This window comes from Streptomyces sp. NBC_01717 (assembly GCF_036248255.1).
Lineage (GTDB): Bacteria > Actinomycetota > Actinomycetes > Streptomycetales > Streptomycetaceae > Streptomyces.
In genome coordinates, this window is the sequence record NZ_CP109178.1 from 5266451 (window position 1) to 5380721 (window position 114271).

Annotated in this window: 104 protein-coding genes and 3 rRNA genes (2 of these 107 cut by a window edge); 64 read left to right on the forward strand and 43 right to left on the reverse strand. The window is 69.5% G+C overall.

The genetic code is table 11. The features are described 5' to 3' along the window. From OHB49_RS23885 to OHB49_RS23895, 3 genes are all read left to right on the forward strand, one after another. Positions 1-1626, forward strand: partial view of an ATP-dependent Clp protease ATP-binding subunit gene (locus OHB49_RS23885; protein WP_030925328.1) — the 3' portion only. Its footprint begins 903 nt before the window's first position; the window shows 1626 of its 2529 coding nt (coding positions 904-2529); its start codon lies off the left edge, out of view; the stop codon is at positions 1624-1626. Between the two features lie 115 nt (positions 1627-1741). After that, positions 1742-1879, forward strand: coding sequence for a hypothetical protein (locus tag OHB49_RS23890; protein WP_329162862.1), 138 nt, complete (start codon positions 1742-1744; stop codon positions 1877-1879). A gap of 839 nt (positions 1880-2718) precedes the next feature. Next, positions 2719-3429, forward strand: a complete 711-nt coding sequence (locus OHB49_RS23895) for a M23 family metallopeptidase (protein WP_329162864.1) — start codon at positions 2719-2721, stop codon at positions 3427-3429. A gap of 35 nt (positions 3430-3464) precedes the next feature. Here OHB49_RS23895 and OHB49_RS23900 read toward each other — a convergent pair whose 3' ends face one another. Continuing rightward, on the reverse strand, positions 3465-4049 hold the full coding sequence (locus OHB49_RS23900; protein WP_030972371.1) for a TetR/AcrR family transcriptional regulator: 585 nt from the start codon (positions 4047-4049) through the stop codon (positions 3465-3467). 124 nt (positions 4050-4173) lie between these two features. Here OHB49_RS23900 and OHB49_RS23905 point away from each other — a divergent pair, with 124 nt between their 5' ends. Continuing rightward, positions 4174-5787, forward strand: coding sequence for an MDR family MFS transporter (locus OHB49_RS23905; RefSeq protein WP_329162866.1), 1614 nt, complete (start codon positions 4174-4176; stop codon positions 5785-5787). 111 nt (positions 5788-5898) lie between these two features. Here the strand turns inward: OHB49_RS23905 and cseC are convergent, their stop codons facing one another. The 6 genes from cseC to OHB49_RS23935 all read right to left on the reverse strand — a co-directional run bounded on the left by cseC (position 5899) and on the right by OHB49_RS23935 (position 10826). Next, complete coding sequence (cseC, locus tag OHB49_RS23910) at positions 5899-7299, reverse strand: two-component system sensor histidine kinase CseC (protein WP_052189605.1); 1401 nt, start codon at positions 7297-7299, stop codon at positions 5899-5901. Next, complete coding sequence (cseB, locus tag OHB49_RS23915; protein ID WP_030972377.1) at positions 7296-8000, reverse strand: two-component system response regulator CseB; 705 nt, start codon at positions 7998-8000, stop codon at positions 7296-7298. The genes cseC and cseB overlap by 4 nt, the downstream gene beginning before the upstream one ends. A 79-nt stretch (positions 8001-8079) precedes the next feature. Continuing rightward, positions 8080-8772, reverse strand: a complete 693-nt coding sequence (locus OHB49_RS23920) for a hypothetical protein (RefSeq protein ID WP_443079555.1) — start codon at positions 8770-8772, stop codon at positions 8080-8082. After that, the gene (locus OHB49_RS23925; protein ID WP_329162871.1) at positions 8760-9410 is read right to left on the reverse strand and encodes a SigE family RNA polymerase sigma factor; all 651 of its coding nucleotides are present in this window, start codon (positions 9408-9410) and stop codon (positions 8760-8762) included. The genes OHB49_RS23920 and OHB49_RS23925 overlap by 13 nt, the downstream gene beginning before the upstream one ends. 175 nt (positions 9411-9585) lie before the next feature. Next, positions 9586-10488 (reverse strand): A/G-specific adenine glycosylase, encoded by a 903-nt coding sequence (locus tag OHB49_RS23930; protein WP_030972383.1) that lies wholly within the window; start codon positions 10486-10488, stop codon positions 9586-9588. Positions 10489-10613: 125 nt separating this feature from the next. Beyond that, positions 10614-10826, reverse strand: coding sequence for a hypothetical protein (locus OHB49_RS23935; protein WP_329162875.1), 213 nt, complete (start codon positions 10824-10826; stop codon positions 10614-10616). Positions 10827-11331: 505 nt separating this feature from the next. Here OHB49_RS23935 and OHB49_RS23940 point away from each other — a divergent pair. Continuing rightward, complete coding sequence (locus tag OHB49_RS23940) at positions 11332-12141, forward strand: hypothetical protein (RefSeq protein WP_329162877.1); 810 nt, start codon at positions 11332-11334, stop codon at positions 12139-12141. Positions 12142-12301: 160 nt separating this feature from the next. On the opposite strand, the gene disA is transcribed toward OHB49_RS23940, so the two are convergent. Beyond that, a complete protein-coding gene (gene disA, locus OHB49_RS23945; protein ID WP_329162879.1) occupies positions 12302-13426 on the reverse strand; it encodes a DNA integrity scanning diadenylate cyclase DisA in 1125 nt (374 codons plus the stop codon). Between the two features lie 80 nt (positions 13427-13506). Continuing rightward, positions 13507-14919, reverse strand: a complete 1413-nt coding sequence (radA, locus tag OHB49_RS23950) for a DNA repair protein RadA (protein ID WP_329162881.1) — start codon at positions 14917-14919, stop codon at positions 13507-13509. Between the two features lie 239 nt (positions 14920-15158). On the opposite strand from radA, the gene OHB49_RS23955 reads away from it, so the two are divergent. Then, positions 15159-16943 (forward strand): BACON domain-containing protein, encoded by a 1785-nt coding sequence (locus OHB49_RS23955; RefSeq protein ID WP_443079556.1) that lies wholly within the window; start codon positions 15159-15161, stop codon positions 16941-16943. 32 nt (positions 16944-16975) lie between these two features. Here the strand turns inward: OHB49_RS23955 and OHB49_RS23960 are convergent, their stop codons facing one another. After that, positions 16976-17845, reverse strand: coding sequence for a hypothetical protein (locus OHB49_RS23960; RefSeq protein WP_030972393.1), 870 nt, complete (start codon positions 17843-17845; stop codon positions 16976-16978). Between the two features lie 40 nt (positions 17846-17885). On the opposite strand from OHB49_RS23960, the gene OHB49_RS23965 reads away from it, so the two are divergent. The 9 genes from OHB49_RS23965 to proC all read left to right on the forward strand — a co-directional run bounded on the left by OHB49_RS23965 (position 17886) and on the right by proC (position 26665). Beyond that, on the forward strand, positions 17886-18833 hold the full coding sequence (locus OHB49_RS23965; RefSeq protein ID WP_329162887.1) for a Ppx/GppA phosphatase family protein: 948 nt from the start codon (positions 17886-17888) through the stop codon (positions 18831-18833). Positions 18834-19130: 297 nt separating this feature from the next. Next, positions 19131-19958 carry a sugar phosphate isomerase/epimerase family protein gene (locus OHB49_RS23970; RefSeq protein WP_037852381.1) on the forward strand — a complete coding sequence of 276 codons (828 nt, stop codon included), beginning with the start codon at positions 19131-19133 and terminating at the stop codon, positions 19956-19958. After that, complete coding sequence (locus tag OHB49_RS23975) at positions 19955-20596, forward strand: TetR/AcrR family transcriptional regulator (RefSeq protein ID WP_030972399.1); 642 nt, start codon at positions 19955-19957, stop codon at positions 20594-20596. The genes OHB49_RS23970 and OHB49_RS23975 overlap by 4 nt, the downstream gene beginning before the upstream one ends. A gap of 169 nt (positions 20597-20765) precedes the next feature. After that, positions 20766-22616 (forward strand): dihydroxy-acid dehydratase, encoded by a 1851-nt coding sequence (gene ilvD / locus OHB49_RS23980; protein WP_329162889.1) that lies wholly within the window; start codon positions 20766-20768, stop codon positions 22614-22616. A 147-nt stretch (positions 22617-22763) separates the two neighbouring features. Beyond that, a complete protein-coding gene (locus OHB49_RS23985) occupies positions 22764-23300 on the forward strand; it encodes a hypothetical protein (RefSeq protein ID WP_329162890.1) in 537 nt (178 codons plus the stop codon). 24 nt (positions 23301-23324) lie between these two features. Beyond that, complete coding sequence (locus OHB49_RS23990) at positions 23325-24089, forward strand: class I SAM-dependent methyltransferase (protein ID WP_329162892.1); 765 nt, start codon at positions 23325-23327, stop codon at positions 24087-24089. 98 nt (positions 24090-24187) lie between these two features. After that, positions 24188-24955, forward strand: coding sequence for an ABC transporter ATP-binding protein (locus OHB49_RS23995; RefSeq protein ID WP_329162895.1), 768 nt, complete (start codon positions 24188-24190; stop codon positions 24953-24955). Continuing rightward, positions 24952-25779, forward strand: coding sequence for an ABC transporter permease (locus tag OHB49_RS24000; RefSeq protein ID WP_329162898.1), 828 nt, complete (start codon positions 24952-24954; stop codon positions 25777-25779). Before OHB49_RS23995 ends, OHB49_RS24000 begins: the two co-directional genes overlap by 4 nt. 76 nt (positions 25780-25855) lie before the next feature. After that, the gene (gene proC, locus OHB49_RS24005; RefSeq protein WP_030972408.1) at positions 25856-26665 is read left to right on the forward strand and encodes a pyrroline-5-carboxylate reductase; all 810 of its coding nucleotides are present in this window, start codon (positions 25856-25858) and stop codon (positions 26663-26665) included. Between the two features lie 3 nt (positions 26666-26668). Here the strand turns inward: proC and OHB49_RS24010 are convergent, their stop codons facing one another. Continuing rightward, positions 26669-27256, reverse strand: a complete 588-nt coding sequence (locus OHB49_RS24010) for a cysteine hydrolase family protein (RefSeq protein WP_030972409.1) — start codon at positions 27254-27256, stop codon at positions 26669-26671. Between the two features lie 74 nt (positions 27257-27330). On the opposite strand from OHB49_RS24010, the gene OHB49_RS24015 reads away from it, so the two are divergent. The 12 genes from OHB49_RS24015 to OHB49_RS24070 all read left to right on the forward strand — a co-directional run bounded on the left by OHB49_RS24015 (position 27331) and on the right by OHB49_RS24070 (position 41089). Beyond that, complete coding sequence (locus OHB49_RS24015) at positions 27331-28347, forward strand: GlxA family transcriptional regulator (protein ID WP_329162901.1); 1017 nt, start codon at positions 27331-27333, stop codon at positions 28345-28347. 633 nt (positions 28348-28980) lie between these two features. Then, positions 28981-30506 (forward strand): 16S ribosomal RNA (locus OHB49_RS24020). A gap of 298 nt (positions 30507-30804) precedes the next feature. Then, positions 30805-33926: ribosomal RNA gene (locus tag OHB49_RS24025) — 23S ribosomal RNA — on the forward strand. Between the two features lie 79 nt (positions 33927-34005). After that, positions 34006-34122, forward strand: a 5S ribosomal RNA gene (gene rrf, locus OHB49_RS24030). Together the 16S, 23S and 5S rRNA genes form the textbook arrangement of a ribosomal RNA operon. A gap of 72 nt (positions 34123-34194) precedes the next feature. Further along, positions 34195-34839, forward strand: coding sequence for an HAD family hydrolase (locus tag OHB49_RS24035; RefSeq protein WP_329162903.1), 645 nt, complete (start codon positions 34195-34197; stop codon positions 34837-34839). A gap of 41 nt (positions 34840-34880) precedes the next feature. Next, positions 34881-36092 carry an MFS transporter gene (locus OHB49_RS24040; RefSeq protein WP_329162905.1) on the forward strand — a complete coding sequence of 404 codons (1212 nt, stop codon included), beginning with the start codon at positions 34881-34883 and terminating at the stop codon, positions 36090-36092. Further along, the gene (locus OHB49_RS24045) at positions 36061-37233 is read left to right on the forward strand and encodes an acetoin utilization protein AcuC (protein WP_030974207.1); all 1173 of its coding nucleotides are present in this window, start codon (positions 36061-36063) and stop codon (positions 37231-37233) included. The genes OHB49_RS24040 and OHB49_RS24045 overlap by 32 nt, the downstream gene beginning before the upstream one ends. A 142-nt stretch (positions 37234-37375) precedes the next feature. Next, a complete protein-coding gene (locus OHB49_RS24050) occupies positions 37376-38191 on the forward strand; it encodes a phosphatase (protein ID WP_329162908.1) in 816 nt (271 codons plus the stop codon). Positions 38192-38319: 128 nt separating this feature from the next. Beyond that, positions 38320-38532, forward strand: a complete 213-nt coding sequence (locus tag OHB49_RS24055) for a helix-turn-helix domain-containing protein (RefSeq protein WP_014046653.1) — start codon at positions 38320-38322, stop codon at positions 38530-38532. Between the two features lie 109 nt (positions 38533-38641). Beyond that, positions 38642-38740, forward strand: coding sequence for a 30S ribosomal protein bS22 (locus tag OHB49_RS24060; RefSeq protein ID WP_003948845.1), 99 nt, complete (start codon positions 38642-38644; stop codon positions 38738-38740). Positions 38741-38929: 189 nt separating this feature from the next. Continuing rightward, positions 38930-40024: an NAD-dependent epimerase/dehydratase family protein gene (locus tag OHB49_RS24065; protein ID WP_329162910.1), complete on the forward strand. Its 1095-nt coding sequence runs from the start codon at positions 38930-38932 to the stop codon at positions 40022-40024. A gap of 15 nt (positions 40025-40039) precedes the next feature. Continuing rightward, positions 40040-41089 (forward strand): lysophospholipid acyltransferase family protein, encoded by a 1050-nt coding sequence (locus tag OHB49_RS24070; protein ID WP_030974214.1) that lies wholly within the window; start codon positions 40040-40042, stop codon positions 41087-41089. Between the two features lie 75 nt (positions 41090-41164). Here OHB49_RS24070 and OHB49_RS24075 read toward each other — a convergent pair whose 3' ends face one another. From OHB49_RS24075 to OHB49_RS24085, 3 genes are all read right to left on the reverse strand, one after another. Then, positions 41165-42355, reverse strand: coding sequence for a DUF5667 domain-containing protein (locus tag OHB49_RS24075; RefSeq protein WP_329162912.1), 1191 nt, complete (start codon positions 42353-42355; stop codon positions 41165-41167). Between the two features lie 208 nt (positions 42356-42563). After that, on the reverse strand, positions 42564-43340 hold the full coding sequence (locus OHB49_RS24080) for an ECF subfamily RNA polymerase sigma factor, BldN family (RefSeq protein WP_030974218.1): 777 nt from the start codon (positions 43338-43340) through the stop codon (positions 42564-42566). 355 nt (positions 43341-43695) lie between these two features. Next, complete coding sequence (locus OHB49_RS24085) at positions 43696-44652, reverse strand: HAD family hydrolase (RefSeq protein WP_329162914.1); 957 nt, start codon at positions 44650-44652, stop codon at positions 43696-43698. Positions 44653-44810: 158 nt separating this feature from the next. Between OHB49_RS24085 and OHB49_RS24090 the strand changes: the two genes are divergently transcribed. From OHB49_RS24090 to hemB, 6 genes are all read left to right on the forward strand, one after another. Then, positions 44811-45086 carry a glutaredoxin family protein gene (locus tag OHB49_RS24090; RefSeq protein WP_326604418.1) on the forward strand — a complete coding sequence of 92 codons (276 nt, stop codon included), beginning with the start codon at positions 44811-44813 and terminating at the stop codon, positions 45084-45086. Between the two features lie 272 nt (positions 45087-45358). After that, on the forward strand, positions 45359-46132 hold the full coding sequence (locus OHB49_RS24095; protein WP_329162915.1) for a redox-sensing transcriptional repressor Rex: 774 nt from the start codon (positions 45359-45361) through the stop codon (positions 46130-46132). Then, on the forward strand, positions 46129-47625 hold the full coding sequence (locus tag OHB49_RS24100) for a glutamyl-tRNA reductase (RefSeq protein WP_329162917.1): 1497 nt from the start codon (positions 46129-46131) through the stop codon (positions 47623-47625). The genes OHB49_RS24095 and OHB49_RS24100 overlap by 4 nt, the downstream gene beginning before the upstream one ends. Further along, positions 47622-48605, forward strand: coding sequence for a hydroxymethylbilane synthase (hemC, locus tag OHB49_RS24105; protein WP_329162919.1), 984 nt, complete (start codon positions 47622-47624; stop codon positions 48603-48605). Before OHB49_RS24100 ends, hemC begins: the two co-directional genes overlap by 4 nt. Beyond that, positions 48602-50269 (forward strand): bifunctional uroporphyrinogen-III C-methyltransferase/uroporphyrinogen-III synthase, encoded by a 1668-nt coding sequence (locus tag OHB49_RS24110; RefSeq protein WP_329162920.1) that lies wholly within the window; start codon positions 48602-48604, stop codon positions 50267-50269. Before hemC ends, OHB49_RS24110 begins: the two co-directional genes overlap by 4 nt. A 135-nt stretch (positions 50270-50404) precedes the next feature. After that, positions 50405-51403 (forward strand): porphobilinogen synthase, encoded by a 999-nt coding sequence (gene hemB, locus OHB49_RS24115; RefSeq protein WP_329162922.1) that lies wholly within the window; start codon positions 50405-50407, stop codon positions 51401-51403. Between the two features lie 27 nt (positions 51404-51430). Here the strand turns inward: hemB and OHB49_RS24120 are convergent, their stop codons facing one another. The 6 genes from OHB49_RS24120 to OHB49_RS24145 all read right to left on the reverse strand — a co-directional run bounded on the left by OHB49_RS24120 (position 51431) and on the right by OHB49_RS24145 (position 58154). Further along, complete coding sequence (locus OHB49_RS24120; RefSeq protein ID WP_329162923.1) at positions 51431-51961, reverse strand: HEAT repeat domain-containing protein; 531 nt, start codon at positions 51959-51961, stop codon at positions 51431-51433. Between the two features lie 202 nt (positions 51962-52163). Beyond that, positions 52164-52970, reverse strand: a complete 807-nt coding sequence (locus OHB49_RS24125) for a DUF4253 domain-containing protein (protein ID WP_329162925.1) — start codon at positions 52968-52970, stop codon at positions 52164-52166. A gap of 85 nt (positions 52971-53055) precedes the next feature. Next, complete coding sequence (locus tag OHB49_RS24130; RefSeq protein WP_329162927.1) at positions 53056-53865, reverse strand: HEAT repeat domain-containing protein; 810 nt, start codon at positions 53863-53865, stop codon at positions 53056-53058. 131 nt (positions 53866-53996) lie between these two features. Continuing rightward, positions 53997-55340, reverse strand: coding sequence for an MFS transporter (locus OHB49_RS24135; protein ID WP_329162929.1), 1344 nt, complete (start codon positions 55338-55340; stop codon positions 53997-53999). A 59-nt stretch (positions 55341-55399) separates the two neighbouring features. Continuing rightward, positions 55400-57055: an amidohydrolase gene (locus OHB49_RS24140; RefSeq protein ID WP_329162930.1), complete on the reverse strand. Its 1656-nt coding sequence runs from the start codon at positions 57053-57055 to the stop codon at positions 55400-55402. Positions 57056-57254: 199 nt separating this feature from the next. Continuing rightward, the gene (locus OHB49_RS24145) at positions 57255-58154 is read right to left on the reverse strand and encodes an Lrp/AsnC family transcriptional regulator (protein ID WP_329162932.1); all 900 of its coding nucleotides are present in this window, start codon (positions 58152-58154) and stop codon (positions 57255-57257) included. A gap of 218 nt (positions 58155-58372) precedes the next feature. Between OHB49_RS24145 and OHB49_RS24150 the strand changes: the two genes are divergently transcribed. Together OHB49_RS24150 and OHB49_RS24155 are read left to right on the forward strand one after the other, a co-directional pair. After that, entirely contained in the window at positions 58373-59353 is a 981-nt protein-coding gene (locus OHB49_RS24150; RefSeq protein WP_329162934.1) for a C-terminal binding protein, read from the forward strand. After that, entirely contained in the window at positions 59350-60120 is a 771-nt protein-coding gene (locus OHB49_RS24155; protein WP_329162935.1) for a class II aldolase/adducin family protein, read from the forward strand. Before OHB49_RS24150 ends, OHB49_RS24155 begins: the two co-directional genes overlap by 4 nt. A 53-nt stretch (positions 60121-60173) precedes the next feature. On the opposite strand, the gene OHB49_RS24160 is transcribed toward OHB49_RS24155, so the two are convergent. Continuing rightward, positions 60174-60902 (reverse strand): DUF4232 domain-containing protein, encoded by a 729-nt coding sequence (locus tag OHB49_RS24160; RefSeq protein WP_329162936.1) that lies wholly within the window; start codon positions 60900-60902, stop codon positions 60174-60176. A gap of 307 nt (positions 60903-61209) precedes the next feature. Between OHB49_RS24160 and OHB49_RS24165 the strand changes: the two genes are divergently transcribed. Next, positions 61210-62553: a helix-turn-helix domain-containing protein gene (locus OHB49_RS24165; RefSeq protein WP_329162938.1), complete on the forward strand. Its 1344-nt coding sequence runs from the start codon at positions 61210-61212 to the stop codon at positions 62551-62553. Between the two features lie 46 nt (positions 62554-62599). Here OHB49_RS24165 and OHB49_RS24170 read toward each other — a convergent pair whose 3' ends face one another. Both OHB49_RS24170 and argS read right to left on the reverse strand, forming a co-directional pair. Then, entirely contained in the window at positions 62600-64066 is a 1467-nt protein-coding gene (locus tag OHB49_RS24170) for a hypothetical protein (RefSeq protein WP_329162940.1), read from the reverse strand. A gap of 119 nt (positions 64067-64185) precedes the next feature. Beyond that, complete coding sequence (gene argS / locus OHB49_RS24175) at positions 64186-65961, reverse strand: arginine--tRNA ligase (RefSeq protein ID WP_313937870.1); 1776 nt, start codon at positions 65959-65961, stop codon at positions 64186-64188. A 134-nt stretch (positions 65962-66095) separates the two neighbouring features. Here argS and lysS point away from each other — a divergent pair, with 134 nt between their 5' ends. Next, positions 66096-67856, forward strand: a complete 1761-nt coding sequence (gene lysS / locus OHB49_RS24180; protein WP_329162942.1) for a lysine--tRNA ligase — start codon at positions 66096-66098, stop codon at positions 67854-67856. 98 nt (positions 67857-67954) lie between these two features. Here the strand turns inward: lysS and OHB49_RS24185 are convergent, their stop codons facing one another. The 3 genes from OHB49_RS24185 to OHB49_RS24195 form a co-directional block, all read right to left on the reverse strand. Next, complete coding sequence (locus tag OHB49_RS24185) at positions 67955-69298, reverse strand: DUF2637 domain-containing protein (protein WP_329162944.1); 1344 nt, start codon at positions 69296-69298, stop codon at positions 67955-67957. 201 nt (positions 69299-69499) lie between these two features. Further along, positions 69500-70276 carry a DUF3558 family protein gene (locus OHB49_RS24190; protein WP_030974274.1) on the reverse strand — a complete coding sequence of 259 codons (777 nt, stop codon included), beginning with the start codon at positions 70274-70276 and terminating at the stop codon, positions 69500-69502. 152 nt (positions 70277-70428) lie between these two features. Next, positions 70429-71232: a DUF3558 domain-containing protein gene (locus OHB49_RS24195; RefSeq protein ID WP_329162946.1), complete on the reverse strand. Its 804-nt coding sequence runs from the start codon at positions 71230-71232 to the stop codon at positions 70429-70431. A 170-nt stretch (positions 71233-71402) separates the two neighbouring features. On the opposite strand from OHB49_RS24195, the gene OHB49_RS24200 reads away from it, so the two are divergent. Beyond that, entirely contained in the window at positions 71403-72596 is a 1194-nt protein-coding gene (locus OHB49_RS24200) for an RtcB family protein (RefSeq protein WP_030974278.1), read from the forward strand. A gap of 98 nt (positions 72597-72694) precedes the next feature. On the opposite strand, the gene OHB49_RS24205 is transcribed toward OHB49_RS24200, so the two are convergent. Further along, a complete protein-coding gene (locus OHB49_RS24205) occupies positions 72695-73453 on the reverse strand; it encodes an SDR family NAD(P)-dependent oxidoreductase (RefSeq protein WP_329162947.1) in 759 nt (252 codons plus the stop codon). Positions 73454-73603: 150 nt separating this feature from the next. Beyond that, positions 73604-73939, reverse strand: a complete 336-nt coding sequence (locus tag OHB49_RS24210; protein ID WP_030974282.1) for a YnfA family protein — start codon at positions 73937-73939, stop codon at positions 73604-73606. 149 nt (positions 73940-74088) lie between these two features. On the opposite strand from OHB49_RS24210, the gene OHB49_RS24215 reads away from it, so the two are divergent. Then, the gene (locus tag OHB49_RS24215; protein ID WP_329162949.1) at positions 74089-74643 is read left to right on the forward strand and encodes a hypothetical protein; all 555 of its coding nucleotides are present in this window, start codon (positions 74089-74091) and stop codon (positions 74641-74643) included. A gap of 169 nt (positions 74644-74812) precedes the next feature. On the opposite strand, the gene OHB49_RS24220 is transcribed toward OHB49_RS24215, so the two are convergent. Continuing rightward, the gene (locus tag OHB49_RS24220; protein ID WP_030974287.1) at positions 74813-75565 is read right to left on the reverse strand and encodes a Mut7-C RNAse domain-containing protein; all 753 of its coding nucleotides are present in this window, start codon (positions 75563-75565) and stop codon (positions 74813-74815) included. 214 nt (positions 75566-75779) lie between these two features. On the opposite strand from OHB49_RS24220, the gene OHB49_RS24225 reads away from it, so the two are divergent. Next, positions 75780-76223, forward strand: coding sequence for a GNAT family N-acetyltransferase (locus tag OHB49_RS24225; RefSeq protein ID WP_030974289.1), 444 nt, complete (start codon positions 75780-75782; stop codon positions 76221-76223). 13 nt (positions 76224-76236) lie between these two features. Here the strand turns inward: OHB49_RS24225 and OHB49_RS24230 are convergent, their stop codons facing one another. Continuing rightward, entirely contained in the window at positions 76237-76788 is a 552-nt protein-coding gene (locus tag OHB49_RS24230) for a GNAT family N-acetyltransferase (RefSeq protein WP_329162953.1), read from the reverse strand. A gap of 46 nt (positions 76789-76834) precedes the next feature. Continuing rightward, on the reverse strand, positions 76835-77641 hold the full coding sequence (locus OHB49_RS24235) for a helix-turn-helix domain-containing protein (RefSeq protein WP_329162955.1): 807 nt from the start codon (positions 77639-77641) through the stop codon (positions 76835-76837). A gap of 88 nt (positions 77642-77729) precedes the next feature. Between OHB49_RS24235 and OHB49_RS24240 the strand changes: the two genes are divergently transcribed. Further along, positions 77730-78302: a TIGR03086 family metal-binding protein gene (locus tag OHB49_RS24240; protein ID WP_329162957.1), complete on the forward strand. Its 573-nt coding sequence runs from the start codon at positions 77730-77732 to the stop codon at positions 78300-78302. Between the two features lie 435 nt (positions 78303-78737). Here the strand turns inward: OHB49_RS24240 and OHB49_RS24245 are convergent, their stop codons facing one another. Further along, the gene (locus tag OHB49_RS24245; RefSeq protein ID WP_329162958.1) at positions 78738-79847 is read right to left on the reverse strand and encodes a hypothetical protein; all 1110 of its coding nucleotides are present in this window, start codon (positions 79845-79847) and stop codon (positions 78738-78740) included. Positions 79848-80048: 201 nt separating this feature from the next. Then, entirely contained in the window at positions 80049-80633 is a 585-nt protein-coding gene (locus tag OHB49_RS24250; RefSeq protein ID WP_078852811.1) for a hypothetical protein, read from the reverse strand. 284 nt (positions 80634-80917) lie between these two features. Between OHB49_RS24250 and hemL the strand changes: the two genes are divergently transcribed. The 8 genes from hemL (at position 80918) to OHB49_RS24290 (ending at position 89225) form a co-directional block, all read left to right on the forward strand. Beyond that, the gene (hemL, locus tag OHB49_RS24255; protein ID WP_329162960.1) at positions 80918-82225 is read left to right on the forward strand and encodes a glutamate-1-semialdehyde 2,1-aminomutase; all 1308 of its coding nucleotides are present in this window, start codon (positions 80918-80920) and stop codon (positions 82223-82225) included. Further along, positions 82222-82908, forward strand: coding sequence for a histidine phosphatase family protein (locus OHB49_RS24260; RefSeq protein ID WP_329162961.1), 687 nt, complete (start codon positions 82222-82224; stop codon positions 82906-82908). Before hemL ends, OHB49_RS24260 begins: the two co-directional genes overlap by 4 nt. Positions 82909-83104: 196 nt before the next feature. Next, positions 83105-84355, forward strand: coding sequence for a hypothetical protein (locus tag OHB49_RS24265; RefSeq protein WP_329162963.1), 1251 nt, complete (start codon positions 83105-83107; stop codon positions 84353-84355). Between the two features lie 67 nt (positions 84356-84422). Further along, the gene (locus OHB49_RS24270; protein ID WP_329162965.1) at positions 84423-85034 is read left to right on the forward strand and encodes a TlpA family protein disulfide reductase; all 612 of its coding nucleotides are present in this window, start codon (positions 84423-84425) and stop codon (positions 85032-85034) included. A 28-nt stretch (positions 85035-85062) separates the two neighbouring features. Beyond that, a complete protein-coding gene (locus OHB49_RS24275; protein WP_078852814.1) occupies positions 85063-85800 on the forward strand; it encodes a cytochrome c biogenesis CcdA family protein in 738 nt (245 codons plus the stop codon). A 5-nt stretch (positions 85801-85805) separates the two neighbouring features. After that, complete coding sequence (gene resB / locus OHB49_RS24280) at positions 85806-87539, forward strand: cytochrome c biogenesis protein ResB (protein ID WP_329162967.1); 1734 nt, start codon at positions 85806-85808, stop codon at positions 87537-87539. Beyond that, positions 87536-88627, forward strand: a complete 1092-nt coding sequence (gene ccsB, locus OHB49_RS24285; RefSeq protein ID WP_030974313.1) for a c-type cytochrome biogenesis protein CcsB — start codon at positions 87536-87538, stop codon at positions 88625-88627. The genes resB and ccsB overlap by 4 nt, the downstream gene beginning before the upstream one ends. 58 nt (positions 88628-88685) lie before the next feature. Beyond that, positions 88686-89225 (forward strand): SRPBCC domain-containing protein, encoded by a 540-nt coding sequence (locus OHB49_RS24290; RefSeq protein WP_329162970.1) that lies wholly within the window; start codon positions 88686-88688, stop codon positions 89223-89225. A 21-nt stretch (positions 89226-89246) separates the two neighbouring features. On the opposite strand, the gene OHB49_RS24295 is transcribed toward OHB49_RS24290, so the two are convergent. The 5 genes from OHB49_RS24295 to OHB49_RS24315 all read right to left on the reverse strand — a co-directional run bounded on the left by OHB49_RS24295 (position 89247) and on the right by OHB49_RS24315 (position 95076). Next, entirely contained in the window at positions 89247-90812 is a 1566-nt protein-coding gene (locus OHB49_RS24295; RefSeq protein ID WP_329162972.1) for an ABC transporter substrate-binding protein, read from the reverse strand. Continuing rightward, the gene (locus OHB49_RS24300; RefSeq protein ID WP_329162974.1) at positions 90805-92943 is read right to left on the reverse strand and encodes a hypothetical protein; all 2139 of its coding nucleotides are present in this window, start codon (positions 92941-92943) and stop codon (positions 90805-90807) included. The genes OHB49_RS24295 and OHB49_RS24300 overlap by 8 nt, the downstream gene beginning before the upstream one ends. A 129-nt stretch (positions 92944-93072) precedes the next feature. Further along, positions 93073-94038: an isopenicillin N synthase family dioxygenase gene (locus OHB49_RS24305; protein WP_329162975.1), complete on the reverse strand. Its 966-nt coding sequence runs from the start codon at positions 94036-94038 to the stop codon at positions 93073-93075. After that, positions 94031-94513, reverse strand: coding sequence for a nucleoside deaminase (locus OHB49_RS24310; protein ID WP_329166599.1), 483 nt, complete (start codon positions 94511-94513; stop codon positions 94031-94033). Before OHB49_RS24310 ends, OHB49_RS24305 begins: the two co-directional genes overlap by 8 nt. Positions 94514-94671: 158 nt before the next feature. Continuing rightward, positions 94672-95076 (reverse strand): PLD nuclease N-terminal domain-containing protein, encoded by a 405-nt coding sequence (locus OHB49_RS24315; RefSeq protein WP_030974325.1) that lies wholly within the window; start codon positions 95074-95076, stop codon positions 94672-94674. Between the two features lie 89 nt (positions 95077-95165). Between OHB49_RS24315 and OHB49_RS24320 the strand changes: the two genes are divergently transcribed. Together OHB49_RS24320 and mqnP are read left to right on the forward strand one after the other, a co-directional pair. After that, the gene (locus tag OHB49_RS24320; RefSeq protein WP_030974326.1) at positions 95166-96623 is read left to right on the forward strand and encodes a menaquinone biosynthesis decarboxylase; all 1458 of its coding nucleotides are present in this window, start codon (positions 95166-95168) and stop codon (positions 96621-96623) included. Continuing rightward, a complete protein-coding gene (gene mqnP, locus OHB49_RS24325; protein WP_030974328.1) occupies positions 96620-97537 on the forward strand; it encodes a menaquinone biosynthesis prenyltransferase MqnP in 918 nt (305 codons plus the stop codon). The genes OHB49_RS24320 and mqnP overlap by 4 nt, the downstream gene beginning before the upstream one ends. On the opposite strand, the gene OHB49_RS24330 is transcribed toward mqnP, so the two are convergent. Next, positions 97527-98135 carry a rhomboid family intramembrane serine protease gene (locus OHB49_RS24330; RefSeq protein WP_329162979.1) on the reverse strand — a complete coding sequence of 203 codons (609 nt, stop codon included), beginning with the start codon at positions 98133-98135 and terminating at the stop codon, positions 97527-97529. The genes mqnP and OHB49_RS24330 overlap by 11 nt on opposite strands. A gap of 147 nt (positions 98136-98282) precedes the next feature. On the opposite strand from OHB49_RS24330, the gene OHB49_RS24335 reads away from it, so the two are divergent. After that, complete coding sequence (locus OHB49_RS24335; protein ID WP_030974333.1) at positions 98283-98945, forward strand: UbiX family flavin prenyltransferase; 663 nt, start codon at positions 98283-98285, stop codon at positions 98943-98945. A gap of 23 nt (positions 98946-98968) precedes the next feature. Here OHB49_RS24335 and OHB49_RS24340 read toward each other — a convergent pair whose 3' ends face one another. Continuing rightward, positions 98969-99103, reverse strand: coding sequence for a hypothetical protein (locus tag OHB49_RS24340; protein ID WP_256224108.1), 135 nt, complete (start codon positions 99101-99103; stop codon positions 98969-98971). Between the two features lie 132 nt (positions 99104-99235). Here OHB49_RS24340 and OHB49_RS24345 point away from each other — a divergent pair, with 132 nt between their 5' ends. From OHB49_RS24345 to OHB49_RS24370, 6 genes are all read left to right on the forward strand, one after another. Further along, complete coding sequence (locus tag OHB49_RS24345; RefSeq protein ID WP_030974335.1) at positions 99236-99691, forward strand: Lrp/AsnC family transcriptional regulator; 456 nt, start codon at positions 99236-99238, stop codon at positions 99689-99691. A 115-nt stretch (positions 99692-99806) separates the two neighbouring features. Continuing rightward, complete coding sequence (gene mqnE, locus OHB49_RS24350) at positions 99807-100970, forward strand: aminofutalosine synthase MqnE (protein WP_030974337.1); 1164 nt, start codon at positions 99807-99809, stop codon at positions 100968-100970. A gap of 141 nt (positions 100971-101111) precedes the next feature. Next, positions 101112-101636, forward strand: coding sequence for a GNAT family N-acetyltransferase (locus tag OHB49_RS24355; RefSeq protein ID WP_329162984.1), 525 nt, complete (start codon positions 101112-101114; stop codon positions 101634-101636). 87 nt (positions 101637-101723) lie between these two features. Further along, entirely contained in the window at positions 101724-102020 is a 297-nt protein-coding gene (locus tag OHB49_RS24360; RefSeq protein WP_030974341.1) for a DUF4229 domain-containing protein, read from the forward strand. Between the two features lie 423 nt (positions 102021-102443). Continuing rightward, positions 102444-103793 (forward strand): dicarboxylate/amino acid:cation symporter, encoded by a 1350-nt coding sequence (locus tag OHB49_RS24365; protein WP_329162987.1) that lies wholly within the window; start codon positions 102444-102446, stop codon positions 103791-103793. A 220-nt stretch (positions 103794-104013) separates the two neighbouring features. Beyond that, positions 104014-104673, forward strand: a complete 660-nt coding sequence (locus OHB49_RS24370; RefSeq protein WP_329162988.1) for a TetR/AcrR family transcriptional regulator — start codon at positions 104014-104016, stop codon at positions 104671-104673. Positions 104674-104690: 17 nt separating this feature from the next. On the opposite strand, the gene OHB49_RS24375 is transcribed toward OHB49_RS24370, so the two are convergent. Further along, positions 104691-105554, reverse strand: a complete 864-nt coding sequence (locus tag OHB49_RS24375; RefSeq protein WP_329162990.1) for a MaoC family dehydratase — start codon at positions 105552-105554, stop codon at positions 104691-104693. A 5-nt stretch (positions 105555-105559) separates the two neighbouring features. Next, positions 105560-106888, reverse strand: a complete 1329-nt coding sequence (locus OHB49_RS24380; RefSeq protein WP_329162992.1) for a 3-oxoacyl-ACP reductase — start codon at positions 106886-106888, stop codon at positions 105560-105562. Positions 106889-106974: 86 nt separating this feature from the next. Between OHB49_RS24380 and OHB49_RS24385 the strand changes: the two genes are divergently transcribed. From OHB49_RS24385 to OHB49_RS24395, 3 genes are all read left to right on the forward strand, one after another. After that, positions 106975-108243: an acetyl-CoA C-acetyltransferase gene (locus OHB49_RS24385; RefSeq protein WP_329162994.1), complete on the forward strand. Its 1269-nt coding sequence runs from the start codon at positions 106975-106977 to the stop codon at positions 108241-108243. 114 nt (positions 108244-108357) lie between these two features. Next, positions 108358-110280 (forward strand): AMP-dependent synthetase/ligase, encoded by a 1923-nt coding sequence (locus OHB49_RS24390; protein ID WP_329162996.1) that lies wholly within the window; start codon positions 108358-108360, stop codon positions 110278-110280. A gap of 340 nt (positions 110281-110620) precedes the next feature. Further along, positions 110621-111382: a class I SAM-dependent methyltransferase gene (locus tag OHB49_RS24395; RefSeq protein ID WP_329162998.1), complete on the forward strand. Its 762-nt coding sequence runs from the start codon at positions 110621-110623 to the stop codon at positions 111380-111382. 12 nt (positions 111383-111394) lie between these two features. Here the strand turns inward: OHB49_RS24395 and OHB49_RS24400 are convergent, their stop codons facing one another. Further along, on the reverse strand, positions 111395-111832 hold the full coding sequence (locus tag OHB49_RS24400; protein ID WP_329163000.1) for a VOC family protein: 438 nt from the start codon (positions 111830-111832) through the stop codon (positions 111395-111397). Between the two features lie 278 nt (positions 111833-112110). Between OHB49_RS24400 and OHB49_RS24405 the strand changes: the two genes are divergently transcribed. The 3 genes from OHB49_RS24405 to OHB49_RS24415 form a co-directional block, all read left to right on the forward strand. Next, entirely contained in the window at positions 112111-113058 is a 948-nt protein-coding gene (locus OHB49_RS24405; RefSeq protein ID WP_030974356.1) for an LLM class F420-dependent oxidoreductase, read from the forward strand. Between the two features lie 11 nt (positions 113059-113069). Next, positions 113070-113855 carry an SDR family NAD(P)-dependent oxidoreductase gene (locus OHB49_RS24410; RefSeq protein ID WP_329163002.1) on the forward strand — a complete coding sequence of 262 codons (786 nt, stop codon included), beginning with the start codon at positions 113070-113072 and terminating at the stop codon, positions 113853-113855. Positions 113856-113966: 111 nt separating this feature from the next. Beyond that, positions 113967-114271, forward strand: the start of a protein-coding gene (locus OHB49_RS24415; protein ID WP_030974360.1) for an LLM class flavin-dependent oxidoreductase. It continues 817 nt past the right edge of the window; the window shows 305 of its 1122 coding nt (coding positions 1-305); its start codon is at positions 113967-113969; its stop codon lies off the right edge, out of view.

The following is a 114271-nucleotide window of genomic DNA, read 5'->3' on the forward strand; positions in this document are numbered from 1 at the left end:
GCAAGCATCCTCAAGCCCATGCTGGCGCGAGGCGAGCTCCAGACGATCGGTGCGACGACGCTCGACGAGTACCGCAAGCACCTGGAGAAGGACGCGGCCCTCGAGCGCCGCTTCCAGCCCATCCAGGTCGCGGAGCCGTCGCTGCCGCACACCATCGAGATCCTCAAGGGTCTGCGCGACCGCTACGAGGCCCACCACCGCGTGTCCATCACGGACGAGGCGCTGGTCCAGGCCGCGACGCTGGCCGACCGCTACATCTCGGACCGCTTCCTGCCGGACAAGGCGATCGACCTGATCGACGAGGCCGGCTCCCGGATGCGCATCCGCCGGATGACCGCGCCGCCGGACCTCCGCGAGTTCGACGAGAAGATCGCGGGCGTCCGCCGCGACAAGGAGTCGGCCATCGACTCCCAGGACTTCGAGAAGGCAGCGTCTCTCCGCGACAAGGAGAAGCAGCTGCTGGCGGCGAAGACCAAGCGGGAGAAGGAGTGGAAGGCCGGCGACATGGACGTCGTCGCCGAGGTCGACGGCGAGCTGATCGCCGAAGTCCTGGCCACGGCCACGGGCATCCCGGTCTTCAAGCTGACGGAGGAGGAGTCCTCCCGTCTGCTGCGCATGGAGGACGAGCTCCACAAGCGCGTCATCGGCCAGAAGGACGCCATCAAGGCCCTCTCGCAGGCGATCCGCCGTACGCGAGCCGGTCTGAAGGACCCGAAGCGGCCCGGTGGCTCGTTCATCTTCGCCGGCCCGTCCGGTGTCGGTAAGACCGAGCTCTCCAAGACGCTCGCCGAATTCCTCTTCGGTGACGAGGATGCGCTGATCTCCCTCGACATGTCGGAGTTCAGTGAGAAGCACACGGTTTCCCGCCTCTTCGGTTCTCCCCCCGGTTACGTGGGTTACGAAGAGGGCGGCCAGCTCACCGAGAAGGTGCGCCGCAAGCCGTTCTCCGTCGTCCTCTTCGACGAGGTCGAGAAGGCCCACCCCGATATCTTCAATTCCCTGCTCCAGATTCTGGAAGACGGTCGCCTGACCGACTCCCAGGGCCGGGTCGTGGACTTCAAGAACACGGTCATCATCATGACGACCAACCTCGGGACCCGGGACATCTCCAAGGGCTTCAACCTGGGCTTCGCCGCCCAGGGCGACGTCAAGACCGGCTACGAGCGGATGAAGAACAAGGTCAACGAAGAGCTCAAGCAGCACTTCCGGCCCGAGTTCCTCAACCGTGTCGACGACACGGTCGTGTTCCACCAGCTGACCGAGGAAGACATCATCCAGATCGTCGACCTCATGATCGCCAAGGTGGACGAGCGTCTGAAGGACCGCGACATGGGCATCGAGCTCAGCGCGGAGGCCAAGTCGCTCCTGGCGAAGAAGGGCTACGACCCCGTGATGGGTGCCCGGCCGCTGCGCCGGACGATCCAGCGCGAGATCGAGGACATCCTCTCCGAGAAGATCCTCTTCGGTGAGCTGCGTCCCGGTCACATCGTGGTCGTGGGCACCGAGGGCGAGGGTGAGGAGAAGAAGTTCACCTTCCGTGGCGAGGAGAAGTCGGCACTGCCCGACGTCCCGCCGATCGAGCAGGCGGCAGGCGGCGCCGGCCCGAACCTGACGAAGGACGCGTAAGGGCGCGTAGAGCGTCTGAGCATGTGAAGGGGCTGCCCCGGACCGTTCCGCACGGTTCCGGGGCAGCCCCTTTTTCTGTGCGGCCCGGGATCAGCTGGTGATGCGGAGGCCGTCGGTGCCGGGGGACGTGGACATCGGTGTCCTCAGCCTCGACATCGAGGCCGGGCAGGACCTGGGCGGCGTGAGATCCGGCGGCGCCGGCCACTTCCGCACCCGGCGCCGATCATCTCCCTCCCCGGCCTGCGCCGGGTGAAGCTTCCGCACGTGCCCGCGTACGGGCTGGACGGCGTCCCCGTGTACGGGTCCGAGGTGCGGCGACTGGTCCGGGCCTCGCAGGACGCCCCATGGGACGGTCTCGGCCCCTGGGCGGGCCTGGCATCGCTCTGCGGACGCACCCTCGCTCCGCCGGCGGCCCTCTTCGCCGTTCTGCGCCGGACGCCCGTCGTCACCGACCTCAGGACGCCCGTCGTCACCGACCTCCGGCCGACGCGCCCGCGCAGTACGGCCTCGCCGCCGAAGCGGCCCTGCCGCCCGCGGCCCTCGGCATCGGGCGGCAGGGCGCCCCGTCGACCTGCACAGCGCGGTCTCCGGGCGGTGCTGAAGGTCCGGGCCGGTTCCGACAGACCGTGCGGCGCGGTCGCCGGGCCGACTCCTGCCGGTCGGCGCAGAACGGCGAGGAGGGCCGCAGGCCGAAGGTCCCGAATCGGACAGCCCTTGGTCCCACCGCGGGTGACAAGGCGCACAGCCCTTTCGGGGCCTACTAGGAGGCTTAGGGGAGATGACCGCGAGCACGGGAGGGACCTCAGTCCCGGGGGCGACCGGGACCTTCGGAGTGACGGTGCGGGACGCCTGGAACGCTAGGTAATGTCCGTTTAGAGCGGTTTGGAACTGGGGTTAAACCTGCTCGGCCGACGAGATCCGACAGGGTGCGGAGCGGGTGGTGCGGAGCCCGCCCGAGTGGATTCCCGCCGTGTCGGCTACGGCTTTTGTTCGTAGATGGGGTGTTTGAGCATTGCTGGGGGTCCGGGTTACCAAGGGATAGCCAGCCCGGCGGACAAGCCGGGACGACTCACCTCCGGAGGATCTCCGCATATGTCGAAGCGCGCTACGTTCCAGCACTCCCGCCGCCCGTCCGTGTCCCGTGTCCGTGGCGCCGTGGTGGCAGCCGGCCTGGGGACGACGATGGTTCTCGGTGCGGGCGCTGCGTTCGCGGCCGGTGCGGCGGCGAGCGCCCCCGAGGCGGCGAGCCTGGTCAATGCCGCGGCCGAGTCGGTCGCCAAGCAGGCGACCGTGCAGGGCAAGGCGGCCCAGGCCGCCAAGCAGACGGTGGCCAAGAAGGCCGCCGAGGCGAAGAAGGCCGCGAAGAAGGCCGCTAGCCTGGTGACCTCCTGGGAGGCGCCGGTCAGCCACTACAAGCTGAGTGCCAGCTTCGGCAACGACGGCTCGCGCTGGGCCCACAAGCACTCCGGCCAGGACTTCGCCGTACCGGTCGGCACCAAGGTCGAGGCCGCGCACAGCGGCGTCGTCGTGAAGGCCGGTCCGAACGGTGGCGGTGACGGCCCCGCGTACGGCAACGCCATCGTGATCAAGCACGGCAACGGCATGTACTCGCAGTACGCCCACCTGTCGCGGATCGACGTGCACATCGGCCAGTCGGTGGAGAAGGGGCAGAAGATCGCCCTTTCCGGTAACACCGGCAACTCCAGCGGTCCGCACCTGCACTTCGAGATCCGGAACACCGCCAACTACGGTTCCGCGGTCAACCCGGTCGCCTTCCTGTACAAGCAGGGCGTCACGGTCTGACCCGACCGGACGCACAGCCCGCAGCCCGGGCCCCGCTACTTCGCGGGGTCCGGGCTGTGGGCTTGGGTGACCAGACCGACGGCGACTTCGAGGACGGCCTCGCGCTTGTCCTCGACCTTGCCGTCGACGTCCTTGAGGAAGAACATCCCGGCGTGCATCGATACGAGCGCGCTGACGCAACGGACCTGGTCGGCGAGGGCGGCGTCGGGGTCCTTGAGCAGATCGAGCAGCTCCATGAGCCGCTTCTTCGAGGTCTCCCCGACACTGAGATCGCGCACGGCCGCCTGGTTCTCCTGCATGAAGCGGAACAAGGGGGCGGCGTCGATCAGTGCGTCGCTGTAACGGACCAGGAGCTCCTTCTTCGTCTCCAGGGTGCGCGGCTGCTCCTTGCCCCAGGCGATCAGCTTCTCGACGGGCCGGTTGAGGTCGTCGAAGATGCTGACGAGGATGTCTTCCTTGGTCTTGAAGTGGTAGTACAGCGCCGCCTTGGTGACGTCCAGCTTCTCGGAGATCTCGCGCAGTGAGGTCTTCTCGTAACCCTGCTCGGCGAAGAGCTCCAGGGCGACGTCCTGGATGCGCTGGCGCGTGTTGCCCCGGCGTGGCTGCGGCGTGCTGCCCATGGTGCTCTCCCCAAAAAACTTACTTGACGCCCGGCTAGTTACGGGTTCTACTGTCCCCAGTGTAGTCAACTAGCCGGGCGGCAAGTAAGTGACCGGTGAACAGGGGATCAGGGAGTTGGGGATCATGTCGGACCTGAAGAAGGCGGCAGGCGGGAAGGCGGGCGGCAGACCGGCCGACAAGGTTGCCGACGCGCCGGCCACCACGCCCGCGCCGCGGCAGCGCAGCGTCCGGGTGGTGATGCTCGCCCTGATGATCACGATGCTGCTGGCCATGCTCGACAACCTGATCGTCGGCACCGCCATGCCGACCATCGTCGGCGACCTCGGCGGACTGGAGCATCTGTCCTGGGTCGTCACCGCGTACACCCTGGCCACCGCGGCCTCCACCCCCATCTGGGGCAAGCTCGGCGACATGTACGGACGCAAGGGCATCTTCCTCACGTCCATCGTGGTCTTCCTGATCGGTTCCGTACTGAGTGGAATGGCCCAGGACATGGGCCAGCTGATCGGCTTCCGGGCGATCCAGGGACTCGGCGCGGGCGGTCTGATGGTCGGCGTCATGGCGATCATCGGCGACTTGGTGCCGCCCCGTGAGCGCGGCAAGTACCAGGGCCTGATGGCCGGCGTGATGGCGATCGCCATGATCGGCGGACCGCTGGTCGGCGGCACGATCACCGACCACCTCGGCTGGCGCTGGAGCTTCTACATCAACCTGCCGCTGGGCGCGGTCGCCCTTGCCATGGTCACCGCCGTGCTGCACCTGCCGAACAAGGAGCGCACCAAGGCGAAGGTCGACTACCTAGGTGCCGGGCTGCTGACTCTCGGCATCACCGCGATCGTGCTGGTCACCACCTGGGGCGGTTCGGAGTACGCCTGGGACTCCGCCGTGATCATGGAGCTCGCCGCGATCGGTGTCGTCTCCCTCGTCGGCTTCCTCTTCGTCGAGACGAAGGCTGCAGAACCGATCATTCCGCTGCACATCTTCCACAACCGCAACTTCACGCTGATGTCCCTCATCGGCTTCATGTCCGGCTTCGTGATGTTCGGCGCGGTGCTTTTCCTGCCGCTGTTCCAGCAGTCCGTCCAGGGCGCGTCCGCGACCAACTCCGGACTCCTGCTCCTGCCGATGCTGTTGTCGATGATGGTCGTCTCGCTGATCGCCGGACGGGTCACCACCAGCACCGGGAAGTACAAGATCTTCCCCATCATCGGCTCCGTCCTGATGGTGGCCGGTCTGTTTCTGCTCTCGCAGATGGACACCGGCACCACCCGCTTCACCTCCGGCATCTACATGGCGGTGCTCGGCGCGGGCATGGGCTTCCTGATGCAGATCACCATGCTCGTCGCGCAGAACAGCGTCGAGCTGAAGGACATGGGTGTCGCCTCCTCCGCGACCACCCTCTTCCGTACGCTCGGCAGCTCCTTCGGTGTCGCGATCATGGGGGCGCTGTTCACCGGACGAGTGCAGGACGAGATGGCTGCCCACGGCGGCGGAGCGGCCACCGCGAAGTCCGCGCAGCTGGACGCGGCGAGCCTGGCGAAGCTGCCGGACCCGGTGCGTGAGGCGTACCAGTTCGCGGTCTCGTCCGGGACCCACATCGCCTTCCTGGTCGGCGCTTCGGTCGGCGTGATCGCGCTGCTGGCGGCGGTGTTCGTCAAGGAGGTGCCGCTGCGCGGAGCCGGCCCGGAGGCGAAGGCAGAGGTCATCGAGGACGCCAGGCAGAGCGAGACCGTCTGACCACCGTCCGATCCGGCCGACCTGGCAACAACGGCAAGGCCCCTGGGGTGCGCGGTCCGCGCACCCCAGGGGCCTTGCCGTTGTTCTCGCTCAGCTCGGGCTCAGCCCACCTCAGCCGGACTGTGTGCCGTCCGACGCGGCGTTCGCCCCCGGACCGTCCGTGCCGCCCGGTTCGGCCTCGGCCGCCCTGCGCTGTTCGGCGAGCTGAAGGATGGGGAAGCTGCCCGTGTTCGTCGGGGCGTGCTCCGGCAGCCACAGCACGGCGATCGCCCCGCCGGCCCCCTCCGCCGCGCCCTGCGGCGCCGCGTTCCGGAAGGTCAGCCGGGCGCCGAGGACCCGGGCCTGACCGGCGGCGATGGTCAGCCCCAGGCCGTGCCCGTGCCCGGCGCGGTCGCTGCTTCCGGTACGGAACCTGCTCGGGCCCTCACGCAGCAGCGCCTCCGGGAAACCGGGCCCGTGATCGCGGACGCGCACCACCCGCCCCTCGACCGTCACCTCCACCGGAGTGGAACCGTGCCTGGCCGCGTTCCCGAGCAGATTGCCGAGAATGCGCTCCAGCCTGCGCGGATCGGTGTTGACCCACGACTCGTGCACCACCTGGACCCGCACATCCGGGTCCAGCAGAGCGACCCGTCGGCTGACGAACTCGCCGAGCGCGATCTCCTGCAGCTCGGCCCGCTCCGACGCACTGTCCAGCCTGGCCACCTCGAGCACGTCCTCGACGAGCGTGCGCATCGCCTGTGCCCGGTCCCGTACGAGCTCGGTGGGGCGGCCCGGCGGCAGCAGCTCGGCCGCCGTCAGCAGCCCGGTCACGGGGGTGCGCAGCTCGTGCGCGATGTCCGCGGTGACCCGGCGCTCCGCCTCGATCCGTCCGTTCAGCGCGTCCGTGAGGGCGTCCACCGCACGGGCCAGGTCGTCGGTCTCGTCCCGGATGACACCGCCGATGGCGTCCCTGACCCGTACCTCCGTATTGCCCTCCGCGACCTTCCCGGCCGCGGCCGCCGCCTTGCGCAGGCGGCGCGACAGCTGGCCGCCGATCAGTACGCCGAGCGCGCAGCCGCCGAAGACCACCGAGACGGAGCCGATGACCAGCGCGCGGTCGAGATCGCCCATGATCGTGGCGCTGCGGTTGGCGAAGCGGGTGTGCAGCGACAGCACGTCACCGTTGGCCAACGGCACGGCCGCCCACACATCGGGCACCCCGTTCGCGTACTCGTCGACATGCGTGGCGCGCCGGTTCCTGCGGGTCTCCGCGCGCAGGCTCTGCGGCATCGTCGGGTCGTTGAGCTTGGCGCCGAACTTGGGGTCGGCCTTCTTCGTCTTCGTCGCCTCGTAGAGCAGCTGCGCGTACGTCAGCCGCTCCAGCTGGACCTCACGGGCGTTCTCCAGCATCGAGACGCGGGCGGCGTTGTGGACGACGAGGCTCAGCGCGACCGCGATCAACGCGCCGACCGCCGCGATCGCGATGCTGATCTTCCAGCGGACACCTGTCCGCAGAGCCGGCCGCGTCATGCCTTGAGCTTGTAGCCGAAGCCGCGGACCGTCTCGATCCTGTCCTGTCCGATCTTGGTGCGCAGCCGCTGCACATGGACGTCCACGACCCGGGTGTCGCCGCCCCAGCCGTAGTCCCAGACCCGTTCGAGCAGCTTGTCGCGGGAGAGCACTGTGCCGGGCGCGGACGAGAACTCCAGCAGCAGCCGCATCTCGGTCGGGGTGAGCGCCACCTGCTCGCCGCCCTTGCGTACCTCCATGCCCTCGGTGTCGACCTCCAGATCACCGAAGACCAGCACCCCGCCGACGGGCTGCGACTCCGTCTCCGTACCGCCCGACCGTCCGCCCGACGCATGACCGAAGCGGCGCAGCACGGCGCGGATCCTGGCGACCAGCACGGCGCCGTCGAAAGGCTTCGTGACGTAGTCGTCGGCGCCGGCCTCCAGGCCGAGCACCACGTCGATCGAGTCGGCGCGGGCCGACAGCATGATCACCGGGACCGTCGACTCGTCCCGGATGCGACGGCAGAGACTGACGCCGTCCAGGCCCGGCACCATCACGTCGAGCAGGGCGATGTCCGGCCGGTCGGCCCGGAACGCCTCCAGGCCGGAAAGGCCGTCGGGCATCGCGGTGACCACGAATCCGTCCCGTTCCAGCGCCAGCTGGGTGGCCTCGCGGATGACATCGTCGTCCTCGACGAACAGGACGTGGGTCTCGGCCATCGACTGCTCTCAGCTCTCGCTTCTCGGGTTGGCGGCTCTTCGCCGGCTCTTTCGCGCCGGTCTCGGTCCTTCGGCGGTCTCAGTTCGTCGTCGGCTCGGCGGGCTCCGGGAACCCCGCTTCTCCGTTACCGACAGCTCTGTTGAAGTCGTTGTGCACCCGGTCGTGCTCGCTGAACCGGTTGCCGACCCAGCGGTACGTGACCACTTCGTCGCCGGACGGGTAGGCGACCGCGTCCTTCTTCTCGTACACCTGCGTCGTCACCACCAGGTCACCCCGGTCGATGGTGCCGTAGACCGCGGGCTGCTCGGTGGTGAAGACGTTCTGGTACGTGCCGTCGCTCCGCGCGCGGTACACGTAGGTGCCGACCCCTACCGAGTCGCCGCAGGTCATCACATTCACCACGACGTCCGTCGACGAGCCACCGGTCAGCGTGCCGTACGAGGCGTCGACCGGGTACTCGTCCCCCGTGCAGGGCTTCAGGTCCGTCCTGACCCGCTCGCTCACCTTGGGGTCCCGTTTGACCAGCTGGACGGCATCGACCCGCCGCACGGACTTCCCCGTGGGCGGGGTGCTGGCCGACGGTGTGACCTGGGCGACCGGCTGCGTGCCGGCCGGTCCCTCGTCGCGGGTGCCAGTGCCACCGGTGGAGCAGCTGACGGTGAACAGCCCGAAGGCGGCGAGCCCGGCCATTGCCGTACTGCCCGCCGCCCAGCCGGTGAGACCGCCGCCGCCTCTGCCGGTCGCTCTGCTTCTGCCTGTCAGGCCGCGCACCGCTCCCGCCCCCGTTCCTCATGCCGCCGGTCCGCCTGTCCACGGACCTGCGCCGGTACCCGTGCACGCCCCGGAGCGCCGGCGGCCGGAACCCGGTCGCCCGCCGTGCTGCGCCGGGCCTCACGGATCGTGGCTTCCCGGCTCATCGCCTCGCGGCTCTCCAGCTCCTGGCGCAGTCGCGCCAGCGCCCGGTGCAGCGTGCTCTTCACCGTACCGGCCGACATTCCGAGCGCCGCGGCCGTCTCCTCCGTGCTCATCTGCTCCCAGTGTCGCAGCACCACGACGCTGCGCTGCTTGGGAGCCAGCACGCCCAGGACGTCCATCAGCAGAGCACGGTCGGCGCGCTGCTCGGTGCCGTCCTCGACGCTCGCGTCGGGCAGCTGCTCGGTGGGAACCTCCTCCAGCTTGCGGGCCCGCCACCACTCCGTACGCGTGTTGATCATGACGCGGCGCAGGTAGGCGTCGGCGAGGGACTTGTCGGCGATGCCGTCCCAGCGGCCGTACGTACGGGCCAGGGCGGTCTGCAGCAGGTCCTGCGCGTCCACCGGGTCGGGGACCAGGCGGCGCGCACTGCGCAGCAGGGCCTCCTGCCGGGTGCGTACGTACTCTTCGAATTCGAGCACCTCGCCATGCGCCATTCCAACCGCCTCCGTCCCCGTAGATCCCCGTCTGACCTCTGCCAGCCACTGGTCGCGTGGGCTGACGGTCGGAGACGTTACGGAGCGGTTGTCACGGCGCTGTGCGGAGCAGCCATACGCCGACGCACGGCTGTCCATCGGTTGTGTAACAGCGGGCGGAAGCCCCCTCTTGCTTCTAGCCCAGCGGCAGTTGGTAGTGGCCGCCCGGAAGTGGTTCGACCAGGCCGTCGGCGACCAGGCCGTCCAGGGCCCGGGCCCGTTGCGCCGGCTCCTCCCATACGGCGTCGAGCGCCGACTGCGGAACCGGGGCCACCGCCTCGCGCAGCACGCCGAGCAGCCGGCCGCGCACCTGCCGGTCGGTACCGGCATAGGTCTGGCCGCGGCGCGGGGGCCCCTGATGCTCCGGCTTCCCGGCCAGCCGCCACGCGCACTGCGTGGCGATCGGGCATCGCGTGCAGTCCTCGTTCTTGGCGGTGCAGACCAGCGCTCCGAGCTCCATCGTCGCGGCCGCCCAGCGGGCCGCCCGTTCGTCCTCGTCTGGCAGGAGCGCGCGGGCGAGCTTCCGCTCGGCGGCGGTGGTCGCATTCGGCGGGTACTGGATGCCGGTCGCGGCCCGGGCGAACACCCGGCGGACGTTCGTATCGAGTACGGCATGCCGCTGTCCGTACGCGAACGAGGCCACGGCCGCCGCCGTGTACTCACCGATCCCGGGCAGCGCGAGCAGCTGACTGTGCTCACTCGGTACGTCGCCGCCGTGTCGTTCAGTTATTGCCTGCGCGGCTCCGTGCAGGCGCAGCGCTCGCCGCGGGTAGCCGAGCCGGCCCCAGGCACGGACCGCTTCACCCGGCGGCTCGGCGGCCAGATCGGCGGGGCGCGGCCAGCGGGCCAGCCACTGTTCGTACACCGGGAGTACCCGGCTGACGGGGGTCTGCTGCAGCATGAACTCGCTCACCATCACACCCCAGGCACCCGCTTCGGGGCGGCGCCAGGGCAGATCGCGGGCGTGCTGGTCGAACCACCCGATGACGGGCGCGTGGAGGGATGTGGGGGGCGTCTGTGTCGCAGTCATGGCAGTCATCGCAAGCCGATCCTGGCATGGAAGGGCAGGCAACGGTCTTGGCGGCGGGGGTGTCGCCCGTCATGGGGGCCCATGGAGTGATAATGCCACCCGTCTGTCCCCACAGTGAGCCCCGGCCGGGGTCTTCAGCAGGAGTCGGCACGGACTCGGCCGCCCGCTCCGGGGCCCGATATCCGGACCGCGAGGGGCACCCGGTTGTTCCTTGCCGTCAGGGCGAGCGGCCGCGCCGGGCGGGACAGCAGGACGATCACCAGCGCCGCCGCCGATCCCCCCACGAGCAGGCCCACTGCCACATCGCGCGGAAGGCGCACCCGGGCAAAGACCCGCGAGAACGCCATCAGCAGCGCCGGCGGCACCGTGAACCAGGCCCGTGCACGACCGGGCGACCGCGAGAGCGACGGCAGCCGCGGCGGCTGTCGCCGTGTGGTTGCCGGGAAAGGACCGGTCACCGTCGGCGGACGCGGCACCGGTGAGGCCGCCGCAGCAACGACCGACCGGTATGGACGCTCCCCGTCCGCGATCGACTCGAGAAGCTCACCGGCGACGCGGCTGACGGCTGTCGCGAGCAGCGACAGGGGAAGGGCTCCCGCATCCGCGCCGCGCGCACGTGCCGTGTGCGAAATCGGTGACGTCGCTGTGCAGGAAGGAGAAGGGAGTTGAACTCGTCATGTGACAGACCGTAGGCAACAGGGCGGGGTTGTCACGGTGGGCGATCATCAGGGGGCGCGCCTGGCGAAAGTCGGGGTCGGAACAGGCCACTGCATGATGATGATCCGCAAAACTTGGGGATCAGAGCGGCGGGTGGGGCGGGAGTTGGCGCGGATCTCTCGTACAGTTTGCGCCGTGGGATCTCTGCGCAATCCGATCGGTCCGCTTCCCTCCAGCATCTATTGGCGACGGAGGGCCGTAGCGGCGATGCTGATTGTGCTGCTCGCGCTGCTGATCGCATGGGTCGTCACTTCCGGTGGCGGCAAGGGGAACATGGACGACTCCCGGCCCAACGGGTCCGGCCCCGCACACTCGATCACTCCGGGACCCGCCAGTTCCGGTCCGGCCATCACTCAACAACCGGGCGGGCGCGACGATTCGGGCGACTCCGGTGGGGGCGGCGACAGCGGCAGTGGCACGGACGCGGGTTCCGACGGCACCGCCGACGGTGGCTCCGGCACCGACGCCGGATCCGGATCGGGTTCCGGCAGCGCGGCCGGTGGCGGAAGCGAGGGGCAGCAGGTTCCGGCCGGCTCCTCGATCCCCGACTGCACCTCCTCCGCACTGCAGTTGACCCTGCGCACCAAGCTCAACTACAGCCCCGGCGAGAACCCGAAGTTCGAACTGATCGCCAAGAACACCTCGTCCACCGCCTGCAAGGCCGACTTCGGGCCGAAGAGTGCGGTGGTGACCATCACCGAAGCCGGTGGCGACGACGACGAGGTGTGGTCCTCCAAGGACTGCCCGCGCAATGCGGGCACTGTGCTGCTGGAGGTTCCGGCGGGCGCGACCATCGTCCACACCGTGGAGTGGGACCGGAAGAAGAGCGCCCCGAAGTGCGCGACGCCGCCCGCGGGGGCTGCGGGGGCCGGTACGTATCTCGTCGAGGCGAAGGCTCCCGGCGAGCCGGTGCAGCGCGCCTCCTTCGTCCTCGCGAAGGACTGAGCGGCGCCCGCCCGAGCGGTTCCTGACCGGTGCGCGATCACTGTCGCGATCAGGGGCACTGTCGATCACGGTCGTGGTCGCGGTCCGAAACGTACTTCGGGGCCCGGTCCACCGACCGGGCCCCGAGGCATGTACTGCTCCGCGCAACCACTGCGTATCGCTAGACGTACCGCTCAAGAATCGACGACTCGGCCAGTCGCGACAGCCCCTCGCGCACGCTCCGCGCCCGTGCCTCGCCGACTCCGTCCACCGTCTGAAGGTCGTCGACGCTCGCTGCGAGCAGCTTCTGCAGTCCGCCGAAGTACTCCACCAGCCGGTCGATGATCGCCCCGGGCAGCCGCGGCACCTTCGCCAGCAGCCGGAAGCCGCGGGGCGAGACCGCCGAGTCGAGGGTCTCGGGTGATCCGCTGTACCCCAGGGCCCGTGCCACGACCGGCAGTTCGAGCAGCTCGGTGTGCGAGAGCCCGTCCAGCTCGGTCAGCGCCTCCGCGACCGTACGTGACCGCTTGGCGGTCGGCTCCGGTACGTAGTCACGCACGACCAGTTCTCGCTCCGGCTCGACTCCCGCGATCAACTCGTCGAGCTGGAGGGAGAGAAGCCGGCCGTCGGTGCCCAGCTCCACCACGTATTCGGCGATTTCGGTCGCGATCCGGCGGACCATCTCCAGACGTTGCGCGACAGCCGTCACGTCCCGCACCGTCACCAGGTCCTCGATCTCCAGCGCGGAGAGCGTGCCCGCGACCTCGTCGAGGCGGAGCTTGTACCGCTCCAGGGTGGCGAGGGCCTGGTTGGCGCGGGAGAGGATCGCGGCGGACTCCTCTAGGACCCGGCGCTCCCCGTCCACGTACAGCGCGATCAGACGCATCGACTGCGAGACCGAGACGACCGGGAAGTTGCACTGCCTGGAGACCCGGTCCGCCGTGCGGTGGCGGGTTCCGGTCTCCTCGGTGGGGATGGAGGCGTCCGGGACCAGCTGCACGCCGGCCCGCAGGATCTTCGTCATGTCCTTGTCGAGGATCAGTGCCCCGTCGAGCTTGGCCAGCTCGCGCAGCCGCGTCGCGGTGAACTCCACGTCCAGCACGAAGCCGCCGGTGCACATCGACTCGACGGTCTTGTCCATGCCGAGCACGATCAGCCCACCGGTGTTGCCGCGGAGGATGCGCTCCAGGCCGTCCCGCAGGGCCATTCCGGGCGCGACGGCGCTCAACGAGGCGCGCATCAGCGCCTCATTACCGGTGCCTTGGCCGGACTTTCCGGGCGATGATGCCCGGTCGCTGGCTGCCACTGCACTCCTCCGGTCACAGGTTTGCGGTGCCCTTATGTCCCTCATACCGTTCGTACGGACGGGCGAGACCAGGGCAAAGTCTACCGGCGTGCGTCGGCCTCCCGTGGGGGCTCTGTACGAGACCGGCGCGGGAGCACTCCGAGCGCGTCGCCCATGTTGGCGACTTCCGTGACCTTCATACCGGGTGGAACCCTCCCCGGGTCGGTCGGGACCAGTGCGTGGGTGAAGCCCAGGCGGTGTGCCTCGGCCAGTCTGCGTTGCACTCCCGTAACCCTTCTGACCTCGCCCGCGAGGCCCACCTCGCCGATCGCCACCAGGTTCTTCGGTAGCGGTGTGTCGCTCGCCGCACTGGCCAGCGCAAGCGCGATCGCAAGGTCCGCGGCGGGTTCGGAAAGCTTCACGCCGCCGACCGTGGCGCTGTAGATGTCCCGCTTGCCGAGCGCGCTGATCCGGCCGCGCTGCTCCAGAACCGCCAGCATCATCGAGACCCGGGACGTCTCCAGGCCGGAGGTGGTGCGCCGCGGTGAGGGGATCTGCGAATCGACCGTCAGCGCCTGCACTTCGGCGACGAGCGGGCGCCGCCCCTCCAGCGTGACCGTCAGACAGGTGCCCGGCACGGGTTCGTCGCGCCGGGTGAGGAAGAGGCCGGACGGGTCGGCGAGGCCCGTGATGCCCTCGTCGTGCAGTTCGAAACAGCCGACCTCGTCGGTCGCTCCGTACCGGTTCTTCACGCCCCGGACCAGCCGGAGGCGCGCATGCCGGTCGCCCTCGAAGGACAGCACCACATCGACGAGGTGCTCCAGCAGCCGCGGCCCGGCGATCGCGCCGTCCTTGGTGACATGGCCGACCAGCAGCGTGGACATGCCGCGCTCCTTGGAGGCGCGGATGAGCGCACCGGCCACCTCCCGGACCTGTGCCATCCCGCCGGGTGCGCCCTCGATCTCGGGCGAGGCGACGGTCTGCACGGAGTCGAGGATGAGCAGGGACGGCTTGACCGCGTCCAGATGGCCGAGGACCGCGGAGAGGTCGGTCTCGGCGGCGAGGAAGAGGTGGTCGTTGATCGCCCGGATCCGGTCGGCGCGCAGCCGTACCTGGCTCGCGGACTCCTCCGCGGTGACATAGAGGGTGCGGTGCTCGTCACTGGCAGCCTTGGCGGCCACATCCAGCAGGAGCGTCGACTTTCCGACACCCGGCTCGCCCGCGAGCAGCACCACGGCGCCGGGGACCAGACCGCCGCCGAGCACCCGGTCCAGCTCGTCCACCCCGGTCGGCCGGGCGGTGGCCTGCCGGCTGTCGACCTGGCCGATGGGGAGTGCAGCCGAGCTGACGCGGCCGGCCGCCGTCGTCCGAACGGCAGGGGCGCCGCCGAACTCCTCGACCGTCCCCCACGCCTGGCATTCGGGGCATCGGCCGAGCCACTTGGCGGTCGTCCAGCCGCACTCGGTGCAGCGGTAGGACGGCCGGTCCTTCGCGGATTTTGTACGGGCAGCCATGGCGCCACCGTATAGGTGAGGACTGACAACGCCGCCCGGCGCGGGTACGCGGGAGCTCGCGGTGGTGTCCGTGGCGTGTGGGGAGGGGAAGCGCCGGGGTGCGGGGAGAGGGGTGACCGGGCAGGAAGCCCGACGGAATTGACGATTCCTGTCCCCTTTCAAGGGATACGTTCACCCGTAAGGGTTAAATGTGCGAAAGGGGTGCCAAGGCCACGCTCTGCCTTGCTTACGGTCGCAAGGTGACGAGCAGCAGGCTGCAGACCCCCAGGCACCCCACCGGCGCGCACCGGGCGCAGCGCCGTGCGCCCCAGGCGTCGCCGGAGCGAGCGCCCGCCCGTTCCGAGGCGTATCTCGACGGCCTGTTCACCTACTGCCTCTCCGTGCTCTGCGATCACGACGGAGCCGTCGAGGCCCTGGGTGCCGTCCTCGCCATCGCGGAACGGCAGGACGGGCGGTGCCCCAGGGGCGAGGAGGAACGTAAAACCTGGCTGTACGCGCTGGCCAGGTGGACGTGCCTGCGCAAGCTCGCGGAGCAGAAGAACCAGAAGCAGAACCGGGGCCGGCAGGCGCACCGCCGGCAGGCCGCCAGGCAGCCGGGCGGTGCGAGCGCGGCCGCCCGGGCGGCGCACTCACAAACCTGTCCGCCGCCCGACGCCACCGCCCTCGCCGCAGATGCCACGGACGCCTCCGAGACCGCCGCGGCAGCCGAAGCGCACCGCCGTGAACTCGCACAGCTCGCCTGGCCCGAGGCCGCCGGCACCACGCCCGAACAGCGCGAAGCGCTCGAACTGGCCGTACGCCACCGCCTCGCCCCGCGCGCCGTCGCCTCCGTCCTCGGCCTCGACCCCGCGACCGCCCGTGAGCTCCTGGCAGCCGCGGCCTGCGAAGTGGAACGCACCCGGGCCGCCCTCGCCGTCGTCGAGACCGGCAACTGTCCCACCGTCGCCCGGCTCTTCGGCGACCATCGCGTCCTGCTCTCCGCCGCCCTGCGCAGCGAGCTCGTCCGCCACGTCGACGACTGCCCCCGCTGTCGCCGCGCCGCCGAGCGGGCGGGCGCCGAAGGCCCCTGGCCGGGCGCCTCGGTCAGCCCGGGTGCCGCACTTCCGGTCGTCGAGGCCCCGCGGCCCTCCGCGTACGTGGCGATGGTCCATGCCCAGAGGAATCGGTCCGCCACTCCGCGCTTCGACCGGACGGGCTTCCCGATGGACCCGAAGGACCACGCCGCGCGCCGGGACCGGCTGCGGGCGAGAGTCGTGACGACGACGTTGGTGGCGACGGTCGTCGCCGCCCCGGTGATCGCGCTGTGGTCCGCCTACCGGGGCGCTCCGCTGACCGGCGAGGGGCACGACGCCTCCTCGGTCACCGCGACCGAGGAGGACGGCCGGAGCGAGTTCGACGGCGACCCGTACGACCGCTACCAGAACGCGGGCAATGCCAGCCCCGACCCCGGCTCCCGTTTCAAGGACGGCAGTCGTACGCCGGATGTCTCCGCGGAAGTCATCAGCTCCGGGACGGGGCAGCACGGCCCCGGCCGGCTCGCCGTCACGGCCCACTCGTCCGGCGACACCACGCTGATCACACTGACCGCCTCAGGCGGTGCCCCCGTGGCCTGGTCGGCGCGGGCGGATGCGTCCTGGCTCCGCCTCAGCAGGCACTCCGGAACCCTCGCCGCGGGGGAGAGCGTCACGATCCGCGCCTACGTGGACCATGCGCGGGAACCGGCCGGGGCCTGGAGCGCGAGCATCCGTCTCGCCCCGTCGGGCTCGACAGTGCTGGTCCGCGGGCACAGAGCGGCGCCGGCCCCGTCCGGCGGCCCGACCGGCCCCACCAAGCCGTCCCACCCGAGCCATCCGTCCGTCCCACCGTCGACCTCGCCCGACCCGACCCATCCGACGGACCCCACACAGTCACCGACGGACCCGGAACCGTCCCCGGACCCGTCGAACCCGTCCACCCCCCCCGACCCGTCCCCTGACCCCTCCGACCCGGGGACAAGCCCGAGCGCCCCGGCGCCGACGGGCTGACAGACGGCTTCAGCCCGTCGCCCCGGCCTCGGTCAGGACCCCGCAGGCCCCGGCGGCTGCACCGGAGGATCCGCAGGATGCGGCGCCATGGGCAGCAGCGAGGACAGCCGCTCCTCGCACAGCTCGACCAGCCGCTCGTACCCCTCCTTGCCCATGAGCTCGGTGAGCTCGGGCCGGTAGGACACATAGACCGGCTCCCCGGCGCCGTGCGCCGACGTCGCCGACGTGCACCACCAGTGCAGATCGTGACCGCCCGGACCCCAGCCCCGGCGGTCGTACTCGCCGATCGAGACCTGGAGCACGCGCGTGTCGTCGGGCCGGTCGATCCAGTCGTACGTACGCCGGATAGGCAGCTGCCAGCACACGTCCGGCTTGGTCTCCAGGGGCTCCTTGCCCTCCCGGAGGGCCAGGATGTGCAGCGAACAGCCGGCTCCCGCCGCGAACCCGGGCCGGTTCTGGAAGATGCAGGAGCCCTTCCAGCGGCGCGTCTGGCGTTCCCCGTCGTCGTCGACCTCGACCCAGCCCGTCTCCGTACCGACGTCATGGAACTGCCACAGCTCCGGGGTCAGCCGGGAGACATGGTCCGCCACCCGCTTCTCGTCGTCCTCGTCCGAGAAGTGCGCGCCCAGCGTGCAGCACCCGTCGTCCGCACGGCCCGCCTGGATGCCCTGACAGCCACTGCCGAAGATGCAGGTCCACCTGGAGGTCAGCCAGGTCAGGTCGCAGCGGAAGATCTGTTCGTCGTCCGCGGGGTCGGGGAACTCGACCCAGGCACGTGCGAAGTCGATCCCCTTCTCGTCTTCGGACCGGTCCGGCCCGTTCACTTCCGGCTGCTGCATCTCCTGCTTCATTTTCTGCTTCTTAGTGACTTTGTCCGGCTTCGCCTTTTTCGTCTTTGGCACGGGCCAAGGGTAAGTCCGCGGGAGCAGTAGCGTGCCGGGTATGAGACTCGGAGTCCTCGACGTGGGGTCGAACACGGTTCATCTGCTGGTGGTGGACGCGCACCCCGGCGCCCGCCCGCTGCCCGCGCATTCGCACAAGGCGGAGTTGCGCCTGGCCCAACTGCTGGACGCGGACGGGGCGATCGGACCCGCCGGCGTGGACCGGCTCGTCACGACGGTCGCCGATGCGCTGCAGGCCGCCGAGGACAAAGGTTGCGAGGACGTGCTGCCGTTCGCCACGTCCGCGGTACGGGAAGCGAGCAACGCCGACCGGGTGCTGGCCCGGGTACGGGAAGAGACCGGCGTCGACCTCGCTGTCCTCACCGGTGAGGAGGAGGCGCGGCTCACCTTCCTCGCCGCCCGCCGCTGGTTCGGCTGGTCGGCCGGGAAGCTGCTGGTCCTGGACATCGGTGGCGGTTCGCTGGAGATCGGTTTCGGCATCGACGAGGAGCCCGACACAGCGGTGTCGCTGCCGCTCGGGGCCGGACGCCTCACCTCCGGCTGGCTGCCGGGCGATCCGCCGGACCCGGCGGAGGTGAAGGCGCTGCGCCGCCATGTGCGGGCCCAGATCGCCCGTACGGTCGGCGAATTCAGCCGCTCCGGCCGTCCTGACCATGTCGTGGCGACCTCCAAGACGTTCAAGCAGCTCGCCAGGATCGCGGGCGCCGCGCGCTCCGCGGAGGGCCTGTACGTACAGCGCACCCTGACCCGCAAGGCGCTGGAGGAGTGGGTACCGAAGCTGGCGGCGATGACCGCCGACCAGCGCGGGCGTCTGCCCGGGGTCTCCGAGGGGCGGGCCGCGCAGCTGCTCGCCGGGGCGCTGGTCGCCGAGGGGGCGATGGACCTCTTCGGGGTGGAGGAGTTGGAGATCTGCCCGTGGGCGCTGCGCGAGGGAGTCATCCTGCGCCGCCTGGACCACCTCCCGACGGTGTCCGCGGCCCTGAACTGACCCACGCCCACCCACCTCACCCAGCCACCCACCCGGCGGACCGGACGACGCGAACGAGCCACAGGAAGCCGTCCGGACGCCGGCCCGGAAGCCGACAGAGGCCGCGGAAGCCGTCCGCGGTCAACCGGAAACAGGTCGGCGCCGACCGGAAGCGTCCGGCGCCGACCGAAAGCCGCCCGCAACCGACCGGAAGCCCGGCCGAGGGCCGATCGGAGGCACGCGGAGCCGACCATGGCCCTGCTCACTTTCCGCCTCGGCCCCTCGGTGGCGCGCACAGCCGCCCCGTACCCTGTCTCCGTGGCAGAACCAGTGGTGCGCATCCCGGATGCGAAGGTCGCCCTGTCGACGGCTTCGGTCTATCCGGAGTCGACGGCGACGGCCTTCGAGATCGCCGCGCGTCTGGGCTACGACGGTGTCGAGATCATGGTCTGGACCGACCCCGTCAGCCAGGACATCGAGGCGCTGCGACGGCTCTCGGACTATCACCAGGTGCCGATCCTCGCCGTTCACGCGCCCTGTCTGCTGATCACGCAGCGGGTCTGGTCCACCGATCCATGGGTGAAGCTCCAGCGGGCCCGGGTGGCCGCGGAGAAGCTCGGAGCGTCGACGGTCGTCGTCCATCCGCCGTTCCGCTGGCAGCGGCAGTACGCGCGCGATTTCGTCACCGGTATCTGGCGCATGGCGGACGAGACGGACGTGCGGTTCGCCGTCGAGAACATGTACCCGTGGCGGTACCGGGATCGCGAGATGCTTGCCTACGCCCCCGGCTGGGACGTCACCAACGACGACTACCGTCACTTCACCGTCGACCTCTCGCACACGGCGACCGCCCGCACCGACGGCATGGCCATGGTCGAGCGGATGGGCGACCGGCTCGCCCACATCCACCTGGCCGACGGCAAGGGCTCAAACAAGGACGAGCACCTGGTGCCCGGCCGCGGTGACCAGCCCTGTGCCGAACTGCTGGAACGGCTGGCCCGTACCGGCTTCGACGGCCATGTGGTCATCGAGGTCAATACCCGCCGCGCCATGTCCGCCGCCGAACGTGAGGCCGACCTGGCGGAGGCGCTGGCCTTCACCCGGCTCCACCTGGCGTCCGCGACGGCGCAGGCGCCGCGCCCATGACCACCGACGGCGACGGTGGCCCGCACGGCCCCGCCGAACGCCCCAAACGCCGCGGCCGCCCCGCCCGTACGGCCGAAACCACCGGTCCCGGCGCCCGCGAACGCATCCTGGAGGCGGCCCGTACCGAGTTCGCCGAACGCGGCTACGACAAGACGTCGATCAGGGGCATCGCCAAGAGGGCAGCAGTCGACGCCGCGCTCGTGCACCACTACTTCGGTACGAAGGACGAGGTCTTCGCGGCGGCGATCGAGGTCTCCTTCGAACCGGCGCTGGTGATCCCGGCCGTCCTCGCCGGCGGCACGGACGGCCTGGGGGAGCGGCTGGCCCGCTACTTCATCGGCGTATGGGAGAACCCGGCGACCAGGGCCCCCTTGCTGGCGATCATGCGGTCCGCGCTGACACACGAGGCGGCGGCCAAGGTGCTGCGCGGCTTTGTGCTGCGGCGGCTGCTGGAACGGGTCGCGGAGACACTTGACGTACCGGACCCGACGTTTCGCGCGGAGCTGGCCGCCTCGCACATGATCGGGATCGCGATGCTGCGGTACGTGATCAAGGCGGAGCCGCTGGCATCGGCGGAGCCGGAGAAGATCGTCGCGATGGTCGCACCGACGCTGCAGCGCTATCTGACGCAGGCCTGATCGATCTTCCGGGCGTCATCGCCCAGCCCGTCCGGTATCCAGGAACCGGTGGCAGGGCGCCCCGCTCGCACAGCGAGCACGCCATCCCGCATTCCGGACAGAGTGTCCAGATCTTGGAGCCGAGGCGTACCCTCGGAGGCAGTCATATCTGTCGAAGGAGCGAGCGACGATGCCCCAGCTGAGGTCCCGCACTGTCACCCACGGCCGCAACATGGCGGGCGCCCGCGCCCTTATGCGGGCCTCGGGCGTAGCGAGCGAGGACATCGGCAAGCCGATCATTGCGGTCGCCAACTCCTTCACCGAGTTCGTCCCCGGCCACACCCATCTCGCACCGGTGGGCAGGATCGTCTCCGATGCCATCAAGGCCGCGGGCGCGGTGCCGCGCGAGTTCAACACGATCGCCGTCGACGACGGCATCGCGATGGGCCACGCGGGGATGCTCTACTCGCTCCCCTCCCGCGACCTGATCGCCGACTCCGTCGAGTACATGGTCGAGGCGCACTGCGCGGACGCGCTGATCTGCATCTCCAACTGCGACAAGATCACGCCCGGCATGCTGATGGCCGCGATGCGTCTGAACATCCCGACGGTCTTCGTCTCCGGCGGCCCGATGGAGGCCGGCCGGGCCACCCTCGTCGACGGGACGGTCCGCAAGCTCGACCTGATCAACGCGATCAGCGACGCGGTCGACGAGAACGTCTCGGACGAGGACATCCTCCGTATCGAGGAGAACGCCTGTCCCACCTGCGGTAGCTGTTCCGGCATGTTCACCGCGAACTCGATGAACTGCCTGACCGAGGTCCTCGGCCTCTCCCTCCCCGGCAACGGCTCCGTCCTCGCCACGCACACCGCCCGCAAGGCACTGTACGAGGAGGCCGGCCGTACGGTCGTCGAGATCACCAAGCGCTACTACGAGCAGGACGACGTGACGGTCCTGCCACGCTCCATCGGCACCCGCGCCGCGTTCGACAACGCCATGGCGCTGGACATCGCCATGGGCGGCTCCACCAACACGATCCTGCACCTGCTCGCCGCCGCGCAGGAGGCCGAGCTGGCCTACGACCTCGACGACATCAACGAGGTCTCGCGCCGCGTCCCCTGCCTGTCGAAGGTCGCGCCCAACGTGGCCCCCGGCGGCACGTACTACATGGAGGACGTCCACCGGGCCGGCGGCATCCCCGCCATCCTCGGTGAGCTCCACCGCGCCGGCCTGCTCGACGAGGACGTGCACTCGGTGCACTCCGCCACCCTCGCCGAGTGGCTGAAGAACTGGGACGTCCGCGGCGGCTCGCCGTCCCCCGAAGCCGTCGAGCTGTGGCACGCGGCCCCCGGCTGCGTCCGTTCCGCGACCGCCTTCTCGCAGTCCGAGCGCTGGGAGACCCTCGACCTGGACGCGGCGGGCGGCTGCATCCGCGACCTGGAGCACGCGTACTCCAAGGACGGCGGCCTCGCGGTCCTCAAGGGGAATCTCGCCGAGGACGGCTGCGTCGTGAAGACGGCGGGCGTCGACGAGTCGATCTGGACCTTCGAGGGCCCGGCGGTCGTCTGCGAGTCGCAGGAAGAGGCCGTCGACAAGATCCTCCGCAAGGAGATCAAGGAGGGCGACGTGGTCGTCATCCGTTACGAGGGTCCGCGCGGCGGCCCCGGCATGCAGGAGATGCTCTACCCCACCTCCTTCCTCAAGGGCCGTGGCCTCGGCAAGAGCTGCGCCCTGGTGACCGACGGCCGCTTCTCCGGCGGTACGTCGGGTCTGTCGATCGGCCACGCATCCCCGGAGGCGGCATCGGGCGGCACGATCGCGCTCGTCGAGGACGGCGACCGGATCAGGATCGACATCCCGAACCGGTCGATCGAGCTGCTCGTCCCCGAGGCCGAGCTGACCACCCGTCGTGAGGCGCTGAACGGCGTGTACGCGCCGAAGAGCCGCGAGCGCAAGGTCTCGGCGGCGCTGCGGGCGTACGCGGCGATGGCGACGAGCGCGGACCGCGGCGCGGTGCGCGACGTCTCCAAGCTCGGCTGACACGCACGCACCCCGGCCTCACCCGGCCTCTTTCGGCCCCCGGCGACCCAGTGGTCGCCGGGGGCCGACGCACACCCGCCGCGGCCCGCCCCCGCCCGGGGCCAGTGCCGCCGCAGCTACCGTCGCCGCCCGGGGATAATCGACCTCGTGAGCGAGAACAGCGAAGCACCCAGCGGCCCGGAGCCCGGATCCACCGCTCCCGGCCCGCAGCCCGAGCCCATCCGCTTCTTCGGCACGACCTGGGTCGAGCACGACGGTCGGTACGGGCTCCGCCGCGTCGGCGTGGCCCTCGGCTCCCTCGCCGCGGCCGTCGCCTCCTGCTTCCTGCTCCGCTTCGCCTACCAGGGCCTGGAGATCGCCGATGTCGGCAGCCTCGTCGGCATCCTGGTCGTCGTGATGTTCGCGGTCTGCAGTGCCGTCGCCTTCCGCAAGACCTGGGAGGGATTCAGCCACCGCCCCGCCGACCAGGCCCGTGAGGACAACCTGCGCGGCCTCAAGACGATCGGCTTCATCGGCTCGCTGCTCGCGTACTTCTTCCGCTCGTTCCTGGAGGCGCCGGGCGAGAAGCTGCGGCGTACGGAGTACGAGACGGCCGTCGCCCGGTACGCGAAGCGCCGCTCCACGAGGACCGGGAACCCGGCGGCCCGCAAGACGGCGAAGGCCAGGAAACCCCGGCGCAAGTAGCCCCACCCGGGCGACGATGGTCCCGTGCCCCACACGAACCGGCCCACCCCCCATCCCCGCGCACTCTCCTTCGACCGGGCCGCCGCCCAGTACGCCGCGGCCCGGCCCGGCTACCCGCCCGCCCTCTTCACCACGGTCGAAGAGCTCACCGGTCGCCCCCTGCGCGGCGCCCGCACCCTCGACATCGGGGCCGGCACCGGTATCTCCACCCGCCTCCTCCACGACCGGGGCGCCCACGTCACGGCCGTCGAGCCGGGCCCCGGCATGGCGGCGGAACTCCACCGGTCGCTCCCGCAGATCCCGATCGTGCGCGGTGACGGCAACCGCCTCCCCTTCGCCACCGCATCGGCTGATCTGATCACGTACGCCCAGTCCTGGCACTGGACCGACCAGGCCCTAGCCGCCCCCGAGGTACTCCGCGTCCTGCGCCCGGGTGGCGCCCTCGCACTCTGGTGGAACGTCTCCGACCATTCCGTCCCCTGGATCGCGGAGCAGGACGCCCGCCTCCGCCGCTTCTTCGGCGCCGACGACAGCGCCCACGGTTCGCCCGTCCGTTCCCGCGACCTGCCGGCCGGGCTCGGCTTCGTACACCGCACGGTGCCCTGGATGCGCCGGGTGCCGCTCGACACCCACCTCGCCAACCTCGGCAGCCACTCCGCGTTCCTCGTCCTCGGTGAGGAACCCACCCGCCGGTTCCTCACCGAGGAGCGCGTCCGCCTCGCGGAGCTCTTCCCTGACGGCACGGTCGAGGAGAGCTACGTGGTCGACCTCAGCGTGGCGACGCGCTGACCGTCATGCCGTAGCGGCGGCTCCACGCCCCCGACAGCCCCGCGTCCGTTCGCCAGGTCCCTTGACGTGCGGGCGCCAAGAGGACCAAAATTCATCGCATGATGAATTCTTCGGGCGTCGCCATCGAGGCCCGCGGCCTCACCGTCGTACGAGGCGATCGAACCGTCCTGCGCGGCCTCGACTTCACCGTGGAACCGGGCAGGATCACCGGCCTCCTCGGCCCCTCGGGCTGTGGCAAAACCACCCTGATGCGAGCTGTCGTCGGCACCCAGGCCAAGGTCACCGGAACCCTCGACGTCCTCGGCACTCCGGCCGGCCACCCCACCCTCCGCCCGCGCATCGGGTACGTCACCCAGGCACCGTCGGTCTACACCGACCTCAGCGTCCGGCAGAACCTCGACTACTTCGCGGCCATCCTCCAGCCGGGCCGCAGCCACCGGGACGCCCGCCGGGCCACCGTCGCCCGGGCCATCGCCGATGTGGACCTGACCAGCCACGCGGACGCTCTCGCCGGCACTCTCTCCGGCGGCCAGCTCACCCGCGTCTCCCTCGCCGCCGCCCTGCTCGGCACCCCTGAACTCCTGGTCCTCGACGAACCGACGGTCGGGCTCGACCCGGTACTCCGCCGCGATCTGTGGAACCTCTTCCACAGCCTCGCCGCCGACCACGGCACCACGCTCCTCGTCTCTTCCCACGTCATGGATGAGGCCGAGCGCTGCCACCGCCTGCTCCTCATGCGTGAGGGCGAGATCCTCGCCGACGGCACCCCCGAGGCGCTGCGCACCGACGCCCGTACCGCCACCGTCGAAGAAGCCTTCCTCCACCTGGTAGACGAGGCCGCCACCCGTCAGGAGAACGCCCGATGAGCTCGACGAACACACCGCAGCAGGCCCCCGCCACTCCGCAGGCAGCCACCGACCCCCACCCCCACGCGCAGCCCGGGCCCCAGGCCCTCAGCCTCGCGCGCACCGTCGCCACGGCCGCCCGCGTCCTGCGCCAGCTGACCCACGACCCGCGTACCGTCGCGCTGCTGCTCCTCATCCCGGTCGTGATGATCACGCTGCTGCGGTACGTCTTCGACGGCAGCCCGCGCACGTTCGACGCGATCGGAGCCTCGCTGCTCGGCATCTTCCCGCTGATCACGATGTTCCTGGTGACGTCGATCGCCACCCTCCGCGAACGCACCTCGGGCACCCTGGAACGCCTCCTCGCCATGCCGCTCGGCAAGGGTGATCTGATCGCCGGTTACGCCCTCGCGTTCGGCGCCGTCGCGATCCTCCAGTCCCTCCTGGCCACCGCGCCCTCGGTCTGGTTGCTCGGCCTCGACGTCGTCGGCTCCCCCTGGCTGCTGCTCCTCGTCGCCCTGCTCGACGCCCTGCTCGGCACGGCACTCGGCCTGTTCGTCTCCGCCTTCGCCGCATCCGAGTTCCAGGCGGTCCAGTTCATGCCGGCCGTGATCTTCCCGCAGCTCCTGCTCTGCGGCCTGTTCATCGCACGCGATCAGATGGCACCCGTCCTCGAAGCCATCTCGAACGTCCTGCCCATGTCCTACGCGGTCGACGGCATGAACGAAGTCCTCCACCACACCGACGTCACCGGCAACTTCGTCCGTGACGTCCTGATCGTGGCGGGCTGCGCCCTCCTCGTCCTCACCCTCGGCGCAGCCACCCTCCGACGCCGCACCGCCTGATGTCCCGGTGCGAGGATGGCGGCGACGACGTACCACCAGAACCGCGTACCACCGCACCGTCCGGAGGGTGAACCGCATGACCCAGACAGTCGCAGTCCTCGGCACCGGCAAGATCGGCGAGGCCCTGCTCAGCGGCATGATCCGGGCGGGCTGGCGCCCCGCCGACCTGCTGGTCACCGCCCGCCGCTCCGAGCGGGCCGAGGAACTCCGGACCCGTTACGGCGTCGAGTCCGTCACCAACGCCGAGGCCGCCAAGCGCGCCGACATCCTCATCCTCGCGGTCAAGCCCCAGGACATGGGCCGGCTCCTCGAGGAGCTCACCCCCCACATCGCCGCCGACCGCCTGGTCATCAGCGCCGCCGCCGGCATCACGACCGGTTTCATCGAGGACCGCCTCGCTGCGAGGACTCCGGTCGTACGTGTCATGCCGAACACCCCCGTCCTCGTGGACGAGGGCATGTCCGTCATCTCCGCGGGCAGTCACGCCACCACCGACCACCTCGCCGCCGCCGAGGCGATCTTCGGCGGCGTCGGCAAGACCCTTCGTGTCCCCGAGTCCCAGCAGGACGCGGCGACCGCGCTCTCCGGATCGGGACCCGCGTACTTCTACTTCCTTGTCGAGGCGATGACCGACGCGGGCATTCTGCTCGGCCTCCCGCGCGCCCAGGCCCACGACCTGATCGTGCAGGCTGCCATCGGCGCCGCGGTGATGCTCCGCGACAGCGGCGAACACCCGGTCAAGCTCCGCGAAGCCGTCACCAGCCCGGCAGGGACCACCATCAGCGCCATCCGCGAACTGGAGAACCACGGCGTCCGGGCCGCCCTGATCGCTGCCCTCGAAGCAGCCCGCGACCGCAGTCGCGAGCTGGCCTCGGGCAACGGCTGACTCTCACTTCCCCGCGGCCGCCACCAGCTCCGCGCTCGTCACGACCTTCGCGAACCCACCGCTGTGCAGCGTCACAGCGGTGGCCCGCGCCAGCTGGTCCGCGCTCAGTTCCCACCCCCACGGCCCGGTCGCGTCGAAGGTGTACGTCGCATCGAACGCGAAGAACACCTCGTACCCGAGGTTCCCGCCCATTCGCGCCGTCGTCTCCGCGCACATATTGGTCTGGATCCCGGCCACCACGATCTGCCGCACTCCGGCCTCGTTCAGCCAGGCCCCCAGATCGGGCGTCCCGTAGAAGGCGGAATTGACCGTCTTGGTCAGAAACAGCTCGGGCCCACTGCCCTTCCCCCGCCGCTCCTCCACGTATCCCTTGAACGCGTTCCCCGAGTATCCGGGCCGCAGCGGTGAATCCGGCTTCGTCGAGTCATGCCGTACGAATACGACGGGGCGCCCGCTCTCCTGCCACGCATCGATCAGCTCGGCGATGTTCCGATCCGCCTCGGGATTGTTCCGCGGCCCCCAGTACCCCTCCTCCTCAAAGCCTTCCTGCACGTCCACCACGACCAGCGCTGCGTTCTCTGCAATCTCCATGGGAACGATGCTGTCGCCTCCCACCCGTATCGCCCAGAGGTCGAAAAGTCATCGATCGATGCTTTACTGCCACCATGGCGCCCGGACACGCACCCACCCCCGCCCGCATCGCCCTTGTCTCGTTCCCCGGCGTCCGGGCGTTCGACGTCTCGGTCATCACCGAGGTCTGGGGTGTGGACCGCACCGACCGTGGCGTCCCGCCCTTCGACCTGCGCCGCATCGCTGCCGACCCGGCCCCCATCCCCCTGCGCGGTGGCCTCTCCCTCACCCCGGACCGCACCCTCGCCTGGCTGACCCGCGCCGACCTGATCGTCGTCCCCGGCCTCGATGACCATCTGACACCCGCCCCCGCCCCGGTCCTGGAAGCTCTCCGCCGCGCCCACGCCCGCTCCACCCCGATCGCCGCGCTCTGCGGCGGCGCATTCACCCTCGCCCAGGCAGGCCTCCTCGACGGCCGCCGGGCAGTCACCCACTGGAACCTCACCGATCTCCTCCGAACCCACCACCCCCGCGTGACGGTCGTCCCGGATGCGCTGTTCCTCCACGACGAGAACATCTGGACGTCAGCAGGCACCGCGGCCGGGATCGATCTCTGTCTCCATCTCGTCCGGACGACCCATGGCGCCGAAGCCGCAGCAGCGATCGCCCGTTCGATGGTCACGGCCCCGTTCCGCACCGGAACCCAGGCCCAATTCATCGAGCACCCCACCCCGCAGACCGACCGGGATGCCGACACCCTCGCCGCGGTACGGGCCTACGCCCTGACCCACCTGGCCGAACCGCACACGGTTGCCGGCCTCGCCGCCCGCGCCGGGATGTCCCCCCGCTCCTTCGCCCGCCATTTCCAGGCGACCACGGGCACCACCCCCTTGCGCTGGCTGATCACTCAGCGCATCGCCGCAGCTCAAAAGCTTCTGGAGCGCACCGACCTCCCCCTCCCCGAGGTGGCCCGCCGTACGGGCTTCGGCAGCGAGATCACGATGCGCCAGCACTTCGCCACCCACCTGGCCACCAGCCCCCGCGACTACCGCCTGGCCTTCCAGCACACGCCGGGCCAACAGGAGGTTGACATGGCCCGCCCGCATCCGTAATGTGCTCCGAGTTGTCCGACGTGAGTGCCGACCCCGGTCGGTCCCCGGACAGCCATTCCGCAGTAACCACAACGAGCGAGCGACGCCTGTCGCCCGGATTTGCGTGCGCATTTGCGAAATGAAGAATCCGTGTTCGAAGGAACGTGACCCGATTAGCGTCGGGGCGCAGGATTCGCTAAAGTCTCACTCGTCGGAACGGCCCAACAGCCGGGAAGACAAACCCCACTGACTGGGAATCAGGCCCGAAAGGATCTGATAGAGTCGGACTCGCCGGAAAGGGAAACGCGAAAGCGAAGAACTGGAAAGCGGAACCCGCTTCGACCGGGAATCGGACACGAAAGAGTCTGATAGAGTCGGAAACGCAAGACCGAAGGGAAAAGCCCGGAGGAAAGCCCGAGAGGGTGAGTACAAAGGAAGCGTCCGTTCCTTGAGAACTCAACAGCGTGCCAAAAGTCAACGCCAGATATGTTGATACCCCGGCCTGTTTCGGCAGGTTGGTGGTTCCTTTGAAAGTCCTGCCGGGCCCTTTGTGGTTCCGGTAGGCAATTACACAGCGAGGACGCTGTGGACGGTCGGTCTTATTCCGGCTGATCGTCCCGCTCTCGTGATGTGTCTCCCGATTACGGGAAAACATTCACGGAGAGTTTGATCCTGGCTCAGGACGAACGCTGGCGGCGTGCTTAACACATGCAAGTCGAACGATGAAGCCCTTCGGGGTGGATTAGTGGCGAACGGGTGAGTAACACGTGGGCAATCTGCCCTTCACTCTGGGACAAGCCCTGGAAACGGGGTCTAATACCGGATAACACTCTGTCCCGCATGGGACGGGGTTAAAAGCTCCGGCGGTGAAGGATGAGCCCGCGGCCTATCAGCTTGTTGGTGGGGTGATGGCCTACCAAGGCGACGACGGGTAGCCGGCCTGAGAGGGCGACCGGCCACACTGGGACTGAGACACGGCCCAGACTCCTACGGGAGGCAGCAGTGGGGAATATTGCACAATGGGCGAAAGCCTGATGCAGCGACGCCGCGTGAGGGATGACGGCCTTCGGGTTGTAAACCTCTTTCAGCAGGGAAGAAGCGAGAGTGACGGTACCTGCAGAAGAAGCGCCGGCTAACTACGTGCCAGCAGCCGCGGTAATACGTAGGGCGCAAGCGTTGTCCGGAATTATTGGGCGTAAAGAGCTCGTAGGCGGCTTGTTGCGTCGGTTGTGAAAGCCCGGGGCTTAACCCCGGGTCTGCAGTCGATACGGGCAGGCTAGAGTGTGGTAGGGGAGATCGGAATTCCTGGTGTAGCGGTGAAATGCGCAGATATCAGGAGGAACACCGGTGGCGAAGGCGGATCTCTGGGCCATTACTGACGCTGAGGAGCGAAAGCGTGGGGAGCGAACAGGATTAGATACCCTGGTAGTCCACGCCGTAAACGTTGGGAACTAGGTGTTGGCGACATTCCACGTCGTCGGTGCCGCAGCTAACGCATTAAGTTCCCCGCCTGGGGAGTACGGCCGCAAGGCTAAAACTCAAAGGAATTGACGGGGGCCCGCACAAGCAGCGGAGCATGTGGCTTAATTCGACGCAACGCGAAGAACCTTACCAAGGCTTGACATATACCGGAAAGCATCAGAGATGGTGCCCCCCTTGTGGTCGGTATACAGGTGGTGCATGGCTGTCGTCAGCTCGTGTCGTGAGATGTTGGGTTAAGTCCCGCAACGAGCGCAACCCTTGTTCTGTGTTGCCAGCATGCCCTTCGGGGTGATGGGGACTCACAGGAGACTGCCGGGGTCAACTCGGAGGAAGGTGGGGACGACGTCAAGTCATCATGCCCCTTATGTCTTGGGCTGCACACGTGCTACAATGGCCGGTACAATGAGCTGCGATGCCGCGAGGCGGAGCGAATCTCAAAAAGCCGGTCTCAGTTCGGATTGGGGTCTGCAACTCGACCCCATGAAGTCGGAGTTGCTAGTAATCGCAGATCAGCATTGCTGCGGTGAATACGTTCCCGGGCCTTGTACACACCGCCCGTCACGTCACGAAAGTCGGTAACACCCGAAGCCGGTGGCCCAACCCCTTGTGGGAGGGAGCTGTCGAAGGTGGGACTGGCGATTGGGACGAAGTCGTAACAAGGTAGCCGTACCGGAAGGTGCGGCTGGATCACCTCCTTTCTAAGGAGCACTTCTTACCAAGCTTGCTTGGTCAGAGGCCACTACGTCGGCAAATGTTCGACGGTGGTTGCTCATGGGTGGAACGTTGACTATTCGGCACGACAGGTTGTTTTTCACTAGTACTGCTTCGGCGTGGAACGTGGGGGATGGTCGGTCGTGTCGGGCACGTTGTTGGGTGTCTGAGGGTATGGCCGCAAGGTTGCCTTCAGTTGCCGGCCCCAGTGAACTCGCCCTTAGGGGTGGGGTGATGGGTGGCTGGTCGTTGTTTGAGAACTGCACAGTGGACGCGAGCATCTGTGGCCAAGTTTTTAAGGGCGCACGGTGGATGCCTTGGCACCAGGAACCGATGAAGGACGTGGGAGGCCACGATAGGCCCCGGGGAGCTGTCAACCGAGCTTTGATCCGGGGGTGTCCGAATGGGGAAACCCGGCAGTCGTCATGGGCTGTCACCCGCTGCTGAACACATAGGCAGTGTGGAGGGAACGAGGGGAAGTGAAACATCTCAGTACCCTCAGGAAGAGAAAACAACCGTGATTCCGGGAGTAGTGGCGAGCGAAACTGGATGAGGCCAAACCGTATGCGTGTGATACCCGGCAGGGGTTGCGCATGCGGGGTTGTGGGATCTCTTTTTCACAGTCTGCCGGCTGTGAGGCGAGTCAGAAACCGTTGATGTAGGCGAAGGACATGCGAAAGGTCCGGCGTAGAGGGTAAGACCCCCGTAGCTGAAACATTAACGGCTCGTTTAAGAGACACCCAAGTAGCACGGGGCCCGAGAAATCCCGTGTGAATCTGGCGGGACCACCCGCTAAGCCTAAATATTCCCTGGTGACCGATAGCGGATAGTACCGTGAGGGAATGGTGAAAAGTACCGCGGGAGCGGAGTGAAATAGTACCTGAAACCGTGTGCCTACAAGCCGTGGGAGCGTCGCATGCAAGCTTGCTTGTATGTCGTGACTGCGTGCCTTTTGAAGAATGAGCCTGCGAGTTTGCGGTGTGTTGCGAGGTTAACCCGTGTGGGGAAGCCGTAGCGAAAGCGAGTCCGAATAGGGCGTTTTAGTAGCACGCTCAAGACCCGAAGCGGAGTGATCTAGCCATGGGCAGGTTGAAGCGGAGGTAAGACTTCGTGGAGGACCGAACCCACCAGGGTTGAAAACCTGGGGGATGACCTGTGGTTAGGGGTGAAAGGCCAATCAAACTCCGTGATAGCTGGTTCTCCCCGAAATGCATTTAGGTGCAGCGTCGTGTGTTTCTTGCCGGAGGTAGAGCACTGGATAGGCGATGGGCCCTACCGGGTTACTGACCTTAGCCAAACTCCGAATGCCGGTAAGTGAGAGCACGGCAGTGAGACTGTGGGGGATAAGCTCCATGGTCGAGAGGGAAACAGCCCAGAGCATCGACTAAGGCCCCTAAGCGTACGCTAAGTGGGAAAGGATGTGGAGTCGCAGAGACAACCAGGAGGTTGGCTTAGAAGCAGCCACCCTTGAAAGAGTGCGTAATAGCTCACTGGTCAAGTGATTCCGCGCCGACAATGTAGCGGGGCTCAAGCGTACCGCCGAAGTCGTGTCATTCCAGCATTAAGGGCCAACGCCTGCTGGGATGGGTAGGGGAGCGTCGTGTGCCGGGTGAAGCAGCCGCGGAAGCGAGTTGTGGACGGTTCACGAGTGAGAATGCAGGCATGAGTAGCGATACACACGTGAGAAACGTGTGCGCCGATTGACTAAGGGTTCCTGGGTCAAGCTGATCTGCCCAGGGTAAGTCGGGACCTAAGGCGAGGCCGACAGGCGTAGTCGATGGACAACCGGTTGATATTCCGGTACCCGCTTTGAAACGCCCAATACTGAATCAGGCGATGCTAAGTCCGTGAAGCCGGCCCGATCTCTTCGGAGTTGAGGGTAGTGGTGGAGCCGACGAACCAGACTTGTACTAGGTAAGCGATGGGGTGACGCAGGAAGGTAGTCCAGCCCGGGCGGTGGTAGTCCCGGGGTAAGGGTGTAGGGCGTGTGATAGGCAAATCCGTCACACATGAGCCTGAGACCTGATGCCGAGCCGATTGTGGTGAAGTGGATGATCCTATGCTGTCGAGAAAAGCCTCTAGCGAGTTTCATGGCGGCCCGTACCCTAAACCGACTCAGGTGGTCAGGTAGAGAATACCGAGGCGTTCGGGTGAACTATGGTTAAGGAACTCGGCAAAATGCCCCCGTAACTTCGGGAGAAGGGGGCCATCACTGGTGATTGGATTTACTCCATGAGCTGGGGGTGGCCGCAGAGACCAGCGAGAAGCGACTGTTTACTAAAAACACAGGTCCGTGCGAAGCCGTAAGGCGATGTATACGGACTGACGCCTGCCCGGTGCTGGAACGTTAAGGGGACCGGTTAGCTGACTTTCGGGTCGGCGAAGCTGAGAACTTAAGCGCCAGTAAACGGCGGTGGTAACTATAACCATCCTAAGGTAGCGAAATTCCTTGTCGGGTAAGTTCCGACCTGCACGAATGGCGTAACGACTTCTCGACTGTCTCAACCATAGGCCCGGTGAAATTGCACTACGAGTAAAGATGCTCGTTTCGCGCAGCAGGACGGAAAGACCCCGGGACCTTTACTACAGTTTGATATTGGTGTTCGGTTCGGCTTGTGTAGGATAGGTGGGAGACTTTGAAGCAGCCACGCCAGTGGTTGTGGAGTCGCCGTTGAAATACCACTCTGGTCGTGCTGGATGTCTAACCTGGGTCCGTGATCCGGATCAGGGACAGTGTCTGATGGGTAGTTTAACTGGGGCGGTTGCCTCCTAAAGAGTAACGGAGGCGCCCAAAGGTTCCCTCAGCCTGGTTGGCAATCAGGTGTTGAGTGTAAGTGCACAAGGGAGCTTGACTGTGAGACCGACGGGTCGAGCAGGGACGAAAGTCGGGACTAGTGATCCGGCAGTGGCTTGTGGAAGCGCTGTCGCTCAACGGATAAAAGGTACCCCGGGGATAACAGGCTGATCTTCCCCAAGAGTCCATATCGACGGGATGGTTTGGCACCTCGATGTCGGCTCGTCGCATCCTGGGGCTGGAGTCGGTCCCAAGGGTTGGGCTGTTCGCCCATTAAAGCGGTACGCGAGCTGGGTTTAGAACGTCGTGAGACAGTTCGGTCCCTATCCGCTGCGCGCGTAGGAATATTGAGAAGGGCTGTCCCTAGTACGAGAGGACCGGGACGGACGAACCTCTGGTGTGCCAGTTGTCCTGCCAAGGGCATGGCTGGTTGGCTACGTTCGGAAAGGATAACCGCTGAAAGCATCTAAGCGGGAAGCCTGCTTCGAGATGAGTGTTCCCACCCCCTTTGAGGGGTTAAGGCTCCCAGTAGACGACTGGGTTGATAGGCCAGATGTGGAAGCCCGGCAACGGGTGGAGCTGACTGGTACTAATAGGCCGAGGGCTTGTCCTCAGTTGCTCGCGTCCACTGTGTTAGTTCTGAAATAACGAACGGCCGTGTTGTTGCCCGGTGTTGGTTAATTTCATAGTGTTTCGGTGGTCATTGCGTTAGGGAAACGCCCGGTTACATTCCGAACCCGGAAGCTAAGCCTTTCAGCGCCGATGGTACTGCAGGGGGGACCCTGTGGGAGAGTAGGACGCCGCCGAACAATTATTCCGGGAAAGCCCCGTGCCCTTGTGGCACGGGGCTTTTCTGCGTTCTGAGCGTCTAGGCTCGAACCATGCGCTACGAACTGGTCATCTTCGACAACGATGGTGTGCTCGTCGACAGTGAGCCGATCTCCAACACCATCCTCTCCGGCTACCTGACCGAGCTCGGTCACCCCACCTCGTACGAGGAATCGCTCCGTGACTACATGGGGTCTGCCGTGCACCGGATCCACGACCTCGTCGAGGAGAGGACCGGGGAGAGACTGCCCGCGGACTTCGACGAGACGCTCCACTCCCGGATCTTCGCCGCGTTCCAGCGCGAGCTGGAGCCGGTCGAAGGCGTCGCCGACGTGCTGGGAAAGCTTGTCGCCGACGGGATTCCGTACTGCGTCGCCTCGTCCGGGAACCACGAGCGGATCCGGGTCGGACACCGGAGGACCGGGATCGACCAGTGGTTCGAGGAGGAGTGGATCTTCAGCGCGGAGGACGTGGGGCAGGGGAAGCCGGCGCCCGACCTGTTCCTCCATGCCGCTGAACGGATGGGCGTTCCGCCCGAGAGGTGTGTCGTCATCGAGGACAGCCCGCTCGGTGTGGAGGCGGCCCGGGCCGCGGGGATGGATGTGTACGGGTTCACCTCGATGATGCCCGCCGACCGGCTCGCCGGGGTGACCGGCTGCTTCTCCGACATGGCTCAACTGCGGGAATTGCTCGCCTGATCCATCTACCCACGGGTAGGCCAGGGCCCTACGCTGCGGCCATGAAGGATGCGCGGTTGCGGCACGGTAGGGCCTCCTTGGCGTTGAGCTTCTTCGTGCAGGGGGTCACCTTTGCCCTGCTCGTGACGCGTATTCCTGCCATTCAGGACCGGTACGGGATATCCGACGGTCTGCTGCCCGTGTTCCTTGCCGCTGTGCCCATCCTGGCCGGCGTGGGCAGCGTGGTCACCGAGAAGGTGGTCGCGCGGGTACGGCCCCGGGTCGTGCTCAGGTGGGCGCAGCCCGTCGTGCTGCTGGCGCTGCTGGGTGTCGGGGCCGGCAGCGAGCTGTGGCAAGCGGCCGTGGCGCTCGGTGTGTTCGGGCTGTCCGTCGGGGCACTCGACGCTTCCATGAACATGATGGGGGTCAGTCTCCAGCGGGCGTACGGGCGCAGCATCATGCTCGGGTTCCATGCCGCGTACAGCCTGGGCGGGATCGCCGGGGCGTCGCTGGCGTGGGCCGGGGCGCACTGGGATCTGACGCTGCTGGTCTCGTATCTTCCGGCGGTCGTCGTGCTGCTGCCGGCCGCGTTGATCGGGAGCCGGTGGTACGTCGAGGGTGTCGAGACGAAGACGGACGCCGACGGCCAGCGGGAAGAGGTCTCCGCGGGGCTCTCGGTCTCGTTCAAGCTGCTGATGCCGCTCTGTCTGGTGATGAGCTTCGCGTACATCGGGGACTCGACGGTCTCCAACTGGAGCGCGAAGTATCTGCAGGACGTACTGGGGAGCTCGGAGCAGCTGTCGACCGTTCCGTACAACGTCTACATGGTGACGACGCTGCTGGGGCGGGCTGTGGGGGACTTCGGGGTGCGGCGGTTCGGGGCCGTGACTGTCGTGCGGTTCGGGAGTGTGCTGGCGGCGGCCGGGTTCGGGGTGGTGGCGGTTGCTTCCGGCGCGTGGATCGGGATGCTGGGGTTCACCATGCTGGGGCTGGGGCTGTGTGTGATCGTGCCTCAGACGTTCGCGGCGGCGGGGCGGATGTTCCCCGGTGCGAGCGATACGGCGATCGCCCGCCTGAACGTCTTCAACTATGTGGGGTTCCTGGTGGGATCGCCGTTGGTCGGGGCGCTGGGGGACGCGTGGAGCTACCGGGGGGCGATGCTCGTCCCGATGGTGCTGGTGCTCGCGACGCTTGTGTACGCCAAGTCGTTCGGTCCCGAGCCTGCCCGATACGGTGGCGGGCATGAGCGGCCGCGCACAGTTGATGTGGGATGACGCAGTAACGGGATACGACTTCGGGAGCAGTCATCCGATGGACCCCGTCAGGCTGGCCCTGACGATGAGTCTGGTGCGGGCCTACGGGCTCGACAGTGCGGTGGACGTGGTGGCCGCCAAGCCGGCCGGGGACTCCACGCTGCGGCTCGTGCACCGCGAGGACTACGTGGCGGCCGTGCGCGCGGCCTCGGCGGACCCCAGGGCGGCCGATCAGAATTACGGGCTCGGGACGATGGACGATCCGGCGTTCGCGGGGATGCACGAGGTGTCGGCGCTGATCGCCGGGCAGTCGGTGGCGGCGGCCGAGGCGGTGTGGCGCGGGGCCACGGCACATGCGGTGAACTTCGCGGGCGGGCTGCACCATGCGATGCCCGGCGGTGCGTCGGGGTTCTGCATCTACAACGACCCGGCGCTGGCCATTGCCCGGCTGCTGGAGCTGGGTGCGGAGCGGGTCGCGTACATCGATGTGGATGTGCACCACGGCGACGGGGTGCAGGCCGCGTTCTGGGAGGACCCGCGGGTTCTGACGGTGTCGCTGCACGAGCATCCGCGGACGCTCTTTCCGCAGACCGGCTGGCCGGAGGAGACCGGTGGCGGTGCGGGGGAGGGCGCCGCGGTGAATGTGGCGCTCCCTGCCGGCACGGGGGACGCGGGGTGGCTGCGGGCGTTCCACGCGGTGGTTCCGGAGCTGCTGGCGGACTTCCGGCCGCAGGTGCTGGTGACCCAGCACGGTGCCGACACGCACTTCGAGGACCCGCTCGCCCATCTGGCGGTGTCACTGGACGCGCAGCGGTCGGTCATGGAGTCGTGTCACGAGCTCGCCCATGAGTACGTGGAGGGCGGGCGGTGGGTGGCGCTCGGCGGCGGGGGATATGCGGTCGTCGACGTGGTGCCGCGGTCCTGGACACATCTGGTGGGGATCGCCGCGCATGCGCCGGTGGACCCGGAGTCGGTGATTCCTGCTTCCTGGCGGGACGAGGTCTACGCCCGGACGCGCCAGTTGGGGCCGGCCCGGATGACGGATGGACGTACGCCTTCGTGGCAGTCGTGGGAGGGCGGGTACGACCCGGCGGACCGGCTCGACCAGGCGGTGCTCGCGACCAGGCGGGCGGCGTTCCCGTTGCGGGGGCTGCTGGCCTGAAACGGGCGGGGACGGTCCTGGTGCGGCCGATTCCGTGCTGACGTGCGGAAGGGTTGCGCCAACTGAGGAATGGTTACGCCAACTGTGGGGCGTAGTCGGGCTTCTGTCCCCCCGTCCGGGGGGTTGGGGGAGCATCGGCAGGGTGTTGAGCACCGGAGCGCTGCGCGCGCATCTGCTGGCGGCCCGGCTGGCCGGGCCCGTGGCCACCTCGCGGGAGGTGAGCCTGCGGAGCTATCGGCTGTTCGCGGCGAGGGATCCGCGGGTGCTGCTCGGGCTCCATCCCGAATGGGGGTGGGAGGAGTGCGATCTGCTTCGGTTGATGGCGGACAAGTGCGGAGTCTCGGACGATCCTGCTCACGTTTCGGGTCCTGATGTGATCGATCCGGAGCGCACTTTGGCTGGTCTGGACGCGTTTGCCGAGCGGTTGTCGAATGTGGCTGCCCGGCGGGCGCCGGTGCTGTTCGGGACGGGCCATCCGCACCGGCTGCTCGGCTTCTACGCCGCGTTGGCAGACGCTTTGTCGGCGGCCGGCTGCGCCGTACTCACCCCGGCGCAGGGGCGATGTATCGACATAACGACCCGGTTCGGCGTACGCACCTTCAACCTTGATTACGTACGGGGAGTCGCCCTGGTGCGCGAGCCCGGCGTGCGGGTCCGCGGTAGTGAGCCGGGCGCACATACCCACTCGCCGCTGCCGGTTCGGGTGGCGCTGGAGGCCGCGGTGGCTGCCCACGGGCGGCTGCCCGAGCTGGTCGTCGGGGACCACGGATGGGTCTGCGGGGCAGGTCAGCTGGGCATTGAGGCGATCGGCCTGGCGGACACGGACGATCCCGCGCTGTTCGTCGGTGAGGCCGAGGGGCAGGTGTCGGTCGTCGTTCCGCTTGATGACGCCGTTCGGTCCGCCTACTACCGGCCACTCACTCGCTATGTGCTCAATCGGGCGTGTCTGTCACAGTAGGCGGCCGATGGTCCCTCCTCTTCCCCACTCGCATCACCCGCCCCTAATCTGGGGAGTGAGCGCACAACGACGAAGAGTCACCGGAGGGGAAGCCGGTGCGCGTCTCGTGCGGAAGGTACAGGTGGGTCATGGCTGCTGGCAGCGAGAGGCCTCTCAACGAGGTCAAGTTTCTGACCGTGGCGGAAGTCGCCTCGGTCATGCGGGTGTCGAAGATGACCGTGTACCGCTTGGTGCACAGTGGTCATCTGCCGGCGATCCGGGTGGGCAGGTCCTTCCGGGTCCCGGAGCAAGCGGTTCACGAGTATCTCCGCGAGTCCTTTGTGGGGGTGGAGTCGGCCTGAGGTCGGCCTCGGATTACGTCCCTCACCCGGTGGCGGGTAGGCTAGGCCGACGTAGGTCGTGTGGGCCCAGACGCCCCGCACCAGTGAAGAGAAGTGAGCGAGGGTAGTCGTGGGCTCTGTTATCAAGAAGCGGCGCAAGCGGATGGCCAAGAAGAAGCACCGCAAGCTGCTCAAGCGCACGCGCGTTCAGCGTCGCAACAAGAAGTAAGCGAACGCAGTTCGTGAATCCGCAGCCCTCCCACCGACATGGTGGGAGGGCTGCGGTGCGTTGTGCGGGCGGCCTTGAACATATTTGGGCCAAAGACTCGACAGAACGCCGCCGCGCAGTCATCACAGGGCAACATCCACCCGCTACGGTGACGGCCAGGGGAAACCTCTTCGACGGAAGGCGCTGATCTTGGGGAAGGTCGTGCTCGTCACGGGAGCGGCCCGGCAGCTGGGCGGCCGATTCGTGCGGCGCATCCAGCGTGATCCGGAGGTGGACCGGGTGATCGCCGTCGACGCGATCGCGCCGGGGCACCAATTGGGTGATGCCGACTTCGTCCGCGCGGACATCCGCCAGCCCGCGATCGCCAGAGTCCTCGCCGAGCACACCGTCGACACGGTCGTGCATCTGGACGTCAGCGGCAAGGCGCTCGGGGCCGGTGGCCGCACCACGGTCAAGGAGACCAATGTCATCGGCACCATGCAGCTGCTCGGTGCCTGCCAGAAGTCGCCGACGGTACGGCGGTTGGTGATCAAGTCCAGTACGGGTGTGTACGGCTCCGCACCGCGTGATCCGGCGGTGTTCACCGAGACAACCCCGCCCAAGTCCCTGCCGAGCGGGGGCTTCGCGAAGGACGCGGTGGAGGTCGAGGGTTACGTGCGGGGCTTCGCGCGCCGCAGGCCGGACGTCGCCGTGTGCGTGCTGAGGTTCGCGAACATCCTGGGGCCGGACGCGGACTCGCCGCTCGCCGACTATCTGTCGCTGCCCGTCCTGCCGACCGTGTTCGGCTACGACCCCCGGCTCCAGTTCGTCCACGAGGACGACGTCATCGACGTACTGAGGATCGCCTCGCACGAACCGCGGCGCGGGACGCTGAACAGTGGCACGTTCAATATCGCGGGCGACGGGGTGCTGCTGCTGTCGCAGTGTTCGCGGCGGCTCGGGCGGCCGACGATGCCGGTGCCCCTGCCCGCCGTCACCTGGGTGGGCCAGGCGCTCCGCACCGTCGGTATGACGGACTTCTCACCTGAGCAGATCCGGCTGCTCACGCACGGCAGGGTGGTCTCTACCGTGCAGATGCGCGAGACGCTGGGTTTCCACCCGGGATTCACCACCGCGGAGACGTTCGCGGACTTCGCGCGGAACCAGGCACCCGGCCTGCTGCCGCCCGAGATGGTCGGCGGGGCCGTCGACCGGCTGGCGGCGATGCCGTTCGCCGGTGGGACCGGCGAGGTCCCGGGGATCACCGGGACCGACGACACACAACCGACCCACAGCGCGAGATAGAGGAGCGCACCGACGATGGCGGATGCCAAGGTCATTCCGTTCGACGACGACCGTTCGCGGTCGGGTGGCGCGCCGCGGTCGGCGCGGCGGCGGTCCGGGGCGGGTCCCGCGGTGGGCACCGCGGCCCTGAGCGCCCTGCCCGGGCAGCTGGACGCCGCGCCGGTCCAGGAGGCGGTGCAGGGGGGCGGGGAGCCCGTGGAGGGTGTGCAGGACGAGGTACGGCGCGGCAGCTGGGACCGGCGGATCGCGGGTGGGCTCGCGTTTCTTCGTCGGCGGGTCACCGGCGATTACGAGGTCGACGAGTTCGGGTACGACAAGGAACTCACCGATCAGGTTCTGATGTCGATGCTGCGGCCGATGTACGAGAAGTACTTCCGGGTCGAGGTGAGGGGCATCGAGAACATCCCGTCGGACGGCGGGGCGCTGATCGTCGCCAACCACTCGGGGACGTTGCCGCTGGACGGGCTGATGCTCCAGGTCGCCGTGCACGACAACCATCCGGCGGGCCGGCATCTGCGGCTGCTGGCTGCGGATCTGGTCTTCGTGCTGCCGGTGGTGAACGAGCTGGCCAGGAAGGCAGGGCACACGCTGGCCTGTGCGGAGGACGCGGAGCGGCTGCTCAGGCAGGGCGAGGTCGTCGGTGTGATGCCGGAGGGCTTCAAGGGCATCGGGAAGCCGTTCGGCGAGCGGTACAAGCTGCAGCGGTTCGGGCGGGGCGGCTTCGTGTCGACGGCGTTGCGGGCCGGGGTGCCGATTGTGCCGTGCTCGATCGTGGGGGCGGAGGAGATCTACCCGATGATCGGCAACGCGAAGACGCTGGCGCGGGTGCTGGGGGTTCCGTACTTCCCGATCACGCCCACGTTTCCTTGGCTGGGGCCGTTGGGGGCGGTGCCCTTGCCGACGAAGTGGACGATTCAGTTCGGGGAGCCGATTCCCACGGAGGGGTATCCGGTGGAGGCGGCGGAGGATCCGATGCTGATGTTCAACCTGACGGATCAGGTGCGGGAGCAGATTCAGCACACGCTGTACAAGCTGTTGGTACAGCGGAGGTCGGTGTTCTTCTGACGGCGGGTGCCCTCGACCGCCGGAAGGGGTTGAGCGACCGGCGGACGGGCTTGGGGGAATCCGTCCGCCGGGCAGTCACTCGTCTTCGTCGTCGCTGTTGAATCCCAGACCCGGCAGCAGGCCGGGGAGCAGGGGCGGCAGCGTCACGTCCGGGGTGGGCGGGGTGCTGTCCCTGCCCGTCGTGGGCGGGGTGGTGCCCGGCGACGGTGTGTCCAGGAAGCCGTCCGTGCCGCCTGCGATCAGGCTGTCCTCCGGAGCGGAGGCGGATCCGGACGGATCCGGGGTACCGCTGCTGCCCGTCTGGCCCTGTGAGACCTCCGGGGAGAAGGGAGCCGGGTCGTCCGGGCCGGGCGACTGGTCGGTCTGCTGCGAGGAGCCGGGCTCCTGGGAGTCGGTGCTCCGGTCCGGGCTGCGGGGGAGCAGGGACTGCAGCGGTGCGACCTCTTCGTCTATGGCCTCGAAGACCGAGCTCACCTCGTCCCCGACGTCCGTCAGCTGGACCGGCAGACGGTCGCGCAGGGTGCTCCAACTGCCGCGGTGGGAGCGGGAGAAGGAGTCCAGGGTCTGGATGGGTCCGAGCGCTCCGTCGCGTTGGTACGCGGCGTGGAGCAGGCGGTGGCCCTCGGTGGCGTCGTGCGTCATGCCGTTGAGCGTGCGCCTGATCTCGCCGAGTGATTCGTGGTCCAGATCGCCCGCGCGGCCGCGCTCCATCAGTCTGCGGGCTTCGCTCAGCCGGGTCGACGCCTGGTCGAGGTAGGCCTCGCCTCGGTCGGCGTCGCCGTCGGCCATGCCCAGGTTGATGTCCTCCATGCCGCGCTTCAGCCCGTACAGCGAATCACCCGGCAGGGCGTCGGAACTGGCAGCGGCCACTCCGCCGAAGGCTCCCGCGGCCACACCGACGGTGAGACCGCCGGCCGCGATGCCCTTCGTCCAGCGGGAGCGGGGGCGCAACTTCCTGAGCGGGGAGGCCCGGTGGGCCCCCCTGCCCCGTTGTTCGGGCACCGTAGGGCCCGTGGACGCGCCGCCCTCGGCAAACATGGCCTCCATGGCGGCGACGAGCTGGGCTCGCTGCACCACTTTGACCTCGGGATCCAACTTCGGCCTCGGCAGCTCACCGAGGCCGTTCGCCAGGGCCAACAGCTGTCCGTGGTCGGCCGGTTCGGCCGGGTCCTCGGGCTGTACGGCCGCCGCACCCTGGAGCTCCTGCTCCTCCAGGGCCTGGGCGAAGGCGTTCGCCCGCCGGTGTGCCGAAACGTTTGCGATCACTGGCGGCACCTCCTCTCGTCATGACGGTCGACTCCCCTGGGGGTCCGGAAGGTTGCACACCTTGAGCGCTTCCACACGAAAGAGTGAGTGTCGGCGGACATGGAGTGACGACAGGGGGCCTGCAACCGGCACAACGAGTGGCGCGGCACATGGGTTACGCACGAAAGATGATCGGACCAGTGCGTGAAGGGCGTGTCGCAGAGCGTGTTCAGCGGGCGTCGTCCGGCAGGAGCCGGGCGAGCGTGCGGACGGCGCGGTACTGCAAGGTTTTGATCGCCCCTTCGTTCTTTCCCATCACGCGGGCCGTCTCGGCGACCGAGAGGCCCTGCAGGAAGCGCAGCGTCACGCACTCCTGCTGCTGGGGGTTGAGTCGGCGCACGGCTTGCAGCAGTGCGGCGTTGGAGAGGGACTCCAGGACGGAGTCCTCGGGGCTGCGCTCGACCTCGTTGGCGTCGAGCATTTCGCCGGTGGTCACTTCCAGTCGGAAACGACTGGACTTGAAGTGGTCGGCGACCAGGTTGCGGGCAATCGTGACCAGCCAGGCGCCGAAGTCGCGGCCCTGCCAGGTGAACGTGGAGATGCGGCGCAGGGCACGCAGGAAGGTCTCGCTGGTGAGGTCCTCCGCTGTCGCCTTGCCGCCCACGCGGTAGTAGATGTACCGGTACACGGTGTCGCTGTACTGGTCGTATAGACGGCCGAAGGCGTCAGCCTCACCGGCCTGTGCGCGCTCGACGAGATCCATCATGCGCGCGCTGTCGCTGTCGGCGGTCGGCCGACGAACGGTGGACGTGGTCGTTGCGCCGCGGTTGCTGCGTCTTCCGACCGCTGCACCGCGTTCGGCCAGGGCATAGCAAGGGCCGACAGGTGCAGGGGCGGCAAAAGCGGGTACGGCGTACGCGGTGGGGACGAAGCCGCGCAAGCGGTCGGCGACCGTTGCGCGCAGCGTAGCCAGGCCCGAGGCGTCAACCCCGACGTGTGGGTACACGGGACTCCCAGAGGCAGAGCTTCCATCACGTGCAGTGCGAAACCGTCACTCGTCGTAGTGAGTGGCGGGTTCCGGAATGCGTCTGAGGAGAATAACGCTTCGTACAGGCAGTGCTACACCCAGTTGCTCAAATCATCGGTTCCGTCGCTTCTGTAGCGACTATGAGGCGCATCAAGTAGCACATCGTGACCGGTTATTGATCGGATTACTTCGTGATCTGCCTGCGGCGGCAACGGGTTGTGGTCGGGTGCGCGCAATCCGACTGGCCGGAGCGGTCAGCGGGTAGGGGGTCCCGATTGGCGGCAGGGAGCCGGGCGTGGCTCGGCCCCCTGCGCAGGGGAAGGTCCGCGTGCGGTCAGCGGCGGCGGCGGTGCAGGGCGACGGCGGCAGCGGTGCCGCCCGCGAGGGCGCCGACACCGGCCGCGGCCGGGATGCCGACCTTGGCCGCCTTGCGGCCCGTGCGGTAGTCGCGCAGCCGCCAGTCGAGGGCCCGGGCGTGCTTGCGGAGCTTTGTGTCCGGGTTGATCGCGTAGGGGTGGCCGACCAGGGACAGCATCGGGATGTCGTTGTGCGAATCGCTGTACGCCGCGCAGCGGGCGAGGTCGAGGCCCTCGGCGGCGGCCAGGGCGCGGACCGCCTCGGCCTTCGCGGGCCCGTGCAGCGGCTCGCCGACCAGGCGGCCGGTGTAGACGCCGTCGACGGACTCGGCGACCGTGCCGAGCGCGCCGGTCAGCCCGAGGCGGCGGGCGATGATCGTGGCGGTCTCCACCGGGGCGGCGGTGACCAGCCAGACCTTCTGCCCGGCGTCGAGGTGGGCCTGGGCGAGGGCGCGGGTGCCTGGCCAGATGCGGTCGGCCATGTACTCGTCGTAGATCTCCTCGCCGATGGACATCAGCTCGGAGACACGGTGGCCCTTGACGATGGACAGGGCGCTGTCGCGGGCGTCCTGCATGTGTTCCGGGTCCTCCACGCCGGCCAGCCTGAACCAGGCCTGCTGCCAGGCGAACCGGGTCAGTTCGCGGCGCTGGAAGAACTTCCGTTTGTACAGCCCGCGACCGAAGTGGAAGATCGCGGCGCCCTGCATGACGGTGTTGTCCAGGTCGAAGAAGGCGGCAGCCCGGTCGTCGCCGACGACCGGGAAGGCCGGTTCCGGCTCCGAGGTCGTGGCGGGGGTCTCGTCGGTGGATCGTTCGGCGGGCTGTTCGGCGTGGAGTGACGACTTCCGCGCTGCCTCGGCTGCTGCCTCGCCTGCCAGCACACTCCGTGCTGTCGCGGAGCGCCTACGTGGTGTGAGCCATCCAAGAGCGGCCATGTCGTGAGCATAGCCAGTCTGTTGAGCCCTTCCCGACCTGGCGGGATGCGGTGGCGTGAACTCTCGGCGGCCGAATTGTTAAACGGGCGATTCGGGGCGTACCGGATCAGTGCCGGATGAGTTCCGGAAAGGGCGGCCGGTCGGCGCAGAATGAAGGCATGAGTGCCTTGCTGCGTCGTACGAAGAAGAAGCCCGCGGATCGGGTGGTGACCCTGGTCGGGAAGCCGGGGTGTCACCTCTGTGACGATGCGAGGCTGGTGGTGAGGGAGGTCTGTGAAGAGACCGGTGCGTCCTGGGAGGAGAAGGACATCACTCAGGACGAGGAGCTGCACCGGGAGTACTGGGAGCAGATTCCGGTCGTCCTTATTGATAACGAACAGCACACGTTCTGGCGGGTGGATCCGGCGAGGCTGCGCAGCGCGCTGCTTTCCTGAGTGAAACCCGGTTACCATCGTGGGCGTTTTGACTGATCTCGGGGGCGTAGTCGTGAGGAGTGTGTACCGCTTTGCCCCCTTCGGGCCTGCAACGGGCTGATGCGATCCAAGGTTCCGGGATCGCGCGACGGATGTGCGTGACCCCGGTCACTTTGACCGGACAAAACGGACACCATCTTTGTGCACGCGTTCACAAAGACATAGCCTGCATTCGACGGGGCGGTCTTGGAACATACGGCCGCCTGCAGCCCCGCTCATCCCGCAGGAGCACCGTGGCAACTGGCCGAACTCACCGACCGGCGACCCGTAGCCGAGGAATTCCCGAGGCCACCGTCGCCCGGCTTCCGCTGTATCTCCGCGCACTGACCGCGCTCTCCGAGCGCTCGGTCCCCACGGTCTCGTCCGAGGAACTCGCCGCGGCGGCGGGAGTCAACTCTGCCAAGCTGCGCAAGGACTTCAGTTACCTCGGCTCCTACGGAACGCGTGGCGTCGGGTACGACGTCGAGTACCTCGTCTACCAGATCTCCCGCGAGCTCGGGCTCACCCAGGACTGGCCGGTCGTCATCGTCGGTATCGGTAATCTCGGCGCCGCGCTCGCCAACTACGGCGGTTTCGCCTCCCGCGGTTTCCGGGTCGCCGCGCTGATCGACGCGGACCCCGCGATGGCCGGTACGCCCGTTGCCGGGATCCCCGTCCAGCACGCCGACGAGCTGGAGAAGATCGTCAGCGACAACGGCGTGTCGATCGGTGTCATCTCCACCCCGGCCGGTGCCGCCCAGCAGGTCTGCGACCGCCTCGTCGCCGCGGGCGTCACCTCCATCCTGAACTTCGCGCCGACGGTGCTGTCCGTGCCCGAGGGCGTCGACGTCCGCAAGGTCGACCTCTCGATCGAACTCCAGATCCTCGCCTTCCACGAGCAGCGCAAGGCCGGTGAGGAAGCCGCGGCCGGCGGCGACGTCGACGAGGCCGCGCCGCCCGTGCGCGCCGCCGCGAGCAGCAGCCGGAAGGGACCCGACGGGGACATGCCCGCCGTGATGCCGGCATGAGTCTCCTTGTCGTAGGGCTGAGCCACCGCAGCGCCCCGGTCTCCGTACTGGAGCGGGCGTCGCTGGCCGCCGAGACGCAGTCCAAGCTGCTGCAGGACGCCCTGGCCGCGGAGCCCGCGGCCGAGGCCACCGTCCTCGCCACCTGTAACCGCATCGAGCTGTACGCCGACGTGGACAAGTTCCACGCGGGCGTCGCCGAGCTGTCCACGCTCCTCGCGCAGCACAGCGGGGTCGGGCTGGACGAGCTCACTCCGTATCTCTATGTGCACTACGAGGACCGGGCCGTCCACCACCTCTTCTCGGTGGCGTGCGGGCTGGACTCCATGGTCGTCGGCGAGGGCCAGATCCTGGGCCAGATCAAGGACGCGCTGGCGCTGGGGCAGGAGACCCACACCGCGGGCCGGCTGCTGAACGACCTGTTCCAGCAGTCCCTGCGGGTCGGCAAGCGCGCGCACAGCGAGACCGGGATCGACCGCGCCGGGCAGTCGCTCGTCACCTTCGGCCTGCAGCAGCTCGCGGGCGGTGCCGACACCGCCGACTGGGCGAAGGGCAAGCGTGCTCTGGTGATCGGCGCCGGCTCGATGTCGTCGCTGGCCGCCGCCACGCTGGCCCGTACCGGTGTCGCCGAGATCGTCGTCGCCAACCGGACCCGGGCCCGCGCCGACCGGCTCGTCGAGATCCTGGGTCAGGCCGGTGGCACGGGAGTGACCGCCCGGGCCGTCGAGATGGCCGCGGTCTCCGACGAACTGACACGTGCCGATGTCGTCGTGTCGTGTACCGGTGCGACGGGACTCGTCCTGACCGGTGAGACCGTCGCCGGTGCGCTCGGCCTGCCGTTCGACGCGGCCGCCACCGCCGTCGAGGCGCCCGCCGAGCCCGCCGCCGACCTGGACCAGCACGCCGCGTGGGTGGAGAACGGTTCCGTCGCCACGACCGCGCAGGCGCAGGCCGTGCGCCGGGCCACTGTGCCCGCACAGTCCACCGGCCCCGTCCGGCTCGCCCTGCTCGACCTCGCCATGCCGCGCGACATCGACGGTGCGGCGGCCCGCCTCGACGGTGTGCGCCTCGTCGACATCGAGTCGCTCGCCGAGGCGTCCGCGGACGCTCCGATGGCCGCCGATGTGGACCAGGTGCGCACCATCGTCGCCGACGAGGTCGCCGCGTTCGGCGCCGCCCAGCGCGCCGCCCACATCACCCCGACCGTGGTCGCCCTGCGCACGATGGCCGCCGATGTGGTGGCCGGCGAGATCGCGCGGCTCGACGGACGCCTCCCCGACCTGGACGAGAAGCAGCGCGCCGAGATCACGCAGACCGTGCGCCGCGTCGTCGACAAGCTCCTGCACGCGCCCACCGTGCGGGTCAAGCAGCTCGCCAGTGAGCCCGGCGGCGCCGGGTACGCCGACGCGCTGCGGGAACTCTTCGACCTCGACCCGCAGACGGTCGCCGCCGTCTCCCGGGCAGACCTGAACGACCCGAATCGAGGGCGGTCATGACCGACAACTCACCCCGCGCGCAGACCGGCGCGCCGCTCCGGCTGGGCACCCGGCGCAGCAAGCTCGCCTTGGCGCAGTCCGGCCTGGTCGCCGACGCGGTCAGCGAGGTGACCGGGCGCGCCGTCGAGCTCGTCGAGGTCACCACGTACGGAGACACCTCCAAGGAGCATCTCGCGCAGATCGGCGGCACCGGCGTGTTCGTCGCGGCGCTGCGTGAGGCGCTGCTGCGAGGCGATGTGGACTTCGCCGTCCACTCGCTCAAGGACCTGCCGACCGCACAGCCCGAGGGCCTCGTGCTGGCTGCCGTCCCGCGGCGCGAGGACCCGCGTGACGTGCTGGTGGCGCGGGACGGGCTGACCTTCGAGCAGTTGCCGTCCGGTGCCCGCATAGGCACCGGCTCGCCGCGCCGCATGGCGCAGCTCAACGCGTACGCCCGCAGCCACGGCCTCGACATCGAGACCGTGCCGATCCGTGGCAACGTCGATACGCGTATCGGATTTGTACGAAGCGGTGAACTGGACGCGGTGGTTCTCGCCGCGGCCGGGCTCAGCCGCCTCGGCCGGACCGGTGAGGTGACCGACTTCCTGCCGGTCGACACCGTTCTGCCCGCTCCCGGTCAGGGAGCACTGGCGATCGAATGCGCTGCAACCAGCGCGGACCTCGCCGCCGCGCTCGCCGAGCTCGACGACCCGTACACCCGGGTCGCCGTGACCGCCGAGCGTTCCCTGCTCGCCGCCCTGGAGGCCGGCTGTTCCGCACCTGTGGGTGCGCTGGCCGACCTCCTGGTCGACGGACAGGCTGTCAACGAACTGCGCCTGCGCGGTGTCGTCGGTTCCACCGACGGCGCCTCGCTGGTACAGATGTCCATCACCGGTCCCGTCCCCACGTCGCACGACGACGCGGCGGCCCTCGGTCGCGAGCTCGCGGTCGAGATGCTTGCCAAGGGTGCGGCCGGTCTTATGGGGGAGCGAGCACTTTGAGCCCCACCGGCCCCGCCGCATCCGACTTTCCGGTCCTGTCCGCAGGGCACGTCACCTTCCTCGGCGCCGGTCCCGGCGATCCGGGACTGCTGACTCTGCGCGCTGTCGAGGCGCTCGCGAGCGCGGACGTCCTTGTCGCCGAGCCCGACGTGCTCGGCGTTGTTCGCGGCCACGCGCGGGCAGGCGTAAGCACGCCTGAGCTGGCGGTTGTTGACGTGTCGTCAACAGCCGCCGGTGTGCCCGTTCTCAGGGACGCGGCCAATCTTGTCATGGAGGCTGCGAAGGGCGGCAGGCGGGTCGTCCGTGCTGTCTCCGGCGACCCCGGCCTGGACGGGTCCGCGGGTGCGGAGATGCTCGCCTGCGCCGCCGCCGGCATCCCCTTCGAGGTCGTCCCGGGTGTCGCGAACGCCGTGGGCGTGCCCGCGTACGCCGGTGTGCCACTGCGTGACGCGCAGGGTGCCGACGTCCGGTTCGTCGACGCCCGCACCGCCTCGGACCGCTGCTGGACCGAGATCGGCGCGAGCGACGCCACGGCTGTCGTCTCGACGACGCTGGACTCGGTCGCGGCCACCGCGGGCGAGCTGGTCTCGGCGGGCCGCAAGCCCGACACCCCGCTCACCGTCACCGTCGCCGGTACGACGACCCGGCAGCGCACCTGGACGGCGACGCTCGGGACGATCGCCCAGGTGCTCAAGCAGGCGAAGGTGCTGCCGTCGCCGGACGGGCACCAGCCGGTCATAGCCGTGGTCGGTGAGCGCAGCTCCGCCGCCCAGCGCGACCAGCTCTCGTGGTTCGAGTCCAAGCCGCTCTTCGGCTGGAAGGTGCTCGTGCCGCGTACGAAGGAGCAGGCGGCGTCGCTCTCCGACCAGCTGCGTTCGTACGGCGCCGTGCCGCACGAGGTCCCGACCATCGCCGTCGAGCCGCCGCGTACGCCCCAGCAGATGGAGCGTGCGGTCAAGGGCCTCGTCACCGGCCGCTACGAGTGGATCGCCTTCACCAGCGTCAATGCGGTCAAGGCCGTCCGCGAGAAGTTCGAGGAGTACGGGCTCGACGCCCGTGCCTTCGCCGGGATCAAGGTGGCGGCGGTCGGCGAGCAGACCGCCGCCGCGCTGATCGACTTCGGTGTGAAGCCGGACCTGGTGCCGTCCGGTGAGCAGTCCGCCGCCGGTCTGCTGGAGGACTGGCCGCCGTACGACCCGGTCTTCGACCCGATCGACCGTGTCTTCCTGCCGCGCGCCGACATCGCCACGGAGACGCTGGTCGCCGGGCTCATCGAGCTGGGCTGGGAGGTCGACGACGTCACCGCGTACCGCACGGTCCGCGCCTCGCCGCCGCCGTCCGACACTCGTGAGGCCATCAAGGGCGGCGGTTTCGACGCGGTGCTCTTCACCTCGTCGTCGACCGTCCGGAACCTGGTCGGCATCGCGGGCAAGCCGCACAACGTGACCGTCATCGCGTGTATCGGCCCTGCCACGGCGAAGACCGCCGAGGAGCACGGTCTGCGGGTGGACGTGCTGTCGCCGGAGCCGTCGGTGCACAAGCTGGCCGCGGCGCTCGCCGATTTCGGCGCGCAGCGCCGGGACGCGGCAAAGGAGGCCGGTGACCCGGTGATGCGGCCGAGCGAGCGGCGTCCTGGGGCGCGCAGGCGTCGTACGACGACCTGACCGGCCCGTTCGGGAGTGTTCACGGTGTTCAGGGGCCCGGCTGTTTCGGCAGCCGGGCCCCTGCCTGTTCGCCGGCCCGTTTTTCCGGCACAGGTGTCGGTAAGACGGTGATGTGTACGGGTCTATCGTCGAAGGATGACTGTGTACGGAAACTTCCCCGGCTCCCGCCCCCGGCGGCTGCGGACGACCCCGGCGATGCGGCGGATGGTCGCCGAGACACGGCTCGACCCGGCGAACCTGATCCTGCCCGCGTTCGTACGCGAGGGCATCACGGCGCCCGTCGCCATCTCGGCCATGCCCGGTGTCCAGCAGCACACCCTGGACACCCTCCGGAAGGCCGCCGTCGACGCGGTCTCGGCCGGGGTCTCCGGGATCATGCTCTTCGGCGTTCCGGCGGACGAGAAGAAGGACGCCCGGGGAACCGCGGGCACCGACCCGGACGGCATCCTCCAGGTCGGTCTGCGCGCGGTGCGCGAAGAGGTCGGTGACGATCTCGTCGTCATGTCGGACCTGTGCCTCGACGAGTACACGGACCACGGTCATTGCGGTGTCCTGACCGCTGACGGCCGCGTCGACAACGACGCCACGCTGGAGCGGTACGCCGAGATGGCCCAGGTCCAGGCGGATGCGGGCGCCCATGTGGTCGGCCCGAGCGGCATGATGGACGGCCAGGTCGGCGTGATCCGCGACGCGCTCGACCAGACCGGGCACGAGGACGTGTCGATCCTCGCCTACACGGTGAAGTACTCGTCGGCGTTCTACGGACCGTTCCGTGAGGCGGTCGGCTCGTCGCTGAAGGGCGACCGCAAGACGTATCAGCAGGACCCGGCGAACGCCCGCGAGTCCCTGCGCGAGCTGGCGCTCGACCTCGACGAGGGCGCCGACATGGTCATGGTCAAGCCGGCCGGACCGTACCTGGACATCCTGGCGAAGGTCGCCGACTCGGTGGACGTGCCGGTCGCCGCGTACCAGATCAGTGGCGAGTACGCGATGATCGAGGCCGCCGCCGAGAAGGGCTGGATCGACCGCGACGCGGCGATCATGGAGAGCCTGACCGGGATCCGGCGCGCGGGTGCGCAGATGATCCTGACGTACTGGGCGACGGAGGTCGCCGAGCGGCTGCGCCGTTCGTAGCGACGGACACCTGGAGCCCGCGTCGCCTCAGGCCGCGGGTTCCAGGCCCCAGGACGAGAGGATGCGGACCGCCTCGTGGCCCAGTGCGGCGTCCGCGGACAGCCGGTGCAGCAGCTCGATCCGCTTGTCGCTGGGGCCCGCCTCGTCGAGCGCCGCCAGGGCGTTGTCCCGTACGAGCCGGTCGAAGTCGTCCATGACGGCGGCGGCCAGCACCTCGTGGACCTCCGGATCGTCGGCGTAGGGCCCGAGTGCCATGGCCGCGTACTGGCGGACCAGGTTCTCGTCGGGGCCGCGCAGTACGGTCAGCAGTGCCTGGCCCGCGCGGAGCCGGAAATCGGCCTCGGTCGGCGGCCGCAGGCGCAGGACCATGGTGGCTTCGACCCGCGCGAGGTCGTACTCCTCCGAGTCGGCGGTCACCGAGGCGAGGAAGGGCACGGCGGCCGGATGGTCCGGGCGGTCGGCGAGCATGTCGCCCATTGCGGCGATGAGTGCGCGCTTTTCATCGCTTTCGGCGGGCAGCGTGCGGAACTGCTCGATGAGGCTGTCTGTCCGATCCATGATGTGTGCGTTTCCCCGTGAGTGGCGGTTGCATTCCTCGGCCTCTGCCCCAAGGACCGGGTGACCGGTTCGTTCCCGTGGTCCGCCCCTCCGGGCGGCCACGGCACCTGTGGTCTGCAACGTGCTCATGAAGTCGGGGAGCCGGAGGGTGGTTCGGGCAGCCGGGAAGCCCTGGTGAGCGGGTGGGGACAGGGCCACTTGCTCAGTCCCACCAGAACGACCAGGAATCCTCGCCCTGCACGTACTGGTCCGCGTAGGCGCGCAGGGTGTCCGGGGTGTTGTGGGCGATGTTGTCCGGGCAGAACGCGAAGTGCTCGGCGGCGACCGCCACTGCTTCGTCGACCGTGGTCGGCGGGGTGGCCACCGAGACGATCAGATGGTCGAAGCCGAGCGCCACCACCCGTATGCCGAAGCGGTCCTCCCAGGACCGGAGCACCGCGCAGAGCCGCGCCACGTCGTTCTCGTAGTTCAGCGGTCCCGTCCAGCCGATCGCCGCCGGTATGTCCGCGCTGCGCCGCGCGGGGACCAGCGCCGCCCGGGCCCCCGGCATCCGGCCGTCCGCGTCGGTGAGCAGAGCGGCGATCTCGGCGGCCCGTTCCTCCGCGTCGACGGGGCCGCTCACAGGCGGGGTGGGCGCGAGGCCCGGCCACTCCGGGCCGAACGGCTCGACGGCCGCCCCTTCCAGCTCGTCCTCCGCGTACTCCTCCCAGAACTCGCCCAGCACGTCCTCCGCGTGGTGGTCACCCGGGTACGACGTCATGCCGGGGCTGAGCTCCCACTTCTCGGGCCACTCGCCGCGTGTTCCGCCGTCCAGGAGAACGGGGAGCAGCCCGATCGTCCTGCCCTCGGCGAGCAGCCGGGGCCAGGTGTCCGGGGTCGCGGGCCCGTCCGTGTACCAGAGCAGGGGTTCGTGCCACGGGCCGTCGTTCGTGGTGTCGACCAGGGTGCCGGGCGGGAGCCGGAGCCCGGAAGTGGCCAGTGACGGGAGCGGGTTCGGGAGCGTCGCCATGTCGGTGACCTTAGAGGCCGCCACTGACAACCGGCGGCCCGGCCCCGGCGTCAGCAGCTCGTGCGGTGGGAGTTCGGGCGGGCCGCTACTCCGGCTCGGTGAACTCGACGGCCTCCCGGACGTCGGCGTGCGGGTCCTGGGAGAGCCGGTGGAGGAGTTCCTTGACGCCCGGTGTCGACCAGCCGGCCACTGCTTCGACCAGTGCCACGCGGACCTGTGGGTCCGGGTGGTCGGCGAGGTGGGTCAGCCGGTCGACCGGTCCTCGTCGGCGCAGGCCGAACCAGTGCAGTGTCTCGCGCAGCTTTGCGGGGTCACCGGGGTCACCGGGGTCGCCGGACGCCGCGATCTGTCGCAGCAGGACCGGGGTGGCGGGCGCCGGGCCGTCGAGGGGGTGCGGTCGGCGTTCGCGCAGGCGTTGTGAGCCGTACTCGCCACGTACTCGGCAACCGAAGCAGGTGCAGGGTGTTCTGCCGTTGGAGTCGGGGAAGTAGCGCCAGCCGGTGACCTGCTTGACGGCGCGAAGCCGGTGCACTTCGCGCTTGGTGACGGCTCGGGGGACGAACACCTCCCAGCCGCGCGGGTCGTCCAGGGTGGCGATGCGGCGTACGGCGTCGCCTGCCGTGGTGGCCGTGGGGCCCTGTGCGGGGCGGTCGTTGTAGCGGCCGACGGTGACGGGCTCGTCGTCGGGCAGACGGATGTGTACGGCTACGAGGCCGCGCGGGCCGCCGTGCCGGGCGAGTTCGCGCAGCCACTGGTGGGTGAGGGTGTACGACGGAAGGACGGGGAAGCAGAAGAGGCCCCGCGATCCGTCGCGGCCATGACTGACGGCCCGTATCCCGGAACGTCGGATGCGGGCGGCATTCGCCGTGGGTGTCAGGTGCACGAACATCGCCATGCGGCCGATGCTAGTGCTGCGGCCGCACGGCTCGACCGGGTCCGTCCGGTTGCCGTTGTGTCCTCGATCGTCGGACGGGCTTGAGATGCAAGGCCGTCCGGCGCTCGAGGACACGGCGTGGCCGCAGGCCCTTACGAGGAGGCCTGTACCGACTGCCGGTCCGGGGCCGGCGTCCGCTCGCCGGCCGGCGGTGTGCCGAGCCGGCGCAGGCGTGCCGTGCAGACGATGCCGATCGCCGAGATGGCCATCAGCATGACGGCCGGCGGCCAGTAGTGGCCGCCCGCGGCGGCCGCGAGAGAGACCGCGGCGAGCGGTGCGAGGCCGCCGAAGACCATGTTGCAGAGCTGGTAGGAGAGAGAGATGCCGGTGTAGCGGACGTGCGTGGCGAAGCCCTCGACGAGGATCGACGCGATGGGTCCGTACAGCGCGGACATCACCAGGCGCATGGCCAGCATCATCAGCCAGATGAGGAAGACGCTCCCGGTGCCCAGCACCATGAACTGCGGTACGGCGAGGACGATGACGCCCACGAGGCCGGCGATCACGACCTTGTGCGGTCCGACCCGGTCGGCGAGCCAGGACAACCAGGGCGTGACGAGGAGTTCCAGGAAGGCCGCCAGAGTCAGGCCGTTGAGCAGCATGGACTCCGACAGGTGGAGGTCCCCGGTGCCGTAGGAGAGCAGGAAGCTGGTGACGACGTAGTAGCCGCCGGTCGCGGTGGCCAGCGCGAAGACACCGATGAGGACAGTTCGCCAGGCCTTCTGGAAGACCTCCACGACGGGCAGCTTGGCCGCCCCCTCCGCCTCCTGTTCCTTGCGCACCTCCTCCATGACCGGGGACTCCTCCAGCTTGACCCGGACGATCAGGCCCACGATCACCAGCACGGCGGAGGCCAGGAAGGGCACGCGCCAGCCCCAGCTCATGAACGCGTCGTCGCCGAAGAGGTTCATCAGGCTGAAGGCGCCGGTCGACAACAACGCGCCGACCGAGGAACCGAGTTGGGCGAACGAGCCGAAGAAGGCGGCCTTGCCGCGCGGGGCGTTCTCCACGGCGATCAGCACCGCGCCGCCCCACTCCCCGCCGATCGCGATGCCCTGGACCAGGCGCAGCACGATGAGCAGGATCGGGGCGAGCGCGCCGACCTGGGCGTACGTGGGCAGCAGGCCGATGGCGAAGGACGCGACGCCCATCATCACCAGCGTGATGACCAGGGTCTTCTTGCGTCCGACACGGTCACCGATGTGTCCGAAGACGATGCCGCCGAGCGGGCGCAGCAGGAATCCGATGGCGAAGGTCGCGAAGGCGGACAGGGTCCTGAGGTACGGCGACATGTCCGGCGGGAAGAACACGTCGTTGAAGACGATCGCCGCTGCGGTGGCGAACGCGTAGAAGTCGTACCACTCGATGGAGGTCCCGGCCAGTGCCGCGACGGCGGCTCTGTACGGACTCTTTCCGGTGCTGGACTGCGGGGACATGGGGCCTCCGGGGGCGGGAGGGATGGCGGGGAAGGGGGGTGGTGCGAGCGTGGAGCGGGTCAGCGGCCGGGGGCGGACCAGGCGCGGGTGCCGCCGATCCAGGTCTCGCGTACGCCGATGGCGGCGAGTCCGGCCGGGTCCGCGGTGAGCGGGTCGCTTTCCAGGACAACGAAGTCGGCGAGCATGCCCGGGGCCAGCGCGCCCACGGCGTGTTCGCGGTGCAGGGCGCGGGCGGCCGACCAGGTGTGCGCGCGCAGACCGTCCGCCACGGGCATCCGCAGCGAGGCGTCGCCGAGGACGGTGCCGAGGACGGTGCGCCGGGTCGCCGCGGCGGAGACGGCCTCCAGCGGGGCGGGCGGGGCGACGGGGGCGTCCGAACTGATGGCGACGGGGACGCCCGCGGTGAGACAGGCGCCGGCCGGGTTGTAGCGGTGGCCGAGGTCTCCGACGGCGGTCAGTGTGCCGTCGCCGGTGCGCAGGTGGTGCTGGGGCTGCATCACCGGGATGACGCCCAGTCGGCCCATGCGGGCGATCTGTTCGTCGGTGGGCAGGCCCGCGTGCTCGATCCGGTGGCGAATGTCGGGGCGTTCCCGGTCGGCCTGTGCCTTCTCGACGGCGTCGAGGACCATACCGATGGCGTACGGGGACTGGGCGTGCGTGGCGGTCTGGAGCCCGGCGTGGTGGGCACGGGTGACGAGCTCGGCGTACTCCTCCGCCGAGTGGTACAGCTGCCCGTGGTGGCAGCAGTCGGCGGCGTACCCCTCGGGGAAGTACGCGGTCCAGCCGCCGAGCGTCCCGTCGGCGTAGAACTTGACGCCCTGGACGCGGAACAGGTCGTCACCGAAGCCGTTCACCACGCCCAGGTCGAGCGCGGTGTCGAGGAGCGCGGAGGTGAGGTACGCGGAGACCCGCATGCGCAGGGAGCCGTCGGCGCGGGCGCGCAGATACGTCTCCATCTCGCGGCGGGACGCCTGGGCGTCGCCGACGGTGGTGACTCCGGCGGCGAGGAAGACCTCCTGGGCGCGCTGGAGGTGGTCGGCCATGATGGCGTCCGGCTCGGAGAGGTGGAAGTTCGGACCGTGGTTGCCGATCTTCACTCCGCCGGGGCCGGTGAGCAGGTCGCAGGCTGCGTCCCAGAGTTGGCCGTCGGGCTCGCCGGAGGTGAAGCGGCCGATGCTGCCGCCCTCGGGGTCCGGGGTGCCTGCGGTGACGCCACAGGTGCGCAAGGTGTGGGAGTTGACGACACCGCCGTGACCGGAGGCGTTCATCACGTACACCTCGCGGTCGGTGGCGACGCGGTCGAGGTCGTGGCAGGTGGGGTGGCGTTGCTCGGCGAGCCTGCGGTGCTCGTAGCCGAAGCCACGGACCGGGACACCGGCGGGCAGTTCGCGGGCGGCGTCGGTGAGAACGGTGACGAGCGTCTCGACGTCGGCTACGCGTTCGGGGCGGCAGTCGACCCAGGCGAGCGCCTGCCCGTACATCACCGGGTGGCAGTGGGCGTCGACGAATCCGGGGTGGACGAGGCCGCCGTCGAGGTCGAGGGCGTCGTCGGGCCGGCCGCCGAGCGCGGCGCGGGCGTCTTCGGCGGTGCCGACGTGGACGACCCGGCCGCCACGGACGGCAAGCGCCTCGGCGCGTACGGAGGTGCCGGGTGCGGCGACGGCCGCGCCGGTCACCAGGAGCGTGCGGTCGACGTCGTCGAGGGGGTGGTGCATGAGGGGGCCTGCTTTCGACCGGGGGACGTCCATGAGGAGCCGTGCGCACCGAGAGGTCGCAACGGCTGATTCGTTCGCATGGACGATATGCAGCAGACGATGCCTTGCCTAGACCCCTCACTCACAAATTTTTCGGAATGTGATGGCGTGTTTGGCTTACGTATCGTCCGGCATGGTCGCAGTGCGGCGAAGTTTCTCGTCAGGGCGTGTGGTTGGTCAGGTCGTAGCGTTCCTTGATCAGTTCCAGATGGATCCAGCTCTCCACCGCGCGCACGCCCGGACAGGCCCGCATGTCCTCCAGCGTGTCGCGCACCGCCGTGAGGGACTCCGCGCTGATCGTTCCGACGAGCTCCGCGCGCCCCATGCAGGCGGAGAGGAACGAGACCCGTTCCCAGGCGGCCACGCGTCGCGCAACCGCATCCCGCTCGCCGTCCAGCCGTACTGCGAAACCGCACAGCAGGCCCAGCCCCAGCAGCTCCGGCCGCACCAGTGCGAGCACCTTGGCGACACCGCCGTCGAGCAGGCGCAGTGTGCGGGCCCGGGCGGCGCCGGGTGAGAGACCCACGCGCTCGGCGAGTTCCGCGAAGGGCAGCCGCCCGTCGCGTTCCAGCTCGTCCAGGATCAGCCGGTCCGTCTCGTCCAGCTCCGGCACCTCGGGCCGGCCCGCCAGCAGATACGGGTCCTTGAGGTGCTCCAGGGAGATCAGTGGATCCACCACGTCCACACCCTTCAGGGAGCGGATGGACTCCACGGCCCGGTCCAGCTCGGTCAGTCCCTTGGTGCGCAGCTCCGCCATGACGGCGCGGCTGCCCGCGGTGAGTGTGACGAACGGTGCCTGCGGCATGGCGGCGATCGCACGGGCCACCGGTTCGGCCGGGCCGCTCACGCCGATCGACAGGTGGGCCGATGTGGTGAGCTCCCGTACGACGGGATGCACGACGGCCACGACTCGCACGCCGCCGCCCGCGAGCAGCCGCTGTACCCGGGCGCGGGTGGCGGGCCGGGAGAGGCCGACGCGCTGCGCCAGCGTCTCGTACGTCAGGCGGCCGTCCGTCTGCAGTTCGCGGACGACGGCCAGATCGGTGTGGTCCAGATCCACCTGAGCGCTTCCCCTCGGCTCGACTGCCCGGGCGGGAGCGCCCGGGGTGGGGTCCATTCTCGACCACCGGGGTGCGGGGGCCGGACCCGGATGATGCGCGTCTTCGACGATCGCATCACCATCCCTGGACAATTTTGCCGGATGAAACGTAGGTTCTGCGCGAGTGTTGCGAACGAATCATTATTGCGTGGCGCTCCGAGGAGCTTGAGGAGGATGAGATGAACCGGCCCCTGGTGGTGTTCACGGACCCCGAGGAACTCGACGTCGGTCCGGGCGCACGGCTGCTGGCCGACGCGGGATTCGACACGCGCGTCGTCGGCAGCCGCGACCCGGACGCGATCGCGGCCGTCGCACGTGACGCCGTCGCGCTGATCGTCGGTTACGCGCCCGTGGAGGCCGGGCTGCTCGACCGCCTGCCCGGTGTGGGGATGCTGGCCACCATGTCCGCCGGGTACGACATGATCGACACGGTGCAGGCGCGGCGACGCGGACTGTGGGTGAGCAACCTTCCGCATGCCGCGACCGAGGACGTCGCCGTGCATGCGCTGGCCGGTGCGCTCAGCCTGGTGCGCGCGCTGCCCCAGGCCGACGCCACCGTGCGCGGCGGCGGATGGAACACCGAGTTCGCCGAAGTCCCGCGCAGAGCAGGTGAGCTGACGCTCGGACTGCTGGGCTTCGGGCGTATCGCGAGGGCCCTGGCCCGGATCGCGGCACCCGTCTTCGGCCGCGTCGCCGCGTACGACCCGCACGCCGGCGAGGCGGGGTGGCCCGACGGCGTCGAGCGGCTCGGCCTGGACGAGCTGGTCACCGCCTCCGACGTGCTCTCCCTGCACACGCCGCTGACTCCGCAGACCCGCGGCATGGTCGATGCGGCACTGCTCGCCCGGATGCGACCCGGCGCCTTCCTCGTGAACGTCGCCCGCGGCGAACTCGTCGACACCGCGGCCCTGCTGGCCGCCCTCGACAGCGGTCGGCTCGGGGCGGCGGCACTGGACGTGTTCCCGGTAGAACCCCCACCGCTCGACGACCCGTTGCGCAGCCACCCGCGCATCCAGCTGTCGCCGCACAGCGCCTATCTCTCCGACGCATCGCAGCGGGCGTACGTGTGCGCACCCGCCGAGAACGTCATCGCCTGGCACCGCACCGGACGACCCCTCACCCCGGTGGTCGACCCGACCCTCGAAGGAGCCCCCTCATGACCGACGTGCAGACTACCGACGCAGTCGACGAGGAGACGCGGCTGCGGCGCGAACTAGCCGCCGTGTACCGGCTCGTGGCGCACTTCCGGATGACCGACCTGATCTTCACGCACATCTCGCTGCGGCTTCCGGGGCCCGATCACCACTTCCTCATCAACCCCTACGGCCTCCTCTTCGAGGAGATCACCGCCTCCAACCTGGTCAAGATCGATCTGGCGGGCAACCCGGTCGAGCCCACCCCGTATCCGGTCAATCCCGCCGGCTTCGTCATCCACAGCGCGATCCATGCCGCGCGCGAGGACGCCCACTGCGTGCTGCACACCCACACCAGGGCCGGCTGCGCCGTCGCGGCGCAGCGCGACGGACTGCTGCCGCTGAATCAGATGTCGATGGAGTTCTACAACCGCGTCGGCTATCACGACTACGAGGGCGTCGCCCTCAACCTCGACGAGCAGAAGCGCCTGGTCGACGACATCGGCCACCACCCGGCGCTGATCCTGCGCAACCACGGTCTGCTGACGGTCGGTGAGAGCGCGGCCCAGGCCTTCCTGCGCATGTACTACCTGGAGAAGGCCTGCGAGATCCAGGTCACCGCGCAGGCGGGCGGCGGACCGCTGACCGTCCCCTCCCCCGAGACCTGCGAGTACACCGCCCGTCAGCTCGCGGGCGAGGCGGACGCGGACTTCCAGGACGACGGGGCCTACGAGTTGGCGTGGGCGGCCATGCTGCGCCTGCTGGACCGGGTGGCCCCGGACCACCGGGACTGAGCGGCGTCCGGGGCGTGGCTCGGCGCGGTGCGTGCGAGGCGCGTTCGGCGCACTCAGTACGTGAGGGCGTCGGCCATGTCGCTCTGCCAGTAGGTGACGAAGCCCTTGTCGTCCCAGTAGGTGCCGGCCGGAAGTGTCAGCTCGTCCGGGACGGTGCCCGTGGAGCCCGAGGGGTCCTTGGCGGAGAAGTGCACCGTGAGGTCGCTGCCCTTGTACTGGTCGTTCGTCTCGACGTCGCCGGTCAGCAGGATGGCGGCGTACGCGGACTTGCCCGGGGCGAGCGTCACCACGGCCTGCGGCCGGCTGTCGTCCAGGATCGGGAAGACGGCCTGGGCGTCGTCGAACCGGAGCTTGGGCGCGTGGTAGGCGTTGCAGGCCCGGGAACCCGTGTTGGTCATGGTGAGCAGCAGGTGGTTGATGGGCCGGCTCACCTTGCTGAGGGTGACCTCGGTGTTCTCGCCGATGCAGGTGGCGGTGGCCGGGCGGCTGGTGTTGCTGCTGCCGGTGGTGCTGCCGTCCTTGCCGGAACCGGCGTTGCCGCCGGTGTTCGAGGTGGAGCCCTGGGAGGCGACGGACGCGGGCCGGGCCGTGGGCCGGGGCGCGTTGCCGGCAGGCTTGTCGTCCGTGCCTGTGCCGGTGACCTGGGACTGCCCGCTGGTGGTGCCGGCCGCCGGAGCCGCCGCTCCCGCCTTGCCGTCGGCACCGCTGCAGGCGGTGAGTGAGAGGGCGGCGAGGAGGGCGGTCGCGGCGAGGGCGGTCGTGCGGATGCGGTTGTTGCGCATGGCTGTGGTACTCCCCGTGTGTTGTTCGGTGGTCTCAGTTGTGGCCGATCAGGACCATGACGATCGTGCTGGTGACGATCACTACGCCCATGGCCACGGCATCGATCAGCTCGATGCGGAAGCGAGTTCGCACGGCTTCATCCCGATGGTTCCTGCGGTCTGGTCACAGACTGCGGGGTGGCGGATTCCGGCCGCAACGCCCGCCGGACCATTGGGGATGCCGGAATGCCTGCGCGTACTGTGAGCTGGGCAGATTCCACGTCCCTGGAACGGTGTTCCGGGACGGACCAGGAGGGGGAACGCCGCAGTGGCGACGCCGGAAGCCGCGGAATTCGCAGCTCTGCTGAAGGAACTGAAGGACCGTTCGGGGCGAAGCTACGGGGTACTCGCGGGAAGACTGCATGTCAGCACGTCGACGCTCCACCGGTACTGCAACGGTGACGCCGTACCCAATGAGTACGCCCCTGTGGAGCGGCTGGCGCGGTTGTGCGAGGCGACGCCCGATGAGCTCGTGGAGCTGCACCGACGGTGGATCGTGGCAGAGGCCGCGAGACGGCGGACCAAGACCGAGGCCGCAACACCTGTTCCTGCACCGGTGTCGGAAGCTGTGGTTCCGTCGGTACCCCCGGCCCGGGCTGCGGCTCCGGCGGTGGACGGCGAGAGGGACACGGACGAAGGGCCCGGGCCCGGAACCGTGGCGGCCGAGGGGACTTCGCCCCGCTGGTTCCTGTCCACCCCCCGGATGAGCGTTCTGCTCGCCGCAGCCGCCGTCGTACTCACCGTGCCCACCACCCTCATCGTCAGCGATCTGAGCCTCTCGGGTTCGGGCTCCGACCTCAGCGAGGCCCCCGCCGAAGTGGACGGTGTCGGCGGGGCCGCCCAGCTGCCGGACGACGATGCGAGCGAACTCGCGTCGCCCAGCGCTCACAAGCCGTCGGGCACGCCCGGCAACTCCGGTACCCCGAGCGCCTCGTCCGCCGCCTCCGGCGGCGCTGCCACGCCCGGCGGGCAGGGCGCGCCGAAGCAGGGGAACGGGGGCGCCGCCCCGGACGTCACCATCAGCTCGTACAACTGGGAGGCGCCCTGCGGGCAGCACTACCTGCTGGACCAGAAGCCGGATTCCGTGCCGCCGCCGCCCGCGCCGCAGGACACCCGCGGCTGGGCGAAGGCGCTCGGCGGTGTGGACGGCGGCGACATGCTGCTCGAACTCACCGTGCAGGGAAGGTCGGGGCAGGCCGTCGTCCTGCACGGCCTGCATGTCCGGGTGCTGTCCCGGGAGGCGCCGCTGGCGTGGTCGGCGTACTCGATGGGTGAGGGCTGCGGAGGCGGGATCACGCCGCAGTCCTTCGATGTGGACCTGGACGACAACCGCCCGACGCTCACGCCGGTGGCGGGGGAGCACGCAGGCGCACCGGTGCCGCCGAAGGACTTCCCGTTCCGGGTGACGTCCACCGATGTGGAGGTGTTCGACCTCGACGCACATGTCGAAGGGCATGACGTCAGCTGGTACCTGGAGCTGGAGTGGAGCAGCGGCGGCAACGAAGGGACGCTGCGCATCGACGACGGCGGGAAGCCGTTCCGTACGAGCAGCATCAAGGCACGGCCGCAGTACTCCTACGTCAACGACACCGCACGGTGGTCCACCGGCTGATACGAGGACCGGGCCGCAGATTCCGGGCCACGGACGGCGGACCCTGTCAGACCTCGGGACCGGTGTGCAGGATCGCGTGGCGCAGCGCCCGGGTCAGCCCGGCTGCGGACTCGTGGTCCAGCCCCTCCTCGTTGACGACGACCGTGCCCACACTGCCCTTGTCGGCCCAGCTGCACGCCACTTGGTGCGCACCGTCGGCGAAAACGGGCGTGTACGCCACACAGCGCAGCCACCCGCCGTCATCGCCCGGGTCGGCGTTCCAGGGGGTGCCGGCCGTCGAGGTGATGTGCCGCAGCCCCTGCTCGAAGAAGCCGACGACATCGGGCGAGGTGTCGTGGAAGTCGCCGGTCGCGCCGAACACCATGGCCTCGGGCTGCGCGCGGCCCGGCGTCCCGTAGATGTACGTGAACGGCTCACCGTCCCCGAAGTCCCATTCGACCGTCAACGCATTGCTGAGGGCGGTTCCGGCCGGGGTGTCGGGGAGCAGTTGCGCTCCTCGGAAGGCCGCCGGAGGGGATGCCGTGTAGTGCGGGTAGGACCGGTACCGGGCGTCCGACCACACCCCTGCGGTGGTCACTGCCGCGATGACGACGAGAGCTGCGGTCAAGGACACGGCCAGCTCCCTGCGCGAGATCGTCGGGACGGGCTGCAGCATGGGGTATGCGGTCGGGTGTGCGGTCGGGTCCGGCGCCTCGGCGCCGATGGGCGAGGCGGTGGTCGTTGCCCGCCGACGGGCCGCGCGCAGCAGGAGCACGAGTATCCGGTGCGGCAGGCAGAGCACCGGGCCCGCGAACGAGACCCACCACGGCAGGTGGAGCGCCGGTACGGCCAGGGCGGCGGCGCCCACGGCCACCGAGAGCGCCGCCAGGCTTGCCAGCGGAGCGCGTACCAGGAGACGGAGCGGAGCCAGGCCGGGGCGGGCCAGTGCCGCGAGGGTCTCGGCGCGCACGCCGAGACGGAGGTCGGACGGGCGCTCGTCCGCCTGTTCCCGGGCGCTGCGCGCGGCCTCGCGCGGAGCCACGCCTGCTGCCGCGGCCGCGGTCAGTGCCTCGCGGGCGTCGTGACGCTGGGCACGGGACGCCGACGGCGGCTGCGGGCCGGTCCTGCCGGTGAGCCTGCCGCGGCGCGAGGCGGCCTGTTCGACGCGGAGCGCCTGCGGAGAGCCCGGCGCCAGTTCGCGCAGCCGCTCGGCCAGCTCAGGGCCGTGCCCGTACCGGGCGGGGCGGTCGAACGGGTCGCTGTTCAGGCAGAGTTCCGCATAGGCGGCGAGCAGATCGAGGTCGTCGGGGAACGCGGCCAGTCCTCTGCGGTAGACCCGTTCGGCGAGATCGTCCTCGTCATCCGCGTCCTCAGCCGCATGGGACCGCCCCAGAACGGCGTAGAGCCCGGCGTCCGGCCCGTCCGCGTCGAGCGCGTCCTGTGCCGTGCACCGGGCTTCGAAGAGCCGCCCCGCCCGCAACAGCGCTTCCGCTTCCGCGCGCGCCGGTCTGTCCTCTTCGCCGTCAACCTGCATGGTCCGTCCCCACCCTGTGACTTCGTGTCCGTGCCGAACAGGTCGGCCGCGTCACTGTCGCCCGGCTACCGACCTCCGGTCAATAGGCGATTTTGCAGGTCACAGGGGGAGACGGAGGGTCAGAGACGCTCGGGGGTGCGGATGCCGAGCAGCGCCATGCCCCGGTGCAGGGTGCGGGCGGTCAGGTCGCAGAGGAAGAGCCGGTTCTCGACCACCTCGGCGGGGTTGTCGTCGCTCAGCACGTGGCACTGGTCGTAGAACGTCGTGTAGTGCGAGGCCAGTTGGTAGAGGTACGCGGCCAGCTTGTGCGGCTCGTACGTGGACGCCACCTCGGCGAGGTTCTCGCCGAACTGGTCCAGGTGCAGGCCCAGCGCCCGCTCGGCCGGGGCCAGCTCCAGCTCCGGGTGCGCGACCGGCCGGATCTCACCCGCCTTGCGGAGGATGGACTTGATACGGGCGTACGCGTACTGGAGGTACACGGACGTGTCGCCGTTCAGCGACACCATCTGGTCCAGGTCGAACTTGTAGTCTCGCACGGCGGACGTGGAGAGGTCGGCGTACTTCACCGCGCCGATACCGACGTACTCGCCGTTCTCGACGATCTCCTGCTCGGTCAGGCCGACCTTCTCGGCCTTCTCGCGCACGACGGCCGTCGCCCGCTCGATCGCCTCGTCCAGCAGGTCGACCAGCCGGACCGTCTCGCCCTCACGGGTCTTGAAGGGCTTGCCGTCCTTGCCGAGCACCGTGCCGAACGCCAGCTGGTGCGCCTTCACGTCCTCGTTCAGCCAGCCTGCCCGGCGGGCCGTCTCGAAGACCATCTTGAAGTGGAGCGACTGCCGCGCGTCCACGACGTACAGCAGGGTGCTCGCCTTGAGGTTCTGGACCCGGTCGCGGATCGCGGAGAGGTCGGTCGCCGCGTAGCCGTACCCGCCGTTCGTCTTCTTGACGATCAGCGGGACCGGGTTGCCGTCCGGGCCCTTCACGTCGTCGAAGAACACGCACAGCGCGCCCTCGGAGCGGACGGCGACGCCCGTCTCCTCCAGGATCCGGCAGGTCTCCTCGAGCATGTCGTTGTAACCGGACTCGCCGACGATGTCGGGGTCGCGGATCTCCATGTCGAGCTTGTTGAAGACCGAGTAGAAGTAGATCTTCGACTCGTCGACGAACCGCTGCCAGAGCGCGACCGTCTCCTCGTCACCGGCCTGGAGCGCGACCACCCGGTCCCGGGAGCGGGCCTTGAACTCCTCGTCGGAGTCGAAGAGCGCCCGCGACGCCTTGTAGAGCCGGTTCAGCGAGGACATGGCGGCCTCGCCGTCCTGCTCCTCGCCGCCCCGGTGGTCGAGCTCCTGCGGGTGCTCGATCAGGTATTGGATGAGCATGCCGAACTGGGTGCCCCAGTCGCCGATGTGGTGGCGCCGGACCACGGTCTCGCCGGTGAACTCCAGGACCTCCACCATGGCGGCACCGATCACCGCGGACCGGAGGTGACCGACGTGCATCTCCTTGGCCACGTTCGGCTGCGCGTAGTCGACGACCGTCGTGCCCGCGTTCTGCCCGTACGGCACACCGAGCCGGCCCTCGTCGTCCGCGGCGCGCGCGGCCAGGGTCTCGATGATCGCCTTGTCGCTGAGCGTGATGTTCAGGAAGCCGGGGCCGGAGACCTCGATCTCCTTGATCAGGTCGCCCGCCGGGATCGCGGCCGTGACCTGGGACGCGAGCTCGCGCGGGTTGCCCTTCAGCTTCTTGGCGAGGGCCAGGATCCCGTTGGCCTGGAAGTCGGCCCGGTCGCTTCGGCGCAGCAGCGGGTCCGCGGTGCCGGCATCCGGCAGAGCTGCCGTCAGGGCGTCCGCCAGCTGCTGCTGGAGCGTGGAAGCGAGGGAATTGACCGAGGCCATGGGACGGCTGCCGTTTCCGTAGGGGTACGAGGGATCACGCCCAGTATCCCACGCACTGTAAAGCCGTTTTCGCGCTGCCGGTGGGACCTGGGAGAATGGACGGTGCCCCTACGAGCCCTACCAGAGAGAAGGACGTGCCGACCGTGGCTCAGAGTCAGAGCAGCACCGAGGCCGACTGGGTCTCCCGCTTCGCGGACGAGGTCATCGCCGAATCGGAGCGTCGTGCGCCTGGCAAACCGGTCGTCGTCGCGTCCGGTCTTTCGCCGTCGGGCCCGATCCACCTGGGCAACCTCCGCGAGGTCATGACCCCGCACCTGGTCGCGGACGAGATCCGCCGCCGGGGTCACCAGGTCCGGCACCTCATCTCCTGGGACGACTACGACCGCTACCGGAAGGTCCCGGCGGGCGTCCCGGGCGTCGACGAGTCGTGGGCCGAACACATCGGCAAGCCGCTGACGTCCGTGCCCGCCCCGGCCGGGTCCGCGTACCCCAACTGGGCGGAGCACTTCAAGGCCGCCATGACGGCCGCGCTGGACGAACTGGGTGTCGAGTACGACGGCATCAGCCAGACCGAGCAGTACACGGCGGGGGCCTACCGCGAGCAGATCCTGCACGCGATGAGGCACCGCGCCGACATCGACGCCGTTCTCGACCGGTACCGCACGAAGAAGGACCCGGCGGCCGCGGGCAAGGGCAAGAAGCCGCAGCAGCAGAAGAAGGTCGACGACGCCGAGCTCGAGGCCGAGGCGGGCTCCGGCGCGGCGAGTGAGGACGACGGCAGCGGTGGCTCCGCCGGCTACTTCCCGTACAAGCCGTACTGCGGCAACTGCGAGAAGGACCTCACGACCGTCACGTCGTACGACGACGAGACGACCGAACTGAACTACACGTGCACCGCCTGCGGCTTCGCCGAGACCGTCCGGCTCAGCGAGTTCAACCGCGGCAAGCTGGTCTGGAAGGTCGACTGGCCGATGCGCTGGGCGTACGAAGGCGTGATCTTCGAGCCCAGCGGTGTGGACCACTCGTCGCCCGGCTCGTCGTTCGTGGTCGGCGGCCAGATCGTCCGCGAGGTCTTCGACGGTGTGCAGCCGATCGGCCCGATGTACGCCTTCGTCGGCATCTCCGGCATGGCGAAGATGTCCTCCAGCAAGGGCGGCGTGCCGACCCCGGCCGACGCGCTGAAGATCATGGAGGCACCGCTGCTGCGCTGGCTGTACGCGCGCCGCAGGCCCAACCAGTCCTTCAAGATCGCCTTCGACCAGGAGATCCAGCGGCTGTACGACGAGTGGGACTCGCTGGGCCGCAAGGTCACCGACGGCTCCGTGCTGCCCGCCGACGCCGCCGCGTACGCCCGGGCCATCGGCACGGCCGCCGGTGAGCTGCCGAGTACCCCGCGCCCGCTGCCGTACCGCACGCTCGCGTCCGTCGTCGACATCACGGCCGGGCACGACGAGCAGACACTGCGCATCCTGAGCGACCTGGACCCGGAGAACCCGCTGACGTCGCTCGACGAGGCACGGCCGCGGCTCGACCGCGCGGAGAACTGGATCACCAGCCAGGTTCCGGCCGAGGCCCGCACCATCGTCCGCGACGAGCCGGACAAGGAGCTGCTCGGCTCGCTGGACGAGCAGGGGCGCCGGTCGCTGCAGCTGCTCGTCGACGGGCTGGACTCGCACTGGTCGCTGGACGGGCTGACGACGCTCGTCTACGGCGTGCCGAAGATCCTGGCCGGGCTGGAGCCGGACGCCAAGCCGACGCCCGAGCTGAAGACCGCGCAGCGCTCGTTCTTCGCGCTGCTGTACCGGCTGCTCGTCAGCCGGGACACCGGGCCGCGGCTGCCCACGCTGCTGCTGGCCGTGGGTGCGGAGCGGGTGCGGAAGCTGCTGGGCGTGTAGCCCCCGCTGTACGGAGGGCCGTCACCCGGTGATGCGGGTGACGGCCCTCCGTCCTGCCGGTTCCGGTCCGTCCTCGAGCGGTGACGGGACCGGATCGCTCACGCGATGTGGTTCTCGGCCATCTCGTTGTCGAAGCGCTGCTTGAAACCCGGCAGCAGACGGCGGAGCAGGGCCGCGCTGCGCGGATGCCTGACGTTGTGGCCGTCCGAGAGATGGATGTCGAGGACCTCGACGCTCGGGTAGTCGTTGTGCTGGTGCGTGTACGCGCTGAACACCTCGTAGGCGATTTCGCCGAACTCCGCGTCCTCCTGCGCCCACTCGACCGGGTCCGCCGCGGGCTCCTGGGGCTGCTGAGGCTGCTCCGGCGACTCCGGCAGGGGCTCTTCGCTACGGGGGTGGGGGACCGCGCCGATCGTGCCCACGTTGCCCAGCGGGCGGGTGCGGCCGCCCGGGCCCGAGGGGATCATGACCGGGGTGGGCTCGAGGCCCTCGACGTACGTCGGGTTGTACGTACCCTCGTACGCGCCCTCCGGGACCTGCGGCGCCGCGAACCACGGGCTCTCGTGCGAGCCGGGGCCCTCCTGCGGCCATTCCTCGCCGGCGGGGTCGGAGGGGTGGGCGTGCTGTTGCTGCGGGTGTTGTGGCTGGTGCTGTGGGGGCTCGGCGTACTGCGGCTGCGGGGCGTACGGCAATTCGGCCTGGGGGTGGACCGTCTCGACGGCGGCCGGAGCCGGGGCCGGGGGCAGCAGGACCGGTTCTATGCCCGCTGCGGCCAGGCCGGCCGGACCGGTGTCGGCCAGCGGAACGCCGAACTTTGCCAGCCGCAGCGGCATCAGCGACTCGACGGGGGCCTTGCGGCGCCAGTTCCGGCCGAAACGGGCCTGGAGCCGGGCCTGGTAGATCAGCCGGTCCTGTTCGAGCTTGATGACCTGCTCGTACGAACGCAGCTCCCACAGCTTCATCCGGCGCCACAGCTTGAACGTGGGGACGGGGGAGAGCAGCCAGCGGGTGAGCCGGACGCCCTCCATGTGCTTGTCGGCCGTCAGGTCGGCTATCCGGCCGACCGCGTGCCGGGCGGCCTCGACCGCGACCACGAACAGCACCGGGATCACCGCGTGCATGCCGACGCCGAGCGGGTCGGGCCAGGCCGCGGCGCCGTTGAAGGCGATCGTCGCGGCGGTCAGCAGCCAGGCCGTCTGGCGCAGCAGCGGGAACGGTATCCGCATCCAGGTCAGGAGCAGGTCCAGCGCCAGCAGTACGCAGATGCCCGCGTCGATGCCGATCGGGAAGACCAGGGAGAAGTTCCCGAAGCCCTTCTGTTCTGCGAGCGCGCGCACGGCGGCGTACGAGCCCGCGAAGCCGATCGCGGCGATGATTGCCGCGCCGGCGACGACGACCCCGATGAGTACCCGGTGCGTGCGTGTCAGCTGCATCGCGGCCACCCGCGATCCCCTCCCTGTGTCCCCTTCTTCGACTTCTGGCGGGCACAGCCTGGCACATGTGTGTGGAGTTCGTTGCGCGGGGAGGGGCGAAGCCCGGTCCTCGGGGCAGGACCGGGCTTCGTAAAACTACTTCTGGCCAGGGGGGTTGGGGATCGGGGCGGCTGCCGGGCGAGCGGCGCCGGGTCCGGTTCCCCGTGACGCCTAGTTCGACGACTTGGCCGACTTCGACGGGCTCGCGGACGGGCTCGACTGCTTGTCGTCGGGGGCGGCGTTGGCGTCGGCGACCGCGGCGACGGCTTCCTTGGCGGCCTTCTCGGCGTCCTTGAGGATGTCGGCGCCGGACGGCGTCTTCGCACCCGCGTAACCCGCGCCGTTGTAGGTCAGGGTGACGACGGCGTTCCCCGTGCGGGCCACGATCGTCGCGTACTTGAAGTCCTCGCCGGTCTTGTTGAGGTCGTACGTGACCTTGGTGGCCTGCTCGCCGATACCGCTGACGGGGGACTCCGCGATCTTCTTCGCGCCCTCGGCCGTCCTGGTCTTGGCGAGCTGCTTCGTGAGGTCGTCCGCGGCGCGCTTCGCGCCGCTGCCGAGGGCCTGGTCCGAGTCGAAGCGGGTGAAGCCGACGTCGAGCCAGCGGTACTGCGAGCCCTTGACGCCGTTGTCGTCCAGGCCGTTCCAGGAGCAGCCGGCGCGCGCCGAGGTGTCGCTGGACGTGGCCGGTGAACCCGCCTTGCTCTTGGCCTTGGGGACCAGCGAGGTGATCGTCTTCGTGGAGATCGCCTTGCACGGGTCGGGCAGCTCGGCGAACTTCGCCGGCGCGACCGCCGCCACCGACTTCTTCGCGCCCGGAGCGGAGGAGGACGAGCCGTCCGACTCCTTCTTGCTGCCGGAGTCCGACGAACAGCCGGCGACGACGAGCATCACCGGGACGGCGGCGCAGGCGAGTATGCGGGTGAGTCGCGAGGCTGATCGGTGCATGGTTCCTTCACTCGGGTGGCGCGGGCGGCGCGGGTGGGCGGTCGGGCGGGTGTTCCGGAGGGCCACGGTACGACGTACGGCGGCCGGATGCCGCCTCGACCGGGTGGGCCGCCGAGGGGGACCGGCGCCGGTCCGGGGCGATCGGCGCGGGGCTATTCGCCGAACTTGTCGACCAGCTTCCGGGCCAGCGCCTGGGCTTTCTCCTGCAGTTCCTTGCTGTCGGGGATCTCCGTCGAGAGGGCGGGCTGCTCGGTGTACTGGACGGTCACGATGACGTTCGATGTGCGGAATACCACGCTCACCGTCCGGTGCTGTGCGGCGGAACCTGCCTGAACGAGCAGATCGTCCAGAAATGCGGCATCTCCGAGGTCGTCGAGGACGCGCGGTTGAAGGTCTTCGGCGGCTTCGGTGGACCCGTCGCCGCTCTTTCCGCCGGTCTCCTCGTCGGTCTTCCCGTCGCTCGGTGCCGAGCCGGAGGGCGAGCTCGAGTCCGAGGGGGTGTCCGAGGGGGCGTCCGATGCGGAGGACGGCAGATGGGCGGCGGCCTCCTTCTTCCCGTACACCTCGTCGGCGCGGTCGTCGTCGCTCACGGAGGTGTCGTACGAGACGACCCGCTCGAAGTCGAGGGAGAGGCTGCGGGACGAGTCCGGGGCCTCGGACTTCCATGTGCAGCCGACACGGCGGTCCGTGTCGTAGGTCAGGGCGGCCGTTCCCGCGTACGCCTTCTCCTGCTGGTCCTCCGGCAGTTCGGCGACACCCGGGAGCAGGTCCTTCAGGGTGGAGTGCGTGACGGAGCGGCAAGGGTCGGGAAGTGTGCGGTACTTGCCCGCCGGTGCGGCGGGGGAGGTCGTCGGGCCGCCGGGCCTGCTGTCGGCGGCGGAGCCGTCGGTTCCGGTGCCGGCGCTACAGCCGACGACAAGCGCTGCAAGGAGCGCGGCGCCGGGTACGTACGCCATTCGTCGCACGATCCTGGGCTCCCTTCGTGCGAAAAACGGTTGCCGCTCGATGGCGGCCGGTGGACACAATGTGTATCGCACGCGCCGCTGTGAATGCCGGTCGACCGACTCATTTGCCGACCTTGGCACCGGTTTTGCGCTTTCTGACTTTTCGGGGGAATCGAGGAACTATGTCGTATGTAGAGGTACCGGGGGCCAAGGTCCCGATCCGCATGTGGGCCGACCCGGCTTCGGTCGAGGGCGGCGCGATGCAGCAGCTGCAGAATGTGGCCACCCTGCCCTGGATCAAGGGGCTCGCGGTCATGCCCGACGTGCATTACGGCAAGGGTGCGACCGTCGGCTCGGTGATCGCGATGCACGGCGCGGTCTGCCCGGCTGCGGTGGGGGTGGACATCGGCTGCGGAATGTCCGCGGTGAAGACCTCTCTGACCGCCAACGACCTGCCGGGAGATCTGTCGCGGCTGCGATCGAAGATCGAGCAGGCCATTCCGGTGGGCCGTGGGATGCACGACGACGTCGTGGACCCCGGGCGGCTGCACGGCTTCGCGACGGCGGGCTGGGACGACTTCTGGGGACGGTTCGAGGGGGTGGCCGATGCGGTCAAGTTCCGTCGGGAGCGGGCCACGAAGCAGATGGGGACGCTCGGGTCGGGCAACCACTTCATCGAGTTCTGTCTCGACGAGTCGGGTTCGGTCTGGCTGATGCTGCACTCCGGATCCCGGAACATCGGCAAGGAGCTCGCCGAGCACCACATCGGGGTGGCGCAGAAGCTGACGCACAACCAGGGACTGGTCGACCGCGACCTGGCCGTCTTCATCGCGGACACGCCGCAGATGGCGGCCTACCGCAACGACCTGTTCTGGGCCCAGGAGTACGCGAAGCGCAACCGCGCGATCATGATGGGGCTCTTCCAGGACGTGGTCCGCAAGGAGTTCAAGAAGGCCCGGGTGACCTTCGACCCGGTCATCTCCTGCCACCACAACTATGTGGCGGAGGAGCGGTACGAGGGCATGGACCTGCTGGTCACCCGTAAGGGCGCGATCCGGGCCGGGTCGGGGGACCTCGGCATCATCCCTGGATCGATGGGCACCGGCTCGTACATCGTGAAGGGCCTCGGGAACGCGAAGTCGTTCAACTCGGCCTCGCACGGCGCCGGTCGGAAGATGAGCCGCAACGCGGCCAAGCGGCGCTTCTCGACGCGGGACCTGGAGGAGCAGACGCGGGGTGTGGAGTGCCGTAAGGACTCCGGCGTCGTGGACGAGATCCCGGGGGCGTACAAGCCGATCGAGCAGGTCATCGAGCAGCAGCGGGACCTCGTCGAGGTCGTCGCGAAGCTGAAGCAGGTGGTGTGCGTGAAGGGCTGAGTGCCTCTCGCGCCGATGAACGGAAGAGCCCCGGACCCTGTGGTGGTGGTCCGGGGCTCTTCTGCGTGTCCGTGTGCGGGTCTGCCGGCCGTCAGCGGTCAGAGGGTGCGGTGGACCTTGGAGTTGGAGGCCTGGGCGCGGGGGCGGACCACCAGCAGGTCGATGTTGACGTGGCTGGGACGGGTGACGGCCCAGGAGATCGTGTCGGCCACGTCGTCGGCGGTGAGGGGGGCGTCGACGCCCGCGTAGACCTTGGCGGCCTTCTCGGTGTCGCCACGGAACCGGGTGGTGGCGAACTCCTCCGTCCTGACCATGCCGGGGGCGACCTCGATGACGCGGACCGGGGTGCCGACGATCTCCAGGCGGAGGGTCTCGGCCAGGACGTGCTCGCCGTGCTTGGCGGCCACGTAGCCACCGCCGCCCTCGTACGAGGCGAGAGCCGCCGTCGAGGAGAGGACCACGATCGTGCCGTCCCCGCTTGCGGTGAGGGAGGGGAGCAGGGCCTGGGTGACGTTGAGGGTGCCGATGACGTTCGTCTCGTACATCTGGCGCCAGTCGGCCGGGTCGCCGGTGGCGACGGGGTCGGCGCCGAGGGCGCCGCCCGCGTTGTTGACGAGGACGGCGAGGGTGCGGAAGGCGGTGGCGAACGTATCGACGGCCTCGCGGTCCGTGACGTCCAGGGCGTACGCCGTGGCCTCGTGGCCTGCTTCGTTGATCTCGGCGGCGAGTGCCTCGATCCGGTCCTTGCGGCGGGCGGTCAGGACGACGCGGTAGCCGGCGGCGGCCAGCCGGCGGGCAGTCGCGGCGCCGATGCCGCTGCTCGCTCCGGTGATCACGGCGATGGGGGTGGCGGCCATGCGGACTCGACTCCTCGGACAGCTGATCGGTACAGGTTCAGGATAGGCAGGCGGGACGAGCGGCGGTTCGTCGGCCGACCGTCGGGGTGGCGCGGTCAGCGGTGCGGTCGGTGCGGTCGGTGCTGGTCATCGGGGTGATCGGTGGCGCGGTCAATGGTTGCGGGGGGCGTACATGATCACGGCCATGCCGGCCAGACAGATCAGCGCGCCGATCACGTCCCAGCGGCCGGGGCGGTAGCCGTCCGCGATCATGCCCCAGGCGATCGAACCCGCGACGAAGACACCGCCGTACGCGGCGAGGACGCGGCCGAACTCGGCGTCCGGCTGAAGCGTGGCCACGAAGCCGTACGCGCCGAGGGCGATGACTCCGGCGCCGATCCAGATCCAGCCCCGGTGCTCGCGCACGCCCTGCCAGACGAGCCAGGCGCCGCCGATCTCGAAGAGCGCGGCGACGACGAACAGCGCGACTGAGCGGGCGACGACCATGGGAGCAGCGTTTCACGTGGGCGGGGCGCGATGACGCGGGGGAGGCCGGACGGGGGAGGTGATCCGGACGGTGGGGCAGGTGGGTGGAGTTGGTGTGTCGAGCCGGTGTGTAAATAAGGACGATTCGGCGTGATCAGTATCTTCGGGACATGGTACTGACGCGTAGGGCTCGACTGATGGTCTTCGTCGCGATGGCGACTGCGACGACGGTGTCGTCTGTGATGTGGGGGGCCGGAAAGGCGACCGGGGCGGTCCCGGCGCCCGTGCCGGCGGCCGCAGTTGCGGCCATGCCGGTTCCGGCGTACCGGTCGGTTGCACCGGAGGCGGACATCTCCCACCACGGCCACGTCTCGCTGTGGGGCGAGGAGCTCGGAGTCTGGCTGCTCAGCGAGAATCATGGCCCGTCGGACGTGATGCGCTCGACCGTGCGGCTGCGCTTCTCGGTGGCCCTCACCGGCAGGCAGGAGATGCCGAGCGCCTGTCTGCAGGCCAACGCCCGCACCGTGCTGTGCCGGACGGGACCGTTGCATGCGGGTGGGGCGGCGGGGCGGCAGTTCGCGCTCGAACTGCAGCTCGCGGGGCGGCCGAACGAGGCGGTCGTACGGATCGACACCGCGTGGAACGGCGGCGTGACCGACCGGAACCCGCAGAACGACCAGCATGAGGTGCTGGCACCCGCCACCGGGGACGAATACGTCTTCTGACTCCGCAGGCGCGTGTTCGGTGTGGCCGGACACGCGGCTGCGGCGGTGGTGTGTGCGCCGGTCATCGGGTGAGGGCGGCCCGCAGCGCCGCCGGCGGCGCTCCGCCGAGCGGCCGTGACGGCCCGCTGACGGTCCCGCTCGCCTCGGCGGGGGCTCGGCCGGACACCGTCTACACGAGTGGCCCGGCTTGATCGGAGGCGTCACCGAACTCGTGGACCGCGCTGGCGACGATCTTCTCCAGGTGTGCGTGGTGGGCGCCGCGCCAGTACACCCGACCGCACTCCACGCACTGCGCGAAGACGTCGTACGACCGCTGCGTGCCGTGCTCCAGCTGCCCGCTGACGGAGTCCTTGTCGGCCTCGGCGAGCTGCCCGTTGCATGCGGTGCACCGGCTCCACGGCGCCAGCACCGGTGCGAACCGTTCGAGTACGTCCCGTAGCTGGTCGTCCGGCCGGTCGCTGTAGATGTACGCACCCGCCCAGATCTCCCGGCGCCGCAGCAGACCCCGGTCGCGCGAGAGCAGCACCCGTTGCTCCCTCGCCGACAGCGCGGCCAGTGCGGGATCGCCGATGTCCGCGCTCTCGTACGCGGCGTCGACGCCCAGCAGCCGCAGCCGCCGGGCGAGCGTGCCGAGGTGGACGTCGAGGAGGAAGCGCAGTGGCGCGCCTTCGATGCGCTGGGGGCGTGCCACCGCGCGCACCTCCACGAGTTCGCCCGCGCCCGGGATGTGCGAGGCCGGGACGGGGCGGCCGTCGACGAGCAGTTGGCCCGCCTCGGTGAGCGGGACCCCGAGCGACTCCACGACATGGCCCAGCGTCGAGGCGCCGTCGGTGATCACGGCCGTGCGCCCGTTGCGGCGCTCGTGCGCGACGAAGAGTCGCAGTTCGGGGTCGACCTCGAGGTGGATCTCCGGTCCGTTCACGTCGCCAGGATGCCATTGAGTGGTCCGCGGCAGCCAGGGGATTCGTGGGGGGAGAGGTGGTGGCTCGGGCGCGGAACGCGGCAGGGCGTCCGGGTAGGTCTGCAGGGTATTCAGTTGTATTAGGCAGAAGCTGTGCATTGCAGCTTGATTGCCCGGGCAGGGCCCGCCCGGCAGAGCGTTTTCGGGCCCCGCGCGACCCACCTACAGTTCTGCCATGAAAATTCTCGATCTCGAGCCCGGCGATGCCCGGCTGGCCGACGACCTGCTTCCTGTCCTGCGTGAACTGCGTCCGCATCTGACGGAGGACCTCTTCCGAGAGGTGTACGGGAAGGGACACGCGCAGGGGCTCCGTTTCACCGCCTGCTACGACGACGACGGCGTATGCGTGGGCGCAGCCGGATGGCGCGTCGTCGACAACACCAGCCAGATCCGCAAGCTGTACGTCGACGATCTGGTCACCGCGGAGCACGCCCGCTCCACCGGCGTCGGCAGCCGGCTCCTTGGCTATCTGGAGCAGCGCGCCCAGGAGTCGGGATGCCTGGAGTTCAGTCTCGACTCGGGGACCCACCGCACGGATGCCCACCGCTTCTATCTGCGGGAGCGGCTGGCCATCGTCGCCTTCAGCTTCACCAAGCGGCTGGTCCGGGACCGGGGCTGAGCTCCGCGCTGAGCTACGGGGCGGCCTCCGGGGCGAGTTCCAGCCGCCAGTTGTTCGTCAGCAGCACATGGCCGGGCGGGTACTCGAAGTCGCACATGCCGATCAGGGTGAAGCCCGCCTTGCGGCACACCGCGTTCGACGCGGCGTTGTCCACGGACGGGTATGCGTGCAGATGGCGGTGCTTGTGCTCGGCCCGGGCCTGCTCGGCGACAGCCATGGCCGCGGTCGCCGCGATGCCCCGCCCCTGGTATCCCGGGAGGACGGCCCACCCCGTCTCGTACACCTCCTGCCCTCGCCAGGTCCGCTCCCAGAACCCGATGGTCCCCACGGCCTCGTCCCCATCGCCGTCGGTCAGGGCGATCCGGTACATCCTGCCGAGGCCCGTCCGGTCCTCGCTCAGCGCGACATAGCGGTCATGGCGCGCCATGAGCTGCTCCTCGGACTCGGGGCCGCCCAGGTGGTCCATCAGCTCCGGCGCGTTGGCGCGGCGGAGCAGCTCCAGGTCGCCGTCCGACCAGGGCGCGATCCGCACGACGGGCGCCGGCGATGACGAGGTGCGTTCCATACCGAAGACAGTAGGCCGCACCAGTGACAACCACCGGCACCGACCGTCAACGGGTGGCGAGTGCCGTCGGTGGGGCGCCGATCGTCGACGTGAAGTCCCTGGTCAGGTGCGCCTGGTCGCTGTAGCCGAGGTCCGCGGCCAGCTCCGCCCAGTCCACTTCGGGGTCCGACTCGGCGCGTTCCAGCGCCTCGTGGATGCGGTAGCGGAGGATCACCCACTTGGGGCCGACGCCCACGTACGTGGCGAAGAGCCGTTGCAGCGAGCGTGCCGACAGCCCTTCGGTCCGGGCGAGTTCGTCGACCCGGCGCATCGAGCGGTCGGTGCGGACCCGCTCGACCAGGGCCATCGCGCGCTCGGCCTGCGGGTCCGGTTCCGGGGCGAGTGCCAGCAGGTACGCGTCCAGCGCGGCGACCCGCGCGTCCTCCTGGGCCGGGTCCAGCACGGCCGCCACAGGGGCGGGTACGGCGAGGACTTCGTGGGCCAGGAGCCGTCGGCCCGTCCACTCCGACACGGGGCGGCCCGGTGCGAACGGCCGGAAGCCGCCCGGCCGGAACTTCACCGCGCACACCCGTCCCCGGCCCTCCAGCTTCTGGGCGAAGAGTTCGAGTCCGATGCCCGCGACCTCCGCGAAGGCGGCCTCGCCGCTGCTCTCGTGGCGCTGGAAGACCAGGTTCACCGACGGGTGCGGCACCACGTGCGAGGTGTACGGCTCCGGCAGGTCCCAGTCGATCAGCCAGTAGAACGCCACCTGCGCCCGTAGTCCGGGTGCGGGCTCACGCCGGCGGAAGTGCACATGCGAGAAGAGTTCGCGGGCGTCGACGATGCCCCGGGTGTCGCGTCGAGGAGCAGACATGAAAGCGATCCTATGGCGAACATACGTTCGTATCGGTGGTGTCGCGTTTATTCAAGACACGGGCCGCCGCCGGGCGGACGGTCGCAGCATGAAGAAAATCAGTGAACTGCTGGCTGCGGCCGCCGACAGCGCTGCTCCCGTCGTGCGCGGCATCGACGACGGTCGACTGGGTGACCCCACGCCGTGCACGGAGTACGACGTGCGGGCCCTGATCGACCACCTCTTCCAAGTGGTCGTCAACTTCCAGGCCCTGGCGGCCAGAGAGGAGCCGGACTTCGGTGCGAAGCCGACCGCGGTCACCGGGGACTGGCGGGGCCGCTTCGGCGAGGAGACGGCCAAGCTGGTGGCGGCGTGGGACGCGCCGGGTGCGGACGAGGGGACCGCGGGTTCCATGGGGTTCCCCGCCAGAACCGTCGCGCGGATGGTGCTGGGCGACCTGACCGTGCACGCGTGGGACCTGGCACGGGCCACCGGTCAGGAATTCGTCCCCGACGAGGCGGTGGTGGGCGAACTCGGTCCCGGGCTCGCCGAGATGGCTCCGAATGCGCGGAAGGCCAAGGTGTTCGGTGAGCCCTTCCCCGTGCCGGACGGTGCTAGCCCCTTCGAGCGGATGCTGGCTGTGACCGGCCGCGACCCGGGCTGGCAACCGCCTCGGGCGTGAGCCCCGGGGCTCCCGAGACGCCGGTGGCTCCCGAGGCGCCCCTGACTCCCGTGGCCCCCGTGGCCGGAATCGTCCCTCCTGAGGTGCCGTAGATCCCCTCCAGCCTCGCGTGCGCCCCGTCGACGATCTCCTCGGCGGACGCGACCATCCCGCGCTCGGAGAGGCGCGCCGCCTGATGGGTGTACGGGGACGGCGGCGCCGGATGCCGGCGCCGCCACCACGTCTCGCACCCTGCGTAGATCCCCACGGCGAAGACCAGGACCGGGATGGACAGGGGCAGCAGAATGTCGCCCACGAGCAGGCCTCCTCGATGTCGATGCCTCGCACACCGACCGCACCGGCGTATCGGCTGTATGGGGTACATCGGCAGGGCCGGCAGGTCTGCTGAAGATCATTCTTCGGCCAATGAATGGCGGAATATGGGCGTATGGCGGCTTACGAGTCCAAGGCCCACAGGTGCACGGCGTCCCCGCTCCCGGACACCGTGTACCAGGTGCCGTCGCCGAGAGCCGTCGGAGTGCCGGAGACCGGGAAGGGGTACGCGACCTGACCGGCCGGGCGCATCCCCGTCGCGTCCAGCAGCCAGTGCCGCACCGGCCCGCACTCCTCGTCCTGATCCGTACTGGAGATGGCCGTCTCCTTGTCCACGAACCCGCACTCGTAGTCCCACATCACATCGTCGGCGTCGAAGTCGTCCGGGTCCGCGTCGGGGTGACGCGGGACGGCGTCCGCGGCCTCGATCTCGGCCACCACCGCACCGTCCGAGACCCGGTGCAGAGCCAGCGAGTCCAGATCGTGAGCCACTGTCAGGAAGTGCTCGCCCGTGGGGCTCACGGAGGTCAGGATCCGCTCCTCCTCGCCGAAGTGCTCCACGGACAGCTCCGTCCCGTCCCACCGCCCCCACAGCAGCGGCGCCCCGTCCTGGCCCTCGCCGACGCTCAGCCCCATCTGCGCCGGATCGGGATGCGGTACGTGCTCCGAGCCCGCCGCCACGGTCTCCGCGTCCGCCCGCCCCAGCACCCGCCCGTCGGCGGCATCGATGACCAGCCACTCGTCGAGTGCCTCCGGATCCGGCCCGGCCGTCGCCACGGGGCCGCGGACGTGGGCCCACACGAGCGACCCGTCCGCCGAGAACACCGCCGAGCCGCTGTCCGCGTACAGGTGTGACCGGCTGTCCGCGTACTCGTCGAACGACTCGTGCAGGATGCGGCAACCGCCCTCCCAGCAACCGTGCCGAACCTCCCAGCGCACCGCCCCCGCCGGATCCACGGCGCGTACCGAATGCACCCCCGCGAAGACCGCGAGATCCCCGCCCGGCGCCACCGTGAACGTACCGAAGCGACGCGGCCAGGGGGCCGGGAAGCGGGTCTGCGGGGCGGACGGGTCGTCCAGGTCGACGGCGACCGCCTCGAAATCGCCGCGCTGAATCAGCAGACGGCGATCCGGCCACCGCAGGACGGACGGCGCGTACGCGGCGTCACGATCCCGGTCCAGGGGTGCGGTGAGCGTGGCGACAAGGCGAGCGGATGCGGCACTGGTGGTCATGGGTCCCCTCCCGAACGTGCAGCGTGCAGCGTGCACGAGAACAGGGGAGAACCGTAGAGCCCCGGGGTGACAGCCGCGCTACGGGGTGGCGTCGGAACCGGCTCAGGACCAGGTCAGGACGGGACCGGGACGAGGGCAGGGCACGTCCGCGGCAGGACCGGGACCAGGCCGGCGCACGCCCAGGGCCGGATCAGGATCGGCTCAGGGCCACACCAAGCAGTACGCCTGGTGCCCCGCGTCATGCAGACGATGGCTGAAATCCTGCCACTCGTGGAGCAGCTGGTAGACGTTGAACGCGTCACGCGGGCCGCCGCGGTCCGGGACCGTGGACCAGATGAAGGCCGCAGCGCCGACCGACTCCTCGCCGACGTCGCGCAGCGGGTCGACGACCGTCATCGGAAGCTTGACCACCGCGTAGTCGGGGTGCAGGACGACCAGTTCCAGCGGGGGGACCTTGTGCAGGGGTATGCCCTGGATGCCGGTGAGCACCATGGCCGCGACCGTCTCCGGCTTGATCTTGCTGAACATGCCGCCCATGCCCAGCTCGTCACCGCCGAGTTCCTCGGGACGCATCGAAATGGGCACGCGTGCGGCAGTGGCCCCGTCGGGGGCCCCGAAATATTTGTAAGTCACCCCCACCCGACCACCACTCCTGCTCCCGGCCTGTGCACTGCCGGCCTGATGTATGCCCTGCTTGCGCTCAGCCTCACGCCGGTGCCGACCTCGCCGGGCAGGCTCGGGCCCCAGGTCGTCGGTCCCTTCGCCCACTCCGCCACCGCGATGCATATCTCATCCACCCGACTACTACTTAGGAGACACAGCCCCCGCCGCGCAACCCGATCATCGTGTCAGTGACCTCCCCCACGGGCGTGGTGTGAAACACCCGTCCGCAAGACCGTCGGTGGCTCTGACACCATGGCTTGTGTGAGCTTTCCCTATGACGCCCCAGTTTCGCAGACGAGAGAGGGCTGACGCCCTTTCGTCATACGAGGAGATCACGCTTCCTGCTCATTGGCGGCCGGATTTCCGGCCCGGCCCCCCGACCTCCCGAATCGCAGATCAGGACCAAAGTGCCGTATTCATACGAAGCCCCAGTTTCGCAGACGCTTTTCGACCGGGCGTCCCTCGTGACGCCCGGCGGCGTGAACTCTCCCGTACGTGCCTTCCGGGCCGTGGGCGGTACGCCCCGCTTCATGGTGTCCGGTGCCGGTCCGTACCTCACCGACGCCGACGGGCGTGAGTATGTCGACCTCGTGTGCTCGTGGGGGCCGATGATCCTCGGCCATTCCCACCCCGAGGTCATCGCCGCAGTCCAGGAGGCTGTCGCCCGCGGCACCTCGTTCGGTACGCCCGGTGAGGGCGAGGTCGCGCTCGCCGAGGAGATCGTGGCCCGGATCGAGCCCGTGGAGCAGGTACGGCTGGTGTCGTCCGGCACCGAGGCGACCATGTCCGCGATCCGGCTGGCGCGGGGGTTCACCGGCCGTGCGAAGGTCGTGAAGTTCGCCGGCTGCTACCACGGGCACGTGGACGCGCTGCTCGCCGCCGCCGGGTCCGGGGTCGCGACCTTCGGTCTTCCGGATACCCCCGGGGTCACGGGCGCGCAGGCCGGCGACACGATCGTGCTGCCGTACAACGACCTGGAGGCCGTGCGGACCGCCTTCGCCGCGCACCCCGGCGAGATCGCCTGTGTGATCACCGAGGCGTCGCCGGGCAACATGGGCGTAGTGCCGCCGCTGGACGGCTTCAACGCCGGGCTCAAGGAGATCTGCGCCGCCAACGGTGCGCTGTACATCTCCGACGAGGTCATGACCGGATTCCGTACCTCGAAGGCCGGCTGGTTCGGCGTCGACGGGGTGCGGCCCGACCTGATGACCTTCGGCAAGGTCATGGGCGGCGGCTTCCCGGCCGCGGCCTTCGGCGGGCGCGCCGATGTGATGGCGCACCTCGCCCCCGTCGGCCCCGTCTACCAGGCGGGCACCCTCTCCGGTAACCCGGTCGCCACCGCCGCCGGGCTCGCCCAGCTGCGGCTGCTCGACGACGCGGCGTACGCGAAGGTCGACGCGGTCTCCGCGGAGATCCAGGCCCTGGTGAGCGAGGCGTTCACCAAGGAGGGCGTGGCGCACACGGTGTCCGCGGCCAGCAACATGTTCTCCGTGTTCTTCACGGACCAGCCGGTGCGGAACTACGAGGACGCCAAGAAGCAGGAAGCCTTCCGCTTCACCGCCTTCTTCCACTCGATGCTGGCGCAGGGCGTCTATCTGCCGCCGTCCGCGTTCGAGTCCTGGTTCGTCTCCACCGCCCACGACACGCAGGCCGTCGAGCGGATCGCCGCCGCGCTGCCGGCCGCCGCCCGCGCCGCATCGGAGGCCACCGCATGAGCCCGGCCGACAAGGGCATCACCGTCGTCCATCTGATGCGTCACGGGGAGGTGCACAACCCCGAGGGTGTGCTCTACGGACGGCGCCCCGGCTACCACCTCTCCGAACTCGGCCGGCAGATGGCCGACCGGGTGGCCGAGCACCTGGAGAAGCGCGACATCACCCATGTCGTCGCCTCCCCGCTGGAGCGCGCCCAGGAGACGGCGACACCGATCGCCAAGACGCACGGCATCGACCTGGCCACGGACGAGCGGCTGATCGAGGCGGCCAACGTCTTCGAGGGCAAGACCTTCGGGGTCGGCGACGGTGCGCTGCGCAAGCCGGACAACTGGAAGCACCTCACCAACCCGTTCCGCCCGTCCTGGGGCGAGCCGTACATCGAGCAGGTCGTACGGATGATGGGCGCCCTCGACGCCGCGCGCGACGCGGCCCGCGGGCACGAGGCGGTCTGCGTCAGCCATCAGCTGCCGATCTGGATCGTCCGGAGCTTCGTCGAGCGGCGGCGGCTCTGGCACGACCCGCGCAAGCGGCAGTGCACGCTCGCCTCGCTGACCACCTTCACGTACCAGGGCGACAAGATCGTCTCAGTCGGCTACACCGAGCCGGCCCGCGATCTGGTGCCTGCGCATCTGCTGGCCGGTGCCAAGCCGGTGAAGGGGAAGTCCAAGGCGTTCGGAGCCTAGATCCTTCCCTCTGCCAACTCTGCGGGCCCCGCCGATCCGTCGGCCGGGGCCCGCGCCGCGTCCGGCCGGCGTCGGGTGGGGGCGGGTCTCGACGGGAGTCATGTGCCGATCGGCGGAACCACCGTGCTGTTCAACCCATCTAAGCCTTCGCCAGTTTGTATGGAGTTGGGCCAAAACGACCGCAGATGGGGATGCCATGCGCGATATCAGCCGAAGGAGTCTGCTCACCGCCGGACTGGGAGCGGCGGCTGCCATCGGGATGGCGGGCTGCGGTTCCCTGGACTCTGCCGTGAGGGGCGGGCCGGGCTCCGGCACCGGGGAGCGGTCGGGCGGCAAGGCCGAGGGAAGCGGTGCCGGGGACAAGGACGTGCGGGAGATCGGGGACGGTTCCACCGCTGACACCGGAGAGCAGCCGAACCAGCCTGCCGCGCCGGTCCCGCTGGAACCCGGGCAGACCCCGCCGCAGTTCGTGATCTTTTCCTGGGACGGGGCGGGCGAGGTCGGCACCGGGCTCTTCGCGCGTTTTCTCGAACTCGCCAAGGACCACGACGCGGCGATGACCTTCTTCCTCTCCGGTCTCTATCTGCTGCCCGAGTCGAAGAAGTCCCTGTACCGACCGCCGAACAACGCCATCGGCGCCTCCGACATCGGATATCTCACCGATGATCACATCAAGGCGACGCTGGACCAGGTACGCCGGGCCTGGCTGGACGGTCATGAGATAGGCACGCACTTCAACGGGCATTTCTGTGCCGGTTCCGGATCGGTCGCCCACTGGACGCCCGACCAGTGGGAGAACGAAGTCGATCAGGCGGTCTCCTTCGTCACCGAATGGCGCACCAATACCGGTTGGACCGATCTCGACCCGCTGCCTTTCGATTACCGCAAGGAACTCATAGGCGCCCGCACGCCCTGTCTGCTGGGCCAGGACAATCTGCTGCCCACCGCGCGCAAACTGGGGTGGCGCTACGACGCGAGTTCGCCCGGCGGCACCCAGATCTGGCCGGAGAAGCGCCAGGGGCTGTGGGATCTTCCGCTCCAGGCCATACCGTTTCCAGGGCACTCGTTCGAAGTGCTGTCGATGGACTACAACATCCTTGCCAACCAGTCGAAGAACTCCACCCAGGGAATACCGTCGCGTTTTCCGGCCTGGCGTGAGCAGGCCATACAGTCGTATCTCGCCGGTTTCGAGCGGGCGTACAAGACGAATCGTGCACCGTTCTACATCGGCAACCACTTCGAGGTGTGGAACGGTGGCATCTATATGGATGCGGTCGAGGAGACCATCAAAAGGATCGCGGGGAAGCCGGATGTGCGGCTCGTCTCGTTCCGGCAGTTCGTCGACTGGCTCGATGTCCAGGACCCGGCCGTGCTTGCGAAGCTCCGTACCCTCGAGGTCGGCGAGTCGCCCGGCGGTGGCTGGAACACCTTCTTTAAACAGGCCTGACAACGGTCTTTACGGGCACCGAGGGGGGTGCGCAAGATCCCCGAAACCGCCATGCGAAACTTTTCACATGAGCTTTGGCCGCGCACCCCGACGCCGCTTCACCCTGCTCGCCGCCCCCGCAGCGGCCGCCGCGCTGGCGCTGACCCTGACGGCCTGCGGTGGTGACGGCAACAAGGCCGGCGGTGGCGGCAACTCCCACTTCGTCACCGGCAGTGGCGGGATCTCCACCGTGGCCGAGGCGGACCGCCAGGACGCGCCGAAGCTCGACGGGGCGGCGCTGGACGGCAAGCCCCTCGACGTCGCCGACTACAAGGGCAAGGTCGTCGTGCTGAACGTATGGGGCTCGTGGTGCGGCCCCTGCCGGCTGGAGGCCAAGCACTTCGCGAAGGTGTCGAAGGAGACCGCGAGCCAGGGAGTCCAGTTCATCGGGATCAACACCCGGGACGCCGAGAAGGGCCCGGCGGTGAACTTCGAGAAGGACAACGGCATCACCTACCCGAGCTTCTTCGACCCGATCGGCAAGCTCATCCTCCGCTTCCCCAAGGGGACGCTGAACCCGCAGGCCATTCCGTCGACCGTGGTCATCGACCGGGACGGGAAGATCGCGGCCCGCACCCTCGTCGCCCTCGACGACGTCAAGCTCCACAAGATGATCGACCCGCTGATCGCGGAGAAGTGATCACGTGCTCACGCTCGCCGCGACCGGTATGAACACGACCGTGTTCAACGGGGCCCTTCTGGTGGCCCTGCCCATCGCCGTACTCGGCGGACTGGTCTCGTTCTTCTCGCCGTGCGTGCTGCCGCTGGTGCCCGGCTACCTCTCGTACGTCACCGGGGTCAGCGGGACCGATCTGGCCCAGGCCAGACGGGGGCGCATGGTCGTCGGCGCCTCGCTCTTCGTGCTCGGCTTCTCCGCCGTGTTCGTCTCCGGTGGTGCGCTCTTCGGCTATTTCGGGCAGCGGCTGCAGGATCACAGCGAGGTCATCTCCAAGATTCTCGGCGTCCTGATGATCCTGATGGGCGTCTTCTTCATGGGGCTGATGCCCTGGATGACCCAGCGCGAGTTCCGCATCCACAAGCGGCCGGTGTCCGGCCTCGCCGGAGCGCCGCTGCTCGGGGTGCTGTTCGGGGTCGGCTGGACGCCGTGCCTCGGCCCGACGCTCACTTCTGTGCAGACGCTCGCCCTCGAACAGGGGACCGCCGGGCGCGGGGCCGTACTGACCCTCGCGTACTGTCTCGGACTCGGCCTGCCGTTCGTGCTGGCCGCAGTCGCCTTCCGTAAGGCGCTCGGTGCCTTCGGATGGGTCAAGCGCCACTACGTATGGGTCATGCGGATCGGCGGCGCAATGATGATCGTGACCGGCCTGCTCCTGCTGACCGGTGTGTGGAGCAGCATGATGCAGGAACTGCAGGGCTGGTCCAACGGCTTCACGGTGGGGATCTGAGTTCCATGAGCAACACCAAGACCGACGCGGCCGACGAGCGCGAGCGCGAGAGCCGACAGGAGCGGGAGAACGCGGCCGAGCTCGGCGCGGCCGGCTCGCAGCTCTCCACGGCGCCGCGCGAAGAAGCCCTGACCGCACTGCCCGCCATGGGCGTCATCGGCTGGGTGCGCTGGTTCTGGCGCCAGCTCACCTCGATGCGGGTCGCGCTGATCCTGCTCTTCCTGCTCTCGCTCGGGGCCATCCCCGGCTCGCTGATCCCGCAGAACAGCGTGGACGAGCTGAAGGTGCAGACCTTCAAGGAAGCCCACACCACCGTCACGCCGATCTACGAGAAGCTCCAGTTCTTCGACGTCTACAGCTCGGTGTGGTTCTCCGCGATCTACATCCTGCTGTTCGTCTCCCTCATCGGCTGCATCGTGCCGCGCACCGGCCAGTTCATCGGCCAGCTGCGCAGCCGGCCGCCGGGCGCCCCGAAGAGGCTGACCCGGCTGCCCGCGTACACGACGTGGCGCACCGCCGCCGAGCCCGAGCAGGTCCGCGAGGCCGCGCTCGTGATCATGCGCAAGCGGCGCTTCCGGGCGCACGCGGACGGCGATGCGGTCGCCGCCGAGAAGGGCTATCTGCGCGAGGCCGGGAACCTGATGTTCCACGTCGCGCTGATCGTCATGCTGGTGGCCTTCGCCACCGGGCAGCTCTTCAAGTCCGAGGGCGGCAAGCTGATCGTCGACGGCGACGGCTTCTCCAACACGCTGACCCAGTACGACGACTTCAAGTCCGGATCGCTGTACGACACGGACTCGCTCGCCCCGTTCAGCTTCACCCTCGACAAGTTCGTCGGCACGTACGAGCGCAACGGCCCGCAGATCGGCACCCCACGCAAGTACGAGGCCCACGTCACGTACTCCGAGGGTGCGTACGGCAAGCCGAAGAAGGCCGTCATCAAGGTCAACGAGCCGCTGGTGGTCGACGGCTCCAAGGTCTATCTGATCGGGCACGGCTACGCCCCCGTCGTCTCCGTCAAGGACGGCAAGGGCAAGGAGGTCTACAAGGCCGCCGTTCCGCTGCTGCCGATCGACAGCAACGTCACCTCGACGGGCGCGATCAAGGTGATGGACGGCTACCGCGACAAGAACGGCAAGAAGGACCAGCTGGGCTTCCAGGCCTTCTTCGTGCCGACGTTCGCGGGCAACGGCAAGGGGACGATGTTCTCCCAGTTCCCGGCCGCGGACTTCCCGGTACTGGCCCTCAACGGGTACCACGGCAGCCTCGGTGTCGACTCCGGACTGCCGCAGAACGTGTACCAGCTGAACACCTCGAAGATGAAGGCGTTCAAGGACAGCAAGGGCGACAAGCTGAAGCAGCGGCTGCTGCCCGGCGAGACGATGAAGCTGCCGGACGGCGCCGGATCGATCACCTTCGAGGGAATCGAGCAATGGGCCAGCTTCCAGATCTCGCAACAGCCCGCCAGCGGCTGGGCGCTCACCGGAGCCATCGGGGCCATCGCCGGTCTGGCCGGGTCATTGTTCATCCAGCGGCGCCGGGTCTGGGTCCGGGCCGTACGCGGGGCGGACGGCGTCACCGTCGTCGAGATGGCGGGCCTGGGCCGCAGCGAGTCCGCGAAGCTTCCCGAGGAGCTGGCCGATCTCGCGGTCACACTCAATGACATGGCGCCCACCGCGCCCGACGACGCATCTGCCGAAGCACTTTCCGAAGAACCTGCCGAAGGGGCTGAGAAGTGAATCTCGCCGCCGCAACCAACGAGAATCTGGCACACACCAGCAATGTGCTGATCTATTCGTCGATGGCCGTCTACACCATTGCCTTCTTCGCGCACATCGCGGAGTGGGTGTTCGGCAGCCGCAGCAAGGTCGGCCGCACCGCCGCCGCGCTGACCGGGGCCGGAGCCGTCGGCGCCTCCTCGGCGAAGATCCAGGTCCAGGTCGCGCAGAAGGGTGGCGCCACTGCCGTACTGGACCGACCGAAGATCATTACGCGTTCCGCCGCCGGTTCGCGCGATGTCCCGGACGGGCCCGGCGCCGCCGGCGGCACGTTCAAGGGTGATCTCTGGGGGCGGATCGCGGTCTCCATGACCGTGCTCGCCTTCCTCGTCCAGACCGGCGGGGTCGTCGCCCGCGCGCTCTCCGTGCAGCGTGCCCCCTGGGGCAACATGTACGAGTTCTCGATCACCTTCTCCACGGTGGCCGTCGCCGCGTACCTGATCCTGCTCGCGCTGAAGAAGAACGTCCGCTGGATGGGCCTGCTGCTGGTCACGACCGTCCTGCTGGACCTCGGCATCGCGACCACCGTGCTCTACACGTCCAGCGACCAGCTGGTGCCCGCACTGCACTCGTACTGGCTGTGGATCCACGTCTCCACCGCCATCATCTGCGGCGCGGTCTTCTACATCGGTGCGGTCGGCACACTGCTGTACCTGTTCCGCGACAGCTACGAGAGCAAGCTCGCGAACGGCGTCGAGCCCGGCTCGTTCGCCCAGTCCGTACTGTCCCGGCTGCCCGCCGCGGCGACCCTCGACAAGTTCTCGTACCGCGTCAACGCCGCAGTCTTCCCGCTGTGGACGTTCACGATCATCGCGGGCGCGATCTGGGCGGGCGACGCCTGGGGCCGCTACTGGGGCTGGGACCCCAAGGAGGTCTGGTCCTTCATCACGTGGGTCGCCTACGCCTGCTACCTGCACGCCCGCGCCACCGCAGGCTGGAAGGGCCGTAAGGCCGCGTATCTGGCGCTGATCGCCTTCGGCTGCTGGCTCTTCAACTACTACGGCGTGAACATCTTCGTCACCGGCAAGCACTCCTACGCCGGCGTCTGAGCCACCCGCCACCGTCCGTACGGGTGCGGATCCCGCTCCACCGGGCCACGCTGGAACCATGAGCGACACGCACCCGGTGATCGAACGTGGCGCGGCAGAGACCGACGGCGACCGCCACATCCTGCGGTTCACGCTCCGGCTGCCCCACCCCGTGTCACGGGTGTGGGCAGCCGTTGCCGGTTCCGAGGGGCTGCGGGACTGGCTCGCCGCCGCCGAACCGTTCGAACCGCGCATCGGCGGTGCGATCACGCTGCGCTGGCTCAACACCGACCAGGACGGGAATGCCACGGTCGCCTCCGGCACCGTCACCGCCTGGGACGTCGAGCGGGTGGCCGAATACACCCTCGAAGGAGTGCACGGCCGGATCCGCTTCCACCTGGAGCCACCGCGCGGCGACCATGTGGTGCTGCGCTTCACCAATGAGTTCCGCGGCGACGACGCTCTGCGGCTGGACTGCCTGGCGGGCTGGCACAACCACTTCGAGTACCTGGTGGAGGCGCTGGACGGGCGTCCCGCCGACTGGTCCGCGGGGACGCTCACCCGGTGGCAGGAGCTGCGGGACGGGTACGCGGCGGACGGCGGTCGGGGCGCGGGCTGACGGTCCGGGCGGCGGTGGCGGTCAGGGGGCGGACGACGGTGGCAGGCAGTTCCGCGCCGGGGGCTTCCCTTCCGGCCAGGCGATCGCCACGAACCGCTGCGAGGCGTCCTCGGGCGCCAGCTCCACCACCGGCACCGCCTTGTTGTACGGGTTGCCGTGGTTGTCCAGGCAGATCCAGCCGCTGGCCCCCGACACCCGCAACGACCCCTTCACCCGTGGCCACTGCTCGCCCACGTCCGCGGGCTCCGGAAGGCGCTTGCCGCCCGGCGTCGCCTGACGGATGCCGTGCACAGCCGTCGCCATCGCGTCGTAGGCGATGATCACCTGGCCGTCGGTCAGATCCTGCCGACCGGCCGGGCCGATCGGACCCACCGGCTTCTTCCCCACCACCTCCAGCAGATCCAGGAACTCCTGGTAGTCGGCAGGGGAGCCGCCCGTCATCTCCTTCGCCCCGCCCTTCCCCGCCGCCCAGGCGTCCGGATGCGCGAGCGAGGCGTAGCGGACCGTCACCTTCCGGCGCAGCGTGTTCCGGTCGAGCTTCTTGTCGCCACCGAGATACGAGCCTTCGTCGCCGGTGAGCACGGTGAACGCCCGGTTCTGACAGCCGCGGGCCCCGAGTGCATTGATGAACTGCCGCAGCTGGGTGTGGCGCCCGGCGAAGAACACCGTCTCCGCGCCCGAGTCGCAGATCAGATGCGTGATCTGCTGGAACGTGTTGGCCGTGGTGCCCTCGTCGGTCGGGTCCTTCGGCGAGGTGAACAGCTGCGGCTCGTAACGGGTGCCCTTCACCAGCGCGGCGAACGCCGCCTTCAGCGTGTCCGTGTAGTGGTCCCCGGTACGGGTGTCCTGGACCAGCAGCGCCTTGTCGGCCCGCACCTTGCCGAACTGGGCGAGGGCGCGCGCCTCGTCCCGGTTGGTGGGGGAGACCCGGGCCAGCCCCGGGAACGGGTCGCCCTTCGGGCTGTTGGCGATGTCGTCTGCGGTGATCGTCGAACCGACGACCGCGATGCGCGCGGCGGTCAGCTCCTTGACCGCCGACTTCACCTGCGTACTGCTGGTGGCCACTCCCGACACGGCCCGCAGCCGGTCCGGGGCGCCCGTCATCGTCTTCAGACGGTCCACCGTGGGGCGCCAGAGCAGGTTGTTCTTCCCGGTGTTGGCGAGCAGCAGACGGATCTTCGGCACCTGGTCGTTCGACAGATGGTTGGCCCGGTACTGCTCGGCGAACGCGCCCTGCAGCTCCCGCCGCATCTTGGTGCCCATCGAGCCGTCGGTCGACGTCAGCGGCAGCAGCAGCGCGACGGAGACGTACCGGCCCGGCTTCAGTCCGGCGTTCTCCCGCCCGATCGCCGCGGCGACATCGGTCAGCTTCGGCATCCCGAAGTCGTAGCCGGAGCCGGAGACACCGATGCACTCGTCACTGCCCTGCGGACGCTCGACGCCCGGCACGCACCGCCGGTTCTCCGGGGCCGTGAGCCGGCCGACGCCGTACCACCCGGAGGTGATCACGAGCGCCCCCACCACGATCGTGGTGACGATCTTCTGCCGGGCCGTGTACCAGACGCGATAACGCAGCGGATTACGCATGCGAGCCACCGTCCCCCTGTGTCCGTCCTGGTCCCTGCGCGGTGGCCGGCGGGCGGGCCGGCGGCCCCGGTGGCATGGAGAGCGGCCGCCACGCCCTGATGTCCTGCGGCCAGTGCGTCGCCGCGTCCCAGAGCACACTGTTGCCCGTCGGGTGCCTGCCGGACAGCTGCCGCAGCTCGAAGGCCATCTTCTCGGTCACCTCGTCGTCAGGCAGCGCCAGCGGATCGGAGAGCAGCCAGACGGCGTGCAGCAGCCGCTCCAGCTGCAGCTGGAGCTCCGTCGCCCGCTCGTCGAGCCCGGCGAGCCCCGTCTCCTCGTCCGGCAACGAACCGGCCGGCTCCCGCCCCAGGGCGATCGCCCGCCGCGGATCGGGGCCGGCGCTGCCGGGCGCGCGCGGATACGGCGCGGCGGCGATGAACCGCAGCGCGCCCAGCCAGCGCATCACGTCGGTGAGCGCGAACTGCACCCGCAGATGGGTCACACAGGCCCCGGCCCCGCCCAGTACCAGCTCCTGGTGCAGGCGGTGCGGGACGCTCGGGAAGCTGCCCCCGGGCACATAGGCCGTGCGGAGCGACTCGTGCACCGCACGCCACATCGCGTAATGCGGGTGGTCGCCGTCCTGGAACCGCAGCCGGTGCAGCAGCAGCGACCGCAGCAGCGGATCGGCGACGAAGTGGTCGGGACCGACCTGCCAGTCCTCCGACCGCAGCACATCCCGTACGAGCAGCGCCACATCGCCGTCCATCGAGACCCCGCGCAGCCGCGTCCGCGCCAGCAGCCGGGCGGACTCCTCGCCGTGCGCGGCGGCCAGCACACTCAGGACGTCCGGACGCTGCCCCGGCAGCAGCTGCTTCAGCAGCTCGTCCGCCACCCGCACCGGCGGCCGGTCCTCGCGCAGTTCCACCGTGCAGTCGAACAGTGCCCCGGGCACCAGTGCCGCCGTTTCCCCCGCCTCACCCGCCGCCTGCGCGAGCAGCGCCACCCCGAGCGGGCGCCCGCCCGTCAGCCGGTGCACACCGCGGGCCAGTCCGGCCGGGGTGCGGCCCGCCGGATCGAACCGGTCGAACGCCGCCTGCACCTGCGTGGCGGTCAGCGGGGTGAGGTCCACCGCGAGGATCCCGGACGTCACCTCCGTGGACCTGGCCCAGTGCGAGGCGTGCGCCACCTCGGGCAGCCGGTGCCGCACCGCATGGCTCAGCCCCTCGTGGTCACGGGCCCGCGACGAGGCGAAGACGGCGATCTGATCGCGGCCCCCGGCGCCGCGCTGCCGCAGCAGCGGCTCGACCAGCTGCCGCCCCAGCACCGTGTGCGCATTGTCGAGCAGCAGCACCGGACGGCCCCGGCGGGCGCCGCGTGCCGTACCCCGGTAGGCCCGGACCAGGTCCTCGACCAGCGCCATCACCAGATGGTCCTCGGCGCGGCGGCGCAGATCGCCGCCGCGCTCGAAGTCCACGGCCAGCTGCCGCAGCCCGATCCGGCCGTTGCCACCCGCCTGCGGATAGCCCCCGTACCAGTCCGCCGACCGCCGCTGGAACCGGCTGAACGTCTCCTCCAGCACCGTCTCCACGGTCGCCTCCGCGACCAGCCCCGCCAGCGGAACCATCGAGTCGAACGCGCTCGCCGCCAGCTTCGTCAGCACCTTCGCGACCCAGCCGGTCGCCGCGCCCCCCTTGGTGTCGACCGTGGCCAGCACCGGACCGAGCGACTGAAGATCCCGCTGTGCCCGGGTCTCGTCCTCCCGGCTCCAGGAGATCGAGGCGACCGCCACCAGCCCGAGACTCAGCCGCGGGAACTGCACCGGCCGCGCTCCATGCACCCGCACCGTCAGCTGCGCCGCGAGCTCCGGCAGCGCGCCGGTGACCGGAGTCCAGCCGGGGCCGGGGTCCTCGGGCGGGACGACCGCCTCGCAGTCGACCAGGGCGACCGGGGTGATCTCCCGGTACACATGACGCAACTGCTTGAGCACCGCGGTCTTGCCCATGCCGCGCCCGCCGGTCAGCACGACGACGGGCGGATCGTCGCGGTGCTCGTAGGCAGCCCTGGCGGAGCCGGTGGGGGTGAGACCTGTCAGACGCGCCGCAAGTCCGTCGTTGCCGAAGATCGCCTCGCGCCCGTACAGCTCTCTGTCCACAGCACCCCCAGTGCCGACACCGTGCATGAACTGTCACACCGTCAACATCAGGATATCGACGGTGTGTTGGAGGGGGGTGAAGATTTTCGAACGATACGGGCGGTGCCGCCGGCCGGCCGCGGATCCTCGTCAGCCGACCGAGATCGCGTCCAGTTTCGCGCGCAGATACGTGTGGGAGTCCACCGGCTCGTGGGTGACCCGGCCGGTCGGCGCGGGCACCGACTCGACTGTGGTGCGAGGGTCGCACTCATAGAAATAGACGAGCGACATCAGCTCCTCGGCGGGGGCGTCGGAGGGCGGCGGCAGCACCCGGTGCCGGCCCGAGCGCCAGCGGTCGCCCGTCCAGCGTGCCATCAGGTCTCCGATGTTGATGGTGAACGCCTCGGGGTCGTACGGGGCGTCCTCCCAGCCGTTGTCGTCCGTGAAGACCTGCAGCCCGCCCTTGCCGGTCTGCCGGTCGAGGACCGTGACGGTACCGAAGTCGGTGTGCGGGCCGATCCGGAACTGACCCGGCTCCGGCTCCCCGACCACTTCGGTGCCCGGATACCAGTTGATGTTGAAACCCCAGGTGGGATGCGTGGTGTGCCGGGTGAAGAAGTCCTCGGGCTCACCGAGCGCGGCACCGAGCAGCTCCAGCAGCCGGTCCGAGAGGGTCCGCATCTGCGCGAGGTACTCCGTCACCAGGGCCCTCAGCCCGGGCGCCTCGTGGGGCCAGGTGTTGGGCAGGAACCACTCGGCGTCGATCTCCGGGTCGCCCGTGGGGTCCTCGGCGGCGAAGGAGAGCGACTCCTTGAGGTCCGGGGGCGTCCGGGTACCTTCCGAGCTGCCGTTGGCCTCGGCGCCGGGGCCGAGCCAGCCACGGCCGCCGACCTTGACGGCGTACGGCTTCTTCGCCGCGGCGGGCAGCCGGAAGAACCCCCGTGCGGCGTCGCGGATCGCGGTCCGCAGCGCGGGGTCCACGCCGTGCCCGGTGACCAGCAGGAAGCCCGCCGCCCGCAGCGCCGCGTCGACGGTCGCGGCGGTCTCCCGGCGGGCCCCGGCGTCGCCGGAGAGCCACGGTCGCAGATCGATGGTGGGAATCCCGGGCTCACTCATCGCCGATGTCCTCGTTCCATACATCCGGGTGGTCCTGGACGAAGGCGCGCATCATGGCGGTGCACTCGGCGTCGTCGAGGAGCACGACCTCGACGCCGTGCCGGGCCAGCCAGTCGTGCCCGCCGTGGAAGGTGGCCGCCTCGCCGACGACCACCCGGGAGATCCCGAACTGGCGGACCAGACCGCTGCAGTACCAGCACGGCGAAAGGGTGGTCACCATCGTCGTGCCACGGTACGAGCGCTGCCGCCCGGCGGCACGGAAGGCCGCGGTCTCCGCGTGCATGGACGGGTCGCCGTCCTGGACACGGCGGTTGTGCCCGCGGCCGAGGAGTGAGCCGTCCGCCCCGTACAGCGCGGCGCCGATCGGAATGCCGCCCTCGGCCAGTCCGGCGCGGGCCTCCGCGACGGCGGTCGCGAGGCGCTCCCTGTCGACGTCACGGCCGGTGCCCCCGGCTTCGCCCCTGCCGTCGTCCATGTCCCTCATGCCGTTCACTCTCCCGGTCACGGAACGCCGGGGCAACGTGCGGTCCCCGGTCGCCCGTCGTCCTCAGTCGCCGGCCGGGCTCGGTCTCCGAGTCGGCCGGGCCTCGGAACGCGAACCGACGGCTGCTGTAGCCGTGAACCTGCGTGCGGTCACGAGGCGGGCGGAGCGGACTCCTCCGGGCCGGCCCCGCTCTCGCGGCGCTTGAGCTCCTCCTCGCGGCGGCGCAGATCCGCCTCCCAGTCCTTGAGGAGCGACTCGTCCTTCTTGTTCTCCTCCTTCAGCTCCTTCAGGAATTCCGGATTGTCGTCCGGTGCCACCCACTCGTGGCGGTGGTTGCGATGCCATTCCGACGGCGTACGGCCCCCGGCGGGCGCGTGGCGCATCTTGCCCGCGCCCAGCCACACGAGCGGGCCCACGATCCAGAACAGCAGAATGATGAAGACCCAGGCGATCTTCGGCAGATGCTTGGCCTCGTCCTCCGGGGTGTTCAGGCAGTCGATGAACGCGTAGATCGTCAGTGCCAGAGGCAGGAGATAGATCAAGGCCCGGAACATGGTGAAGGGGTCCCCCCGCGAAGAGATGTCGGGGCGCTGTCCCGCCCCGGTGACGGGGCCAGGGTAGCCCGTGGCCGATACTTGTCCGCATGGCTTACGACGATCTTCGTTCCCTCCTCCGGGCGCTGGAGCGCGAGGGCGAGCTCAAGCGCATCAAGGCCGAGGTCGACCCCTATCTGGAGGTCGGCGAGATCGTCGACCGGGTGAACAAGGCGGGCGGGCCCGCGCTGCTCTTCGAGAACGTCAAGGGGTCGTCGATGCCCCTGGCCATGAACGTGTTCGGGACGGACCGGCGGCTGCTGAAGGCGCTCGGGCTGAAGTCGTACACCGACATCAGCGACAAGATCGGCGGCCTCCTCAAGCCGGAGCTGCCGCACGGCTTCGTCGGGGTGCGCGAGGCGTTCGGGAAGCTCGGCTCGATGGTGCACGTACCGCCGAAGAAGGTGAAGTCGGACAACGCTCCTGTGCAGGAGGTCGTCCTCACCGGCGACGACGTGGACCTGGATCAGCTGCCTGCGCTCTTCACCTGGCCCGAGGACGGCGGCTCCTTCTTCAACCTGGGGCTCACCCACACCAAGCACCCGGAGACCGGCGTACGGAACCTGGGGCTCTACCGGCTCCAGCGCCACGACCGGCGCACCATCGGGATGCACTGGCAGATCCACAAGGACAGCCGCAACCACTACCAGGTCGCCGCCAAGCGCGGCGAGCGGCTGCCCGTCGCGATCGCGTTCGGGGCGCCGCCGGCGGTGACGTACGCCTCCACTGCCCCGCTGCCCGGGGACATCGACGAGTACCTCTTCGCCGGGTTCATCCAGGGCAAGCGGATCGAGATGGTCGACTGCAAGACCGTGCCGCTGCAGGTCCCGGCGCACGCGGAGGTCGTTATCGAGGGGTGGCTGGAACCCGGGAAGATGCTTCCCGAGGGGCCGTTCGGCGACCACACCGGGTTCTACACGCCGCAGGAGCCCTTCCCCGCGCTCACCATCGACTGCGTGACCATGCGGAAGCGTCCGCTGCTCCAGTCGATCGTGGTGGGCCGGCCGCCGACCGAGGACGGCCCGCTGGGGCGGGCCACCGAGCGGTTCTTCCTGCCGCTCCTGAAGATCATCGTGCCGGACATCGTGGACTACCACCTGCCGGAGTCCGGCGGCTTCCACAACTGTGCGATCGTCTCCATCGACAAGAAGTACCCGAAGCACGCCCAGAAGGTGATGAGTGCCATCTGGGGCGCGCACATGATGTCGCTGACCAAGCTGATCGTCGTCGTGGACTCCGACTGCGACGTCCACGATCTGCACGAGGTCTCCTGGCGGGCGCTCGGCAACACCGACTACGCCCGGGACCTCACCGTCACCGAAGGCCCGGTCGACCATCTCGACCACGCCTCCTACCAGCAGTTCTGGGGAGGAAAGGCCGGCATCGACGCGACGAAGAAGTGGCCCGAGGAGGGCTACACCCGGGACGGGGGCTGGCCGAACATGGTCGAGTCCGACCCGGAGACGGCGGCGAAGGTCGACCGCCGGTGGAAGGAGTACGGGCTGTGAGTGCGGCCGAAGCGGCGCTGGGCCCCGGGCCCGCGCAACCGACCGGCAGGGTCAAGGCGTTCTTGCGGCTCGTGATGATCGAGCACTCGGTCTTCGCGCTGCCCTTCGCCTACATCGCCGCGCTGAGCGCGATGTTCCAGCTCGACGAGAACATCCACTGGGGGCGGCTGCTGCTCATCACCGTCGCGATGGTCGGGCTCCGCACGTTCGCGATGGCCGCGAACCGGATCATCGACCGCGAGATCGACGCGCGGAACCCGCGTACCGCTAATCGCGAGCTGGTCACCGGTGCTGTCACCGTGAGGTCGGCGTGGACGGGTGCGCTCGTCGCCGTCGTCGTCTTCCTCGGGGCCGCCGCCCTGCTGAACCCGCTCTGTCTGGCGCTCGCGCCGATCGCCGTCGTACCGATGGTCGTCTACCCGTACGGCAAGCGGTTCACCCACTACCCGCACGCCATCCTGGGTATCGCGCAGGCGATGGGGCCCATCGGTGCCTGGCTCGCGGTCACCGGCAGCTGGTCGTGGGACGCGGTGATCCTCGGCCTCGCGGTGGGTGTCTGGATCGGTGGCTTCGACCTGATCTTCGGCTGCCAGGACGTCCAGGCGGACCGCGCGCACGGCGTGCTCTCGGTCCCGGCCCGCTTCGGCATCCCGGCGGCGCTCTGGGGGGCCAGGGTCTGCCACGTGGTGACGACCGGGCTGCTGGTCTGGTTCGGGCTCGCGACGGGCGCAGAGCTCTTCTACTGGATCGGCATGGTGATCGTCGCCGTGGCGTTCGTGTACGAGCACCGCGTGGTGCGGCCGCACGACCTGTCCCGGCTGAACCGGGCGTTCTTCTCCGTCAACGGGTTCATCGGGATCGCGCTGTTCGCATGCGCCCTGCTGGACCTGCTGGTGCGCGGCCTCACACCGTGAACGCGGGAGGCACGGGACGGGTGGCGCGGCGCGGGCGACGGAACGCGAACGCCGCGCCCACCCCGCCGATCAGCCCGAACAGATGCCCCTGCCAGCTGATCCCGGAGTCGGTCGGCAGCACGCCCCACAGCAGCGAGCCGTAGACCACGGCGATCACGACGCCCACCACTATGTCGAGCGGTCTGCGGTCGACGAAGCCGCGGACCAGCAGATAGCCGAAGAGGCCGAAGACGACGCCGGACGCGCCGAGCGTGACCGTGTGCGGCGGTGCGGTGAGCCAGACGCCGAAGCCGCTGACCACGATGACGGTGAGGGCGACGGCGGCGAACCGGCGTATCCCGCCGAGGGCGGCGATGAAGCCGAGGACCAGCAGCGGGAGGGTGTTGGAGGCGACGTGCTCCCACCCGCTGTGCAGGAACGCGGCGGGCACGATGTCGAGCAGCTCGCCCGGCTCGCGCGGGGTGATGCCGTAGGTGTCGAGCGCCTGGCCGGTCGACATGTCGATGGATTCGAGCACCCACAGGAGTGCGACCCAGCCCAGCATCAGCGCGCCGGCCGTCACCGCCCGTGCGGACGTGCCTGTACGGGTACCGGTCATGGCCGCCCCCCTGTCCGTGGCCCGTTCACAGCCGCCCTCGGCTCTGTCCCGGGCCTGTCCTTCATCTGTCGGAACGCCCGAAACCCCTCGCTCGGTTCCGCAGGCCGTGCGCCGGATAGGCTCGGGTGTGTGGAATCCGGGACTTCAGTGAGTCAGCAGCAGCGGCAGCCTTGGATTGTCGGGGTTTCCGGTGCTTCGGGCACACCATTCGCCGCCGCCGTGCTGCGCGGTCTGCTGGCCGCGGGGGAGAGCGTCGATCTGGTGGTGAGTCGGGCCTCGCGGCTGACGCTGCTGGACGAGACCGGGATCGCCTTCCGTGACGCGCACTGGCAGGAGGACCTGCGGAGCTGGCTGGCGCGCGGGGCGGACGGGAAGCCGCACACATTCGATGTGGAGGTCGACCGGGTGCGGCACTGGGCGGCCGGTGATCTCGCGGCCGGGCCGTCCTCGGGCTCGTACCCGGCGAAGGGGATGCTGATCGTGCCGGCCTCGACGGCCTGTGTGGCCGGAGTGGCGCTCGGGCTTTCGAAGGATCTGCTGCAGCGGGCCGCGAGCGTGACGCTCAAGGAGCGGCGGAAGCTGGTCGTCGCGGTGCGTGAGACTCCGCTGAACGGTCAGACACTCAAGCATCTGGTGGCCCTGGACGAGGCGGGCGCCGTGGTGCTGCCCGCCTCTCCGGCGTTCTATGCGGGCGCGACGCACATCCAGGATCTGGTGGACTTCGTCGCGGGGCGGGTGCTCGACGCGGCAGGGGTGCCGCATCGGCTGTACCGCCGGTGGGAGGGGGAGCTCGGTGGCTCCCGTGGCTGAGGCCGGCCCGGTGGGGCCGGGGGTCAGCGCTTCTTCGGGGCGCGCTGGGTGCGGGTCCTGTCGATCTCGCGCGCGGCGGCGGGCTGGTGGGCACGCGAGCGGTTGGCCAGGTCCTGCAGCTCGCGCATCCGGGCGTAGGCCATCTCGATCGTGTACACGGTGTCTTCACTCCTGAGGATTCGAAAGAACTTCTTTGAAAATCTGAAAGATCTGCAGGGCGTGGACCCTGTATGCCTTAGATTCTATACGTAAACTCGCGGTACTGCTGAACAATGGAAGGTTTCAGTCATATGGACGCGGTGGACAGGCAGCTCATCCAGGCCCTCAGGGAGAACGGCAGGGCCTCGTACGCCGAGCTCGGGCGGCTCGTCGGGCTCTCCGGGCCCAGCGTCACCGACCGCATCAATCGGCTGGAAACCGCCGGTGTCATCACCGGCTACCGCGCCACCGTCGACGCCGCCTCGCTCGGTCTCGGGGTCACGGCCCTGATCGGCATCTCGCTCTCCGACGCCGCAGACCACGAGGACGTCGCACGCCGGCTCAAGGACCTCGAGGAGATCGAGGACTGCTGGTTCATCGCGGGCGACGACTCGTACATGCTCAAGGTGCGCGTCGGTGACGTCGACGGCCTGGAGAAGACCATTCGCCGGCTCAGCGGTACGAAGGGCGTCTCCCGTACCCGCACCACGATCGTGCTCTCCACCAAGTGGGAGAACCGGGTCGGGGAACTTCCCGAGGAGTCGTAGGCGTAACGTGGTGGAGCCCCCGGGTGACCAGGGGTTCCACGGGGGGGTTCCACAGAGTGTCCCCGGGGGAGCGCACTTACCGCACAGCAGTCAGAGACATCTGGGAGGCAGCCGCATGGACGTCGGGCTCAAGCGCGAGCTGGAGGAGAAGGTCCGCGCAGGGGAGCGGCTGACCCGTGAGGACGGCATCGCCCTCTACGCGTCGGACGATCTGGCCTGGCTCGGCGGCCTCGCCCACGAGGTGCGCACGCGCAAGAACGGCGACGTCGTGCACTTCAACGTCAACCGGCACCTCAACATGACGAACGTGTGCACCGCGTCGTGTGCGTACTGCTCGTTCCAGCGCAAGCCGGGCGAGAAGGACGCGTACACCATGCGCATCGAGGAGGCGGTCCGTCTCGCGAAGGCGATGGAGGGCGAGAGCCTCACCGAGCTGCACATCGTCAACGGGCTCCACCCCACGCTGCCGTGGCGCTACTACCCGCGCTCCCTCAGCGCGCTGAAGGAAGCCCTTCCGCAGGTCTCCCTCAAGGCGTTCACCGCCACCGAGATCCACCACTTCGAGACCATCTCCGGGCTCTCCGCCTCCGAGATCCTCGACGAGCTGATCGAAGCCGGTCTGGAGTCGCTGACCGGCGGTGGCGCGGAGATCTTCGACTGGGAGGTCCGCCAGCACATCGTGGACCACAACACCCACTGGGAAGACTGGTCGCGTATCCACCGCCTCGCGCACGAGAAGGGGCTGAAGACCCCGGCGACGATGCTGTACGGGCACATCGAGGAGCCGCGTCACCGCGTCGACCACGTGCTGAGGCTGCGTGAGCTGCAGGACGAGACCGGCGGCTTCCAGGTCTTCATCCCGCTGCGCTACCAGCACGACTTCGTCGACATGAAGGACGGCAAGGTCCGCAACAAGCTGCAGGCGCGGACGACGATGGCGACCGGCGCCGAGGCGCTGAAGACGTTCGCCGTCTCGCGTCTCCTCTTCGACAACGTCCCGCACGTCAAGGTCTTCTGGGTGATGCACGGGGTGCAGACGGCCCAGCTCGCGCTCCAGCACGGCGCGGACGACATGGACGGTTCGGTCGTCGAGTACAAGATCACGCACGACGCGGACAACTACGGCACGCCGAACAAGCTCGGCCGCGACGACCTGCTGGACCTGATCCGGGACGCGGGCTTCCGCCCCGTCGAGCGGAACACCCGGTACGAGATCATCCGCGAGTACCCGGGGCCGGACGCGGAGCGCCGTGAGTCGCCGCAGCCGATGCGGGTCTGACGCGCGGTTCGCTCCGCCGCCGTCGAACTGCCCGGCGCGGATCTCTCTGTACGAAAGCCCCGGCCGCCGTCCCCGGCCGGGGCTTTCTCGCGTTGTGGACGGCGCTTGAGGCGATGGTGCTGTAATAGCTAATCTGCCGCTATGGCGCTTACATTTGAGGTGGATCCCAAGTTCGACAGCACCCTGCGGGACGGCATCTGTGCACTCTGGGCGGATGTCTCCAACGCGGGTGGTGCCGTCGGCTTCGTGCCACCCGTCACCACCGAGGACATCCGGCCCGAGCTGGTCAAGCACATCGTGTCGATGGCCGAGGGCCGCACCCGGCTGCTGGTCGGGTACGACGAGAAGGGCGCCGTCGCCGCAACGGCCTTCCTCGTCCGCAACACCCACCGGCTGATGTCCCACTGGCTCTGGCTCTACACGGTGATGGTCCACCCCGGCCACCAGGGCAAGGGTTACGGCCGCGAGCTGATGTCCGCCGCGGCGGAGGCCGCCCGCGGGACCGACGGGATAGAGGCCATCCGCCTCACCTGCCGGGGCGGCACCGGGGCCGACCGCTTCTACGCGACGTGCGGATACAAGGAGGTCGGCCGGGTACCCGGCGCGATCCGGGTCGCCGACGGGGACGACCGCGACGACATCATCATGCTGCTCCCGCTGGGGTGACCCGCCGGCCCGCCCGCCGAAGTGATCGAATTCGGGGCATGCTTCACTGGTCGGGCAGGGTTGTCGTACGTAGAGAGAAGGCCAGCCGTGTCCGCTGCCAAGCCGAGCGCAACGATCCGGTACACGCTGATGCGCCTCAGTATCTTCGTCGGCTGTCTCGCCGTCGTCGCCGTGGCCGTCACCTATGGTGTGCTGCCCTCCGGGCTCGGCGGATCCAACGTCATGTGGATCGTCATGCTCGCCCTGCTGCTCTCCGCGCCGCTCAGCTACATCCTGCTGCGCAAGCAGCGCGACGAGATGTCCGCGCAGATCGCCCCCAAGATCGACCGCGCCAAGGCCCGGCTGGCGGCGAACCAGGGCCAGGAGGACGGCGTCGCCCCGTAGTGCCGCGGTCCGCGTGAAGCCCGCGTGAGGGCGGGGTAAGGGTTACGTAAGGTTCCTCACACCCGCACCGCATTCGTTCGACGCCCCAGTGCCGGAGCACGTGCTCCTGTGCTGGGGTTTCTGCGTTCCGTCGCGTGGTGGGATGCGTTCTCGCCGAGGCTTCCCCAAAGAACACCTTTGAGGGTCTCAAAGTTCAAGTGTTAACGTGTTCGACATGAAGACAGCTGTGCGCCCCCGCCATCGAGCCGGCATCGAGCTCGTGGTGCGCCTGCATGTCGATCTCTGCCGCTGTATGTCCGCGGTCTGTTGCCGCAACGTCTGAACCGGCATCATGCAGCGGCGCCGCCCCTGACGCGGGCGCCGCACCCCCGTCCCCGCGCGCCGTCCCCGTGCGCCCCGATGCGTCACATCTGGAGTGTGTCCGTGTCCGCGAATCCCGCGTCCGCCACCGCCGGCACCGGCCGGCAGTCCGGCTCCGGTTTCCGTATACCCAAGGTCCCGTTCTGGGCCCAGATCGTCGCCGGTCTGGTCCTCGGCGTGCTGCTCGGCTGGCTCGCCCGCAGCTACGACATCGGCTGGCTCTACACCACGCTCGACAAGGTCGGCCACATCTTCGTCCAGCTGCTGAAGCTGGCCGTCGCGCCCCTCGTCTTCTTCGCGATCCTGGTGTCGATCACCAACCTGCGCAAGGTCAACAACGCCGCTCGGCTGGCCACCCGCACCCTGCTCTGGTTCATGATCACCTCGCTGATCGCCGTCGCCATCGGCCTGGCGATCGGCCTGATCACCAACCCGGGCGCCGGCACCGGCCTGACCCCGAAGGACGGCGCCAAGCCTGAGCACGCGGGCTCCTGGCTCGACTTCCTGACCGGCATCATCCCGGAGAACGTGATCACCCCGTTCACCGAGCTGAACGTCCTGCAGATCGTCTTCATGGCCGCCGTCGCCGGTATCGCCGCGCTCCAGCTCGGCGAGAAGGCCCAGCCGATCCTCACCCTCAGCGAGTCGATCCTGGAGCTCCTCCAGAAGGCCCTGTGGTGGGTCATCCGCCTCGCCCCGCTCGGCACCGTGGGCCTCATCGGCTACGCGATCGCCGACTACGGCTGGGACCTGATCGGCAAGTACGCGACGTTCACCGTCGACGTCTACGTCGGTTGCGCCCTGGTGATGTTCGGCGTGTACCCGCTGCTGCTCGCCACGGTCGCCAAGGTCAACCCGCTCCAGTTCTTCAAGGGCGCCTGGCCCGCGATCCAGCTGGCCTTCGTCTCCCGCTCCTCGGTCGGCACGATGCCGGTCACCCAGAAGGTCACCGAGCGCCTCGGCGTCCCGAAGGAGTACGCCTCGTTCTCCGTCCCGTTCGGGGCGACGACGAAGATGGACGGCTGCGCCGCGATCTACCCGGCGCTGGCAGCGATCTTCATCGCGCAGATCTTCGACGTCCAGCTGGGTGTCGGTGACTACATCCTGATCGCGTTCGTCTCGGTGATCGGCTCGGCGGCCACCGCCGGTCTCACCGGTGCGACCGTCATGCTGACCCTCACGCTGTCCACGTTGGGGCTGCCGCTGGAGGGCGTGGGCCTGCTGATGGCCATCGACCCGATCCTGGACATGATGCGTACGGCCACCAACGTGGCCGGCCAGGCGCTGGTGCCGGTGATCGTCTCGGCACGCGAGAAGATCCTCGACCTCGACGCGTACAACTTGGCCTCGTCCTCCCCGGTCGACGACGAGGTGCGCGACGCGGAGCCGGTGAACGTCCCGGTCGCCGCGTAACGAGTACACCTTCGGCGAGCGCCCCCGGTCCTTCGAGGACCGGGGGCGCTCGCCGTCGTACGCGTACGGAAGGGGGAGCCGGAGCGCGGGAAGACGTGACTTCCGGTGGAGGTGAAACCGGCCACTGGACGGCCCGGGAAGGCTTCTCCGTACGCCGCCGGAGGAGCCTGCGCCGTACCCTTACCGGGGAGTGGCGCAGTGGGGTGGGAGGAAGTCGGACGTGGGTGCTGTGAAGAGCAAACGGTTGCCGCGTGCCGTGCGCGAGCAGCAGATGATGGACGCCGCGGTGCAGACTTTCGGGCAGCGTGGCTACCGGGCCGCCTCGATGGACGAGATCGCGGAGCTGGCCGGCGTGTCCAAGCCGTTGGTCTATCTGTACCTGAATTCCAAGGAGGAGCTCTTCACCTCCTGTATCCAGCGCGAGGCAAAGGCGCTGGTCGCAGCGGTGCGGTCGGGGGTGGAGCCGGGGATGCCGGCGGACCGGCAACTGTGGGCCGGGCTACGGGCATTCTTCACACACACCGCGGAGAACCCGGACGGCTGGGCGGTGTTGCACCGGCAGGCACGTACGCACGGGGAGCCGTTCGCCACCGAGGTCATGGCGATGCGGGACGAGATCGTTGCGTTCGTGACGGGTCTGATCGGCGCCGCCGCGCGCGAGGCGCACCACGATCCGGCGCTCCCGGACCGCGATGTGTCGGGCCTGGCGCAGGCGCTCGTGGGGGCCGCGGAGTCGCTCGCCGGCTGGGCGAACGACACCCCGGGCGTCTCGGCGAAGGAAGCCGCGGCCACGCTGATGAACTTCTCGTGGGCCGGCCTGGAGAACCTCATGCACGGCCGCCCGTGGGCGCCGCGGGCCCAGGTAGCCGCACGGGCGTAGCGGCCGACCGGTCAGGACTACGGCCGTGCACTGTCCCGTGCCATCGACCCGGTGAGGTGCATGCGGCCGCCGCTGCGGAGCTGGAAGGCGGTGCCTGCGCCGTCCACCGCGTACGTCACGGTCGCCGGGAGCAGGACGGGGGCCTTGAAGTCGGCCCGGACGTAACTGATCCTGCCCGGTTCGGCGGACTCGGCCAGACAGCGGGCGACCGTCCACATGCCGTGTGCGATGGCCCTCGGGAAGCCGAACAGCCGGGCGGTGAGCGGATACAGGTGGATCGGGTTCCGGTCACCCGACGCGGCGCCGTAACGGCGGCCCAGATCGCCGGGGAGCCGCCACTCGGCGGCGGCGGGGAGTTCGGCCGTAGGCAGGGTGGGGGGACCGGACTCGGCAGCGGGCGAGGCGCCGCGTGCCGAGTGGCGGGAAAGATAGCCGCTGCGGGACTCCCACACCAGCTCGCCGCCCGACCGCGCCTCGGTCACCATCGTCACCTCGGTGCCCCGCCGATGGGGCGTCAGCGCATCCGCGTACACGGTGAGTTCGAGTACTTCCGTGGGGTGCGGCGCCCGGTGCCGGGTGATCTCGATCCAGGTGTGGACCAGCCCGACGACGGGAAGCGGGAAGCTCCGTCCGGTCATCAGCCGCATCGCGAGCGGGAAGCCCAGGACATGCGGGTACGTCAGCGGCAGTGTGCCCGACTCGGAGAAGCCGCAGATCCTGCTGTACGAGGCGAGGGGGCCGGGTGCGATCCGTACGTCCCGGACGACCAGGCGGTCGGCCGGCAGCGCGGCGCCGGGCCGGCCCGCCCGCTTGAACGGGGACGTGACGGCGCCACGTACCAGTGATGCCGTCAGACCCCGGGAAGTGGCAGTGGTCGACATCGACGTCACGCCCCGAGCAGGCTCTGGCCGCAGACCCGCACGATCTGGCCGTTCACGGCCGCCGAAGCGGGCTGGGCGAACCATGCGGTCGTCTCCGCGACATCGACCGGAAGACCCCCCTGTGCAAGGGAGTTCATCCGGCGGCCCGCCTCCCGGATGAAGAGGGGGACGGCGGCGGTCATCTTGGTCTCGATGAAGCCGGGGGCGACCGCGTTGACCGTGACGCCGTGGTCGGCGGCGGCGCGCGGGGCCAGGGAGCGGACCAGGCCGATGATGCCCGCCTTGCTGGCCGCGTAGTTCGTCTGACCGGTGTTGCCCGCGATACCGGCGATGGACGCGGTGGCGATGATCCGGCCGCCCCGGTTGATGGTGCCTGCTTCGAGCAGGGCATCCGTGGTGCGCAACACGCTGTCGAGGTTGACCTCGACGACCTGGGCCCAGCGGTCGGCGGGCATGTTGGCGAGCCGCCGGTCGCGGGTGATGCCCGCGTTGTGGACGAGAATGTCCAGGCCGCCGGGGGCCGCGGCGGCGATCCGCTCGGCGGCGTCGTCCGCGGTGATGTCGAGCGGCAGCGCCGACGCACCGAGCCGGTCGGCGGTACGCGCCAACTCGTCCCGGGACTGCGGGATGTCGAGGCAGATGACCTGCGCCCCGTCCCGCGCCAGGACCGACGCGACCGAGGCGCCGATGCCGCGCGCCGCTCCGGTGACCAGCGCGGTGCGTCCGGCGAGCGGTGCGGCAGGGTCGGTGGCCGGATCGGGCGCGGCGTCGGTGAGTTCGACTACCTGGCCGCTGACGTACGAGGACCGGGGAGAGAGCAGGAACCGGAGGGTGGACTCCGCCGAGGCGGTGGCGTCCGGTTCGATCCGGAGCAGTTGGACGGTGGCGCCCCTGCCGATCTCCTTGCCGAGCGAGCGCACGAACCCCTCAAGAGCCTGCTGGGCGGCCGCCTGATGATGGTCCTCGGCCGACGGCCGCACCCCGACGATCACGATCCGGCCGCCCGGAGCCAGCGAACGTACGACAGGATGCAGCGCGGCGTGCACGTCGCCGAGCCCGGCGGCGGTGGCAACTGCCGTCGCGTCCACCACGATTCCCGCAGGGCGGGGTGCCGGTTCGGCGCTCCGGACCACCGTGAGGCCGGTGGCGGCGAGAACCGCACCCAGCTCCTGCGCAACGGCGGAGTCCCCGGCAGTGAGGTGCAGCAGCGGGCCGTCCAGTGACTGCGTCTCCAGCGACCAGCGGCGCAGCCGCGCCGGCTGCGGCAGGCCGAGCTTCCGGGTCAGAAATCGGCCGGGTGCTGTGCCGGTGAAGTGCAGATAGCGGTCGGCCATTGTCCAGACTCCCTGCGCGGTCGTAGATTTTACTGCGGAGTAAGGTTACTCAAGAGTCAGGAGCAGGTCGAGATGAGTTGGTCGAGATGATCCCCCTTGCTCTCCCGCAGCCGCGCCGGGTCGCGATCATCGGCGGCAGCCGTATCCCGTTCGCACGCTCCGACGGCCCGTACGCACACTCCTCCAACCAAGAGATGCTCACCGCCGCACTGAACGGTCTGGTCGAGCGGTTCGGGCTTCAGGGGCAGCGGGTCGGCGAGTTCGTCGCAGGCGCCGTCCTCAAGCACAGCCGGGACTTCAACCTGGCCCGCGAGACCGTCCTCGGCTCGGCGCTCGACCCGCGCACCCCCGCGTACGACATCCAGCAGGCCTGCGGCACCGGACTCCAGGCCGTCATCGCCGCCGCCGACAAGATCATGCTCGGTGCGGTCGACTCCGCGATCGCGGGCGGCACGGACACCACGAGCGACGCACCCCTCGGCGTCAACGACCAGCTGCGCAGACTGCTGCTGGCGGCCCGGCGGGCGAAGTCGACCGGCGGACGGATCAAGGCACTTACGGGGATACGGCCTCGGCATCTCGTCCCCGACATCCCGCGGAACGCCGAACCCCGGACCGGGCTCTCGATGGGCGAACACGCGGCGATCACCGCCCGGCGGTGGGACATCGGCCGCGCGGAGCAGGATCTCCTCGCCGCCACCAGCCATCAGCGGCTCGCCGCCGCGTACGAACGGGGCTTTCTGCGCGACCTCGTCGTCCCCCACCTCGGTCTGGCCCGCGACCAGAACCTCCGCCCCGGCTCCACCGTGGAGAAACTCGCCACCCTGGAGCCGGTGTTCGGCGCCGACCACCCCGACGCGACGATGACCGCGGGCAATTCGACCCCGCTCACCGACGGCGCCGCCACCGTGTTGCTGGCGAGCGACGAGTGGGCCGAGGCGCACGGCCTGGAGCCACTCGCGTATCTCTCGCTGTACGAGACCGCCGCCGTCGACCACGTGGGCGGCGATGACGGGCTGCTGATGGCTCCCGCGTACGCCGTACCGCGGATGCTGGAGCGCGCCGGGCTCACCATCGAGGACTTCGACCTCTTCGAGATCCACGAGGCCTTCGCCTCCCAGGTGCTCGCCACCCTGGCCGCCTGGGAGAAGCAGGGGCTCGCCCCGGTCGACCGGGACAGGCTCAATGTGGCCGGATCGTCGCTCGCCACCGGGCATCCGTTCGCCGCGACCGGGGCGCGGATCGTCGCCACCCTCGCCGAACTGCTCGCCGAGCGGGAAGCCCCGGGCCGCGGGCTGATCTCGATCTGCGCCGCGGGCGGCCAGGGAGTCACCGCGATCCTGGAACGCCCCTGATTCCCGAGCCCTTTCAGCGATCGAGGACAACTTCAAGCCCGACCGGCGGCCGAGGACGAAACGGCCGCCGGACGGACCGGCCGAACCGCCCTTCCCCCTGTTGAGGAGCCGCTCGTGTCCACGCCAACCTCTGCCGCCGCACCTGCCGCGACGCCCGCCGTACCCGCCCTGGTCGAGCCGACGAAGGTCAGGGCGGCGGACGGATCGGTACGGCAGGTCTCCGTACCGCCGATCGCGCCGTCCGTCCGGCACGGATCACTCGCCGAGATCCCCTTCGACAACGCCCGCGAGGCCCCGGGCGACGCCGTCATCAGCCGCAAGCAGCCGGACGGCAGCTGGCAGGACGTGACGGCCGAACAGTTCGCCGGCGAGGTGCTCGCCGTCGCCAAGGGCCTGATCGCGGAGGGCCTGCGGGCCGGCGACCGGATCGCGATCATGGCCCGTACGACATACGAATGGACGCTGCTCGACTTCGCCGGCTGGGCCGCCGGACTCGTCACCGTCCCCATCTACCCGACATCGTCCGCCTTCCAGGCCCGCTGGATCCTCCAGGACTCGGGCGCCGTCGCCTGCGCCGTGGAGACGGCGGACGAAGGCCGGCTGATCAGCCAGGAACGCAAACAGCTCGGCGATCTCGCCCACCTGTGGCAGTTCGACACCGGCGCACTCGGCCGGCTGAAGGCGCTCGGCAGGGACGTCCCCGACGACGCGGTCGCCGCCCGCCGGGCCGCCCTGGAACCGGAGACACCCGCCACCCTCATCTACACCTCGGGCACCACCGGACGCCCCAAGGGCTGCGTCCTGACCCACGGCAACTTCTTCGCCGAGGTCGACAACGCCATCGAACTCCTCCACCCGGTCTTCAAATCGGTCAGCAAGGAACCGGCCTCGACCCTTCTCTTCCTGCCGCTGTCGCACGTCTTCGGGCGGATGGTCGCGATCGGCTGTCTGCGCGCCCGGGTCCGGCTCGGCCACGCCCCGTCCATCCGGACCGAGGACCTGCTCGCCGACCTGGCGGGCTTCCGGCCCTCGTTCCTGCTGGCCATCCCGTACGTGCTGGAGAAGGTCTACAACACCGGCCGGGCGACCGCCGAGAAGATGGGCCGCGCCTCGTCGTTCGACCGCGCCGCGAGGATCGCCCAGCGGTACGGACAGGCCGTCGAGGCCGCCGAACACGGCACCGGTCCCGGACCCGGCTGGGGACTGCGGGCCGCCCGGGCCCTGTACGACCCGCTGGTCTACCGCCGCATCAGGGCGGCCCTCGGCGGACACGTCCGGTACGCGATCTGCGGCGGCTCCCCGCTGGGCCGCCGGCTCGCAGCCTTCTACGCGGGCGCGGGCATCGAGATCTTCGAGGGGTACGGGCTGACGGAGACCACCGCCGCCGCCACCGTCACCCCACCGCTCAAGCCGCGCCTCGGCACGGTCGGCTGGCCGCTGCCGGGCACCGCCGTGCGGATCGCGGAGGACGGCGAGGTGCTGCTCAGCGGCGGCCAGGTGTTCCGCGGCTACTGGGACACCGAACGCGGCGCGCCCGTCCCCGCACTGGACGGCGGCTGGTTCGCCACCGGCGACCTGGGCGCCCTCGACGAGGACGGCTACCTCACCATCACCGGCCGCAAGAAGGAAATCATCATGACGACGGGCGGCAAGAACGTCGCCCCGGCGCCGCTGGAGGACTGGCTGCGCGCTCACCCGCTGGTCGGCCAGTGCATGGTGGTCGGCGACAACCGCCCGTTCATCACCGCCCTGATCACCCTGGAGCCGGAGGGGCTCCTGCACTGGCGGCAGATGCGCAAGAAGCGGGACGTGCCGATCCGGGAACTGGTGGCGGACGAGGAGCTGCGCGGCGCGCTCCAGCGCGCGGTCGACGAGGCCAACCGCCTGGTCTCGCGCGCCGAGTCGATCCGCAAATTCGTCGTGCTGCCGGTGGACTTCACGGAGGAGGGCGGACATCTGACGCCGTCGCTGAAACTGAAGCGGGATGCGATCCTGCGGGACTTCGAGGCGGAGATCGAGGCGCTGTACCGGAGGTAGGCGGACGATCCCGGCGAGGCGGACCGGGCAGGAGGGGCGGCCGGGCAGGCCGGGCCGGGACGAGGTGGAGCGACTGCGAGGACCCGGCGGGGTGCCGAGCCCGACGACGCGTCGGCGGCCGCGGAAATTCGTCGAGAAACCTGCGTGAGCGTGTCCGGGAATGCCACCGTGACGGCCTTCGGCAGGGGCGTGGGCGACCGTGCGGGGCGGTCACGGGCGAGGTCCTCACCGCGTCCGGACGGCCCGCCCGGACGCCCCTTCGCGACCTCTTCGCATGCCCCCTGAGCTGGGCTTCTGTGGGGTGCGGCCCTACCGTGTCCCCATCGTGGAAGGGGATCCGATGGACCGGAACATACGCACGATCGACGACGTCCTGAAGCTGATGGACGGACTGTTCGCGCCGGAGGCCGATCGCTGGACGGCGGGCGGGGCCGGCTGGTGGGACGGGTTCTACGGCGACCGCTCGAAGCCGGTGCCGTTCTTCGTGGCGAAGCCGGACGAGAACCTGGTCTCGTACCTCGACCGGTCCTTGATCACACCGGGCCGGGCGCTCGACCTCGGGTGCGGTCCGGGCCGAAACGCTCTCCATCTCGCCTCTCTGGGATTCCAGGTGGACGCCGTCGACCTCTCCCCGGCCGCCATCTCCTGGGCCGAGGAGCGCGCCCGCGAGGCAGGGGCCGACATCCGGTTCCGCTGCGGTGACGCCTTCGCCCTCACCGAGGCCGAGTCGGGCGGCCCGTACGACCTGATCCACGACTCCGGTTGTTTCCACCACCTGCCGCCGCACCGCCGCATCAGCTACCTCGCCCTGCTGGACCGCGTCCTCGCCCCCGGCGGCCACCTCGCCCTCACCTGCTTCGCAGCCGGAGGGATGGGCTCCGAACTCCCCGACGCGGAGTTCTACCGCCGGTCCGCTCTCCACGGCGGGCTCGCCTACACGCCGGAGTCCCTGCGCCGGATCTTCTCCGACCTGACGGAGGTCGAACTGCGCCGCATGCACGACGAGCCGCCCGAGTCCCCGTACTTCGGTGAGCCATTCCTTTGGACGGCCTTGTTCCGCCGCGACGCGCAGACACCACGCGGCGAGTCACCCACGGAGTGACGGAGCCGGAAGTCAGACCACGCAGAACTCGTTGCCCTCCGGGTCGGTCATCTCCACGTGATCGGGTCGGCCGTCCATCTCGTGCTCGCGTACCACGGTCGCGCCGGCGGCGGTCAGGCGCGTGACCGCCTCGGTCACGCGCGGCCACCGCACCTCCCACGGCGTCTCGCGGCCGCCACCGGCCTGTACGTCCAGGTGCACGCGGTTCTTCGCCGCTTTCGGCTCCGGCACCTTGAGGAAGGACAGCGTCGGCCCCACCCCGTCCGGATCGCTCAGGTACGCGCCGTCGTCCCACTCCTCCTCCGGGACGCCGTGGTGGGCGAACCACTCCTCCCAGCTCCCGAAACCGGCGGGCGGAGGCTTCGGCACGTAGCCGAGGGCGAGCGCCCAGAACTCCGCCAGCCTGGTCGGATGCGCACAGTCGAGCGTCACGGTCCATCTGGTCGACATGGTGGTTCCTCCTCGGTCCGGGTCGATGACGGGGACCGTACCGCGCGCCGCTGACATCCGCGCGGCATCGGCCTCACGGTGGGTGTGATCGACCGGCCGAGGGCGGTACCGGCTTCAATCCTCGGCCACGGCTGTCCGGCGACCGCCCGGGGCGACGGATCCGCAGCACCCCCTCCCTCTTGTCTGATGCACCGTCAGGTACGACGATGGCACCCGCCTCGAAAATGACGGAACGTCAGATCTGGTCGAGGCGGACACGGAGGAAGGGAGGCGACCCGGTGCCGATACTGCCCGCCGGGCGGCTGTCGTACGGGATGCAGCTCCCGGTCCAGTCGCAGAGCACCATCTATACGGAAGCGTGGGAGGCCTCGGCCGGGCCCGGTGATCTCGCCGAGATCGCCCGCACCGCCGACCGCACCGGCTTCGCCTATCTGGCGAGCTGCGACCATGTCGCGATTCCTCGGCGGCTCGCCGAGGTCATGAGCACCGTCTGGTACGACCCGGTGGCCACCCTCGCCTTCCTCGCGGGGATCACCGAACGCGTTCTGCTGATGAGCCATGTCGCCGTCGTCGGGCTGCGCCACCCGCTCGCCACCGCGAAGCAGTACGCCACCCTCGACCACCTGTCCGGCGGCCGGTTGATCCTCGGGGTCGGGGCCGGGCATGTGCGGGAGGAGTTCGAGGCGCTCGGGGCGGACTTCGACGGGCGCGGCAGCGTGCTCGACGAGACCATCGACGCGCTGAAGGCCGCGCTCGGGCCGGAGGAGTACCCGGAGTTCGCCGGGGAACGGTTCTCGTTCAGCGGGCTGGGGCAGCGGCCGCGGCCCGCGCAGGAACGGGTGCCCGTCTGGGTGGGCGGTTCCTCGCCCGCCGCCGTGCGCCGGGCCGCGCTGCGCGGGGACGGGTGGCTGCCGCAGGGGGATCCCAGGGACCGGCTGCCGCAGCAGATCGCCGGAGTGCGGGCGTTGCGGGAGGAGGCCGGTATCGAGGAGCCGCTGGTCGTCGGTGCCATCACCGAGCCGCTGTACGTGGGGGAGCCGGCGTGGTCCGTGGGGCGGCGCACGCTCAGCGGGAAGCCGGAGGCCATCGCCGAGTCGCTGCGCGCGTACGGGGCGATGGGTGTGCATCAGATCCAGGTGCGGTTCCGCAGCCGCAGCCGCAGCGAACTGACCGATCAGATGGCGGCGTTCGCCGCCGATGTCGCTCCATACCTCGACCAGCAGTAAGGAGTAGGGACATGGGCAAGCTGGATGGGCGCACCGTCCTCATCAGCGGCGCCGCGCGTGGGCAGGGAGAGCAGGAGGCGCGGCTCTTCGTCGCCGAGGGCGCGCGGGTGGTGATCGCCGATGTGCTCGACGACCAGGGGGAGGCCCTGGCGAAGGAGCTGGGGGAGGGGGTCGCCCGGTTCGTGCATCTCGATGTGAGCCAGGAGGAGGAGTGGCAGCGCGCCGTGGCCGCCGCCAAGGACGCCTTCGGGAGGATCGACGGTCTGGTCAACAACGCCGGAATCCTGCGGTTCAACGAGCTGGTGTCCACGCCTCTGGAGGAGTTTCAGCAGGTCGTGCAGGTCAACCAGGTCGGCGCCTTCCTGGGGATCAAGAACGTCGCGCCCGAGATAGAGGCCGCGGGCGGCGGGACCATCGTCAACACCGCCTCGTACACGGGGCTCACCGGGATGGCCTTCGTGGGGGCGTACGCGGCGACCAAGCATGCCGTGCTGGGGCTGACCAGGGTCGCGGCGGTCGAGCTCGCGGCGAAGGGGATACGGGTCAATGCCGTCTGTCCCGGGGCCGTGGACACCGCGATGACCAACCCGGCCGCGCTGGACCCGGCCGCGGACCCGGAGGAGTCGCGGGAGGCGGTGGCCGGGCTCTACAAGAAGCTCGTGCCGCTCGGGCGGATCGGGCAGCCGGAGGAGGTGGCGGCCCTCGCGCTCTTCCTGACCTCGGACGACTCCTCGTACATCACCGGGCAGCCGTTCGTCATCGACGGCGGGTGGCTGGCGGGCGTCAGTCTCTTCTGAGGTCAATAGCTGACGAGGCGTCATCTATTGACGGGTCGGACCGTCGGTGGAACAGTCGGTCGCATCACAATCTGACGATGTGTCAGAAATGATTGAGGACGGTGAACCCCCTTGGAATTCGGGCTGTTTGTACAGGGGTACGTACCCGCCGCGCGCGCCGAGGTCGACCCCGAGGCGGAGCACAAGGCGCTGATCGAGGAGACCGAGTACGTCATCCAGGCGGACAAGTCCGGCTTCAAGTACGCCTGGGCCTCCGAGCACCACTTCCTGGAGGAGTACTCGCATCTCTCGGCCAACGACGTGTACCTGGGATACCTCGCGCACGCCACCGAACGGATCCACCTCGGCTCCGGCATCTTCAACCCACTCGCCCCCGTCAACCACCCCGTGAAGGTGGCCGAGAAGGTCGCCATGCT

Excerpts from the sequence above, each read along its gene's own strand:
- OHB49_RS23895 (WP_329162864.1), top strand. The coding sequence starts at position 2,719 with ATGTCGAAGCGCGCTACGTTCCAGCACTCCCGCCGCCCGTCCGTGTCC.
- OHB49_RS23900 (WP_030972371.1), bottom strand. The coding sequence starts at position 4,049 with ATGGGCAGCACGCCGCAGCCACGCCGGGGCAACACGCGCCAGCGCATC.
- OHB49_RS23905 (WP_329162866.1), top strand. The coding sequence starts at position 4,174 with ATGTCGGACCTGAAGAAGGCGGCAGGCGGGAAGGCGGGCGGCAGACCG.
- cseC (WP_052189605.1), bottom strand. The coding sequence starts at position 7,299 with ATGACGCGGCCGGCTCTGCGGACAGGTGTCCGCTGGAAGATCAGCATC.
- cseB (WP_030972377.1), bottom strand. The coding sequence starts at position 8,000 with ATGGCCGAGACCCACGTCCTGTTCGTCGAGGACGACGATGTCATCCGC.
- OHB49_RS23925 (WP_329162871.1), bottom strand. The coding sequence starts at position 9,410 with ATGGCGCATGGCGAGGTGCTCGAATTCGAAGAGTACGTACGCACCCGG.
- OHB49_RS23930 (WP_030972383.1), bottom strand. The coding sequence starts at position 10,488 with ATGACTGCCATGACTGCGACACAGACGCCCCCCACATCCCTCCACGCG.
- OHB49_RS23935 (WP_329162875.1), bottom strand. The coding sequence starts at position 10,826 with ATGGCGTTCTCGCGGGTCTTTGCCCGGGTGCGCCTTCCGCGCGATGTG.
- radA (WP_329162881.1), bottom strand. The coding sequence starts at position 14,919 with ATGGCTGCCCGTACAAAATCCGCGAAGGACCGGCCGTCCTACCGCTGC.
- OHB49_RS23965 (WP_329162887.1), top strand. The coding sequence starts at position 17,886 with ATGAGACTCGGAGTCCTCGACGTGGGGTCGAACACGGTTCATCTGCTG.
- OHB49_RS23975 (WP_030972399.1), top strand. The coding sequence starts at position 19,955 with ATGACCACCGACGGCGACGGTGGCCCGCACGGCCCCGCCGAACGCCCC.
- ilvD (WP_329162889.1), top strand. The coding sequence starts at position 20,766 with ATGCCCCAGCTGAGGTCCCGCACTGTCACCCACGGCCGCAACATGGCG.
- OHB49_RS23995 (WP_329162895.1), top strand. The coding sequence starts at position 24,188 with ATGATGAATTCTTCGGGCGTCGCCATCGAGGCCCGCGGCCTCACCGTC.
- OHB49_RS24000 (WP_329162898.1), top strand. The coding sequence starts at position 24,952 with ATGAGCTCGACGAACACACCGCAGCAGGCCCCCGCCACTCCGCAGGCA.
- proC (WP_030972408.1), top strand. The coding sequence starts at position 25,856 with ATGACCCAGACAGTCGCAGTCCTCGGCACCGGCAAGATCGGCGAGGCC.
- OHB49_RS24010 (WP_030972409.1), bottom strand. The coding sequence starts at position 27,256 with ATGGAGATTGCAGAGAACGCAGCGCTGGTCGTGGTGGACGTGCAGGAA.
- OHB49_RS24015 (WP_329162901.1), top strand. The coding sequence starts at position 27,331 with ATGGCGCCCGGACACGCACCCACCCCCGCCCGCATCGCCCTTGTCTCG.
- OHB49_RS24035 (WP_329162903.1), top strand. The coding sequence starts at position 34,195 with ATGCGCTACGAACTGGTCATCTTCGACAACGATGGTGTGCTCGTCGAC.
- OHB49_RS24040 (WP_329162905.1), top strand. The coding sequence starts at position 34,881 with ATGAAGGATGCGCGGTTGCGGCACGGTAGGGCCTCCTTGGCGTTGAGC.
- OHB49_RS24045 (WP_030974207.1), top strand. The coding sequence starts at position 36,061 with ATGAGCGGCCGCGCACAGTTGATGTGGGATGACGCAGTAACGGGATAC.
- OHB49_RS24055 (WP_014046653.1), top strand. The coding sequence starts at position 38,320 with ATGGCTGCTGGCAGCGAGAGGCCTCTCAACGAGGTCAAGTTTCTGACC.
- OHB49_RS24070 (WP_030974214.1), top strand. The coding sequence starts at position 40,040 with ATGGCGGATGCCAAGGTCATTCCGTTCGACGACGACCGTTCGCGGTCG.
- OHB49_RS24085 (WP_329162914.1), bottom strand. The coding sequence starts at position 44,652 with ATGGCCGCTCTTGGATGGCTCACACCACGTAGGCGCTCCGCGACAGCA.
- OHB49_RS24090 (WP_326604418.1), top strand. The coding sequence starts at position 44,811 with ATGAGTGCCTTGCTGCGTCGTACGAAGAAGAAGCCCGCGGATCGGGTG.
- OHB49_RS24100 (WP_329162917.1), top strand. The coding sequence starts at position 46,129 with ATGAGTCTCCTTGTCGTAGGGCTGAGCCACCGCAGCGCCCCGGTCTCC.
- hemC (WP_329162919.1), top strand. The coding sequence starts at position 47,622 with ATGACCGACAACTCACCCCGCGCGCAGACCGGCGCGCCGCTCCGGCTG.
- hemB (WP_329162922.1), top strand. The coding sequence starts at position 50,405 with ATGACTGTGTACGGAAACTTCCCCGGCTCCCGCCCCCGGCGGCTGCGG.
- OHB49_RS24120 (WP_329162923.1), bottom strand. The coding sequence starts at position 51,961 with ATGGATCGGACAGACAGCCTCATCGAGCAGTTCCGCACGCTGCCCGCC.
- OHB49_RS24125 (WP_329162925.1), bottom strand. The coding sequence starts at position 52,970 with ATGGCGACGCTCCCGAACCCGCTCCCGTCACTGGCCACTTCCGGGCTC.
- OHB49_RS24130 (WP_329162927.1), bottom strand. The coding sequence starts at position 53,865 with ATGGCGATGTTCGTGCACCTGACACCCACGGCGAATGCCGCCCGCATC.
- OHB49_RS24135 (WP_329162929.1), bottom strand. The coding sequence starts at position 55,340 with ATGTCCCCGCAGTCCAGCACCGGAAAGAGTCCGTACAGAGCCGCCGTC.
- OHB49_RS24140 (WP_329162930.1), bottom strand. The coding sequence starts at position 57,055 with ATGCACCACCCCCTCGACGACGTCGACCGCACGCTCCTGGTGACCGGC.
- OHB49_RS24150 (WP_329162934.1), top strand. The coding sequence starts at position 58,373 with ATGAACCGGCCCCTGGTGGTGTTCACGGACCCCGAGGAACTCGACGTC.
- OHB49_RS24155 (WP_329162935.1), top strand. The coding sequence starts at position 59,350 with ATGACCGACGTGCAGACTACCGACGCAGTCGACGAGGAGACGCGGCTG.
- OHB49_RS24160 (WP_329162936.1), bottom strand. The coding sequence starts at position 60,902 with ATGCGCAACAACCGCATCCGCACGACCGCCCTCGCCGCGACCGCCCTC.
- OHB49_RS24170 (WP_329162940.1), bottom strand. The coding sequence starts at position 64,066 with ATGCAGGTTGACGGCGAAGAGGACAGACCGGCGCGCGCGGAAGCGGAA.
- argS (WP_313937870.1), bottom strand. The coding sequence starts at position 65,961 with ATGGCCTCGGTCAATTCCCTCGCTTCCACGCTCCAGCAGCAGCTGGCG.
- OHB49_RS24190 (WP_030974274.1), bottom strand. The coding sequence starts at position 70,276 with ATGCACCGATCAGCCTCGCGACTCACCCGCATACTCGCCTGCGCCGCC.
- OHB49_RS24195 (WP_329162946.1), bottom strand. The coding sequence starts at position 71,232 with ATGGCGTACGTACCCGGCGCCGCGCTCCTTGCAGCGCTTGTCGTCGGC.
- OHB49_RS24200 (WP_030974278.1), top strand. The coding sequence starts at position 71,403 with ATGTCGTATGTAGAGGTACCGGGGGCCAAGGTCCCGATCCGCATGTGG.
- OHB49_RS24205 (WP_329162947.1), bottom strand. The coding sequence starts at position 73,453 with ATGGCCGCCACCCCCATCGCCGTGATCACCGGAGCGAGCAGCGGCATC.
- OHB49_RS24210 (WP_030974282.1), bottom strand. The coding sequence starts at position 73,939 with ATGGTCGTCGCCCGCTCAGTCGCGCTGTTCGTCGTCGCCGCGCTCTTC.
- OHB49_RS24215 (WP_329162949.1), top strand. The coding sequence starts at position 74,089 with ATGGTACTGACGCGTAGGGCTCGACTGATGGTCTTCGTCGCGATGGCG.
- OHB49_RS24225 (WP_030974289.1), top strand. The coding sequence starts at position 75,780 with ATGAAAATTCTCGATCTCGAGCCCGGCGATGCCCGGCTGGCCGACGAC.
- OHB49_RS24230 (WP_329162953.1), bottom strand. The coding sequence starts at position 76,788 with ATGGAACGCACCTCGTCATCGCCGGCGCCCGTCGTGCGGATCGCGCCC.
- OHB49_RS24235 (WP_329162955.1), bottom strand. The coding sequence starts at position 77,641 with ATGTCTGCTCCTCGACGCGACACCCGGGGCATCGTCGACGCCCGCGAA.
- OHB49_RS24240 (WP_329162957.1), top strand. The coding sequence starts at position 77,730 with ATGAAGAAAATCAGTGAACTGCTGGCTGCGGCCGCCGACAGCGCTGCT.
- OHB49_RS24245 (WP_329162958.1), bottom strand. The coding sequence starts at position 79,847 with ATGACCACCAGTGCCGCATCCGCTCGCCTTGTCGCCACGCTCACCGCA.
- OHB49_RS24250 (WP_078852811.1), bottom strand. The coding sequence starts at position 80,633 with ATGCATCGCGGTGGCGGAGTGGGCGAAGGGACCGACGACCTGGGGCCC.
- OHB49_RS24260 (WP_329162961.1), top strand. The coding sequence starts at position 82,222 with ATGAGCCCGGCCGACAAGGGCATCACCGTCGTCCATCTGATGCGTCAC.
- OHB49_RS24265 (WP_329162963.1), top strand. The coding sequence starts at position 83,105 with ATGCGCGATATCAGCCGAAGGAGTCTGCTCACCGCCGGACTGGGAGCG.
- OHB49_RS24270 (WP_329162965.1), top strand. The coding sequence starts at position 84,423 with ATGAGCTTTGGCCGCGCACCCCGACGCCGCTTCACCCTGCTCGCCGCC.
- OHB49_RS24275 (WP_078852814.1), top strand. The coding sequence starts at position 85,063 with ATGAACACGACCGTGTTCAACGGGGCCCTTCTGGTGGCCCTGCCCATC.
- resB (WP_329162967.1), top strand. The coding sequence starts at position 85,806 with ATGAGCAACACCAAGACCGACGCGGCCGACGAGCGCGAGCGCGAGAGC.
- OHB49_RS24290 (WP_329162970.1), top strand. The coding sequence starts at position 88,686 with ATGAGCGACACGCACCCGGTGATCGAACGTGGCGCGGCAGAGACCGAC.
- OHB49_RS24295 (WP_329162972.1), bottom strand. The coding sequence starts at position 90,812 with ATGCGTAATCCGCTGCGTTATCGCGTCTGGTACACGGCCCGGCAGAAG.
- OHB49_RS24305 (WP_329162975.1), bottom strand. The coding sequence starts at position 94,038 with ATGAGTGAGCCCGGGATTCCCACCATCGATCTGCGACCGTGGCTCTCC.
- OHB49_RS24310 (WP_329166599.1), bottom strand. The coding sequence starts at position 94,513 with ATGGACGACGGCAGGGGCGAAGCCGGGGGCACCGGCCGTGACGTCGAC.
- OHB49_RS24315 (WP_030974325.1), bottom strand. The coding sequence starts at position 95,076 with ATGTTCCGGGCCTTGATCTATCTCCTGCCTCTGGCACTGACGATCTAC.
- OHB49_RS24320 (WP_030974326.1), top strand. The coding sequence starts at position 95,166 with ATGGCTTACGACGATCTTCGTTCCCTCCTCCGGGCGCTGGAGCGCGAG.
- OHB49_RS24330 (WP_329162979.1), bottom strand. The coding sequence starts at position 98,135 with ATGACCGGTACCCGTACAGGCACGTCCGCACGGGCGGTGACGGCCGGC.
- OHB49_RS24345 (WP_030974335.1), top strand. The coding sequence starts at position 99,236 with ATGGACGCGGTGGACAGGCAGCTCATCCAGGCCCTCAGGGAGAACGGC.
- mqnE (WP_030974337.1), top strand. The coding sequence starts at position 99,807 with ATGGACGTCGGGCTCAAGCGCGAGCTGGAGGAGAAGGTCCGCGCAGGG.
- OHB49_RS24355 (WP_329162984.1), top strand. The coding sequence starts at position 101,112 with ATGGCGCTTACATTTGAGGTGGATCCCAAGTTCGACAGCACCCTGCGG.
- OHB49_RS24375 (WP_329162990.1), bottom strand. The coding sequence starts at position 105,554 with ATGTCGACCACTGCCACTTCCCGGGGTCTGACGGCATCACTGGTACGT.
- OHB49_RS24380 (WP_329162992.1), bottom strand. The coding sequence starts at position 106,888 with ATGGCCGACCGCTATCTGCACTTCACCGGCACAGCACCCGGCCGATTT.
- OHB49_RS24385 (WP_329162994.1), top strand. The coding sequence starts at position 106,975 with ATGATCCCCCTTGCTCTCCCGCAGCCGCGCCGGGTCGCGATCATCGGC.
- OHB49_RS24395 (WP_329162998.1), top strand. The coding sequence starts at position 110,621 with ATGGACCGGAACATACGCACGATCGACGACGTCCTGAAGCTGATGGAC.
- OHB49_RS24400 (WP_329163000.1), bottom strand. The coding sequence starts at position 111,832 with ATGTCGACCAGATGGACCGTGACGCTCGACTGTGCGCATCCGACCAGG.
- OHB49_RS24410 (WP_329163002.1), top strand. The coding sequence starts at position 113,070 with ATGGGCAAGCTGGATGGGCGCACCGTCCTCATCAGCGGCGCCGCGCGT.